116 protein-coding genes and 1 pseudogene (1 of these 117 only partly in view) are annotated in these 111216 nt (G+C 71.2%); 39 read left to right on the top strand and 78 right to left on the bottom strand.

Translation table 11 applies throughout. From position 1 onward, the window contains the following. The 3 genes from ACZ6N8_RS23745 to pdxY all read right to left on the bottom strand — a co-directional run. A partial coding sequence (locus ACZ6N8_RS23745; protein WP_466012754.1) for an endo-1,4-beta-xylanase occupies positions 1-358 on the bottom strand: 358 nt, incomplete at its 3' end. A 299-nt stretch (positions 359-657) separates the two neighbouring features. Then, complete coding sequence (locus ACZ6N8_RS23750) at positions 658-2442, bottom strand: family 43 glycosylhydrolase (RefSeq protein WP_466012893.1); 1785 nt, start codon at positions 2440-2442, stop codon at positions 658-660. 556 nt (positions 2443-2998) lie between these two features. After that, positions 2999-3850, bottom strand: a complete 852-nt coding sequence (gene pdxY / locus ACZ6N8_RS23755; RefSeq protein WP_466012755.1) for a pyridoxal kinase PdxY — start codon at positions 3848-3850, stop codon at positions 2999-3001. 305 nt (positions 3851-4155) lie between these two features. On the opposite strand from pdxY, the gene ACZ6N8_RS23760 reads away from it, so the two are divergent. Continuing rightward, on the top strand, positions 4156-5349 hold the full coding sequence (locus ACZ6N8_RS23760; protein WP_466012756.1) for an endo-1,4-beta-xylanase: 1194 nt from the start codon (positions 4156-4158) through the stop codon (positions 5347-5349). Positions 5350-5395: 46 nt separating this feature from the next. Here ACZ6N8_RS23760 and ACZ6N8_RS23765 read toward each other — a convergent pair whose 3' ends face one another. After that, positions 5396-5725 (bottom strand): NIPSNAP family protein, encoded by a 330-nt coding sequence (locus tag ACZ6N8_RS23765; protein ID WP_364365268.1) that lies wholly within the window; start codon positions 5723-5725, stop codon positions 5396-5398. A 103-nt stretch (positions 5726-5828) separates the two neighbouring features. Between ACZ6N8_RS23765 and ACZ6N8_RS23770 the strand changes: the two genes are divergently transcribed. Next, a complete protein-coding gene (locus ACZ6N8_RS23770; RefSeq protein ID WP_466012757.1) occupies positions 5829-6695 on the top strand; it encodes an endonuclease/exonuclease/phosphatase family protein in 867 nt (288 codons plus the stop codon). A gap of 23 nt (positions 6696-6718) precedes the next feature. Here ACZ6N8_RS23770 and ACZ6N8_RS23775 read toward each other — a convergent pair whose 3' ends face one another. The 7 genes from ACZ6N8_RS23775 to ACZ6N8_RS23805 form a co-directional block, all read right to left on the bottom strand. After that, positions 6719-7318, bottom strand: coding sequence for a LutC/YkgG family protein (locus ACZ6N8_RS23775; RefSeq protein ID WP_466012758.1), 600 nt, complete (start codon positions 7316-7318; stop codon positions 6719-6721). After that, the gene (locus ACZ6N8_RS23780; RefSeq protein ID WP_466012894.1) at positions 7315-8736 is read right to left on the bottom strand and encodes a LutB/LldF family L-lactate oxidation iron-sulfur protein; all 1422 of its coding nucleotides are present in this window, start codon (positions 8734-8736) and stop codon (positions 7315-7317) included. Before ACZ6N8_RS23780 ends, ACZ6N8_RS23775 begins: the two co-directional genes overlap by 4 nt. 20 nt (positions 8737-8756) lie before the next feature. Beyond that, the gene (locus ACZ6N8_RS23785) at positions 8757-9506 is read right to left on the bottom strand and encodes a (Fe-S)-binding protein (protein WP_364365277.1); all 750 of its coding nucleotides are present in this window, start codon (positions 9504-9506) and stop codon (positions 8757-8759) included. Positions 9507-9530: 24 nt separating this feature from the next. Continuing rightward, complete coding sequence (locus ACZ6N8_RS23790) at positions 9531-10280, bottom strand: SDR family NAD(P)-dependent oxidoreductase (protein WP_466012759.1); 750 nt, start codon at positions 10278-10280, stop codon at positions 9531-9533. Beyond that, on the bottom strand, positions 10277-11128 hold the full coding sequence (locus tag ACZ6N8_RS23795; protein WP_387122216.1) for a fumarylacetoacetate hydrolase family protein: 852 nt from the start codon (positions 11126-11128) through the stop codon (positions 10277-10279). The genes ACZ6N8_RS23790 and ACZ6N8_RS23795 overlap by 4 nt, the downstream gene beginning before the upstream one ends. 93 nt (positions 11129-11221) lie before the next feature. After that, positions 11222-12106 (bottom strand): MHYT domain-containing protein, encoded by an 885-nt coding sequence (locus ACZ6N8_RS23800; protein ID WP_466012760.1) that lies wholly within the window; start codon positions 12104-12106, stop codon positions 11222-11224. A gap of 165 nt (positions 12107-12271) precedes the next feature. Continuing rightward, complete coding sequence (locus tag ACZ6N8_RS23805; protein WP_466012761.1) at positions 12272-15073, bottom strand: DEAD/DEAH box helicase; 2802 nt, start codon at positions 15071-15073, stop codon at positions 12272-12274. Positions 15074-15159: 86 nt separating this feature from the next. Between ACZ6N8_RS23805 and ACZ6N8_RS23810 the strand changes: the two genes are divergently transcribed. Beyond that, positions 15160-15930: an HAD family hydrolase gene (locus ACZ6N8_RS23810; protein ID WP_466012762.1), complete on the top strand. Its 771-nt coding sequence runs from the start codon at positions 15160-15162 to the stop codon at positions 15928-15930. Between the two features lie 9 nt (positions 15931-15939). Here the strand turns inward: ACZ6N8_RS23810 and ACZ6N8_RS23815 are convergent, their stop codons facing one another. The 3 genes from ACZ6N8_RS23815 to ACZ6N8_RS23825 form a co-directional block, all read right to left on the bottom strand. Then, the gene (locus ACZ6N8_RS23815; protein ID WP_466012763.1) at positions 15940-16338 is read right to left on the bottom strand and encodes a hypothetical protein; all 399 of its coding nucleotides are present in this window, start codon (positions 16336-16338) and stop codon (positions 15940-15942) included. After that, positions 16335-16643 (bottom strand): hypothetical protein, encoded by a 309-nt coding sequence (locus tag ACZ6N8_RS23820; RefSeq protein WP_466012764.1) that lies wholly within the window; start codon positions 16641-16643, stop codon positions 16335-16337. Before ACZ6N8_RS23820 ends, ACZ6N8_RS23815 begins: the two co-directional genes overlap by 4 nt. A gap of 113 nt (positions 16644-16756) precedes the next feature. Beyond that, positions 16757-17965: an MFS transporter gene (locus ACZ6N8_RS23825; RefSeq protein WP_466012765.1), complete on the bottom strand. Its 1209-nt coding sequence runs from the start codon at positions 17963-17965 to the stop codon at positions 16757-16759. A gap of 275 nt (positions 17966-18240) precedes the next feature. On the opposite strand from ACZ6N8_RS23825, the gene ACZ6N8_RS23830 reads away from it, so the two are divergent. Next, on the top strand, positions 18241-19158 hold the full coding sequence (locus ACZ6N8_RS23830; protein ID WP_466012766.1) for an EamA family transporter: 918 nt from the start codon (positions 18241-18243) through the stop codon (positions 19156-19158). On the opposite strand, the gene ACZ6N8_RS23835 is transcribed toward ACZ6N8_RS23830, so the two are convergent. From ACZ6N8_RS23835 to ACZ6N8_RS23860, 6 genes are all read right to left on the bottom strand, one after another. Then, positions 19121-20044, bottom strand: a complete 924-nt coding sequence (locus ACZ6N8_RS23835; RefSeq protein WP_466012767.1) for a diacylglycerol kinase — start codon at positions 20042-20044, stop codon at positions 19121-19123. The genes ACZ6N8_RS23830 and ACZ6N8_RS23835 overlap by 38 nt on opposite strands. 137 nt (positions 20045-20181) lie before the next feature. Next, entirely contained in the window at positions 20182-21132 is a 951-nt protein-coding gene (tatC, locus tag ACZ6N8_RS23840; RefSeq protein ID WP_466012768.1) for a twin-arginine translocase subunit TatC, read from the bottom strand. 18 nt (positions 21133-21150) lie between these two features. After that, positions 21151-21462, bottom strand: coding sequence for a Sec-independent protein translocase subunit TatA (gene tatA, locus ACZ6N8_RS23845; RefSeq protein ID WP_139584298.1), 312 nt, complete (start codon positions 21460-21462; stop codon positions 21151-21153). Between the two features lie 157 nt (positions 21463-21619). Then, positions 21620-21865 (bottom strand): hypothetical protein, encoded by a 246-nt coding sequence (locus tag ACZ6N8_RS23850; RefSeq protein ID WP_364365310.1) that lies wholly within the window; start codon positions 21863-21865, stop codon positions 21620-21622. Between the two features lie 10 nt (positions 21866-21875). Continuing rightward, complete coding sequence (locus ACZ6N8_RS23855) at positions 21876-22931, bottom strand: helix-turn-helix transcriptional regulator (RefSeq protein ID WP_466012769.1); 1056 nt, start codon at positions 22929-22931, stop codon at positions 21876-21878. After that, positions 22928-23926, bottom strand: coding sequence for a helix-turn-helix transcriptional regulator (locus tag ACZ6N8_RS23860; RefSeq protein ID WP_466012770.1), 999 nt, complete (start codon positions 23924-23926; stop codon positions 22928-22930). The genes ACZ6N8_RS23855 and ACZ6N8_RS23860 overlap by 4 nt, the downstream gene beginning before the upstream one ends. A gap of 129 nt (positions 23927-24055) precedes the next feature. Here ACZ6N8_RS23860 and ACZ6N8_RS23865 point away from each other — a divergent pair, with 129 nt between their 5' ends. Both ACZ6N8_RS23865 and ACZ6N8_RS23870 read left to right on the top strand, forming a co-directional pair. Continuing rightward, positions 24056-25063 (top strand): cation diffusion facilitator family transporter, encoded by a 1008-nt coding sequence (locus ACZ6N8_RS23865; RefSeq protein WP_466012771.1) that lies wholly within the window; start codon positions 24056-24058, stop codon positions 25061-25063. Between the two features lie 60 nt (positions 25064-25123). Continuing rightward, on the top strand, positions 25124-26209 hold the full coding sequence (locus tag ACZ6N8_RS23870; RefSeq protein ID WP_387122244.1) for a DUF3866 family protein: 1086 nt from the start codon (positions 25124-25126) through the stop codon (positions 26207-26209). Between the two features lie 22 nt (positions 26210-26231). Here ACZ6N8_RS23870 and ACZ6N8_RS23875 read toward each other — a convergent pair whose 3' ends face one another. The 4 genes from ACZ6N8_RS23875 to rfbA all read right to left on the bottom strand — a co-directional run bounded on the left by ACZ6N8_RS23875 (position 26232) and on the right by rfbA (position 29421). Continuing rightward, positions 26232-26426: a hypothetical protein gene (locus ACZ6N8_RS23875; protein ID WP_139584292.1), complete on the bottom strand. Its 195-nt coding sequence runs from the start codon at positions 26424-26426 to the stop codon at positions 26232-26234. A 57-nt stretch (positions 26427-26483) separates the two neighbouring features. After that, entirely contained in the window at positions 26484-27842 is a 1359-nt protein-coding gene (gene pafA / locus ACZ6N8_RS23880; RefSeq protein ID WP_089021075.1) for a Pup--protein ligase, read from the bottom strand. Between the two features lie 68 nt (positions 27843-27910). Then, on the bottom strand, positions 27911-28534 hold the full coding sequence (rfbC, locus tag ACZ6N8_RS23885; protein WP_364365331.1) for a dTDP-4-dehydrorhamnose 3,5-epimerase: 624 nt from the start codon (positions 28532-28534) through the stop codon (positions 27911-27913). After that, complete coding sequence (gene rfbA / locus ACZ6N8_RS23890) at positions 28531-29421, bottom strand: glucose-1-phosphate thymidylyltransferase RfbA (RefSeq protein WP_466012772.1); 891 nt, start codon at positions 29419-29421, stop codon at positions 28531-28533. The genes rfbC and rfbA overlap by 4 nt, the downstream gene beginning before the upstream one ends. A gap of 87 nt (positions 29422-29508) precedes the next feature. Between rfbA and rfbB the strand changes: the two genes are divergently transcribed. Genes rfbB through ACZ6N8_RS23920 form a run of 6 tightly spaced genes read left to right on the top strand, consistent with a single transcriptional unit; the run spans position 29509 to position 34791 of the window. Beyond that, a complete protein-coding gene (gene rfbB / locus ACZ6N8_RS23895) occupies positions 29509-30510 on the top strand; it encodes a dTDP-glucose 4,6-dehydratase (protein WP_466012773.1) in 1002 nt (333 codons plus the stop codon). After that, complete coding sequence (gene rfbD / locus ACZ6N8_RS23900) at positions 30507-31394, top strand: dTDP-4-dehydrorhamnose reductase (RefSeq protein WP_466012774.1); 888 nt, start codon at positions 30507-30509, stop codon at positions 31392-31394. Before rfbB ends, rfbD begins: the two co-directional genes overlap by 4 nt. After that, positions 31391-31762 carry a DUF2304 domain-containing protein gene (locus ACZ6N8_RS23905; protein ID WP_139584287.1) on the top strand — a complete coding sequence of 124 codons (372 nt, stop codon included), beginning with the start codon at positions 31391-31393 and terminating at the stop codon, positions 31760-31762. Before rfbD ends, ACZ6N8_RS23905 begins: the two co-directional genes overlap by 4 nt. Beyond that, positions 31755-32456 carry a glycosyltransferase family 2 protein gene (locus tag ACZ6N8_RS23910; RefSeq protein ID WP_354828841.1) on the top strand — a complete coding sequence of 234 codons (702 nt, stop codon included), beginning with the start codon at positions 31755-31757 and terminating at the stop codon, positions 32454-32456. Before ACZ6N8_RS23905 ends, ACZ6N8_RS23910 begins: the two co-directional genes overlap by 8 nt. Further along, complete coding sequence (locus tag ACZ6N8_RS23915) at positions 32453-33766, top strand: lipopolysaccharide biosynthesis protein (RefSeq protein WP_466012775.1); 1314 nt, start codon at positions 32453-32455, stop codon at positions 33764-33766. Before ACZ6N8_RS23910 ends, ACZ6N8_RS23915 begins: the two co-directional genes overlap by 4 nt. Next, complete coding sequence (locus ACZ6N8_RS23920) at positions 33763-34791, top strand: glycosyltransferase family 2 protein (protein WP_466012776.1); 1029 nt, start codon at positions 33763-33765, stop codon at positions 34789-34791. The genes ACZ6N8_RS23915 and ACZ6N8_RS23920 overlap by 4 nt, the downstream gene beginning before the upstream one ends. A 53-nt stretch (positions 34792-34844) precedes the next feature. Here the strand turns inward: ACZ6N8_RS23920 and prcA are convergent, their stop codons facing one another. The 7 genes from prcA to ACZ6N8_RS23955 form a co-directional block, all read right to left on the bottom strand. After that, positions 34845-35681, bottom strand: coding sequence for a proteasome subunit alpha (gene prcA / locus ACZ6N8_RS23925; protein WP_364365349.1), 837 nt, complete (start codon positions 35679-35681; stop codon positions 34845-34847). A gap of 58 nt (positions 35682-35739) precedes the next feature. After that, positions 35740-36579 carry a proteasome subunit beta gene (gene prcB, locus ACZ6N8_RS23930; RefSeq protein ID WP_357991453.1) on the bottom strand — a complete coding sequence of 280 codons (840 nt, stop codon included), beginning with the start codon at positions 36577-36579 and terminating at the stop codon, positions 35740-35742. Continuing rightward, on the bottom strand, positions 36498-37103 hold the full coding sequence (locus tag ACZ6N8_RS23935) for an endonuclease VII domain-containing protein (RefSeq protein ID WP_466012777.1): 606 nt from the start codon (positions 37101-37103) through the stop codon (positions 36498-36500). The genes prcB and ACZ6N8_RS23935 overlap by 82 nt, the downstream gene beginning before the upstream one ends. Before the next feature lie 102 nt (positions 37104-37205). Beyond that, positions 37206-37421 (bottom strand): ubiquitin-like protein Pup, encoded by a 216-nt coding sequence (locus tag ACZ6N8_RS23940; protein ID WP_088948111.1) that lies wholly within the window; start codon positions 37419-37421, stop codon positions 37206-37208. Between the two features lie 90 nt (positions 37422-37511). Further along, complete coding sequence (locus ACZ6N8_RS23945; protein WP_466012778.1) at positions 37512-38774, bottom strand: acyltransferase family protein; 1263 nt, start codon at positions 38772-38774, stop codon at positions 37512-37514. Positions 38775-38851: 77 nt separating this feature from the next. After that, a complete protein-coding gene (dop, locus tag ACZ6N8_RS23950; RefSeq protein ID WP_364365359.1) occupies positions 38852-40369 on the bottom strand; it encodes a depupylase/deamidase Dop in 1518 nt (505 codons plus the stop codon). A gap of 37 nt (positions 40370-40406) precedes the next feature. Next, complete coding sequence (locus tag ACZ6N8_RS23955) at positions 40407-42032, bottom strand: DUF2142 domain-containing protein (RefSeq protein WP_466012779.1); 1626 nt, start codon at positions 42030-42032, stop codon at positions 40407-40409. A 153-nt stretch (positions 42033-42185) separates the two neighbouring features. On the opposite strand from ACZ6N8_RS23955, the gene ACZ6N8_RS23960 reads away from it, so the two are divergent. Beyond that, complete coding sequence (locus ACZ6N8_RS23960) at positions 42186-42536, top strand: GtrA family protein (protein WP_466012780.1); 351 nt, start codon at positions 42186-42188, stop codon at positions 42534-42536. 62 nt (positions 42537-42598) lie between these two features. Here the strand turns inward: ACZ6N8_RS23960 and arc are convergent, their stop codons facing one another. Continuing rightward, positions 42599-44383 carry a proteasome ATPase gene (gene arc / locus ACZ6N8_RS23965; protein ID WP_139584279.1) on the bottom strand — a complete coding sequence of 595 codons (1785 nt, stop codon included), beginning with the start codon at positions 44381-44383 and terminating at the stop codon, positions 42599-42601. 178 nt (positions 44384-44561) lie between these two features. Here arc and ACZ6N8_RS23970 point away from each other — a divergent pair, with 178 nt between their 5' ends. After that, positions 44562-44855: a ferredoxin gene (locus tag ACZ6N8_RS23970; protein ID WP_139584278.1), complete on the top strand. Its 294-nt coding sequence runs from the start codon at positions 44562-44564 to the stop codon at positions 44853-44855. A gap of 49 nt (positions 44856-44904) precedes the next feature. Here the strand turns inward: ACZ6N8_RS23970 and ACZ6N8_RS23975 are convergent, their stop codons facing one another. The 3 genes from ACZ6N8_RS23975 to ACZ6N8_RS23985 form a co-directional block, all read right to left on the bottom strand. Further along, positions 44905-45477, bottom strand: coding sequence for a hypothetical protein (locus ACZ6N8_RS23975; RefSeq protein WP_364365369.1), 573 nt, complete (start codon positions 45475-45477; stop codon positions 44905-44907). Positions 45478-45553: 76 nt separating this feature from the next. Next, entirely contained in the window at positions 45554-46555 is a 1002-nt protein-coding gene (locus ACZ6N8_RS23980) for a tRNA (adenine-N1)-methyltransferase (RefSeq protein ID WP_466012781.1), read from the bottom strand. Further along, positions 46552-47643, bottom strand: coding sequence for a site-2 protease family protein (locus ACZ6N8_RS23985; protein ID WP_466012895.1), 1092 nt, complete (start codon positions 47641-47643; stop codon positions 46552-46554). Before ACZ6N8_RS23985 ends, ACZ6N8_RS23980 begins: the two co-directional genes overlap by 4 nt. A 140-nt stretch (positions 47644-47783) precedes the next feature. Here ACZ6N8_RS23985 and ACZ6N8_RS23990 point away from each other — a divergent pair, with 140 nt between their 5' ends. The 4 genes from ACZ6N8_RS23990 (at position 47784) to ACZ6N8_RS24005 (ending at position 53224) form a co-directional block, all read left to right on the top strand. Continuing rightward, positions 47784-48698, top strand: a complete 915-nt coding sequence (locus tag ACZ6N8_RS23990; protein WP_466012782.1) for a RecB family exonuclease — start codon at positions 47784-47786, stop codon at positions 48696-48698. Positions 48699-48881: 183 nt separating this feature from the next. After that, complete coding sequence (locus tag ACZ6N8_RS23995) at positions 48882-49568, top strand: response regulator (protein WP_466012783.1); 687 nt, start codon at positions 48882-48884, stop codon at positions 49566-49568. A 333-nt stretch (positions 49569-49901) separates the two neighbouring features. Further along, complete coding sequence (locus ACZ6N8_RS24000; protein WP_466012784.1) at positions 49902-50669, top strand: ABC transporter ATP-binding protein; 768 nt, start codon at positions 49902-49904, stop codon at positions 50667-50669. Continuing rightward, positions 50669-53224, top strand: coding sequence for an ABC transporter permease (locus ACZ6N8_RS24005; RefSeq protein ID WP_466012785.1), 2556 nt, complete (start codon positions 50669-50671; stop codon positions 53222-53224). The genes ACZ6N8_RS24000 and ACZ6N8_RS24005 overlap by 1 nt, the downstream gene beginning before the upstream one ends. A 46-nt stretch (positions 53225-53270) precedes the next feature. Here ACZ6N8_RS24005 and ACZ6N8_RS24010 read toward each other — a convergent pair whose 3' ends face one another. After that, a complete protein-coding gene (locus tag ACZ6N8_RS24010; protein WP_466012896.1) occupies positions 53271-53921 on the bottom strand; it encodes an HAD family hydrolase in 651 nt (216 codons plus the stop codon). Positions 53922-54043: 122 nt separating this feature from the next. Then, entirely contained in the window at positions 54044-54781 is a 738-nt protein-coding gene (locus ACZ6N8_RS24015) for a neutral zinc metallopeptidase (protein WP_466012786.1), read from the bottom strand. A gap of 172 nt (positions 54782-54953) precedes the next feature. Here ACZ6N8_RS24015 and ACZ6N8_RS24020 point away from each other — a divergent pair, with 172 nt between their 5' ends. Further along, entirely contained in the window at positions 54954-55316 is a 363-nt protein-coding gene (locus ACZ6N8_RS24020; protein WP_466012787.1) for a hypothetical protein, read from the top strand. A gap of 7 nt (positions 55317-55323) precedes the next feature. On the opposite strand, the gene ACZ6N8_RS24025 is transcribed toward ACZ6N8_RS24020, so the two are convergent. Beyond that, positions 55324-55527, bottom strand: a complete 204-nt coding sequence (locus ACZ6N8_RS24025; RefSeq protein WP_466012788.1) for a hypothetical protein — start codon at positions 55525-55527, stop codon at positions 55324-55326. A gap of 135 nt (positions 55528-55662) precedes the next feature. Here ACZ6N8_RS24025 and ACZ6N8_RS24030 point away from each other — a divergent pair, with 135 nt between their 5' ends. Further along, positions 55663-56064 carry a YciI family protein gene (locus tag ACZ6N8_RS24030; protein ID WP_466012789.1) on the top strand — a complete coding sequence of 134 codons (402 nt, stop codon included), beginning with the start codon at positions 55663-55665 and terminating at the stop codon, positions 56062-56064. 3 nt (positions 56065-56067) lie between these two features. Next, positions 56068-57324 (top strand): RNA polymerase sigma factor, encoded by a 1257-nt coding sequence (locus tag ACZ6N8_RS24035; RefSeq protein ID WP_466012790.1) that lies wholly within the window; start codon positions 56068-56070, stop codon positions 57322-57324. A 74-nt stretch (positions 57325-57398) separates the two neighbouring features. On the opposite strand, the gene ACZ6N8_RS24040 is transcribed toward ACZ6N8_RS24035, so the two are convergent. Both ACZ6N8_RS24040 and ACZ6N8_RS24045 read right to left on the bottom strand, forming a co-directional pair. After that, positions 57399-58499 (bottom strand): calcium:cation antiporter, encoded by a 1101-nt coding sequence (locus ACZ6N8_RS24040; protein WP_466012791.1) that lies wholly within the window; start codon positions 58497-58499, stop codon positions 57399-57401. A gap of 264 nt (positions 58500-58763) precedes the next feature. Next, positions 58764-59168, bottom strand: coding sequence for a mismatch-specific DNA-glycosylase (locus tag ACZ6N8_RS24045; RefSeq protein ID WP_466012792.1), 405 nt, complete (start codon positions 59166-59168; stop codon positions 58764-58766). 87 nt (positions 59169-59255) lie between these two features. On the opposite strand from ACZ6N8_RS24045, the gene ACZ6N8_RS24050 reads away from it, so the two are divergent. Further along, entirely contained in the window at positions 59256-59999 is a 744-nt protein-coding gene (locus tag ACZ6N8_RS24050; RefSeq protein WP_466012793.1) for an SAM-dependent methyltransferase, read from the top strand. Here ACZ6N8_RS24050 and ACZ6N8_RS24055 read toward each other — a convergent pair. From ACZ6N8_RS24055 to ACZ6N8_RS24065, 3 genes are all read right to left on the bottom strand, one after another. Next, a complete protein-coding gene (locus ACZ6N8_RS24055; protein WP_466012794.1) occupies positions 59978-60895 on the bottom strand; it encodes a phosphatase PAP2 family protein in 918 nt (305 codons plus the stop codon). The genes ACZ6N8_RS24050 and ACZ6N8_RS24055 overlap by 22 nt on opposite strands. A gap of 104 nt (positions 60896-60999) precedes the next feature. Then, on the bottom strand, positions 61000-62640 hold the full coding sequence (locus ACZ6N8_RS24060; protein ID WP_466012795.1) for an MDR family MFS transporter: 1641 nt from the start codon (positions 62638-62640) through the stop codon (positions 61000-61002). Beyond that, the gene (locus ACZ6N8_RS24065; protein ID WP_466012796.1) at positions 62637-63110 is read right to left on the bottom strand and encodes a MarR family winged helix-turn-helix transcriptional regulator; all 474 of its coding nucleotides are present in this window, start codon (positions 63108-63110) and stop codon (positions 62637-62639) included. Before ACZ6N8_RS24065 ends, ACZ6N8_RS24060 begins: the two co-directional genes overlap by 4 nt. 109 nt (positions 63111-63219) lie before the next feature. Here ACZ6N8_RS24065 and ACZ6N8_RS24070 point away from each other — a divergent pair, with 109 nt between their 5' ends. The 4 genes and pseudogenes from ACZ6N8_RS24070 to ACZ6N8_RS24085 all read left to right on the top strand — a co-directional run bounded on the left by ACZ6N8_RS24070 (position 63220) and on the right by ACZ6N8_RS24085 (position 69696). Further along, positions 63220-63861, top strand: a complete 642-nt coding sequence (locus ACZ6N8_RS24070) for a TetR/AcrR family transcriptional regulator (RefSeq protein ID WP_466012797.1) — start codon at positions 63220-63222, stop codon at positions 63859-63861. A gap of 301 nt (positions 63862-64162) precedes the next feature. After that, the gene (locus ACZ6N8_RS24075) at positions 64163-65299 is read left to right on the top strand and encodes a ThuA domain-containing protein (RefSeq protein ID WP_466012897.1); all 1137 of its coding nucleotides are present in this window, start codon (positions 64163-64165) and stop codon (positions 65297-65299) included. An 87-nt stretch (positions 65300-65386) separates the two neighbouring features. After that, positions 65387-68215 carry a PQQ-dependent sugar dehydrogenase gene (locus tag ACZ6N8_RS24080; protein ID WP_466012798.1) on the top strand — a complete coding sequence of 943 codons (2829 nt, stop codon included), beginning with the start codon at positions 65387-65389 and terminating at the stop codon, positions 68213-68215. A 192-nt stretch (positions 68216-68407) separates the two neighbouring features. Continuing rightward, a pseudogene (locus ACZ6N8_RS24085) lies at positions 68408-69696 on the top strand (IS701 family transposase). Positions 69697-69707: 11 nt separating this feature from the next. Here the strand turns inward: ACZ6N8_RS24085 and ACZ6N8_RS24090 are convergent. Continuing rightward, positions 69708-70628 (bottom strand): RNA polymerase subunit sigma-70, encoded by a 921-nt coding sequence (locus ACZ6N8_RS24090; RefSeq protein WP_466012799.1) that lies wholly within the window; start codon positions 70626-70628, stop codon positions 69708-69710. A gap of 134 nt (positions 70629-70762) precedes the next feature. Between ACZ6N8_RS24090 and ACZ6N8_RS24095 the strand changes: the two genes are divergently transcribed. Together ACZ6N8_RS24095 and ACZ6N8_RS24100 are read left to right on the top strand one after the other, a co-directional pair. Next, the gene (locus ACZ6N8_RS24095; protein ID WP_203119332.1) at positions 70763-71479 is read left to right on the top strand and encodes a DUF899 family protein; all 717 of its coding nucleotides are present in this window, start codon (positions 70763-70765) and stop codon (positions 71477-71479) included. Positions 71480-71592: 113 nt separating this feature from the next. After that, positions 71593-72000 carry a hypothetical protein gene (locus ACZ6N8_RS24100; protein ID WP_466012800.1) on the top strand — a complete coding sequence of 136 codons (408 nt, stop codon included), beginning with the start codon at positions 71593-71595 and terminating at the stop codon, positions 71998-72000. Positions 72001-72039: 39 nt separating this feature from the next. Here the strand turns inward: ACZ6N8_RS24100 and ACZ6N8_RS24105 are convergent, their stop codons facing one another. The 3 genes from ACZ6N8_RS24105 to ACZ6N8_RS24115 form a co-directional block, all read right to left on the bottom strand. Continuing rightward, positions 72040-72984: an acyltransferase domain-containing protein gene (locus tag ACZ6N8_RS24105; protein ID WP_466012801.1), complete on the bottom strand. Its 945-nt coding sequence runs from the start codon at positions 72982-72984 to the stop codon at positions 72040-72042. A 47-nt stretch (positions 72985-73031) separates the two neighbouring features. After that, positions 73032-73616: a hypothetical protein gene (locus ACZ6N8_RS24110; RefSeq protein WP_466012802.1), complete on the bottom strand. Its 585-nt coding sequence runs from the start codon at positions 73614-73616 to the stop codon at positions 73032-73034. A gap of 70 nt (positions 73617-73686) precedes the next feature. Next, entirely contained in the window at positions 73687-74115 is a 429-nt protein-coding gene (locus tag ACZ6N8_RS24115; protein WP_466012803.1) for a VOC family protein, read from the bottom strand. 121 nt (positions 74116-74236) lie between these two features. On the opposite strand from ACZ6N8_RS24115, the gene ACZ6N8_RS24120 reads away from it, so the two are divergent. After that, positions 74237-75148, top strand: coding sequence for an NAD(P)H-binding protein (locus tag ACZ6N8_RS24120; protein WP_466012804.1), 912 nt, complete (start codon positions 74237-74239; stop codon positions 75146-75148). Positions 75149-75161: 13 nt separating this feature from the next. Here ACZ6N8_RS24120 and ACZ6N8_RS24125 read toward each other — a convergent pair whose 3' ends face one another. Beyond that, positions 75162-75599: a GNAT family N-acetyltransferase gene (locus ACZ6N8_RS24125; RefSeq protein WP_466012805.1), complete on the bottom strand. Its 438-nt coding sequence runs from the start codon at positions 75597-75599 to the stop codon at positions 75162-75164. A gap of 10 nt (positions 75600-75609) precedes the next feature. Beyond that, a complete protein-coding gene (locus ACZ6N8_RS24130; protein ID WP_466012806.1) occupies positions 75610-76506 on the bottom strand; it encodes a LysR family transcriptional regulator in 897 nt (298 codons plus the stop codon). 154 nt (positions 76507-76660) lie between these two features. Here ACZ6N8_RS24130 and ACZ6N8_RS24135 point away from each other — a divergent pair, with 154 nt between their 5' ends. Next, positions 76661-77380 (top strand): SDR family oxidoreductase, encoded by a 720-nt coding sequence (locus ACZ6N8_RS24135; protein WP_466012807.1) that lies wholly within the window; start codon positions 76661-76663, stop codon positions 77378-77380. Between the two features lie 14 nt (positions 77381-77394). Here the strand turns inward: ACZ6N8_RS24135 and ACZ6N8_RS24140 are convergent, their stop codons facing one another. From ACZ6N8_RS24140 to ACZ6N8_RS24150, 3 genes are all read right to left on the bottom strand, one after another. Next, positions 77395-77853 carry an SRPBCC family protein gene (locus ACZ6N8_RS24140; RefSeq protein WP_364365454.1) on the bottom strand — a complete coding sequence of 153 codons (459 nt, stop codon included), beginning with the start codon at positions 77851-77853 and terminating at the stop codon, positions 77395-77397. Between the two features lie 64 nt (positions 77854-77917). Further along, the gene (locus tag ACZ6N8_RS24145; RefSeq protein WP_466012808.1) at positions 77918-78358 is read right to left on the bottom strand and encodes a VOC family protein; all 441 of its coding nucleotides are present in this window, start codon (positions 78356-78358) and stop codon (positions 77918-77920) included. Between the two features lie 139 nt (positions 78359-78497). Continuing rightward, positions 78498-78998, bottom strand: coding sequence for a hypothetical protein (locus ACZ6N8_RS24150; RefSeq protein WP_466012809.1), 501 nt, complete (start codon positions 78996-78998; stop codon positions 78498-78500). Between the two features lie 182 nt (positions 78999-79180). Between ACZ6N8_RS24150 and ACZ6N8_RS24155 the strand changes: the two genes are divergently transcribed. Next, positions 79181-79927 carry a phosphotransferase family protein gene (locus ACZ6N8_RS24155; protein ID WP_466012810.1) on the top strand — a complete coding sequence of 249 codons (747 nt, stop codon included), beginning with the start codon at positions 79181-79183 and terminating at the stop codon, positions 79925-79927. Positions 79928-80270: 343 nt separating this feature from the next. On the opposite strand, the gene ACZ6N8_RS24160 is transcribed toward ACZ6N8_RS24155, so the two are convergent. The 4 genes from ACZ6N8_RS24160 to ACZ6N8_RS24175 all read right to left on the bottom strand — a co-directional run bounded on the left by ACZ6N8_RS24160 (position 80271) and on the right by ACZ6N8_RS24175 (position 82469). Beyond that, entirely contained in the window at positions 80271-80912 is a 642-nt protein-coding gene (locus ACZ6N8_RS24160) for a hypothetical protein (RefSeq protein ID WP_466012811.1), read from the bottom strand. A 611-nt stretch (positions 80913-81523) separates the two neighbouring features. Further along, the gene (locus tag ACZ6N8_RS24165; protein WP_466012812.1) at positions 81524-81865 is read right to left on the bottom strand and encodes a hypothetical protein; all 342 of its coding nucleotides are present in this window, start codon (positions 81863-81865) and stop codon (positions 81524-81526) included. A 22-nt stretch (positions 81866-81887) separates the two neighbouring features. Continuing rightward, positions 81888-82079, bottom strand: coding sequence for a hypothetical protein (locus ACZ6N8_RS24170; protein WP_466012813.1), 192 nt, complete (start codon positions 82077-82079; stop codon positions 81888-81890). 63 nt (positions 82080-82142) lie between these two features. Then, positions 82143-82469, bottom strand: a complete 327-nt coding sequence (locus tag ACZ6N8_RS24175; protein WP_466012898.1) for an NUDIX domain-containing protein — start codon at positions 82467-82469, stop codon at positions 82143-82145. A 200-nt stretch (positions 82470-82669) separates the two neighbouring features. Here ACZ6N8_RS24175 and ACZ6N8_RS24180 point away from each other — a divergent pair, with 200 nt between their 5' ends. After that, on the top strand, positions 82670-82900 hold the full coding sequence (locus ACZ6N8_RS24180; protein ID WP_466012814.1) for a tyrosine-type recombinase/integrase: 231 nt from the start codon (positions 82670-82672) through the stop codon (positions 82898-82900). Positions 82901-82958: 58 nt separating this feature from the next. Here ACZ6N8_RS24180 and metH read toward each other — a convergent pair whose 3' ends face one another. Next, the gene (gene metH, locus ACZ6N8_RS24185) at positions 82959-86459 is read right to left on the bottom strand and encodes a methionine synthase (protein WP_466012899.1); all 3501 of its coding nucleotides are present in this window, start codon (positions 86457-86459) and stop codon (positions 82959-82961) included. A gap of 277 nt (positions 86460-86736) precedes the next feature. Between metH and ACZ6N8_RS24190 the strand changes: the two genes are divergently transcribed. Beyond that, positions 86737-87606, top strand: coding sequence for a PAC2 family protein (locus ACZ6N8_RS24190; protein ID WP_139586737.1), 870 nt, complete (start codon positions 86737-86739; stop codon positions 87604-87606). 124 nt (positions 87607-87730) lie between these two features. Then, complete coding sequence (locus ACZ6N8_RS24195) at positions 87731-88522, top strand: GntR family transcriptional regulator (protein WP_466012815.1); 792 nt, start codon at positions 87731-87733, stop codon at positions 88520-88522. 326 nt (positions 88523-88848) lie between these two features. Here the strand turns inward: ACZ6N8_RS24195 and mshC are convergent, their stop codons facing one another. The 16 genes from mshC to ACZ6N8_RS24275 all read right to left on the bottom strand — a co-directional run bounded on the left by mshC (position 88849) and on the right by ACZ6N8_RS24275 (position 104345). Further along, the gene (gene mshC, locus ACZ6N8_RS24200; protein ID WP_466012816.1) at positions 88849-90087 is read right to left on the bottom strand and encodes a cysteine--1-D-myo-inosityl 2-amino-2-deoxy-alpha-D-glucopyranoside ligase; all 1239 of its coding nucleotides are present in this window, start codon (positions 90085-90087) and stop codon (positions 88849-88851) included. Positions 90088-90154: 67 nt separating this feature from the next. Continuing rightward, positions 90155-90973, bottom strand: a complete 819-nt coding sequence (locus tag ACZ6N8_RS24205) for an SCO1664 family protein (protein ID WP_466012817.1) — start codon at positions 90971-90973, stop codon at positions 90155-90157. Next, positions 90970-91551 (bottom strand): DUF3090 domain-containing protein, encoded by a 582-nt coding sequence (locus tag ACZ6N8_RS24210; protein ID WP_030332806.1) that lies wholly within the window; start codon positions 91549-91551, stop codon positions 90970-90972. Before ACZ6N8_RS24210 ends, ACZ6N8_RS24205 begins: the two co-directional genes overlap by 4 nt. Before the next feature lie 142 nt (positions 91552-91693). Continuing rightward, complete coding sequence (locus ACZ6N8_RS24215) at positions 91694-92398, bottom strand: MSMEG_4193 family putative phosphomutase (protein WP_466012818.1); 705 nt, start codon at positions 92396-92398, stop codon at positions 91694-91696. A gap of 66 nt (positions 92399-92464) precedes the next feature. After that, the gene (locus ACZ6N8_RS24220) at positions 92465-94144 is read right to left on the bottom strand and encodes an ammonium transporter (protein ID WP_466012819.1); all 1680 of its coding nucleotides are present in this window, start codon (positions 94142-94144) and stop codon (positions 92465-92467) included. A gap of 27 nt (positions 94145-94171) precedes the next feature. After that, the gene (gene yut, locus ACZ6N8_RS24225) at positions 94172-95197 is read right to left on the bottom strand and encodes an urea transporter (RefSeq protein ID WP_466012820.1); all 1026 of its coding nucleotides are present in this window, start codon (positions 95195-95197) and stop codon (positions 94172-94174) included. A gap of 18 nt (positions 95198-95215) precedes the next feature. After that, complete coding sequence (locus tag ACZ6N8_RS24230) at positions 95216-96133, bottom strand: urease accessory protein UreD (RefSeq protein WP_466012821.1); 918 nt, start codon at positions 96131-96133, stop codon at positions 95216-95218. Next, positions 96130-96759: an urease accessory protein UreG gene (gene ureG, locus ACZ6N8_RS24235; protein WP_238672176.1), complete on the bottom strand. Its 630-nt coding sequence runs from the start codon at positions 96757-96759 to the stop codon at positions 96130-96132. The genes ACZ6N8_RS24230 and ureG overlap by 4 nt, the downstream gene beginning before the upstream one ends. 43 nt (positions 96760-96802) lie before the next feature. Further along, a complete protein-coding gene (locus ACZ6N8_RS24240; protein ID WP_466012822.1) occupies positions 96803-97480 on the bottom strand; it encodes an urease accessory protein UreF in 678 nt (225 codons plus the stop codon). A gap of 22 nt (positions 97481-97502) precedes the next feature. Next, positions 97503-98066, bottom strand: a complete 564-nt coding sequence (locus ACZ6N8_RS24245) for an urease accessory protein UreE (RefSeq protein WP_051708532.1) — start codon at positions 98064-98066, stop codon at positions 97503-97505. A 60-nt stretch (positions 98067-98126) separates the two neighbouring features. After that, positions 98127-99845, bottom strand: coding sequence for an urease subunit alpha (locus ACZ6N8_RS24250; protein ID WP_466012823.1), 1719 nt, complete (start codon positions 99843-99845; stop codon positions 98127-98129). 46 nt (positions 99846-99891) lie between these two features. Further along, a complete protein-coding gene (locus ACZ6N8_RS24255; RefSeq protein ID WP_466012824.1) occupies positions 99892-100353 on the bottom strand; it encodes an urease subunit beta in 462 nt (153 codons plus the stop codon). Positions 100354-100363: 10 nt separating this feature from the next. Beyond that, the gene (locus ACZ6N8_RS24260) at positions 100364-100666 is read right to left on the bottom strand and encodes an urease subunit gamma (protein WP_357990089.1); all 303 of its coding nucleotides are present in this window, start codon (positions 100664-100666) and stop codon (positions 100364-100366) included. A gap of 177 nt (positions 100667-100843) precedes the next feature. Further along, positions 100844-102313 carry a sugar porter family MFS transporter gene (locus tag ACZ6N8_RS24265; RefSeq protein WP_466012825.1) on the bottom strand — a complete coding sequence of 490 codons (1470 nt, stop codon included), beginning with the start codon at positions 102311-102313 and terminating at the stop codon, positions 100844-100846. Between the two features lie 146 nt (positions 102314-102459). Beyond that, entirely contained in the window at positions 102460-103296 is an 837-nt protein-coding gene (locus ACZ6N8_RS24270; protein WP_466012826.1) for an undecaprenyl-diphosphate phosphatase, read from the bottom strand. Beyond that, positions 103293-104345, bottom strand: coding sequence for an LLM class F420-dependent oxidoreductase (locus ACZ6N8_RS24275; RefSeq protein WP_357990094.1), 1053 nt, complete (start codon positions 104343-104345; stop codon positions 103293-103295). Before ACZ6N8_RS24275 ends, ACZ6N8_RS24270 begins: the two co-directional genes overlap by 4 nt. Before the next feature lie 186 nt (positions 104346-104531). On the opposite strand from ACZ6N8_RS24275, the gene ACZ6N8_RS24280 reads away from it, so the two are divergent. Next, positions 104532-105503, top strand: coding sequence for an aldo/keto reductase (locus tag ACZ6N8_RS24280; RefSeq protein WP_357990096.1), 972 nt, complete (start codon positions 104532-104534; stop codon positions 105501-105503). A 72-nt stretch (positions 105504-105575) separates the two neighbouring features. After that, entirely contained in the window at positions 105576-105767 is a 192-nt protein-coding gene (locus ACZ6N8_RS24285) for a DUF5703 family protein (protein ID WP_053655860.1), read from the top strand. Positions 105768-105814: 47 nt separating this feature from the next. Here ACZ6N8_RS24285 and ACZ6N8_RS24290 read toward each other — a convergent pair whose 3' ends face one another. Then, positions 105815-106477, bottom strand: a complete 663-nt coding sequence (locus tag ACZ6N8_RS24290; protein WP_364365528.1) for a hypothetical protein — start codon at positions 106475-106477, stop codon at positions 105815-105817. 58 nt (positions 106478-106535) lie between these two features. Beyond that, positions 106536-107843 (bottom strand): M20/M25/M40 family metallo-hydrolase, encoded by a 1308-nt coding sequence (locus ACZ6N8_RS24295; RefSeq protein ID WP_466012827.1) that lies wholly within the window; start codon positions 107841-107843, stop codon positions 106536-106538. A gap of 161 nt (positions 107844-108004) precedes the next feature. Here ACZ6N8_RS24295 and ACZ6N8_RS24300 point away from each other — a divergent pair, with 161 nt between their 5' ends. The 3 genes from ACZ6N8_RS24300 (at position 108005) to ACZ6N8_RS24310 (ending at position 109979) form a co-directional block, all read left to right on the top strand. Beyond that, positions 108005-108607 carry a hemerythrin domain-containing protein gene (locus tag ACZ6N8_RS24300; RefSeq protein WP_466012828.1) on the top strand — a complete coding sequence of 201 codons (603 nt, stop codon included), beginning with the start codon at positions 108005-108007 and terminating at the stop codon, positions 108605-108607. Positions 108608-108693: 86 nt separating this feature from the next. Next, entirely contained in the window at positions 108694-109665 is a 972-nt protein-coding gene (locus ACZ6N8_RS24305; protein WP_364365535.1) for a LysR family transcriptional regulator, read from the top strand. A 68-nt stretch (positions 109666-109733) separates the two neighbouring features. Then, positions 109734-109979 (top strand): hypothetical protein, encoded by a 246-nt coding sequence (locus tag ACZ6N8_RS24310; RefSeq protein WP_139587700.1) that lies wholly within the window; start codon positions 109734-109736, stop codon positions 109977-109979. A 57-nt stretch (positions 109980-110036) separates the two neighbouring features. Here the strand turns inward: ACZ6N8_RS24310 and ACZ6N8_RS24315 are convergent, their stop codons facing one another. The 3 genes in view from ACZ6N8_RS24315 to ACZ6N8_RS24325 are tightly spaced (each overlapping or abutting the next) and all read right to left on the bottom strand, a layout consistent with a single transcriptional unit that may run on beyond the window. Continuing rightward, positions 110037-110387 (bottom strand): DUF3140 domain-containing protein, encoded by a 351-nt coding sequence (locus ACZ6N8_RS24315; protein WP_139587701.1) that lies wholly within the window; start codon positions 110385-110387, stop codon positions 110037-110039. Next, a complete protein-coding gene (locus ACZ6N8_RS24320) occupies positions 110387-110596 on the bottom strand; it encodes a hypothetical protein (RefSeq protein ID WP_466012829.1) in 210 nt (69 codons plus the stop codon). Before ACZ6N8_RS24320 ends, ACZ6N8_RS24315 begins: the two co-directional genes overlap by 1 nt. Then, positions 110593-111216: the 3' portion of an ATP-dependent Clp protease ATP-binding subunit gene (locus ACZ6N8_RS24325; protein WP_387122422.1), read on the bottom strand. Its footprint extends 1932 nt past the window's final position; 624 of the gene's 2556 nt are visible here — the last part of the coding sequence; the start codon falls outside the window, past its right edge; its stop codon occupies positions 110593-110595. The genes ACZ6N8_RS24320 and ACZ6N8_RS24325 overlap by 4 nt, the downstream gene beginning before the upstream one ends.

Here is a 111216-nt window from a genome sequence, read left to right on the forward strand (position 1 = left end):
GCTGATGCCACAACAGCGCATGACCCCGCACACTCATCCCGTTCGCACGAGCATGACTCACCAGACGATCACCACCGGCGTAACTGAACCGCCCCAGCTGCGGCTCGGTGGCATCCCACTTCATCTCGTTCTCGGCCACGACACTGTTGAACTCGCGGTTCAGGATCCCGACGTACGTGCCGTCGGAGAGCTTGCCCGTCGCGACCGCGGCGCCGAAATAGCGGCCCTTCTCGGCCGCCGACGCCCCGAGGGTCGTCCCGGCACTGGCGGAGGTGGACAGCGTCATCGCCATCCCGGCGGCCAGTGCGCCCGTGACGGCGACTGTCACCGCCGCTCGCAGGGCTCTTCTGTGGTTCATGCGAAGTCCTTCTCTGTGGTGGTTCCAGCGATGGAGGTGCAGCGCCGAAAGGGAGGCGGTGGCGGGGACACGGCGAGAGCCCGGTCGCCGTCGACGGCGCCACCGAAAGGAGTCCTGAAACGACGTCCGGCATGCCCTGGGCGGACGTCGTTTGTCGAGGGACGGTCGGCAGGCTCGCCCGGTGAGCTCCACGGTGCGGCCGCCCTCAACCATCGACTGTGAGCGATAACATGTCGTTCGTCAAGTCGTGGCGGTCGTCGGTGCCGGGGCGGCGTGAACGCGGCCCCGGCACCGGCGCGTCACTGGAACGAGACGTCGTCGACCAGGAGACTGTCGGTCCCCTCGGCCGTCTCGACGTAGAAGCCGGCACTGGAGAGCGTGCCGCTCCACGACACGGTCGCCGTGCCGGTCAGCTGGGTCCACCCGTTGGCGTTGACCGTCGTCGCCGGCGTCAGTTGCAGGTAGTTCGTCGTACCGTTGGCGGTCAGCGAGAGGGTCGCCTTCGCCGCCGGCGTGCCGCTCTGCGAGCGTACCCACACGCTCGTGGTGTAGGTCTTGCCGTTGGTGAGCTTCGAGGTCACGTCCTGGTTGGGGCCGTTCCACGCCGCCGTACGGCCGGTGACCGACAGGGAACCGGCGCCACCGTGCACGACAGCCGTGTTGGCCGACAGCGTCGCCGCACCGAGCGCGCCCCAACCCGTCGTGCCGTTCTCCAGGTTGCCGTTGGTGAGCAGGTTGCCGTCGACGCCACCACCGGTGCCGCTGAACTGCCACCAGTTCACGTTGAACAGGTTGCCGCTGCCGCCGGCGAAGCGCAGGAACACGTCCCGCGTACCTGTCGCCCCACTGACCGCGCAGGTGGCGTTGGTCCAGGTCTGCCAGCCCCCGGTGACCGGGACGGTGCAGGTGCCCACCAGCGGGCCGTTGCTGTTGTCGAGCCGCACCTCGATCCGCCCACCGCTGCCCGCCGAGGCGACCCGCGCGTTGAACGACGTCGCGCCCGCGCCGAACGCGACGCCCTTGACCTTGATGTAGTCGCCGTTCTCGATCCAGCCGACGTTCATGCCGCCCTCGCTGGAGGGTTCGGTCTCGATGCCGGAGCCCCAGGCGATCGTCTCGGCCTCCTGCCGGACGTACGGATTCAGCGTGCCCACCTGCGGGGCGCCCGTGCTGGTCATGGTGATCGTCGGGAAGGTGCCGTTGGAGTTGTAGCTGAACTTCTCCACCGCGACCGAGCGGGTGTAGCCGCCGCCACCCGGCAGGGCGCCGTTGTGGTAGAAGAAGTACGAGCCGCCGTTGAAGTCGACGACGCCGGCGTGGTTGGTGAAACTACCGCCCTGCCTGGGCATGATCGTGCCCCGGTAGGTCCACGGTCCGGTGGGGCCGGGGGCGGTGGAGTACGCGATGAACTCCGAGCAGCACTCCGCCGCGAACACGTTGTAGTAGGTGCCGTTGCGCTTGTAGACCCACGGACCCTCCTCGTAGAGGGTGGGCCTGCTGGCGTTGCCGTTGCGGGTGCCGAACCCGGCGGTGGTGAGCGGGATCTTCGTGGCCGAACCGGAGTAGGAGATCATGTCCGCGTTCAGCTTCACGTACCACAGGTTCGGGTTGCCCCAGTACAGGTACGCCTGGCCGTCGTCGTCGATGAAGACGGTCGGGTCGATCTCGCCGTTGCCCACCAGTGGCCGGCCGATCGCGTCGCGGAACGGGCCGGTGGGGCTGTCCCCGACCGCCACGCCGATGGCCATCGAATTGGTCGCCCGGTTGGTCACCGGCACGTACCAGTAGAACTTGCCGTTGCGGGCGATGACCTGGCCGGCCCAGGCGTTGGCGCTCGCCCAACTGAAGGTGCTGATGTTCAGCGGCGAGCCGTGGTCGGTCCAGTTGACCATGTCGGCGGACGACCAGACCCGCCACTCCTTCATTGTGAAGTACGTGGAGCCGTCCTCGTCGTGGCCTGTGTAGAGGTACACCCGGCCGTTGTGCACCAACGGGGCCGGATCGGCTGTGTAGATGTGTTGGACGATCGGGTTGTCCGCCCGGGCCGTGCCCGGGACCAGTGCGAGGACGCACACCAGACTCATCAGCCAGGCGATGCCGCGCCTGGCGCCGGACCTGCTGCGTGCTGTGCTTCGGATTGCCACCTTCACGGTTACTCCCTGAGAGGGTCGCGGCGGCCTGCCGCGCCGCCGGTTGCCGATCGACCGGATCCACAAGGGGCGGTGATCGACGTGATCAACCATGATCTGTTAGCGCTAACACGCGGCCAAGGAACCTCTTGAGCCCGCTCATCGCGTGCCTGACCTGGGTTTTCACGGGTGCATGAGGTCAACTTCGTCATCGCGTTGCCGCGTTGCCGTATCAGCGTTGACATCTAAGATTTACGATGCACCGTACTGAGCGGCGCGTCGGCCGTCAACGGAGGGCAGGTCCCCGCCGGGCTGACCCTCCGTCACGAGCCACGACACGCGATCCGGCAGATTCCAGGTCCGGCGAGGACCGCGATGCCCACCGGGTTCGACATCCGGGCGTCCGAAACGGCTGCGCCCGTCGCGAGGATTGCGAGGAGAGCTGGCACCGCGTATGTTAACGATCACATCGATATGCCTGCATTGGCGGCGCGCCTGCGGACCGGACCGGTCAGCGCAGTCGACGGGCGGCGAACCGGGTCGGCGGCGCCGCGATGGCCTCCTGGGCCGCGACGAGCTGGATCTCCCGGGTGCCCGCCGCGAGGGTGGCCTCCAGGATCGTGAAGACCGAGGCGATGGTGCGTTCCAGTGCCGTGGCGGGCGAACCGGTCGTGCACAGGTGCGCGAGGTAGAGGGCTGCGGTGACGTCGCCGCCGCCGTTCGGGTTGATCGGCAGCAGGGGCGTGGTCACCGACCAGGCGCCCTCGTCCGAGACGGCCACCACCTCCAGCGACCCCGCCGGCACGTCGGCGTGCAGCACGCTTGTCACAAGCACGTGCCGTGGCCCGGTCGCGCGGACCACGTCGACGGCGTCCAGCACCTCGGTCAGGGTGGTGGTGGACCGGCCGGCGAGGAAGTCCAGCTCGAAGTGGTTAGGGGTGATGATGTCCGCGCGCGGAACCACGACGTCGCGCATGTACTCAGGGATCCCGGGTCGCACGAACATGCCCCGGCCGACGTCGCCCAGCACCGGGTCGCAGCAGTACACGGCGTTCGGGTTGGCCGCCTTGACGGTGTCGACCGCGTCGAGGATCACCGCGCCCATCGCCGGGTCGCCCTGGTAGCCCGACAGCACCGCGTCGGCGCTGCCGAGGACGCCCCGGTCCCCGATGCCCGCGATGACCTCGGCCACCTGGGCCGGGTCCAGCAGCGGGCCGCGCCACGCGCCGTAGCCGGTGTGGTTGGAGAAGTGGACGGTCAGGACCGGCCAGACCTCGTGCCCGAGCCGTTGCAGGGGGAACGCGGCCGCCGAGTTGCCGACGTGGCCGTAGGCGACCGACGACTGGATGGACAGGATCTTCACCGGACCATCATCGCCGGTCCCGCAGCCGGCTCGCCGCACGGCCCGCCGATTCTGTCGAACGCCCCGCACCGCACACCGCGCCACCGGAAGTTTCGGTATCGCCGAACCGGCGGTACCCCAGGTCACCTGACGAATTTCCGAAAGTTTTCACTGTTGACGGCGGACATCGATCGGCTTAACGTTTCGGGCACGTTTCCGGTCCCCTTTCGGCACCACCGGCACCCGGTCTCACTCCCCCGCACACCCGCACCGGACCGCACTCTCGCGCTCATGATCGACACTTGTCGATCAATGAAGGGAAGGCAATGAAGCCAAGACAGCTGATCACTGTCGGGGTGGTCGCCGTCGCGACCGTCGCGGCACTGAACACGGTGCCGGCCACCGCGAGCCGGCCGTACGACCCGACGGCACAGAGCCTGGGCACCCTCGGCCTGCGCCACGGCCTGCACATCGGCACCGCCGTGAACCCGACGGGCCTCAACGACACGAGCGACCCGGAGTACCGCCGGCTGGCTTCCACCGAGTTCACCTCGGTCACCGCGGAGAACGCGATGAAGTGGGAGAGCCTGGAGCCCACCCGCGGCACCTACGACTGGACCGCCGCCGACCAGCTCGTCGAGTTCGCCAAGCGCAACAGGCAGAGCGTCCGCGGCCACGTGCTGGTCTGGCACAACCAGCTGCCCGCCTGGCTGACCAGTGGCGTCGCCGACGGCTCCATCAGCAAGCAGGAGCTGCGCGAGCTGCTGCGCAAGCACATCACCACAGTCGTGAACCGCTACAAGGGCAAGATCTGGCAGTGGGACGTGGTGAACGAGGCGGTGAGCGACCCCTGGGACACCCCGAACACCCTGCACTACAAGGGCTTCTGGGCGCAGAACCTCGGCCCGGGCTACATCGCCGACGCGTTCCGCTGGGCGCGTGCCGCCGACCCGAAGGCGCTGCTGTTCTACAACGACTACAACATCGAGGCGTTCGGCTCCGGCAACCCCGCCGACGACAAGACGCAGTTCGTGTACGACATGGCCAAGGGTCTGCTCAGGCAGGGCGTCCCGATCGACGGCATCGGCTCACAGGGCCACCTCGGCACCCAGTACGGCAACTTCGACACCCTCCAGGTGACCGCCGCGCTGAAGAGGTTCGCCGGGCTGGGTCTCGCCACCGCGTTCACCGAGGTCGACGTGCGCAGTCAGATGACCGCAGGCGTCCAGGCCGGCGACTCGGCCGAGATCAACCCCCGGTTGCAGGCGTCGGCCGCCAACTTCAGCGTGCTGATGAAGGCGTGCCTGGCCGTGCGCAGCTGCCTGTCGTACACCGTCTGGGGTTTCACCGACAAGTACTCGTGGGTGCCGGACTGGTTCAACGACCCGCCCGAGGGTCTGGCCACCATCTACGACGAGAACTACCAGCCCAAGCGGGCGTACCAGGAGCTGAAGTCCGACCTGATCTTCGCCGGGCCGCCGTACGTCCTGCCGCGCAGCACGCCCCGGCCGCGCCGCTGAGCTGACACGGGCCGTGCGGGGTCCACCCTTCCCCGCACGGCCCGCCTCAGCTCGCCGTGGCCGTGCCGTCGGTAGGCAGAAGTGGACGCATGAAGGTTCTCTCGTAGCGCAGCACACAGCCCGACTCGTCGCGGATCCGGTCCGCCGCCACGAAGTCAGGGTCGCTGCCGAAGCGTGCCCGGTACCGCTCGTAGGCCGCGAGGCTCTCGAAGCTGAACAGCGCCTCGGCCCGGTCGCTGGCACCCTCGGCGGGCAGGAAGTAACCGTGGTGCACGCCGCCGTGCCGGGCCACGAGCCCCATCCACGCGCGGGCGAAGCGCTCGAACTCCCCGATCTGTGCCGGGTCGATTGTGTAGTGCACGACGCACGTGATCATTGCTCCACGATAGGTCCCTCGCCGGGCTCCTGCCGACGACGAACCGGCAGTACGATCACTGGCACCTCGGCGAAGACTGTCGCCCCCGGCACCCGGAGCCCGCATGTCCGCGCAGGCGCCCGCCGGCATCACCCGCGCTCCCGGCAGGCTCCGCCGCGCCCTCACCATCGGCTGCCTGGTCGCCGCCGCCGGGATGCCGTCCGGATCGTCGGCGGCCGACTCCCCCGCACCCACGACCCTGCGGCTGCTGCAGATGAACCTGTGCAACAGCGGCCGGGCCAACTGCTACACCGGCCGGTCGGTGACCAGGGCCGCCGAGGTGATCAGCGCCGAGCGGCCCGACCTGGTCACGCTCAACGAGATCTGCCAGGACGACGTGACAGCACTGGAGCGCACGTTCGCGGCCGTGCACAGAGGCGCGGGTGTCGTGTCCGCCTTCCAGGCCGCCGGCGACCGCCCCAGCGGCGCCGACACCCGGTGCCGCAACGGCCGGTCGTACGGCATCGGGGTCCTCGCCCGCCTGACCGCGCCGGGCGCCCGCCACACGGTGCACAGCGGGATCCACCCGACCCAGGACCTCACCGACCCCGAGGAACGCAGCTGGCTCTGCGTCCACGTCGACGGCGCGCTCTCGGTGTGCACCACCCACCTGGCGGCCACCAGTGCCACTGTCGCGCTCGCCCAGTGCGAGCACCTGCTCGACGAGATCCTGCCTGTCGTCCGCGGGAGCACCGCGTACGCGCCCACAGTGCTCAGCGGCGATCTCAACCTGCGGCGCGGCGGCGATACCGACGTACGGTCGTGCGGACCGTCGGGCGATCTCCGCATCGACGACGGCGCGGTGCAGCACGTCCTGGCCAGCAGCGGCGTCGCGCTCTGCTGCACCAGGTCGGTGGGCATGGGCGGCGCGACGGACCACCCCGGCCTGCTGGCCACCCTCACGATCGACGGCAGGCGTGCCTCCCGCTGACCGCCGAGCCGGGCGGCGGGCGGTCAGGGCAGCAGGATGACGTGCAGCTGGCGCGGGCCGTGCACACCCTCCACCCGGATGAGTTCGATGTCGCTGGTCGCCGACGGCCCGCTGATCCAGGTAAGCGGGCGCTGCGGCGTCAGCCGGGCGAGGGCCTCCGGCACCGTCGCCACCACCTGGTCGGCCCGCAGCACGCACACGTGCCGGTCCGGCAGCAGGCTGAGCACCCGGCGCCCCTGGTCGGGTGAGCCGTCGAGCACGACGGTGCCGGTCTCGGCGACCGCGACGGCGGCACCGGTGACGACGGCGTCGGCCGCGCCGATCCGCGCGTTGTCGAGGCCGTCGTCGCGCAGCGCGGTCACCGTCGGCGGCAGCCAGGTGGGCGGCAGACCCGGGGGTACGACGACGGTGCCACCGGCCGGCAGGATGTCGGCGATCGTGTCGGCCACGGCCTCCTCGGCGACCCGGTGCACGTGCGCCAGGTAGTCGGTCAGCCGTTCCACCAGCTGGTCGAGGTCGAGCGTGCCGGTGTGGCGGTAGTCGCGCGGCACCTCCACCGGAGCGAGGGCGCCGGCGGCAAGTGCGGCCCGTAGCCGGCCGAGGACGAGATCCCTGGCGCTCACCGCTCGGCCCACCATTCGCGGAACGTCCTAGCCGGCGGCTCCGGGAGATCACGGCTGCCGGTCCAGCCGTTCAACGGCGGCGGCAGGCCCCGGCCCCGCCGGCCGGCGAACCGGCTCAGTCGGGAGGCGCGCTGCGCGGCCTCGTACAGCCGCGGATGATCCATCGTGTACGCGGCGGCGGCCATCGCGATCGACTCGGCGGTGGGCAGGCGTCGCGCGTCGACGGCCTCGGCGCGCAGGTGCACCAGCACCTCCGGGATGTTGATCTGCACCGGACAGGCGTCGTAGCACGCGCCGCACAGCGTCGACGCGTACGGCAGGGAGGCGTTGTCGTCGATGCCGGTGAGCTGGGGCGACAGCACGGCGCCGATCGGCCCCGGATACACCGAGCCGTAGGCGTGCCCGCCGGCCCGTTCGTACACCGGGCACACGTTGAGGCAGGCCGAGCAGCGGATGCACCGCAACGCATGCCGACCGACCTCGTCGGCGAGGACCGCGCTGCGGCCGTTGTCCAGCAGGACCAGGTGGAACGCCTGCGGTCCGTCGCCCGGAGTCACACCCGTCCACATCGACGTGTACGGGTTCATCCGCTCCCCGGTCGACGCCCTGGGCAGCAGTTGGAGGAACACCTCCAGGTCCCGCCAGGTCGGTACGACCTTCTCCACGCCCATCAGGGTGATCAGCGTGCGCGGCAGGGTCAGACACATCCGGCCGTTGCCCTCGGACTCGACCACGGCCAGGGTGCCGGTCTCGGCGACGGCGAAGTTCGCGCCGGACACCGCCACCGGCGTCCTCAGGAACGTCTCCCGCAGGTATCGGCGCGCGGCGGCCGCGAGGGCCGCCGGGTCGGCGGTGAGCGCCGGGTCGACGCCGGGCATCTCGCGCAGGAAGATCTCCCGGATCTCCGCCCGGTTGCGGTGGATCGCGGGGACCAGGATGTGGCTGGGCCGGTCGTCGCCGAGCTGCACGATGAGTTCCGCGAGGTCCGTCTCGACGGCGGTGACGCCGGCGGCGTGCAGTGCCTCGTTGAGGCCGATCTCCTGGGTGGCCATCGACTTGACCTTGATGACCCGGTCCGCGCCGGTCGCCCGGACGAGGTCGGTGACGATCAGGTTGGCCTCGACCGCGTCCGCCGCCCAGTGCACCACGCCGCCGGCCTCGGTGACCTTCGCTTCGAGCTGTTCCAGCAGCTCCGGCAGCCGGTTGAGGGTGTCGGCCTTGATCGCCGCGCCGGCCGCGCGCAACTGCTCCCAGTCCGGCGACTCGGCGATGACTCCGGCGGACTTGGCCCGGATCGTTGTCGTCGCGTGCCGCAGGTTGCGCCGCAGCTGCGGGTCGGCGAGGCTCCGCCGGGCGGCCGCCGGGAACGACTCCTCGCCGCGCAGGTGACCCACACCGGGCGGCGCGGTCGCCGGCATGCCGAGGAACGTCGGGCGGGTCACCCTCGCACCGCCGGTTCGTGCTCGGTCGACGCCAGGATCTCGGCGAGGTGCACGGTGCGGACGCCGGTGCGCAGCCGCGACAGCCCGCCACCGATGTGCAGCAGGCAGGAGGCGTCGCTGGCGGTGCACACGTCGGCGCCGGTGGCGAGCACGTGGCGCATCTTGTCGGCGAGCATCGCCGTGGAGGTCTCCGCGTTCTTCACGGCGAAGGTGCCGCCGAACCCGCAGCACTGCTCCTGCGCGGGCAACTCGACCAGGTCGAGGCCGCGCACCGCGCGCAGGAGCGTCCGCGGCCGGTCGCCCACCCGCAGCATCCGCAGCGAGTGGCAGGTCGGATGGTAGGTGACCCGGTGCGGGAAGTACGCGCCCACGTCCGTCACCCCGAGCACGTCGACGAGCAGCTCGGACAGCTCGTACGTGCGCGCCGCCACCGACTCCGCGCGGCTCGTCAACGACGCGTCGCCGGCCCGTCGGGCCACCATCGCGTGCTGGTGCCGTACCGCCCCCACGCAGGAGCCCGACGGCGCGACGATCACGTCGTACCTGTCGAAGACCCGCACGTGCCGGCGCACCAGCGGGACCGCGTCGGACGGGTAGCCGGTGTTGATGTGCATCTGCCCGCAACAGGTCTGGTCCGGCGGGAAGACCACCTCGTGGCCCAGCCGCTCCAGCAGTCGCACCGTCGCCGTCGCGGCCTGCGGGAACATGGTGTCGGCCAGGCAGGTCACGAACAGCGCGATTCGCATCTCACACCCCCGCCGGTCCGCTCGTCACGGCCGGACCCGCAGGTGGGTGACTCCGCCGTCGACGTCCAGCACCGTACCCGTGGTGGAGCCCGCCCGGGGCGACGCGAGGTAGACGATCGCGTTCGCCACCTCCTGCGGTGTCACCAGGCGCCCGATGGGCTGGCGGGCCCACAGGGCGGCCCGCTCGCCGTCCGGGTCGTCGGCCTGTGCCAGCAGACGCCCGACCCACGGGGTGTCCGCCGTGCCGGGGCACACGCAGTTGACCCGGACCCCCTCGCGCACGTGGTCGGTGGCCATGGCGAGGGTCAGCGACAGCACGGCGCCCTTGCTCGCCGAGTAGAGCGCGCGACCCGGCAGTCCGTTGAGCGCGGCGATGGACGAGACGTTGACGACCGACGCGTGCTCCGAGCGGCGCAGCCACGGCAGGGCCTCGCCCACCACTCTCGCCATGCCGACCACGTTGACGTCGAGCACGCGATGCCACTCGTCGTCGGTGTTGTCGGCGACGGTTCCGGTCGCCCCGATCCCGGCGTTGTTGACCACCACGTCGATGCCGCCGAGCGTGTCGGCGACCGCGACTACCGCCGACGCCACCGACGCGCGGTCCGACACGTCGGCGGCGAAGCCGGAGATGTCCTCGGGAAGCCCGCTCGGGTCGAGGTCGAGCACGGCCACCCGGGCGCCCCGGGCCCGCAGCTCCTCGGCGGTGGCGCGACCGATGCCCGACGAGCCGCCCGTGACGACAGCGGTCAGTCCGGCGAACTCCCCGCTCACGCCGCCACCAGTGCCTGACGCGCCCGCCCCAGACCGCTGATCTCCAGCTCCACCACGTCGCCGGCGCGCAGGTAGGGATGGTCCGGCAGCCCGAGCGCCACCCCGGCCGGCGTCCCCGTGTTGATCACGTCACCGGGGTACAGGACCATGAACTGGCTGAGGTACCAGACGACGTGCGCGACCGGAAAGATCATGTCCTTGGTCGTGCCGTCCTGGCGGAGAACCCCGTTGACCCACAACCGCAGCGACAGCGCCTGCGGATCGCCTACCTCGTCCGCCGGCACGAGCCACGGCCCCAGCGGGTTGAACGTCTCGCAGCTCTTGCCCTTGTCCCACTGGCCTCCGCGTTCGAGTTGGAAACCGCGCTCGGACACGTCGTGCGACACCGCGTACCCGGCGATGTGCCGCATGGCCTGCTCCGGGGAGTCGGCGTAGCGGATGGTCGTACCGACGACGACCGCCAGCTCGACCTCCCAGTCGGTCTGGGTGGACCCGCGCGGGATGTGGACGTCGTCGAACGGCCCGACAAGCGTCATCGGGTCCTTCATGAAGACCACCGGCTCGGCGGGGAGCGGGGCGCCCGTCTCCGCCGCGTGGTCGCGGTAGTTGAGGCCGATGCAGACGATCTTGTTGGGCCGCGCGACGGGCGCGCCCACCCGCAGGGCTCCCGCGTCTGGCAGCTCGGCCAGTTCCCCGCGCTCGAGAGCGGCGCGGGTACGCGCGATCCCGTCCGCCGACCAGAACGCCCCGTCCAGGTCGGCGGTGAGGCTCCGCAGGTCGAAGCTCGTACCGTCGTGCTGGACGATGGGGATCTCCCGACCGGCCGGGCCGAGACGCAGGAAGTTCAACTCTGTCTCCTCTGTGGTCGCCGGTGCCGAGCCGCTGTCGAACGGCTCTCACATTCAACACCGACACCACCCACCGGCGGCAGAGCAGATCGTCTATCGGGGCGGGTTGTCCCGCCGGGACGGGAACGGCGTGCCCGGCTGGCCGAGCGTGGAGCGGGCCCGCAGCCCGACCGGGTCCGGGGCGACGGTGGGCGTCGCCGGGGTCGGCTCCGGCGACCGCCGGGCGTCGAGGTACGCGGCGGCGGCCCGGTCGTCGTCGGTGGGCGCGGCGAGCAGCGCGTAGAGCAGACCGACCACCCCGAAGATCACCGCGAGGACGATAGGTACCAGCAACGCGCCCACGCTGGCGCCGGTCACCGCGCCACGGGCCTCGTGCTGGTGCACCGAGAGCGCGCTCATGCCGGTGAAGTGCATGCCGTTCACCGCGACGCCCATGACCAGCGCGGAGGCGAAGATCGCCAGGCCTCGGCGGACGGTCATCGCGAGCCACAGCGCCACTGTGGACGCCACGACCGCGATGACCACCGACAGGGCGACGCGGGTCGTGTCGTACCCGAGGTCGCCGTTGAGGCGCATCGCGGCCATGCCTGTGTAGTGCATGGCGGCGACCCCGGCGCCGGTGAAGACGCCGCCGGCGACCAGCCGCGCCGGGTTCAGCCGGCCGGTGCCGACGATGGCCAGGCCGATCCCGACCGCCACCACGGCGATGGCGGTGCTGGCGGCGGTCAGTGGCACGTCGTACCGGATGCGGGTGCCGTCGACGGCGAAGCCCAGCATGGCCATGAAGTGCATGGCCCAGATGGCGGTGCCACCGAGCGCCCAGGCGGCGAGCAGACCCCACCAGGCGCGCTGCCCGGCGGTACGGGCGGTACGGATCCGACCGGCGCAGACCAGCCCGAGGACCGAGCCGAGCACGGACAACGCGTAGCTCAGCGCGGGTGTGATCCAGCCGTACTCAAAGTGATTGATCTGCGCCACGGCGGCCTTCTCCCCTTCGTCACCGGCGCGTCGACACGGCGCCCGGGCAATGATCAGGGGTGCTCCGACCAGGCGCAACAGCGCCTCCGGGGCGATCCGGGGCGTGCCGTCACGGTGACCGTCCGATGCGTCGATTCCGCCTGCGACCTTGACCGAAAGTGATTATCAGGCGGAGGTGTGGTACGCCAGTACGCCCCGGTTGATGGCCGCTATTGCCTGCCGGGCCGTGGAACGCAGCTCCGGCGACGCACCGCCCGAGTCGGCAAGTTGACCGAGCAGGTCGACCACCTGGCGTGCCCACCTCACGAAGTCACCGGCCGGCATCTCGCCGTCGATCTCGTGCCCGCTGCCGAGCACCTTGGCCAGCGCATCGCCCCGCGCCCACCGGAAGACCGGCCAGGCGAAGCCGAGATCCGGCTCGCGGGTGGCGCTCAGGCCACGCGCCGCCTCGTCGGCCTCGATCTCGCTCCACAGCTTCAGCGTCTCGTCCACCGCGTCGGCCACCGGCCCCCGCGGCAGCGACGCCCGCTCGTCGACGTCGCGGCGCGCCTCGAAGACCACCACGGACACGGCGGCGGCCAGTTCCGCCGGGGACAGTCCGTCCCACACGCCCCGGCGAAGGCACTCGGCGACCAGCAGGTCCGCCTCGGTCCAGATCCGGCCGAGCATCCGGCCGGCGTCGGTCACCGCGCCGTCGCGGGCGAGGTAGCCACGGTCGGTCAGCAACGCGACGATCCGGTCGAACGTACGGGCGAGGGACCCGGTGCGCCCGGAGACCCGCTCGCGCAGCTCCTCGGTGTCGCGCTCCAGGCGCCGACGCCGCTCCGCCCAGCGGGCGTGCTCCTCCCGTTCGGGGCAGGCGTGACAGGGGTGGTTACGCAGTTCGGTGCGCAGCTGGGCGAGCCGGTGGTCGTCGCCGGCCGCCTGCCGGGACCGGCCACCGCGACGGCCGCCGTGCCGGTCCAGTCCGGTGCCGCTGACCTCGGCGGCAAGATCCCGTCGAGCGCCCGGCGACCGGTGGTTGAAGTGCTTGGGCACCCGGATGCGGGCCAGCACCTCGGCCGGTGTGGTGAAGTCGCCGGGGCTCACCCGCCCGGCCCAGCGGTCCTGGGTGAGCACCAGCGGTCGGGGTTCGCCGAACCCGCCGGTCGCCGGGTCCAGGACGACGGCCAGCCCGGCGCGGCGACCCGAGGGCACCCGGATCACGTCACCGACCCGCAGCCGCTCCAGCGACGCCACCGCGGCGGCCTTGCGCTGGGTCTGCCCCTGCCGGGCGATGGCCTTCTCCCGGTCGGCGATGGCCACCCGCAGCGCGAAGTACTCGTCGAAGTCGCCGTGGTGGCAGGCGGCCTCCGCGCCGTACGCCTCGATGGTCTCGGTGTTGCGCTGCACCTGCCGGGCCAGGCCGACCACCGACCGGTCCGCCTGGAACTGCGCGAACGAGGACTCCAGCAGCGCCCGGGCGGGCTCCGCGCCGACCGTGCCGACGAGGTTCACCGCCATGTTGTACGAGGGCCGGAAGCTGGAGCGCAGCGGGTAGGTGCGGGTGGAGGCGAGCCCCGCCACGTGCCGGGGGTCCGTCTCCGGGGACCACACCACCACGGCGTGCCCCTCCACGTCGATGCCCCGCCGGCCGGCACGCCCGGTGAGCTGCGTGTACTCCCCCGGCGTCAGGTCGACGTGCGCCTCGCCGTTGTACTTGACGAGGCGTTCCAGGACCACGCAGCGGGCCGGCATGTTGATGCCCAGGGCGAGGGTCTCGGTGGCGAAGACCGCCTTGACCAGACCGCGGACGAACAGCTCCTCGACGATCTCCTTGAACACCGGCAGCATGCCGGCGTGGTGGGCGGCCAGGCCGCGTTCCAGGCCGTCGAGCCACTCCCAGTAGCCCAGCACCGACAGGTCCTCGCCGGGGATGGCGGTGACCCGGGACTCGACGACCCGGCGGATCTCGGCCCGCTCGTCGGGCGAGGTGAGCCGCAGCCCGGCGGCGAGGCACTGCTGCACCGCGGCGGCGCAGCCGGCCCGGCTGAAGATGAACAGGATCGCCGGCAGCAGACCCTCGCGGTCCAGCCGGTCGACGATGTCCGGGCGCATCGGGCCACGCCAGCGGGGGCCACGCCGACCGGAGCCCGGCCCCGCGCTGCGCCCCTCCCCCAGCTCCAGACGTCGCATCTGGTCGCGGGTGTAGCGCAGCAGCTCCGGGTGCACGTCGTGCTTGCGGGCCGCGTCGGCGTCGTGGAACAGGTCGAACATCCGCTTGCCGACGAGCATGTGCTGCCACAGCGGCACCGGCCGGTGCTCGCTGACCACCACCGCCGTCTCGCCGCGCACCGTGACCAGCCAGTCGGCGAACTCCTCGGCGTTGGAGACGGTCGCCGACAGCGAGACCAGGGTCACCGAGGCGGGCAGGTGGATGATCACCTCTTCCCACACCCCGCCACGGAACCGGTCGGCGAGGTAGTGCACCTCGTCCATCACCACGTAGGCGAGACCCTGCAGGGTGCTGGACCCCGCGTAGAGCATGTTGCGCAGCACCTCGGTGGTCATCACCACCACCGGCGCGTCGCCGTTGATGGCGTTGTCGCCGGTGAGCAGGCCGACCTGCTCGGCGCCGTACCGGGCGACCAGGTCGTGGTACTTCTGGTTGGACAGCGCCTTGATCGGCGTGGTGTAGAAGCACTTGCGCCGGGTCGGGGGTGTCGCCGCCGCGTCGGCCGCCGCCGGGTCGTCGGGCCGCCCGCGCAGGGCCAGGTGTACGGCGAACTCGCCCACCACCGTCTTGCCGGCCCCGGTCGGGGCGCACACCAGCACGCCGCTGCCCCGCTCCAGGGACTGACACGCCTCGCGCTGGAAATCGTCGAGATCGAACCCCAGGTCGAGGGCGAACTCTTCCAGAGCGGGGAACTGTGCGGACTGCGCGGCCCGGCGGCGCGCCGCTGCGTACCGCTCGGCGGGGCTCGACATGCCACCAAGATTAGTGCGTGCCCGGACACCACACCCCACAAGGCCGTGCGGCGGGGTCGTCGGCGGGGGTCGGTAGGGTGCACGGCGTGCCGGACCATGCCGAACCGCCCCAGACCCGTCCGCCGGGCAGCGCCGAGGCCGCCGCCGCCCAGCGAGCGTCCCGACGGCCCGTCAAGGCGGTGCTCTTCGACTTCCACGGCACCCTCGCCCAGGTCGAGGAGCCGCGGCGGTGGGTGCTGGAGGCCGCCGCCGCGTGCGGGGTCACCCTGGACCGCGTCCGCGCCACCTCGCTTGCCGACCGGCTGCTGACCGCCGGGCGCGCCGGCGGCCCCCTGCCGGCGCGGGTGCCGCCCCGGCTCGCCGAGTTGTGGGCCGACCGGGACCTCTACCAGCACGCCCACCGGGGCGCGTACACAGGGCTCGCCGAGACGGTCGACGCAGGCATCGAGGGCTTCGCCGACGCGCTCTACGAGCGGCTGCTGACCGCCGACGGCTGGCTGCCGTACCCGGACACCGCCCCCACGCTGAACGCGCTGCGCGACGCCGGGGTGCGGGTGGGCGTGGTCAGCAACATCGGCTTCGACCTGCGGCCCCACTTCGACACCTGGGGGCTGACCGATCTCGTCGACGCGTTCGTCCTGTCGTACGAGGTCGGGCGCTGCAAACCTGACCCGGCGATCTTCTGGCGGGCCTGCGGGATGCTCGGCGTCGAGCCCGAGCAGACCCTGATGGTGGGCGACACCCCTGCAGACGCGGGCGCGGTGGCCGCCGGCTGCGCGGTGCTGGTCCTGCCGGCCGCCGAGCCGGGCCGGGAGAACGGGCTGGGCGCCGTCCTGGACCTGGCCCTGCCCGCCTGACCCGCGCGGTCAGTTCGGAATGTGGATCACCGGTAGCTCGCCGTCGCCGTACCGGTCCTCGCCGGTCAGGATCGAGGCATCGCGGTCGAGCACGGCCAGCACTGTGCTCGCCAGGTCGACCCGGCCGGTCACCGTGCGCCAGTAGCTGAGTTCGTGCCAGGAGTGCCCGCCGGTGCCGAGCACCTCGCAGGCGTCCAAGGTCAGCAGCCGGTGCAGGGTCGCCCGGTCCTTCGGGTCGCTGACGAGCGCCAGGGCCTCCGCGGCGGTCACGGCGGTGACGCCGAACCTGTTGCGGTCCTGGATGACCTCGTGCAGCGGCTCACCGACATGCACCGACCCCGCCAGGTAGGCCAGCAGCGCCGACCGGTCCAGCACGAGCCGGACCGGCCGGTCGTCGTCGTTGGTCACGCGGCCGGCTGGTCGAGGGTGCCGGCGGCGGCGTCCAGCGCGTGCTGCCGTGCCCGGTCGCGAAGCGCGCTGCGGCGCTCCGGCGACCAGTCGGCCTCGACGGCGGCCCGACGGGCTCGGGCCTCGGCCACACCCTGCTCGGTGATCGGGATGCCCTGGTGGGCCAGCTCCGCGTCCAGGGCGTCCAGGCGCATCCGGTCACGGACGGCCTGGGTGATGTAGGCGCTCGCGTTGGACTCGCGCTCCAGGCGCTCCGCCACGTCGGGTGGCACCGAGATCGACAGTTTCCGCATCGCGCTGGTCATACCACGGACCGTACGCCGGTAGCACCGCGTTGGCCACCACATCGGCTGGTCGGCCCGCGCGGCCCCGACCCCGAACGGCCTGGACAGCACCGATCGGAACCGGGGCCACGCGCTCAGACGGCTCCTGCTTCGCGCAGGGGACGCCAGGCGAGCACGGTGATCACCACCATCACGACGGCGGCGATCCAGAACGGTGTGGTGATCTCCCAGGCGCTGGCGAACAGGCCGCCGAGGAGCGAACCCAGCGCGGCGCCGCCGAGATCCAGCAGCGCGTACACACTGCCGACGCGGCCGCGCAGGTGCGCCGGCACGACCCGCTGCCGGGTCGAGGTGACAGTGACGCCCCACACCATGGTGTGGATGCTGAACACGACCAGGACGACAGCGGCGATACAGGGGGTCGTCGTGATCGCAAGGGACACGTGCGTGACGATCTCGACGACCAGGCCGGCACGCAGTACGGCGACGCTGCCGAACGCCCGCGTGAGTTTCGCCGCGACCACGGTGCCGACCAGGCCGCCGACCGCGAACGCGGTCAGCAGCAGGCCGTAGCCGACGCCTGAGACACCCAGACGGTCCCGGCAGTACAGAACGAACACGGCGAACGCCGCCCCGAACGCGATGTTGCTCAGGCCCATGCTCACGGCGAGGACCCGCAGCAGCCGGTGCCTCGACAACCACCGCACACCAGCGGCGACCTCGGCAGGCAGCGAGGTACGCCGACGGGGTTCCTCGGAGCCCGGAACGCGTCCGATGCCCGCGACCAGCGCCGCGGAGATCGCGAACGTGAGCGCGTCGACCCCGAACGGCGCCGCGGCGGAGATGACGAACAACCACGCGCCGAGCGGCTTGGCGACGAACTGGTTGCCGACTGTGAAACTCGCGTAGAGCCGGGCGTTGGCGCTCGCCAACCTGTCGGGAGCGACCACCGCCGGGACCAGGGCGCCCATGGCGGTGTCCGCGAGGGTTTCTCCGGCACCCAGGAGGAAGAGCACCGCGTAGATGATGACCACTGTGACGGTGTCGGTCGCGACGGTGGCCGCCAACCCCGCCAGCGCGGCGGCGCGCACGACATTGACCACCACGACCACGCGGCGCCTGTCCAGGCGGTCGACGTAGGCGCCGCTGATCAGGGCGAACAGCAGCCAGGGCAGTTGCTGCGCGAAGACGGCTCCGGCGACGAAGGCCGGGTTGTCGGTGACGGAGGCGACAAGCAGCGGGCCGGCGGCCATCGTGACGCCGTCGCCGACGTTCGACACCGCCGCCGCGGTCCACAGTCTGGTGAAGTCCGCGCCCAGACGCGCGGATGAGGGGGCACGCAAAATAGCTCCTCGAGCCAGAGAAGGAAACGGTCGTCGTGGGACCGCTCCGCGGCGAGGAGCACCGGACCACCGGCGGAAATCCCCGGTGGCGCCCGATCAGTACCGGGCGGGCCCTCGCGGCGTAGCGGAGACCGTGACCAGGTCGAGGCGCATTCCAGCTCCCAACTGTGAATCAATACCGTTCCGGGCAGGGTACCGACCCATCGAGACCTCCGTATCCCCGAAGCGGGCCGGAGACACCGCCGCACGAGGGCCGGACCCGACCGCCTAGCGTCATGGCCGTGACCGACACCCTGCTGCCCGCGCCGAAGCCGGCCGCCACGCCACCGGAGCGCCGTGGTGGCGTCGCCGCCGTGGGGCTGGTGCTCGGCGGGGCGCTGTCGGTGCAGTTCGGCTCCGCGGTGGCCGCGTTGATCTTCCCGCGTACCGGGGTGGCCGGGGCGGTGACCCTGCGACTGACGATCTCGGCGGTGCTGCTGCTCGTCGTGTGCCGGCCCCGCCTGCGCGGGTACGACAGGTCGGCCTGGGTCGCGGCAGGGGCGTTCGGGCTGGCTCTGGCCGGCATGAACTCGCTGTTCTACCAGGCCATCGAGCGGATCCCGCTGGGTCCGGCGGTGACCCTGGAGGTGCTCGGCCCGCTGGCGCTGTCGGTGTTCACCGCCCGCCGGCTGGCCAGCTGGTGCTGGGCGGGGCTGGCGCTGGCCGGGGTGGCGCTGCTCGGGCAGGGCGGCTTCGACCGGCTCAACCCGGCCGGGGTGGCGTTCGCGTTCGGTGCGGGCGCGATGTGGGCCGCGTACATCGTGCTCAGCGCCCGGGTCGGCGGCCGGTTCCCCGGCGCGGACGGGCTGGCCCTGGCACTGAGCGTCGCCGCGCTTGTCACCCTGCCCCTGGGCATCGCCGACGGCGGCGCGGTGCTGTTCGACCCGACTGTCCTGGCGCTCGGCACGGCCCTCGCGGTGCTCGCCTCGGGCCTGCCGTACACGCTGGAGCTGCTGGCGCTGCGGCGGATGCCGACTGCCACCTTCGCGGTGTTGATGAGCCTCGGCCCGGCCATCGCCACCCTCGCCGGATGGCTGGTCCTGCGCCAGGCGTTGACAGTGCTGGAGTGCGCCGCCGTCGCGCTGGTCATCGCGGCCAGCATCGGGGCGGTACGGGTCAGCGCAGCAGCCGCAGGGCGCCCGGAACGGCGCTGATCGTCACCGGCAGGGCCAGGGAACGCTCCCCGTCGGCGTACGAGGTGATGCCGTCTGCGGTCAACTCCACTGTCCGGGCCCGGTAGCTGGTCACCAGCGGATGGCTGACGTGGGTGCCCTGGTAGATGCGCGGCTTCACCCGGATCAGGGTGCGCCGGTTGACCTGCCCGGCCACCACCACGTCGAGCAGCCCGTCGGTCGGGTCGGCGTCGGGACAGATCCGCATCCCACCGCCGTACGTGGGGCAGTTGCCCACCGCCACCAGCACCGCGTCCACCTCGTGCGGCACCCCGTCGAGGCGCAGCGTGTACCGGCGGGGCCGCAGCCGGGCCAGCTCGACCACGATCGCCAGGTCGTACCGGCGGGGGCCGCGCGGCCAGCGCATCCGGTTCGCCCGCTCGTTGACTATCGCGTCGAACCCGGCCGCCAGGACGGCCCCGTACCAGCGTTCGACGCCGTCGGTGTCGGTCATCCGGGCCAGGTCGACAGCGCGACTGCGGCCGGAACGCAGCGCCTCGGCGATCACCGCGACCGCCGCGAGCGGATCCGCCGGAAAGCCGGTGTCCAGGGCGAAGTCGTTGCCGGTGCCCGCCGGCACCGGACCGAACGGCACGTCGGTGCCGGCGACGGCCTGCACCGCCCGGTGCACCGTGCCGTCTCCGCCGACCGCCACCAGCGCACCGGCTCCCTCGGCGACCGCGGCACGGCACGCCGCCTCCGCCTCGACGGGGCTGGACGCGGACAGCAGCCGGACCGGCCGTCCAGCGGCGGCCAACCCGTCCAGCAACCGGGGCAGCAGGGCGCGGTGCCGACCCCGCCCCGCGGACGGATTGGCGAGCACGGCGACCGGGCCGGGCAGGTGATCGTCTGCGGTCACGGGCAGCACCGTACCGCTCGGACACCAGCAGTTCACCGGGGGCGGGCGCCGTCACGACCAGTCCTGTCGTCGGCGCTCGGCGTGACGCGACGACGCCGCCCCCGGCAGGCGGGGACGGCGTCGGTGAACCTGGCGGCGCGGGACCGTCAGGTCATGTCGTCGTACCGACGCTCGATCGGTGCGGGAGGGGCGATCGGCTCGGGAACACCGATCGGCGCGGTCGCGTCGACCCGCTGCCCGGCCACCACCGGATCCGCGTCGTACTCCAGCGGCGAAACCTCGTCGTCGTCGATGCCGGCGTAGATCTCCTTGCCGCGCCCCCGCCGCCGGTCGTTGAGGAACGCGATGCCCACCGCGCCGAAGTAGAGCGCCGACAGGCAGATCGCCAGTGCGGTCATCCCGAACGGGTCCGGGGTGGGAGTGACCACGGCGGAGAACGCGAAGAACACGAAGATCGCCACGCGCCACCAGCTGAGCAACCGCTTCGCGCTGGCGATGCCCACGAAGTTGAGCATCAACACGATCAACGGGAACTCGAACGCCACACCGAACAGCAGGATCAGGTTGGTGACGAAGGAGATGTACTTGGTGATCTCCAGTGTCGTGCTGATCTCGCTGTCCGAGATGCTGAGCAGGAACTCCAGGCCCTTGGCCGTCACGAAGTACGCCAGCACCGCGCCGGCCGCGAACAGCGGCGCGGCCAGGGCGGTGAAGAAGTACGCGTACCGCCGCTCGTGCCGGTGCAGGCCCGGCGCGATGAACGCCCACAGCTGGTAGAGCCAGACCGGCGCGGCCACGATCAACCCGACCCAGAGCGCGACCTTCAGATTGAGCAGGAACAGGTCGGCCGGGCCGAGCTGCACGAACTCGCACTTGCCGTTGACGATCCTGGCCTGCGGCAGGTCACAGTAGGGCTGCTGGAGCAGGTGCAGCACCGGCTTGGCCAGCCAGATGCCGAGGCCGAAGCCGATCAGGATCGCCACGGACGCGCGGAAGAGACGGTTGCGCAGCTCGCGGACATGCTCGATGAGCGTCATCGAACCGTCGGCGGCCCGCTCGAAACTGCTCGGGCCGCGTTTACGCAGGGCGAAGGCCACGGGACTCGGGCCCTTCGGTCAGTTGTCGCGGACGCGGTGCACCGGGTCGACGACCGGCTGCTGCGGCGGGGCCTGGTACGGCGCCTGCTGCGGCTGCCCGGCGTACGGCGCCTGCTGCCCGGCATGCGGCGGCAGCGGCTGGTAGCCGGCCTGCGCGTCGGCCTTCTCGGCGAGGTCGCGGTCGTCGTCCTGCAGGCTCTTGGTCTCGGCCTTGATGATCCGCAGCGAACGGCCGAGCGAGCGGGCCGCGTCGGGAAGCCGCTTCGCACCGAAGAGCAGGATCAGCACAACCACGAGAACTGCGATGTGCCACGGCTTGAGGGCACCCATGAGAAGCTCCAGTCGCTCTGTGTCCGGGGGTGGTACGCAGCCCATCGTACGTGCGGATCGGTCGGATGCCACCCGCCGGGCGGTGGTGGTCCGGCCCGGCCGGTGAAGTCTTGACCAACGTCCGATGATCCGTCAACCGCGCTGGCCGCCCGCGTCGTCAGCCGCGCTTGGCCTTGATCACCGCGAGTCGTTGCTGCGCGGTGTCGAGCTGCCGCTGGACCCCCTCGGCGCGCGCCTGCAACGCCTCGGCGGAATCCCGCAACGTCTCGGCCTCGGCGGCCCGCCGCTGCAACGCCACCGCGGCGCGACGCAGCCGGGGCAGTCGGGCCAGCACCGGGCGCACGGCAAGCGCCAACACCACGAGCGGGAGCAGCACCACCGCGAGCACGATCCAGATCAGCACGGCGGTCAGCCTACTGGGTGCGGCCGGCCACCGCCCGGTCACCCGACGGCGCGCTGTCCGCGTCGGCCTCGGGCGGCCGGGGCACGGCCGGGGGCACCGGCACGGCGTACGCGTCGAGCGCGGCGGCCGCCGTGGCCCGGACCTGCTCGGCCAGCTCGGGCGGGGAGACCACTGTGACCTCCGGGCCGAGGCCGAGCACGAACCGACGCGCCCACCCCAGGTCGGTCACCCGCAGCGAGACGAGCCACTGGTCGCCGTCGCCGGCCTCCACCCGCTCGCACGGGTAGTACTCGGTGATCCACCGCTCGCCCCGGCCGATCCGCAGGGTGATCAGCGGCAGATCCGGAGAGGGACGGAAGACGCCCTCGGTGAGGTCGTGCGGCACGGCCTGCGGGGGAACGGTGGCCGGCTCGTCCAGTTCGGTGATGGCGTCGATGCGGTCGGCCCGGAACAGCCGGACCGCCTCCGCGCGCCGGCACCACGCCTCGACGTACGCCCGACCGCCGACCATCAGCACCCGCAGCGGGTCGATCACGCGCTCGGTGGTCTCGTCCCGGGCCGCCGTGTAGTAGGTGATCCGCAGGGCCCTGCCGCCCTCGACAGCGGCGCGCAGCGCCTCCACCCGCCGGGTGTCCCCCGGCAGCCGTACCGCCACCGGTGCGCCCACCAGGTCGCCCGCGTCCTCGATCTTCGCCAGGGCGCGTTCGACGGCGTCCCGGTTGGCCGCCCCGGGTGTCTCGGCGAGCATCCGCAGCGCCACCACGAGCGCGAGGGCCTCGTCGGGGGTGAGCCGCAGCGGCCGGTCGATGCCGGCGTCGTAGGTGATCGTCACCCGGTCACCGTCGAACGCCATGTCGATGAGGTCACCGGGGCCGTACCCGGGCAGACCGCAGACCCAGAGCAGCTCCAGATCCTCCCGGAGCTGCCGTTCGGTGACACCCAGGTCACCTGCCGCCTCGGCGATCTCGATGCCCGGGCGGGCCAGCAGGTAGGGCACCAGGTTGAGCAGTCGGGCCAGCCGGTCGGCGGACGCGCGGGAGCCGCCCCGGGCGGCGGGGCGGGTCACCGGGCACCTCCGGCGCCGGCCAGCTCGTCGTGGCGCACGGCGATCTCCTTGAGTCGCTGGATGACCGCCTCGCGGACCTCCGGCGGGTCGAGCACCCGCACGTCCGGGCCGTACCCGACCAGGTGGCCGGCCAGCGAGTCCGGGTCGGCGTACGGAAGGACCAGCCGGTCGCCGTCCGACCCGGCGGTCACCTCGACCGCCCAGCGGCGCAGCCCGGCGGCCCGGCCCGACGCGGCCAGCACGGTGGCCCGACCGGTGCGCTCCACCGGCCCCGACCAGCGGGCCACGTGGCTGATCAGGTCTTCGTTGGCCGGCGGCTGGTAGGCGCCTGGCGCACCGGTCACCCGCACCGCGCCGACCACCCGGGACAGCCGGAAGCAACGGGTCGCCGCCCGGTCCAGGTCGTGACCCACCACGTACCACCTGCCACGCCAGCAGACCACGCCCCACGGCTGGAGCCGGCGACGGCTTGGCGCGTCGCGGTCCGGCACCCGGTAGTCGAAACCCACCTCCCGGCGGTCCCGGGCGGCGGCGGTCAGCGGCGCGAACGCCGGGTCGACGGTGACCATCGGCTCCAGGCCGAGAGTGGCCTGCGGGTCGACGTCCACCCCGGCGGCGCGCAGCTTGGCCAGCCCGGACGACGCGGCGGCGGCCAGCCCGGCGTGCTGCCACAGCCGGGCGGCGATGCCCACGGCTGCGGCCTCGTCCGGTTCCAGGGGGATGTCGGGCAGCGCGTACTCCCGGTGGGCGATCCGGTAGCCGGGCTCGGCGTCGAAGACGCTTGCCGTCCCCGTCTCCAACGGCACGCCCAGCTCACGCAGCTCGGCCTTGTCCCGTTCGAACTTGCGCTGGAACGCCTCGTGGTCACGAGCGTCGTCCGGATCGTGCTCGTAACCGGGCACGGTCGCGGCGATCTGCGCGGCGGTCAGGAACCGTCGCGTGGACAGCAGGCAGATCACCAGGTTGACCAGGCGTTCGGTGCGGGTCCGCGACACGGGTAGACGCTAGCAGCCGACGCGCCCGTGACGTGCACCCACGCGGGCGTGCCGCACACTTGTTCGGATCGGTGGTGTCCCGGACCACTAGCCGAGCGCCCCGTCGCCACCGGTCATAGGGTGATCCTCATGTCGCAGGCGGGGGCCAGACCGGAGAGCGAGAGCGTCGGCACCGTCGTCGTCGCGGGCGCCGCCAACCTCGCCATCGCGGTGGCCAAGCTGATCGCCGGGCTGATCTCCGGGTCGGCCGCGATGCTCTCCGAGGCCGCACACTCGGTCGCCGACACCACCACCGAGGTGCTGCTGTTCCAGGCGCTGCGCCGCGGCGCCCGACCGGCCGACCAGCGGCACCCCTTCGGGTACGGCAAGGAGAGCTACGTCTGGGCGTTCTTCGCCGCCATGTTCACGTTCGTCGCCGGCGCCGGTTTCGCCGTCACCCACGGCGTCACGACGATCCTGGTGCACGAGCACAGCGGCGACTTCCTCATCTCGTACGTCGTGCTGGCGGCGTCGTTCGTCATCGAGTCGATCTCGCTGGCCCGCGCCGTACGCCAGGTCCGCCGCGAGTCCCGGCGCTGGGAGACGACCCCGCGGCGGTTCCTGCGGCTGACCGCCGACACCACTGTCAAGGCGGTCTTCCTGGAGGACAGCGCGGCCCTGATCGGCCTGCTGCTGGCCGGCCTCGGAGTCGGCCTGTCGCACGCCACAGGCGACGAGCTGTGGGACGGCGTCGCGTCGATCCTCATCGGTCTGCTGCTGCTGACCGTGGCCGGCATCCTCGCCAGCAACAACCTGTCGCTGCTTGTCGGCCGGGCGGTGCCGGACCGGCTGCGCCGGGCGATCGAGCGGGAGCTGGCCGGGCTGCCCGAGGTGGAGCGCATCGACACGCTGCTGACCATGCAGCTCGGCCCGGACGACATCCTGGTCGCCGCCAAGGTCGACTTCCGGGACGAGGCCACCGGCGCGCAGATCGAGGCCGCCGCCGACGAGGCCGAACGGCGGCTCACCGACCGGTACCCGGAGATCCGCTTCGTCTTTCTCGATCCGACCCGTTCGCTGCCCGGCGCGACCGGGGGCGCCCGGGACACCCAGGCCCGGCCGAGCCCGGACGCCGGCGGAGATCCCGCGCCGAGCTGAACCGGCCGAGCGCCGCACCCGGGCGCGGCCCGCCCGGCACGCGCGGCTAGCGTGCCCGTCATGGTGCGATGGCGTACGGGGACTGTGGCGACGCTGCGACGGCAGTGGACCGGGGCGGTGGAGCTGGACGTCGACCTGCCCGACGGCACGCGGATGCGGGCGCTTGCGTACCCGGAACTGGTAGGCACCCCCGAGCCCGGCGACCGGGTGCTGCTCAACGCCGGCGCGCTGCTGATGGGGCTCGGCACCGGCGGGTACGCCCTGGTCGTGGCCCTGCCGGACCGGTTGCCGCCGGACCCGCCGGACGCCGGGGACACCCGCGACGCCGGGCACCTCGTCAAGGCCCGCTACACGCCGCTGCAACCGATCCTGCTCGGCGTCGACGAGGAGGCCTCCCCGCACCGCGCCGTCCTCGCCGACGCCGACGACCTGCACGGCATGCCTGTGGTGACCGCCGACCTGCACTCGGCACTGCCCGCGATCCTGGCCGGCATCCGCGCCGACGCCCCGCACGCCCGGGTGGCGTACCTGCTCACCGACGGTGGGGCGCTGCCGGCCTGGTTCTCCCGCACCCTCGCCGGGCTGCGCGCCGACCTGGCCGGCACGATCACCGTGGGGCAGGCGTTCGGCGGCGACCTGGAGGCCACCACACTGCACGGCGGCCTGCTCGCCGCCCGGCACGTGCTCGACGCCGACCTGGCAGTGGTCGCGCAGGGGCCCGGAAACCTGGGCACGGGCACCCGGTGGGGCTTCTCCGGGGTGGCCGTCGGCGAGGCGGTCAACGCGGTCGCCACGCTGGGCGGCCGACCGGTCGGCTCGCTGCGGATCTCCGCCGCCGACCCCCGCCCCCGGCACCGGGGCGTGTCACACCACAGCCTCACCGCGTACGGCCGGGTCGCGCTCGCCCCGGCGGAGCTGGTGGTCCCCGACGACCTGGAGCCGGCTCTCGCCGCCGAGGTGGACGCCGCGCTGGCGCCGCTGGCTGATCGGCACCGGATCGTCCGGGTGCCCACGGCGGGTCTCGACGCGGCGCTGCGGGCAAGCGTCGTGCCGCTGTCCACGATGGGCCGTGGCCTCGACGCCGACCACTCCTACTTCGTGGCCGCCGCCGCGGCCGGCCGGCACGCCGTCACCCGGCTCCCCTGACCGGCCCGCCGGCCACCAGTGCTCAGGCCAGGAAGATCAGGGCCAGCCAGCCGCCGACGATGAGGACCAGCGCGAGGGCCAGCACCCAGGTCGGCACTGTGTACTCGCCGCGGCGGTTCCGTTCGATCTCGGCGCGGATCTTCTCCCGCCGACGTTCGACCCAGTTCTGCCGCTCGGTGCCGCCCCCGGGGCGGTCGGAAGGTCCAGAAGTCGTCATGGCGCGCCCAGACTACCGGGCCGGCCCCGACACCACCGCCAGGGCCGGCCCGACCCGTCACATGCTGGCGATCAGCCGCTCCACGCGCTCGTCGTACGCCCGGAACGGGTCCTTGCAGAGCACGGTGCGCTGCGCCTGGTCGTTGAGCTTCAGGTGCACCCAGTCGACTGTGAAGTCGCGCCGCTTCTCCTGCGCGTGCCTGATGAACTCGCCCCGCAGCCGCGCCCGCGTGGTCTGCGGCGGGGTCTCCTTGGCCTCGAAGATCTCCGGGTCGGTGGCCACCCGGTCCACCTCGCCGCGGCGCTCCAGCAGCCCGTAGAGGCCACGGCCGCGCCGCACGTCGTGGTACGCCAGGTCCATCTGCGCGACCCGGGGGTGCGACAGCGGCAGGTCGTGCTTGCGCTGATACCGCTCGATCAGCCGCAGCTTGCTGACCCAGTCGATCTCCCGCGAGACGGGCTCCAGGTCACCGGTCTCCACCGCGTGCAGCACCCGGCCCCACAGCTCGACGACCCGCTTGGCGGCCTGGTCGCCGCCGCGGCGCTCGACGAACTCGGTGGCCTTGGCCAGGTACTCCTGCTGGATGTCCAGCGCGCTGACCTCCTTGCCGGAGGCCAACCGCACCTTGCGTCGGCCGGTGATGTCGTGCGACACCTCCCGGATGGCCCGGATCGGGTTCTCCAGCGACAGGTCGCGCATGACGACCCCGGCCTCGATCATCCGCAGCACGATGTCGGCGGTGCCGACCTTGAGCAGCGTGGTGACCTCGTTCATGTTGGAGTCGCCGACGATCACGTGCAGGCGCCGGTAGCGCTCGGCGTCGGCGTGCGGCTCGTCGCGGGTGTTGATGATCGGGCGGCTGCGGGTGGTCGCCGAGGAGACGCCCTCCCAGATGTGCTCGGCCCGCTGCGACAGGCAGTAGACCGCGCCGCGCGGGGTCTGCAGGACCTTGCCGGCTCCACAGATCAGCTGTCGGGTGACCAGGAACGGGATGAGCACGTCGGCGAGCCTGCCGAACTCGCCGTGCCGGGAGACCAGATAGTTTTCGTGGCAGCCGTACGAGTTGCCGGCCGAGTCGGTGTTGTTCTTGAACAGGTAGATCTCACCCGCGATGCCCTCGTCGTGCAGCCGCTTCTCGGCGTCGACGAGCAGACCCTCCAGGATCCGTTCGCCGGCCCGGTCGTGGGCGACCAGGTCGGTCACCGAGTCGCACTCCGGTGTGGCGTACTCCGGATGCGACCCGACGTCCAGGTAGAGCCGGGCCCCATTGCGCAGGAAGACGTTGCTCGACCGACCCCAGGAGACCACGCGACGGAACAGATACCGCGCGACCTCGTCCGGGGACAGCCGCCGCTGCCCGCGATAGGTGCAGGTGACGCCGTACTCGGTCTCGAGGCCGAAGATTCGCCGCTCCATGGTGTGACATTAGCCGCCCGGAGGCCCGGTTCGTCACTGTCAGACCACAGGTCGTGCCGCGGGGGCGGTCACATACCGGCTGAGTGCGACATTCCGTCCGGGCCGATGCTCGCCACGAACCGCCGGCAGTTGTCGTACTCGGGCAGCAGCCCCCGCTCGCGGGCCTGTGCGAGGGTCGGTGCCGCCTCGTCGCGCGCGGACAGCAGCGGAACCTCGGCGGGCCACTCGATGCCCAGCTCCTCGTCCAGCGGGTGCACGGCGTGCTCACCTGTCGGGTTGTACGTGGCCGAGCAGAGGTAGCTCAGCGTCGCGTCGTCGGTCAGGGCGCAGAAGCCGTGCCCCAGACCCTCGCTGAGGTAGACCGCCCGGCGGTCGGTGTCGTCGAGCCGGACGCCCTCCCAGCGGCCGAACGTCGGCGAGCCCACCCGCAGGTCAACGATCACGTCGAGCACGGCACCACGCACGCAGGTGACGTACTTCGCCTGCCCGGGAGGGACGTCGGCGAAGTGGACGCCCCGCACCACGCCGCGCGCGGAGACCGACATGTTGGCCTGGGCGAGGCGCAGCGGATGCCCCACCGCCTCGGCGAGCTTGTCGAAGCGGTACCACTCCATGAACATGCCGCGCGGGTCGCCGTGCTGCTGGGGGCTGATCTCCCAGGCGCCCTCGATGCTCAACTGCCGGATCTTCACCAGGAGGCCCCGGGGTTGCCGTCGCGCCCGGCCAGCAGACCGAGCAGGTAGTCGCCGTAGCCGCTCTTGGTCAGCGGGGCGGCCAGCGCGCGCAGCTGATCGTCGTCGATCAGGCCGGCCCGCCAGGCCACCTCCTCGACACAGCCGATCTTGAGACCCTGCCGCTCCTCGACCACCCGGACGAACTCGGCGGCCTGCATCATCGAGGTGAACGTGCCGGTGTCCAGCCAGGCGGTGCCCCGGTCCAGCACGGTCACCGACAGCTCCCCGGTCTCCCGGTACGCCTCGTTGACCGCCGTGATCTCCAGCTCGCCACGCGCGCTCGGGGTGAGCTTGCCGGCGATGTCGACCACCCGGTTGTCGTAGAAGTACAGCCCCGGCACCGCGTAACGGGACTTCGGCCGGGCCGGCTTCTCCTCGATCGAGAGCACCCGACCGTCGGCGTCGAAGTCGACCACGCCGTACTCCTGCGGGTTGGCGACCTGGTAGGCGAAGACCCGACCGCCGACGGGGTCACCGTGGTCGGCGAGCTGCCGACCCAGACCCACGCCGTGGAAGATGTTGTCGCCGAGGATCAGCGCCACCGCCTCGTCGCCGATGAAGTCCGCGCCGAGGATGAACGCCTGCGCGATGCCCTCCGGGCGCTCCTGGCTGACGTACTCCAGCCGCAGCCCGAACTGACTGCCGTCGCCGAGCAGCCGCCGGAACTGGTCCTGGTCCTCCGGGGTCGTGATCACCAGGATCTCCGAAACCCCGGACATCACCAGGGTGGAGAGCGGGTAGTAGACCATCGGCTTGTCGAAGACCGGCATCAGCTGCTTCGACACCGCCCGGGTGATCGGCCACAGCCGCGATCCGGTGCCGCCGGCAAGTAGGATTCCACGCACCGGCGAAGCCTACCGGCATGTATACGGAACGTGCGCGGGGGTCGCGTCCCACGGCCCGCGCCGAACGTCGCGTACACTTTCGGACCCGTGAGGATCCTCGTCACCGGCGGAGCCGGATTCATCGGGTCGGAGTACGTTCGACTGCTGCTGGGCAAGCCCCTGGGCAGCGCTGACGGCGTGCCACCGCTCGAACCGGCGGTCGTGACCGTGCTCGACAAGTTGACCTACTCGGGCAACCGGGCCAACCTCGACCCCGTCCGCGACGATCCCCGTCTGCGGTTCGTGCAGGGTGACATCTGCGACCCGGTCGTGGTCGACGAGGTCGTCGCCGACCACGACGTGATCGTGCACTTCGCCGCCGAGTCCCACGTCGACCGCTCGATCGCCGGCGCCGCGCCGTTCGTCACCACAAACGTGCTGGGCACCCAGACCCTGCTCGACGCCGCGCTGCGGCACGGCACCGGCCGGTTCGTGCACGTGTCCACCGACGAGGTCTACGGCTCCATCGACGAGGGCTCCTGGACCGAGACCTGGCCGCTGGCCCCGAACTCGCCGTACTCGGCGTCCAAGGCCGGCTCCGACCTGCTGGCCCTGGCCTACCACCGCACCCACGGCATGGACGTGGTCGTCACCCGCTGCTCCAACAACTACGGTCCGTACCAGTTCCCGGAGAAGGTCATTCCGCTGTTCGTGACCAACCTGCTCGACGGCGGGACGGTTCCGCTCTACGGCGACGGCGGCAACATCCGCGACTGGCTGCACGTGCACGACCACTGCCGGGGCATCGCCCTGGTCCAGCAGAAGGGCCGCGCCGGCGAGGTCTACAACATCGGCGGCGGCACCGAGCTGACGAACAAGGAGCTCACCGGCCGTCTGCTGGAGGCCTGCGGCGCCGACTGGGACCGCGTCGTGCCCGTCGCCGACCGCAAGGGCCACGACCGCAGGTACTCTCTCGACATCACCAAGATCAGCGAGGAGCTGGGCTACCGGCCCAGCATCACCCTCGAGGACGGCCTCGCCGACACCGTGCGCTGGTACCAGGAGAACCGTGCCTGGTGGGAGCCGCTGAAGTCGGCGCCCACCGCATGACCCGTCTCCTCGTCACCGGCGCCGGCGGGATGCTCGGCCGGGACCTGGTCACCGTCCTGGAGACCCGGCCCGACCTGAAGGTCACCGCCGCCGCCCGTGCCGACCTGGACGTCACCGACCCCGCCGCGGTCCGCGCCGCGGTCGCCGGGCACGACGTGGTGATCAACGCCGCCGCGTGGACCAACGTCGACGGCGCCGAAGCCGACGAGGCGGCGGCCACCGCCGTCAACGGCCATGGCGTGGCGAACCTCGCGGCGGCGTGCGCCACCGGCGGCACCAGGCTGATCCAGGTCTCCACCGACTACGTCCTCGCCGGCGACGCGGACTCCCCCTACCCGGAGGACGCGCCCACCGCGCCGGTCAACGCGTACGGGCGCGGCAAGCTGGTCGGCGAGCAGGCAATCGCCCGCCTGCTGCCGGACGCCGGGTACGTGGTCCGCACCGCCTGGCTGTACGGCGCGCACGGGCCGAACTTCGTGGCCACCATGCTGCGGCTCGCCGACCAGCGCGAGCACCTCGAGGTGGTCGACGACCAGCACGGGCAGCCCACCTGGTCGTACCGCCTGGCCGAGCGGCTGGTCGCGCTCGCCGACGCCGCCCTGGACGGTCGGGCGGCGCCCGGCGTCTACCACGGCACCTGTGCCGGCCAGACCACGTGGTACGGGCTCGCCCGCGCCGCGTTCACGCTGGCCGGTCTCGACCCGGACCGGATCCGACCCACCACCAGCGACCGGTATCCTCGTCCCGCCCCCCGTCCGGCGTACAGTGTGCTAGGGCACAGCCGTTGGGCGGTCGCGGGTCTGCCGCCTCTTCCGGATTGGCACTCCACCCTGGTTGACGCGTTCCACTCCCCCGCTCCACCCGCCCCGTGGAAGGTCGCATGAAGCTCACCCTCGTCACCGGCCTGACCGGCCTGCTACTGCTCGGCACCATCGTCGAGCTGCTGCGCCGCCGTCAGCTGCGGGAGAAGTACGGCATGCTCTGGCTCGCCGTGCTGATCATCGTGATTCCGCTGTCCCTGTTCCCCCGGCTGCTCGACAACGTCGCCGAACTCCTCGGCGTCGCGTCCGGTGTCAGCCTGGTGCTCTTCCTCGGCATCGTCTTCCTGCTGCTGGTGTGCGTACACCTCAGCTGGGAGGTAAGCGCCCTGGAAGAAGAGACCCGCACCCTGGCCGAAGACTTCGCCCTGCTCCGCGCGCAGATCGACGCGGACCGGGCGGCCCGAGACGAACTGGTGTCCACCGATGGTTAACGGCAAGCGCACCTTGATCATCATTCCGGCCCTCAACGAGTCGGGCTCGATCGCCGACGTCGTCGGCGAGGTCCGCGGCGAGCTGCCCGGAGTCGACGTGCTCGTCGTCGACGACGGCTCCACCGACCGCACCGCCGCGGTCGCCGCCGCCGCAGGTGCCCGGGTCGCGAAACTGCCGTACAACCTCGGTGTCGGCGGGGCCATGCGCCTCGGCTACCGGTACGCCCGGGACAACGACTACGACGTCGCCATCCAGATCGACGCCGACGGCCAGCACGACCCCCGGTACGTGCCGAAGCTCGTCGACCTGCTGGACGACAACGACCTGGTCATCGGCGCGCGCTTCGCCGGCGAGGGTGACTACAACGTCCGCGGCCCCCGCCGCTGGGCCATGGTCATGCTCTCCGGCGTGCTGTCCCGGGTGGCCCGCACGAAGCTCACCGACACCACGTCCGGCTTCCGGGCCGCCAACCGGCGGGTCATCGAGATGTTCGCCGGGTGGTACCCGGCCGAGTACCTCGGCGACACCGTGGAGACCCTCGTGCACACCGCCCGGCGTGGCTACCGCATCCGGCAGGTGCCGGTGGCCATGCGCAAGCGGATGGCCGGCACGCCCAGCCACTCCCCCGCCAAGGCGATGATCTACCTCGGTCGCGCGTTCGCGGTGCTCACGCTGGCGCTCATCCGCCGGTGATTCGACGGCTACTGAGCCTGGTCCCGCCCGGCACCGTCGCTGTCGGTGCCGGGCTGGCCCTTCTCGGGCTCGCCTCCTACGTGCATCTGGCAGTGGCCGGGCACAGCCTCACCGAGGCGGACTACAACTCGCTCTCGGTGCTCTGGACGATCGTGTTCACCCTGGGCATCGGCATGTTCATGCCCGTCGAGCAGGAGGTCGCCCGGATCATCGCCGCCCGTCGCAGCCAGGGGCTGCCGGCCGGTCCGGTCCTGGCGCGGGGTGGTCTGCTCGCGGCAGCCATCCTGCTCGGGCTGGTCACGCTGATCCTCGTCGCCCGCCAGCCGATCGCCGATCGGCTGTTCGGCGGCGACGGCACGATGGTCACCGTGCTCATCGGAGCGCTGGCCGCGCTGGCGGTCGCGCACACCACACGTGGCGTGCTCGCCGGGCTTCAGCTCTTCCCCTGGTACGGCACGCAACTCGCCCTCGACGGCGGGCTGCGCATCGCCCTGGTCGTCCTGCTCGGCCTCGCCGGCGTCACCTCGCCCGTGTGGTTCGGCGCCGTCCTGGTCATCGCGCCCCTGCTCGGCGTGGCGCTGACCACCCCGCCGGTCCTGCGGGCGGCCGGCGGCGGCACCGCCGTGGCCTGGACGACACTGGTACGTGGTCTGGGTCTGCTCGTGGTCTCCAGTCTCCTCGCGCAGGTCGTGGTCAACATCGGCGTGATCAACGTGAAGTTGCTCGACCCGAGCGACACCGCCACCGCCGGGGCCCTGCTGTCCGCGCTCGTCCTGGTCCGGATCCCGCTGTTCGTCTTCGCCTCGCTCCAGGCGTCGCTGCTGCCCGGCCTGGCCACCGCAGTCACCACAGGTGACCACGCCGCCTTCCGGAGTCTGCTCCGGCGGGCCCTGGGCGTCGTCACCGCGCTCGGCGTCGCCGGGGCGGTCCTCGCCGTCCTGCTCGGTCCCTGGCTGGTCCGCACCCTGTTCGACGCCCCGGACGTCCTCGGCCACGGCGACTTCGCCTGGCTCGCCGTCGCGACGCTCGCCTACCTGTGGGCGATGGTGTTCGGCCAGGTGCTGCTGGCGCTCAACAGGCACCGGGCGCAGGCCGTCGCCTGGTGCGTCGGCGTCGCGGTCCTCGTCGCCGTCACTCTCATCCCGCTCCCGGTCGCCCTGCGCGTCGAGATCGGGTACGCCAGTGGCTCGGTGATGGTGGCGGCCGTGATGGCCTTCCTGCTGCGCAACGCCGTCCGTCCCGGCCCCACCACCCCCCTCGCCCCCTCGCGCGACACCGTCGCTGTCGGCCCCACCGGAGGCACCCGATGATCCGACCACGGGTGAGCGCGGTCATGCTCGCCTACGGCCCGGAGCCGTACCTCGTCGACGCTGCTCGGGCGGTGCTGGCCAGTACCGACGTCGAGGTCGACCTCATCGTTGTCGACAACGGCTGCACGGGGGACGGCATCGACATCGTCAAGGGCCTGCCCGGGGTACGGGTGGTGCGGCCGGAGGAGAACACCGGCTACTCCGGCGGCTGCCGGGTGGGCGCGGCCGAGGCGACCGGGGACTGGCTCGTGTTCGTCAACTCCGACGCCGTGGTGGCACCCGACGCCGTGGCGAAGACGACGGCCGTGGCCGCCGAGCCGGGCGTCGGCGCGGCGATGGCGTCGATCCGGCTGGCCGACCAGCCCGAGTTGATCAACACCAGTGGCAACCCGCTGCACTTCACCGGCCTCTCCTGGGCCGGCGGAAACGGCGAGCCGGCGAGCGCCCACGCCCAGCGCAAGGTCGTTCCCTCGCTCAGCGGGTGCTGCTTCGTGATCAGCCGTCAGCTCTGGCGGGACCTCGACGGCTTCGCCGCCGAGTACTTCGCGTACCACGAGGACACCGAACTCAGCCTGCGGCTCTGGCAGCGGGGCCTGCGCCTCGAGTACGTGCCGGACGCCGTCGTGCTGCACCACTACGAGTTCTCGCGAAACGCCCTGAAGCTGTACCTCGTCGAGCGGAACCGGCTCGTCACCCTGCTCACCGCGTACGAGGCACGGACCCTCGTCGTGCTGTCACCCGCGCTGCTGCTCACCGAGGTCGCCATGCTCACCGCCGCGATCGTCGGCGGATGGTCCCGGCAGAAGGCGCGGGGTTGGGGCTGGCTGTGGCGCAACCGCGGCTGGGTACGCGCCCGCCGGCGGCAGCTGCAGACCGAACGTCGGGTGCCGGACGGGGTCATCGCGGAGCTGATGACCGGCCGTGTCACGCCCTCAGGTGTGCCCACCACGGCCGGGCTGGGCGTCTTCAACGCGGTCGCCGGCGGCTACTGGGCGCTGAGCAGGCCGCTGCTGCGCCGCCGGTGAAGCACGCGGTGCCGGGCTCGACGACGAGCCCGGCACCGCGTGATAGCCGATTCCTAGCGTTCGCCGCCCTCGGCCGGCCGGTCCTCGAGGTCCGCCGAACCCGCCGACGTGGTCGGCTTGTGCGCCTCAGTGGTCGGCACGGTGGGCTCCGCGCCGCCGCCCGCCCCGGCGGCCTGCCCGCCGGCCTCGACCTCGCCGTCCAGCAGCGCCGTCAGCGCGGCGCCGGTGATACGACGGAACGTACGCCCCACCCGCTGGCGGTCCAGGACGGCCACCTCGAGCTGGTTGGCGGCGATCGTCCGGGCGGCGCCACCCTCCCCACCGACGCTGCTCAGGGCCTGCACCGCTACCTTGGCCGCCTCGGCCAGGGACATGTCCGCGCGGTGCTGTGACTTCAGCACACCGGTGATCGCCTCGGCCTGGCCACCCATCGCCATGCGGCCCGGCTCGTCGTTGACCGAGCCGTCGTAGGTCAGCCGGTACAGCTCGTCGGCGTCCGCGGTCGGGCCGACCTCCGCCACGCAGATCTCCACCTCGAAGGGCTTCGACTGCTCGGTGAAGATCGCGCCGAGCGTCTGCGCGAACGCGTTGGCCAGGGCGCGGCCGGTGACGTCACGCCTGTCGTAACTGAGGCCGTTCAGGTCGGCCATCCGTACGCCGGCGCGGCGCAGGTTCTCGAACTCGTTGTACCTGCCGACCGCGGCGAACCCGATCCGGTCGTAGATCTCGCTGACCTTGTGCAGGGCGCTGGAGAGGTTCTCCGCGACGAAGAGGACCCCGCCGGCGTAGCTGAGGACCACCGCGCTGCGACCCCGGGCGATGCCCTTGCGGGCCAACTCGGAACGGTCCCGCATGATCTGTTCGGGAGAGGCGTAGAACTGCATTGCCACGGCGGCGATTCTCCTTACGGCGCTGTGCTGACGACTGCTGACTGGTGGGGCGCGGGTCTCAACCGCCCGGATTCTCCATCCGGCCGGCGACCACACCCTCGGCGATCGCGGCCGTCTCGGTGTCGGTCAGCCGGCGGGTGCCCTCGGCGGTCGCGGTCATCACCACCGGATAGATCCGGCGGGTCAGATCCGGTCCGCCGGTAGCGGTGTCGTCGTCGGCGGCGTCGTAGAGCGCCTCGACCGCGAGCCGGGTCGCGTCCTCGACGGACAGACCAGCCCGGAAACGCTTCTTCAGCGCCGACTTGGCGAAGAGCGAGCCGGAGCCGATGGCGTCGTACCCGGTCTCCTCGTAGGGGCCGCCCGTCACGTCGAAGCTGAAGATCCGGCCCGCCGTCGCCGCGTCACCCGCGGCCAGGTCGAAGCCGGCGAACAGCGGCACCACGGCCAGCCCCTGCATGGCGGCGCCCAGATTGCCGCGGATCATCGAGGCCAACCGGTTGGCCTTGCCGTCGAGCGAGAGCATCGCGCCCTCGATCTTCTCGTAGTGCTCCAACTCCACCTGGAACAGTCGCATCAACTCGATGCCGATGCCCGCCGTGCCCGCGATGCCGACAAGCGAGTACGCGTCGGCCGGGTGCACCTTCTCGATGTCCCGCTGGGCGATCAGGTTGCCCATGGTGGCCCGTCGGTCGCCGGCCATCACCACGCCGCCGGCGGCCGAGATGGCCACGATGGTGGTCGCGTGCGGCGCCAGGTCGGCGGCCATGCCCGGGGGCAGGGGTCGCCGGCCGGGCAGCATCTCGGGGGCCACCCGGCTCAGAAACGTGGTGAAGGACGACGTCCCCGCGTTGGTGAACACATCTGGTAGACGCCCGGATGGATCAAAGCCCGCTGCCACGTGGTTCCTCTCAGGTACGTGATCGCCCTGGCCAGCCTCATGGGACTGTCACGGAACTGGCCAAGACCACCGTTGCAGTTGAAGCAGAGTATCCCGCGCACCCATCCGGTGCGATGATCGTGGTCCAGATGTTGCGGGTCGGCCTCGCCACAGATGGCGCAGAGCCCGCCCTGTTCGGCCAGGAGCTCCTGGAACTCCTTCTCCCCGACGCCATAACGCCGCCGCAGGTGGTACTCGCGATCGCCGCCGTAGAGCCGCTCTTTGGCTTCCCTGGTCTTGGTGTTGTGGCAGGGCTTGCAGTAGGTGGCATAACCGGAGGCGTCCGCCCGGTTGTGCGGGAAGAAATCGAATGGCTTGACCGCGTTGCAGGACGGACAGAACTTGTGCCCCTCCGGCACGACACGACCTTCGCGCACTTCACGGTCGAACTTCGCCCTTACCCGACCCGCGTAGCTTGCCTTGGACCGCTCGTTGAAGCAGGGCTTGCAGTAACTACCTCGCCCACCCGGCCTCTTGGTGCTCACACAGAACTCATCGAGCGCCTTTCACTCGCTGCAATCTCGGCAGCGACGAAACCCGTCCCGATCATCGCCCACTTGTTCCATGTCCGAATTGACCCTATATGCTCACTCACCCCCCTTTTGCACGTAACCCCTCACGAACTCTTCCGCGTTCTCTTCGAGGACGGAGTCGATCTCATCAAGCAGGTCGTCGACGTCCTCGGTGATCTCGGCGTGCCGCTCGGCCACCTCGGGGTTGGCCTCGGTGGTGACGTCCTCGATCTCCTCGCCCTGACGGGACTTGCCGGACTGCGACTGGCCGCCGCTGTCATGAGTGGCCATGGCTGTCTCCTCCACGATCGTCTGGCATGAAATCTACCCCGCTCGGGCGACAGAAAGCCCTCACGTCAGGAGTGTTCGCGTCTGTTGCGTTCAGCCCCGGGGAGCCGACGCGTCCGCCGTGACCGGCACCGGGCCGGACTCCGGCGTGCGCTCCGGCTCGCGCGACGGCCGCACCGACGCGTCCTCGGGCGGCGCCTGACGACGGATGCGCGGAGTCCAGTCCTTGAACCGCAGGGCCTGCTTCTCCACCAGATGCCAGGACAGGAAGGCCAGGGCCACGGTGCAGATCATGACCACCGCGAAGTACCCGACGAAGCCCCAGGCCGCCGCACCCAGCCAGGCCAGCATCTGTTGCACGACGAAGGAGTAGATGTAGATGCCGTACGAGTAGTCGTTCTTCTGGCCCACCACATGCAGCAGACGAGGCAGCCGGACGGCGAGGTAGAGGATCGCGTACTCGTAGGCGAGCAGGGCCGGGCCGAACAGGTGACCCTCGAGCGTCTGCCAGCCGGTCACCACGATGGCGAGCACGCCGAGGACGTCGCTGATGGGCAGCTTGTCGCTGTACAGGTCCGCCACGGCGCCCACGAGGAACATGAAGCCGAAACGCAGGAACCAGATCTTGCTGAGCGCGCCGAGCAGCGGCAGCGGGCCGAGCGAGCCGCTGGTGAAGTACGTCGACCCGCCGAAGCGCAGAGCCTCGTACTGGTTCCACAGCAGCAGACCGAAGACGAGGACGGCGGCGGCGAGCACCAGCCACCGGGCGCGACGCAGCACCGCCACCACGGCCAGCGACGCCACGATCAGATAGCAGAAGATCTCGTAGCTGAGCGTCCAGAGTGAGCCGTCCAGAACGCTCCGACGCACCAGCTCGCCGTACGGCGTGTCCCGGAAGACGTCCATGATCCCCTGCTGGCGGTAGCCACCCCACCAGTTGGCCTGGAGGAAGTTGACCACACCGGCCGGGTGCCGCCACAGGCCGTCCACGTTGCCCCGCTCGGCGTACCAGACGATCGGGGCCACCACGAAGCCGATGAACAGCAGACACACCCACAGACCCGGCCAGATCCGCAGGGCGCGGTGCCACAGGTAGCGGGGCAGGCTGGCACGCCTGGCGCTGCGGGTGATGAGGAACCCGGAGATGCCGAAGAAACCGGCGACCCCCAGACCCGCCACGTCGACCACCTCGGTCAGCGGTCGGGCGTACCCGATCACCGCGGTGTGCGCGAGGACGACCGCTACGGCAAAGCAGAGCCGCAGGAAGCCGAAACTGTTGGCGCGCCCGGCATACGCGTTCGACAGCGGAACAGCCGTCAGCGCACGCCGGCCAACCTGCCGGGCAGAGGGGAGCATCGCATCACCGTGTGGGTCGAAGATTCGGGGGACGGCCTAGCATGCCACAGCGTGATCCCCTGCGGAGGTACCGGTTCTCAGCCGCCGGTAAGCGTTTCCAGAAGGTCCTTCGCGCTGGCGCAGCGGTCGAACAGAGCACCCACGTGCGCGCGGGTGCCCCGCTCCGGTTCCATCATCGGCACCCGTACCAACGACTCCCGGCCCACGTCGAAGATCACCGAATCCCAGCTCGCGGCGACCACCTCGGAGGCGTACTGGGCCAGGCAGCGGCCCCGGAAATAGGCCCTGGTGTCCTCCGGCGGCTCGGTCATGGCGCGGCGCGTCTCGTCGTCGGTGAGCAGCGTCTTCATCGCGCCCCGGGTGACCAGCCGGTGGTAGAGGCCCTTCTCCGGGCGGACGTCGGAGTACTGCAGGTCGACCAGTTGGAGCTTGTGCGAGCCCCAGCCGAGCTTCTCCCGCTCCCGGTAGCCCTCCAGCAGCCGCAGCTTGGCCACCCAGTCCAGCTCGTCGGCGCAGAGCATCGGGTCGCGCCCGAGCCGGTCGAGCACGCTCTCCCAGCGGTCGAGCACGTCGACAGTCTGCTCGTCGGCGTCGGTGCCGTACCTGTCGTCGACAAAGGACCGGACCCGCTCCAGGTACGCCCACTGCAGGTCGAGGGCGGTGAGGCGGCGACCGTCACGCATGCGCATCAGATGCGACAGGCTGGGGTCGTGGCTGACCGCCCGCAGCTCGCTGACCGGGTCGGCGATGCCGAGGTCGGCGCCGAGCGCCTTCTCCTCGATCATGGTGAGGATCAGCGCGGTGGTGCCCACCTTGAGGTAGGTGGAGATCTCGGAGAGGTTGGCGTCGCCGATGATGACGTGCAGCCGGCGGTACTTGTCGGCGTCGGCGTGCGGCTCGTCGCGGGTGTTGATGATCGGCCGCTTCAGGGTGGTCTCCAGGCCCACCTCGACCTCGAAGAAGTCGGCGCGCTGGGAGATCTGGAAGCCGCTCTGCCCGCCGTCCTGCCCGATGCCGACCCGGCCGGCGCCGCAGACGATCTGCCGGGTCACGAAGAACGGCGTCAGGTACGCCACGATGTCGGCGAACGGGGTCTGCCGGCGCATCAGGTAGTTCTCGTGGGCGCCGTAGCTGGCGCCCTTGTTGTCGGTGTTGTTCTTGTACAGATGGATCGGCTGGGTGCCCGGGATGGTGGCGGCCCGGCGGGACGCCTCGGCCATCACCCGCTCGCCGGCCTTGTCCCAGCGCACCACGTCGAGCGGGGTGGTGACCTCGGGGGTGGAGTATTCGGGGTGGGCGTGGTCCACGTAGAGGCGTGCGCCGTTGGTGAGTATCACGTTGGCCAGACCGAGGTCCTCGTCGGCGAGCGCCTCCGCCGGGTCGTAGGCCGCCCCGGAGTAGGTGAAGCCACGGGCGTCGCGCAGCGGCGACTCCTCCTCGTAGTCCCAGCGTGCCCGCCCGCCCCTGTTGAGTTCGGGGCGCGCCCCGTAGGCGTTGACCACCTGCGACGAGGTGACCATCGGGTTGGCTCCGGCCTGACCGGGCACCGAGATGCCGTACTCGACCTCGGTGCCCATGATCCGTCTTACGCTCATCGACCTACCCGCTTCGCTCGCCCGACCCGGTCCCCCGTCAGGTCGAGCGTAGTCCGCCCTGGGCGCCTGCACTCTGCAGGTGAGAGCCGGCGGGCCGGAACAGTTCGATGGATTCGGTGGCGGGACGCCCGTCGGGCGAGGTCGGTTCGTCGGTGTCGGAGGTGCGGGTGCTCCAGACGAGCCATCCGAACAGCACCAGACCGACAGTGGCGCTCAGCAGCGGAAGCACCGAGCCGACCACCGGGTGCCAGTCGCCGGCGAGCGGGTTGAGGCTGCTCAAGCCGACGTTGGCGGGTAGGCCGTTCTGCCAGCGGACCATCGTGTAGGCCAGGCAGAACAGGTGGATCGGCAGCAGGACCAGCACGGCGAGGCGGGTGAACGAGCGGGCCCGGGCCACCTCGAAGCCGCGCCGCTCGGCGGCCCACGCGGCGTAGAGCAGGACGCCTACCAGCATGGGCAGCATGTAGCGGCCCTGCGTGACGAAGCCGCTCTCGTTGACCAGGGCGATCTGCATGAGGGAGGGAACGGCCACGCCACCGCCGAGCAGCACGAGCAGGCGCCACCGGTCGAGGGTGCTGCCCCAGACGACGCCGATCAGCAGCAGCGCCCCCGCGACGAGCTGCCAGATGACGTACGGCGGCGCCGGCATGCGGGTGTCCAGCCAGGAGGTGACCCCGACGATCTGGTCGAGGTACCCCCGCCACCGGTCGGCCTCGATCAGCGCCGCCTGCCCGTAGGTGAGCGACTTGGCGGAATAGTTGCCCAGGTCCGAGGTCTGCTGGCGGACCGTCCAGGCGAGCACCGCCAGGGTGGACACGACGATGCCGCCCGCCCAGAGCTGTGCGGCCCGGTCACGCAGCAGGCCCACGAGGTTGCTGCGGCGCAGCGGGAAGGCGAGCGCCACGAAGGCGGTCGCGAGCCACAGCGGGCCGGTCTGGCGCAGTACCGCCAGCAGCAACCCGCTGATCCCGACCAGCAGGATCAGGTGCCGCCGGGGGCCGGGTGGGCCGATCATCAGGGGGATCACCGCGCTGAAGAAGGCGATGCCGGCCGCGATCTCCAGACCGTTGGGGTTGACCGCGCTGGCCATGTGCACGGCCATCGGGGTGGTGACCACGACCAGGGCGCCCATCATCAGGCCCCGCCGGGAGCGGTTGCGGATCACCACGAACGCGCTGGCGAGCAGCGCGGCGCAGCACAGCGCGCTGATCATGCGGGCGAGCAGGACGCCGGACCAGCCCGGCCACAGCACCGTCGGCGCGCCGACCAGGGCGTAGTAGGCGGGGAAGTAGCGGCCCGCGCCGGTGCCGGCCCGGGTCGGTGTCCGGTCACTGCCCGGCGGCTGGGCGCACGCGGCCGACACATCCTTCTTGAACTGCCAGCACTGTTCCCGGACGAGACCACCGGGAACGGTCTGGAAGGCGCCGGTGCCCTTCTTCGCGGCGGCCGGCGGGGGTGCGATCTGTCCCGCGGCGACGCCTGCCGCCCGGACGATGTGTTCGCGCTCGTCCGGTGTGCCGTCGTACGGGGCGGCCATCGACCAGGCGAAGATGAGCAGGAAGAAGGCGACAAAGGCCAGGGCCCAGTGTCGTCGGGCGCCGCTCGTGGTCGCTGCCGGGCTCTCGCCGGTGGCCGTTGGCGTCACTCTTCCGGGATCAGGCACGTCAACCTCGCGGCTCGCGCGGGCAGGCCCCGCTGGGTGGATGGACAGACGATAGACTCCCTCGTCGTCCTCACCGCTCCGGGTCCCCCCTTGGAGAACTCTTTGCTGTCACCTGTTGCCGATTCCGTCCGCCACCTGTCCCGACACAGTGCCGTGCGGTTCCTGGTCGTCGGGGGTCTGAGCGTCGCCGTGGACACCGGCTCACTGTTCATCTACCACGGAGTCATGCGGATCGTCCTGCCAGTCGCGGCCGGCCTGTCGTTCCTGACCTCGTTCTGGGTCAACTTCGGGCTGAACCGGGCGTGGTCGTTCGGCTCGTCCGCCCAGATGGTGCCTCAGGTCGGGCGCTACTTCGCCCTGGTCCTGGCGAACCTGACCGCCAACGTCGTGCTGGTCTCCGGGCTGACCTGGGCGGGCACCCCGTACCTGCTGGCCAAACTTCTCGTGACGGCGTCGTTGTCGGCGGTGAACTACGTGGTGTCCAAGCGCTGGATCTTCGCCTGACGACCACCTCAGAACCGGCTGCGGGGGTGTCCACCTGATGGTGGACACCCCCGCAGCTGGTGTCAGAGGTACTGGCCGGTGTTGCTGGCGGTCTCGATGGACCGGCCGGCCTCGGTGCCCTTGCCGCCGGAGACGAGCGTACGGATGTAGACGATCCGTTCGCCCTTCTTGCCGGAGATCCGGGCCCAGTCGTCGGGGTTCGTGGTGTTGGGCAGATCCTCGTTCTCGCGGAACTCGTCGACGCAGGCGTCGAGCAGGTGCTGCAGGCGCAGTCCCTTGCGGCCGGAGGTGAGGAACTCCTTGATGGCCATCTTCTTGCTCCGGTCGACGATGTTCTGGATCATCGCGCCGGAGTTGAAGTCCTTGAAGTAGAGGACTTCCTTGTCCCCGTTGGCGTAGGTGACCTCGAGGAACCGGTTCTCCTCGGTCTCCGAGTACATCCGCAGCACCACGGCGTCGATCATGGCGGCGACGGTGGCCTGGGGGTCGGCTCCGTGTTCGGCCAGGTCGTCCGGGTGCAGCGGCAGCCCGGAGAGGATGTACTTGGAGAAGATGTCCTTGGCCGCCTCGGCGTCCGGTCGCTCGATCTTGATCTTCACATCGAGTCGGCCGGGTCGCAGGATCGCCGGGTCGATCATGTCTTCCCGGTTGGAGGCGCCGATGACGATGACGTTCTCCAGCCCCTCCACGCCGTCGATCTCACTGAGCAGCTGCGGGACGATCGTGTTCTCCACGTCGGAGGAGACACCGGAGCCACGGGTCCGGAAGATCGAGTCCATCTCGTCGAAGAACACGATCACCGGGGTGCCCTCGCCGGCCTTCTCCCGAGCCCGCTGGAAGATCAACCGGATGTGCCGCTCGGTCTCACCGACGTACTTGTTGAGCAGCTCGGGGCCCTTGATGTTGAGGAAGAAGCTGGTGTGCTTCTCCTTGCCCTGTCGCTCGGCGATCTTCTTGGCCAGCGAGTTGGCCACCGCCTTGGCGATCAGCGTCTTACCGCAGCCGGGCGGGCCGTAGAGCAGAATGCCCTTGGGCGGACGGAGCTGGTGCTCACGGAACAGGTCCGCGTGCAGGAACGGTAGCTCCACCGCGTCGCGGATCTGCTCGATCTGCGACTGGAGGCCACCGATGTCGCCGTAGTCGACGTCGGGCACCTCCTCCAGGACCAGCTCCTCGACCTCGCTCTTCGGGATCCGCTCGTACGCGTACGCCGAACGGGGCTCGATCATGAGCGAGTCGCCGGCGCGGATCGTCGAGCCGATGAGCGTCTCGGCGAGGTGCACGATGCGCTCCTCGTCCGAGTGGGAGACCACGAGCGCCCGGTCACCCGGACCGCCACCCGGCCCCTCCAGGATCTCCTTGAGCATCACCACCTCGCCGACCCGCTCGTAACCGAACGCGTCGACGATGTTGAGCGCGTCGTTGAGCAGGACCTCCTGGCCGCGGCGCAGTTCGGCCACGTCCAGCGAGGGCGAGACGGCGACCCGCAGCTTGCGGCCGCCGGTGAAGACGTCCACGCTGCCGTCGTCGTGCTTTGCCAGGAAGACGCCGTAGCCACTCGGCGGTTGCGCGAGGCGGTCGATCTCCTCCTTGAGCGTCACGATCTGCGTGCGAGCCTCCTTGAGGGTGCTCACCAGCCGGTCGTTGTTTTCGGTCAGCCGCGCCAACTGTGCCTGGGTGGCCGCCAGCCGCTCTTCGAGCTGCCGGACGTGTCGGGGGCTTTCGGTCAACTTACGCCGCACCAGGGCGAGTTCCTCTTGAAGAAACGCGACCTGCGTGGAGAGATCGTGGGCTTCCTTCTCCCACCGTGCGGCGCGCGAGTCCGCGTCGTCGCTGCGTGCTGCCACGTCCCACCTCCCCGGGGGGCTTGAACGTTCTGCCCTAACACTAGCCGCTATGAGGCCGATTCGGTCCCACGCAACACCCTCGTCACCGAACCTTGATCGCCAAGGGTGGCCCGACGGGCGGGTACTGGCGTTCGGGTACCGTCGGAGGCTGGTACGGGAGAACATGGGGGGTGCACCGGTGGCCGAGGTCGCGACCGACCAGTTGCAGGTCTGGGTGGACCAGGATCTCTGCACGGGAGATGGGCTCTGTGTGCAGTACGCGCCGGAGGTGTTCGAGTTCGACATCGACGGTCTGGCGTACGTCAAGGGTGTCGACGGTGAGCTGCGGATGGCGCCGGGCAGCCGCGTCGACGTGCCCGAGCACCTGCGACTCGAAGTGATCGACTCCGCGAAGGAGTGCCCGGGCGACTGCATCCACGTGGTGCGCGGCGACGGCGTCGAGGTCGCCGGCCCGGACGCCGAGGAGGACTGAGCCCCACCGGCCGGGCCGCACGGCCCGGCCGGGTTCCAGGGGGTACGCCTCAGAGCATCGGGCGGCCGACCACCGAGGCGACAAGCCTGGCGAACTCCTCCAGCCGGGCGATCTGCCCGGCGCCACCGTCGTCGAGGGTCTTGCCGAAACGCAGCGCGTCGTGCCGCGGCGTGCCTGCCATCTCCTCACTCGGGGGCGCCTCGTCGAGCGAGGTGAGCAGCAGGTACACGTCGATGCTGTCGACCCGGATCTCGCCGCTGTCGGAGCGGTTGAGCCGACGCCGGCAGCCGACCTCGGTGACTGTGGAGACCGGCACCACCCGCAGCGACGAGGTCATCGACCCCGGCGGCCCCTCCCCCGGCGGCACGTCCTCGCCGTGCCAGAGGATCAGCCGGCTGCCGTCGCAGACCACGACCTCCTGCCACACGCCGTTGACCTCGTTGACGAAGCGCTCCAGGGTGAAGCCCAGCACGGACGCGCCCCGCAGCACCCCACCGAGCGCCTCCAGGGCGACGTCCGGGTCGCGCAGGTAGGCCCGCGCCGCCGACTCCAGGTCCTGGTAGGGCGACCAGTCGGGAAAGACCGCCGGCAGCTCACCGCCGCCGTAGCCCGGTCGGCTCATGCCGCCGCCTCCCCCCGCCCGGCGAGGCCGGCGCCCAGCTCGATCCGCCCGGCGACGCCGGCGCCCAGCTCGATGGTCACGGCCTGTCCATCTCCCCCGTCGCGTCGGGCTGCGCGCCTGCGGCCTGCGCGGCCGCCGCCTGCCGGGCCGCCTCCGCCTCGCGCAGGTCCTGCCGGCGCTGCGCGTACGCCTCGGTGCCCTTGCTGGGCTTGCGCCGCCGGGGCGGCGCGGTGACGCCGGGGGCGAGCTTGCGGGCGGAGACCAGGAACGCGGTGTGCGCGATCATCCGGTGGTCCGGGCGGACGGCGAGGCCCTCGGCGTGCCAGTCGCGCACCAGCGACTCCCACGCGCGCGGCTCGGTCCAGCCGCCGCGCTCCCGCAGCGCCTCGACCAGTTCGGAGAGCTGCGGCGTGGTGGCCACGTAGCCGATGAACACCCCGCCGGGCACCAGCGCCCGCTCGACCATGTCGAGGGTCTCCCAGGGGGTCAGCATGTCCAGGATGATCCGGTCGAAGCCGGTCTCCTGGCACTGCGCGACGTCACCGACGTGCAGGTGCCAGGACGGGTGCGGCCCGTTGAAGAACGCCTCCACGTTGCGCTTGGCGATCTGCGCGAAGTCGTCGCGCAGCTCGAACGAGTGCAGCTCCCCCTCGGTGCCGACGGCCCGCAGCAGCGAGCAGCTGAGCGCGCCGGAGCCGGCGCCGGCCTCGAGGACCTTCGCGCCGGGGAAGATGTCGCCCATCGCGACGATCTGCGCCGAGTCCTTCGGGTAGATCACCTGCGCGCCGCGCGGCATGGAGAGCACGTAGTCCGACAGCAGCGGCCGCAACGCCAGGAACGCCGTGCCGCCGCCGGAGGTGGTCACCACGCTGCCGTCGGGCAGCCCGATCAGGGCGTCGTGCGCCAGGATGCCCCGGTGGGTGTGGAACTCCTTGCCGGGCTCCAGCGTCACCGTGTGCATCCGCCCCTTCGGGTCGGTCAGCTGCACCCGGTCGCCGGGCCGGAAGGGCCCACGGTGCACAGGTGTCAGCGCCGGGCTGGCGGCGTCGGCCGGGACGGTGGGGGACGTTGCGGTCACGATGTCATCTTCCGGTTGGGTTCGAGGAGCTGTGCCAGGTCCCCGATGTGCAGAATGCCGACGACATCTTCGCCTGACGTCACCACGTACTGCGCGCCCGGGTGGGTCTGTACGGCGTCCATCACGCGCTCCCCGTCGAGCCCGGCCGGCAACGTGGGCAGGACGCCAAGCGAGCGGGCCACGGCGTCGACCGCCAGCCAGGGGCGACGCTCGACGGGCACCGCCTCGGCCGCGGCCGGGTCGACGAGCGCCACCGGCCGGCCGGTGGAGTCGGTGACCAGCAGCGCGGCAGCGGGCTGCCCGGCCTCGGCGCGGCGCCGTTGCGCCTCGGCCAGCGGGGTGCCGGTGGGCACCGGCCAGACCGGTCGGGCCAGCCGGGACAGGTCGATCAGCGGGAATCGGCGGCTGACCCGGGCGGCGCGGATGGCCTGCCCGGCGCCCCGCCACAGGGTGAGGGCGACAAGCAGCATCAGCGGCAGCGCGAGCGGGGCGAGGTAGTCGGCGAGGGTGAGCAGCAGGACCAGGGCGGCGGTGCCGACGGCGACCGCCCGGCCCGCCCAGCCCGCCACCTCGGTGCCCCGGTGCCGGTCGCGGGTCAGCCCCCAGACCAGGGCGCGCAGTGCCCGGCCGCCGTCCAGTGGCAGCCCGGGCAGGATGTTGAACACCGCCACGATGACGTTGCTCACGGCGAGCTGGAGGGCGAGCTGATGGGCCACGGTCCGCTCGGGCAGCGCGATGGTGGCGGCGACCGCGATGACGCCGAGCACCGCGGAGACCGCCGGCCCGGCCAACGAGACCAGCAGGTCGACCCGGGGAGACGGGGCGTCGCGGTCCATCTCGGTGTAGCCGCCGAGCAGTTCCAGCGTGATACCGCGCACACCGATGCCGTAGCGCCGGGCGGTGAGCGCGTGACCCAGCTCGTGCAGCAGCACCGAGCCGAGCAGCGACACCACGAAACCGAAGCCGATCAGATAGCCGGCGAGCTGGGACAGGTCGAGCTGGCGGCGGGCGAACTCGGCGTACAGCACGGCGATCAGCGCCGCGAGCAGGACCATCGAGCCGTTGAGGTGCAGTGGCACTCCGAACACCCGGCCCACGTTCAGGCCGGGGCGCCGGTCGGGTCGGCGCGGCGGCCGGGATGTCTGCTCCATCGCCACGATGCTACGGACCGGCCGCGCCAGGGGCGGGCGGCGGTGGGTGTCACACCGGTGCCCTAACCTTTGCCCACATGACGGCGGAACCGGTCACCACCACCCAGTCCCCCCTGCCGGCGCAGACGCCGCCGACGGTGCGGGCGTCGCTGTCCCCGTCGCGGGCGGCGGATTTCAAGACCTGTCCCCTGCTCTACCGGTTCCGCAGCATCGACCGGCTGCCCGAGCGCACCACCATGGAGCAGGCCCGGGGCACGCTTGTGCACGCCGTCCTGGAGCGCCTGTTCGACCTGCCGGCCGCCGGTCGTACGCCGGCGGCGGCCGGTGATCTGGTGGCTCCCCAGTGGGACCGGCTGGTCACCGAGCAGCCGGAGCTGGCGGCGATCTTCGACGGCGCGGAGCCGGCCGGCCCGGTGGAGTTCCTACGCTCGGCGGCCGGGCTGCTGGAGGGTTACTTCGCGGTGGAGGACCCGACCCGTCTGGAGCCGGCCGAACGGGAGAGCCTGATCTCGGCGGTGGTCGACGAGGAGTTGCTGATCCGGGGTTACCTCGACCGGCTCGACGTGGCGCCGGACGGCGCGCTGCGGGTTGTCGACTACAAGACCGGTGGCGCACCGCGGGAGGCGTTCGAGGCGCGGGCACTGTTCCAGTTGAAGTTCTACGCGCTGGTGCTGTGGCGCACCCGGGGCGTGGTGCCCCGGGTCCTGCGGCTGCTCTACCTGCGCGACGCCGAGGTGCTTGACTACACGCCGGACGCCGACGAGCTGGTCCGCTTCGAGCGCACCGTCGTGGCCCTGTGGCGGGCGATCGAGCAGGCCACCGTTCGTCAGGATTTCCGGCCCCGGCCGAGTCGGCTCTGTGACTGGTGCAGCCACCAGGCGCTGTGTCCGAGCTTCGGTGGCACCCCGCCGCCGTTCCCGGTCGCGGTGGCGGGCGCCGATCCGCTGCGCGACTCCCGGTCCGCCCCGGTGACGCCCGGCGCCGACGAGTGAGCCGCCCGCCGTCGGACGCCCGCTGAACCGTCCCGGTCGCCCCGCCGGCACACCCGACCGAATCGGCGCCGCGCCGATCGGGACACGGCTCGCTCCGCGTCTCTACGGTGGTCCACGACGCACCGGCAGATGTACGCGAAGATGACCGGTGCGGCGGGGACGTCGGCGGGGACGGGAGACGAGATGACCGAACGGGCGGCCTCGGCGCGGCCGGTGCGGATCCTGCTCGCCGACGACCAACCCCTGCTGCGTACCGGCTTTCGGATGGTGCTCGGCACCGCTGGTGACCTGGACGTGGTGGCGGAGGCAGGCGACGGCGTGGAGGCGGTGGAGCTGTCCCGCCGGCTGCTGCCCGACGTCGTGCTGATGGACATCCGAATGCCCCGGATGGACGGGGTGGCCGCGACCAGGGCGATCGTCGACGCCCGGCTGCCGGTGCGGGTGCTGGTGCTGACCACGTTCGACCTGGACGAGTACGTGGTGGGCGCGTTGCGGGCCGGGGCCAGCGGGTTCCTGGCCAAGGACGTGCCGGCCGAGGAGCTGATCGCGGCGATCCGCACGGTCGCGGGCGGGGACGCGGTGGTGACGCCGCGGATCCTGCGGCGTCTGCTGGACCGCTTCGCCGAGCTGCTGCCCGATCCGGCGCGGACGCCGTCGGCGGCGCTCGACGCGCTCACCGACCGGGAACGCGAGGTGCTGGTGCAGGTGGCGCGGGGGCTGTCCAACGCCGAGATCGCCGGGGTGTTGTCGGTGAGTGAGACCACCATCAAGACCCACGTGGGGCATCTGTTGACCAAGCTGCGGCTGCGCGACCGGGTGCAGGCCGTGGTGCTGGCGTACGAGTCGGGGCTGGTCCGCCCTCGGACGTAGCCGTGACGGGACGGAATACCCCACCCGGCGTACCCGAAGATCCCTCCCTGGGGTGACGGCCACCGTTGCCGCCGTCACCTACCGTGACCGGAGACGGTCCGGCGCGGTTGACCCTCCTGTGACGTGAGGCGGAAGGGTCGGCGGCGAGCCCGTTCGGCAGTCGGGTCAGGGGCAACCCTGATCCGGCATGGGGGTGCACCCGCAGCGGGAAATCCGCGCCGCGTCCCCCCAGGGACGGACGGGACGGGCGTGGGAGGCACCGATGATTGAACAGTCACGCCGGACCATCGGGGGGCGGCGTGCATTTTCGGACAGACGGAAGAGGTAGATGACGTGACCGCGACGGTAGGCCAGCAGGCGCAGGCCGCGGCCCGGGCGAACGACGTGTGGAAGGTGTACGGCAGCGGCGAGGCTCAGGTCGTCGCGCTGCGGGGGGTCAGCGCCGAGTTCGAACGTGGCCGTTTCACCGCGATCATGGGCCCGTCGGGTTCCGGCAAGTCGACGCTGATGCACTGCCTGGCCGGCCTGGATTCGGTCACCAGGGGCACTGTGCAGATCGGCGAGACGACTGTCACCGGGCTTGGCGACTCCGGGTTGACCAAGCTGCGCCGCGACAAGGTCGGGTTCATCTTCCAGCAGTTCAACCTGCTGCCGACGCTCACCGCCAAGGAGAACATCCTCCTGCCGCTGTCGATCGCCGGGCGTAAGCCGGATCCGGCCTGGTACGACACGGTGATCACCACGGTGGGTCTGCGGGACCGGCTTGGCCACCGGCCGGCCCAGCTCTCGGGTGGGCAGCAGCAGCGGGTGGCGTGTGCGCGGGCGCTGGTCTCCCGCCCCGAAGTGATCTTCGCGGACGAGCCGACCGGCAACCTGGACTCGCGCTCGGGCGCCGAGGTGCTCAACTTCCTGCGCGACTCGGTCCGCGAGCACGGCCAGACCATCGTCATGGTCACCCACGACCCGACCGCCGCCGCGTACGCCGACCGGGTGGTCTTCCTCGCCGACGGGGAGATCGTCTCGGAGCTGATCGAGCCGACCGCCGAGACGGTGCTGGACACCATGAAGAAGCTGGACGCTCCCGCCGAGGTGGGCAACTGATGTTCCGCGCGACACTGAAGAGTCTGCTGGCGCGCAAGGTCCGGCTGATCCTGTCCGGGCTGGCGGTGGTGCTCGGGGTCATGTTCGTCTCCGGCGCGTTCGTGCTCACCGACACGCTTGGCCGTTCCTTCGACTCGGTCTTCGCCGACGGGTTCTCCGAGATCGACGTGAACGTCGCGGCGAAGCCGAAGGTCCAGGTCAACGAGATGGAGGGCGAGCAGACCGCCGCCCCGTTGCCGGCCGCCGTGGTGGACCGGGTCAAGCAGGTTCCGGGCGTGGCGTCGGCGACGGGCGTCGTGAACGCGGACGGCGCGCGGGTCATCGGCAGCAACGGCAAGGTCGTCACGTCGTTCGGCCCGCCGCAGTTGGGCGAGAACTGGACAGGCGAGAGTGACCTGCTGCAACTGCGCGAGGGGCGCGCGCCGCAGGCCGAGGACGAGATCGTCATCAACAAGGCGTTGGCCACCACGGCGAAGGTGCAGGTGGGCCAGAAGGTCGGCGTGCTCACCGCGTTCGAGTCGAAGAAGCGGGACTTCACACTTGTCGGCATCGCCGGCTACAGCGGTGACCGGGACTCGATCGGGGGCGTCAACGAGGTCTTCTTCACCACGCCCGTGGCGCAGCGGCTGATGCTTGGCGAGCCGGACACGTTCAGCAGCATCACGGTGCGCGCGGCCGGCGGTGTCTCCGACGAGGCGTTGCGCGACGACGTGGCCCGCACCCTGGGCGCGGACTTCGAGGTGAAGACGGGCGAGCAGGTGGCCGCGGACGCCGCGGCCAGCCTGAAGGAGGGCCTGTCCTTCTTCAACAAGATCCTGCTCGGCTTCGCCGCGGTGGCGCTGCTGGTGGGCACGTTCCTGATCCTCAACACCTTCTCGATCATCGTGGCGCAGCGCACCCGGGAGCTGGCGCTGATGCGCGCCATCGGGGCCAGCGGCCGGCAGATCATCGGGTCGGTGGTGCTGGAGGCCATCGCGGTCGGCCTGATCGCGTCGGTGCTCGGCCTGGCCGCCGGCATCGGGGTGGGCGCGCTGCTGGCGTTCCTGTTCGGCAAGCTGGCCGGTGGGCTCACCCTCGCCGGGATCGGGGTGCCGGCGGCGGCCGTCATCGGCTCGTTCGCCGTCGGTCTGGTGATCACGGTGGTGGCGGCGCTGCTGCCGGCGCTGCGCGCGTCCCGGATCCCGCCGATCGCGGCGATGCAGGACGTGGCCACCCCGGACCGCCCGTTGACGAAGGTCACGGTCGCCGGTTCGCTTGTCACAGGCGTCGGCGCGGTGCTGCTGTTCCTCGGGCTCAGCGGCAACGCGGGCGGTCAGACGCTGTCCACCATCCTGGGCGGGGTGCTGTTCGCCTTCATCGGGGTGGCGCTGCTGACCCCGCTGATCAGCCGGCCCGTGGTGAGCCTGCTCGGCGCGATCTTCTCCTGGTCGGTGCCGGGCAAGCTGGGCCGGCTCAACTCCGGACGCAACCCGCGCCGTACGGCGATCACCGCCGCCGCGCTGATGGTCGGCATCGCGCTGGTCACCGGCGTCACGGTGATCCTGGACTCCGCCAAGGGCAGCATCAGCGCGCTCGCCCAGGACACCATCAAGGCCGAACTGGTGATCGCCGGGCAGCAGGGCGGGCCGCGTCCGCCGAGCTTCGACCCCGGTGTGCTGGACCGGGCCAAGGCACTGCCCGGCGTGCGGATGGTCGACGGCGAGTACGGCGACATGGCGAGGATCGACGGCGAGAGCACCTGGGTGGCGGCGAGCAGCGACGTGGCGTCGTTGCGGCAGATCTTCGGCGCGAAGGCCACCGCCGGTGACATCGACCGGCTCTCCCCGACGCAGATGCTGGCCAGTTCGGACACCGCCGAGTCCCGTGGCTGGTCGGTGGGCTCGACGGTGAAGGTGCAGCTGACCCGGGGCGAGGAGCGCACGTACACGATCAGCGGGATCTACGAGTCGTCGCAGCTGACCAACCCGGTCACGTTGCCGGTGACGGCGGCTAAGGACTTCGCCATCCCGCAGCCCATCCAGGGCTTCATCCAGCTGGCCCCCGGAGCCCGGGTGGCGGACGTGCAGCCGCAGGTGGAGACGCTGCTCGCGGACAGCCCCGAGGTGTCGGTGGCCGACCGGGACGCGTTCATCAAGCAGCAGACGAGCGCCCTCGACGGGTTGCTCACGATGATCCAGATCCTGCTCGCGCTTGCCATCGTGATCGCCGTGCTCGGCATCATCAACACCCTGGCGCTGTCGGTGCTGGAACGGACCCGCGAGCTGGGTCTGCTGCGGGCGATCGGCCTGCGCCGTGGCCAGACCATGGGCATGATCACCGTGGAGGCGGTGGTGATCTCGGTGTTCGGTGCGCTGCTCGGCGTGGCGGTCGGCACCGGCCTCGGTGCCGCAGTGGTCGAGGCGCTCAAGGACGAGGGCATCACCGACCTGGTCCTGCCCTGGGGGCAGATGGGTGTCTTCCTCGGCCTCGCCGCGATCATCGGCGTGGTGGCCGCGGTGCTCCCCGCCGTGCGGGCGGCCCGGATCAACGTCCTGGGCGCCATCGCCCACGACTGACGCCGCAGTCGACAGGGGCCCCCGCGTCGCGGGGGCCCCTGTCGCGTCAGGCCACGGCCCGGTCGGTCAGCAGAGCCGCGAGAAACGCCACGTCCACGCCGGTCAGGCCCTCCACCTGGGGTACGTCGACAGTGCTCGCGAGTGCCACCTCCGCCGGTACGGCCAGCACCGCCGCGCCGGAGGCGAGCGCGCTGGCCACGCCTGTCGCCGAGTCCTCGATCGCCACGCACCGCCCGATCGGCACACCCAGCAGGCGGGCGGCGGTCAGGTACGGCTCCGGGTGCGGTTTGGCCGCGACCACCTCGTCGCCGGCGACCACCGCGTCGAAGTTGCCCCGGCCGAGGGTGTCCAGGGCGATCTCGACAAGCGCCCGGGGGCTGGAGGTCACCAGCGCGGTGGGGATCCCCGCCGCGCGGACCGCCTCCAGCAGCGCGAGCGCGCCGGGACGCCAGGGCAGCCCGGTGCGGAACAGCTCCAGGATCCGCTTGTTGATCCACGCGGCGCTGGTCTCCGGGTCCCGTTCGGGCTGCCCCAGGTCGTCGTGCAGGATGCGCATCGACTCGGCCATGGCGGTGCCGACGATCGACCGGCGGGCGTCCTCGGAGAGCTCGCCGCCGTACTCCTCGGCGAGTTCCTGCAACGCGACGTCCCACAGCTTCTCGCTGTCGACGAGCGTGCCGTCCATGTCGAAGAGCACGGCGGCGGGGTGATGGCTGCTCAGCGGATCCTCCAGGGTCGTGGCCGACACCGGCGATCCTTCCAGCAGCACCGGCGGTAGGCATCGGCAACGGCGGCCGGGGTGATCCGGGCAACGCCCGCTCAGCCCAGGTCGCACTCCGTGAGCGAGCGCTCGTAGCCGCGGAAGAACATGTCGGTGCGCTGCTCGGCGGTGCCGTGCGCGCCTTCGGCGAACCACGGCTGGTCCGGGTCGTCGCCGACGGCCGCCAACCCCTCCCGGAACTCGTCCAGGTCGCCCTCGGCGAGGGTCAGGGCGCCGGAGCGTACCGAGTCGCCAAGGTACGCGCCGGCCATGCAGTCGGCCTGCAACTCCTGCTGGATGGTGAAGCTGTAGTTGATGCCGAGGCGCACCTGGATGCCGTGGGCGTACTCGTGCCCGAGCAGGTAGAACACGAAGGCGTCACCCACCTGCCGGAACGCCGCCACCGACCAGGCCACGTCGTACGCGATGAAGTCGCCCCGCGAGCAGTAGACGGCGTTGTTGCGCGGCAGCGCCTGCCCGCCGCAGGACACCTCGCCGGAGCGCTGGTACGGGATGATCCGGCGGATGGGTTCGAAGCGCTGCCCGGACTGCTTGAACTGGGCCGCCCAGTACCGCTCGGCGATGGCCTGCGCGTCGGCGACGTCCTGCTTGAACTCGGCGACGCTCGTGGTGCTGTCGGCCCGTGTGGCGCCGGGTGAGGCGGCAGGCGGGTTCGCCCCCGGGCGTTCAGCCTCCGGCTCGGCCAGCCCTCCGCCCGCGCAGGCGAGCGAGACCAGCGCGGCGATCAGCAGGCCCGCCAGCGGACCCCGGGCGTCGCGTCCTGACCGTGCGGTCACTGTGCCTCCCCAGACATCTGTCCTCGTGCTGCGCAGTACCCCGACGGTACGACCGTCACGCCCGTCACCGGAGTTACGTACGGCGCTGCCGCCCGGTTCACCAGCGGCAGGCTGACTGGCGCCGGGGCGGCACAATGGCCGGGTCGGGTGGGGCGTGCGCCGGGGAGGTTCGATGCACGAGTTGGGCAGCCGGCTGCGACGTCAGCCAGCGCCGGCGCACGTCGTGTGGCGGTCGCTGCGCGACCCGTACGAGGCAGGCAGCCGGCCCTGGCTGGAGTTGCGCGACGACGAGGTGCCGCCGCGCGTGGTGGCGGGCTACGCGCCCGTGCTGCTGGTGTGGTCGTCGCTGTGGCCGCACCGACCGCTGGACCGGGTCCGCTTCGATCTGACCGCCGGACCACCCGGGCAGGACTGCGCCCTGCGCTGGACGCTCACCACCGACGGCGACGTACCGATCGAGAGCACGCTCGGCTACCTACGCCACCGCCTCAACTACCTGATCAACCACCGTCTGCGCCGCTCCTACGGCCAGTGACATCGGTTCAGCCGCTGGACTCCCGGCCGCGCTGCCACGTGTTCCCCTGGTCTCCGTGTCGCTCCGCCTCGTACCGCTGCTGCCGCGCGCGGGCGTCCCGCCCCGCCGCGCGGTCGTCGCCGAGGTGTGGGCGTCCGCGCCGCAGGACGATGCCGAGCGCCAGAACGGCCACCGCGACGAAGACCCCGAGCACCACCCAGACGGTCACCATGCCGGCAACCTACTCCCCGCCCGCCACCCCGACCCCTGACGATCAGGTGGGCGAGGTGTGTCCGGGGCGGGGGTGCGGCTTCGACGTCTCAGGTGGCGGGCGCGGACGGCGCCTCGCGGACAGGAGGATGGCCGGATGAAGTACATGATTCTGCTTTACGGATCGCAGCGGGACTACGACGTGCTCTCGGGCCGGGCGACCGACCGGCCGGCGATGTCGGCCGAGCAGATCGCTGCCATGCACCAGCACATGGAGACGTTCCACCAGGCCCTCGCCGAGTCAGGAGAGCTTGTCGACGCCCAGGGGCTCAGCGAGCCGGTGCACGCCCGTCGGGTACGGGTGCGCGAGGGCGCGCCGGTGGTCACCGACGGCCCGTACCCGGAGACGCAGGAGGTCCTCGCCGGCTACACGATCGTGGAGTGCGCCAGCTTCGACCGGGCCACCGAGATCGCCGCCGGACTGGTCGACCCGGACTCCCCCGGCGCGTACGTGGACGTGCGGCCGGTGCTGGACAGCATCGAGGACCTGGGCGGCTGACGGGTGCCGCCGACGCCCGTCGAGGACCTGCTGCGCACGCTGGCGCCGCAGGTCCTCGGCGCTCTGGTCCGTCGTTACGGGCACTTCGACACCGCCGAGGACGCGGTGCAGGAGGCGCTGATCGCCGCCGCCGACGGCTGGCCGCGCGACGGCGTACCGGACAGTCCCCGCGGCTGGCTGATCACCGTGGCGTCCCGCCGGTTGACCGACCTGCTGCGACGTGAGCAGGCCCGCCGGCGTCGGGAGGACGCCGTGGCGCGGTGGGTGCTGCCCGAGCAGTGGCGCGCTCCGGCCGCCGACGGGCCACCTCCGGACGCCGACGACACGCTCATCCTGCTGTTCCTGTGCTGCCATCCGGCGCTGTCGCCGGCCTCGCAGATCGCGCTCACCCTGCGCGCGGTGGGCGGGCTGAGCACCGCCGAGGTGGCGCGGGCGTTCCTGGTGCCGGAGGCGACGATGACCCGGCGGATCAGTCGGGGCAAGCAGCGGATCCGCGACACCGGGCTACGGTTCGCGCCGCCCACCGACGCGGAGCGCGCCGACCGGCTGGCCGCCGTGCTGCACGTGTTGTACCTGGTCTTCACCGAGGGGTACGCGCGCACGGCCGGTCCCGGCCTGCTGCGTGCCGACCTGACCGCGGAGGCGATCCGGTTGACCCGCCTGGTGCACCGGCTGCTGCCCGACGATCCGGAGGTCACCGGGCTGCTCGCGTTGATGCTGCTCACCGACGCCCGCGCGCCGGCCCGGATCGGGCCCAACGGCGAGTTGGTGCCGATGGCCGAGCAGGACCGTGGCCGGTGGCGGGCCGACCAGATCGCCGAGGGGGTCGAGCTGATCAGCGGCGCGCTGCCGCGTGGGGTCGTCGGACCGTACCAGCTCCAGGCGGCCATCGCGGCCGTGCACGACGAGGCGCCGAGCGCGGCGGCAACCGACTGGCCGCAGATCACCGCCCTGTACGAGGTGCTGTTGGGCATGTCCGACAACCCGGTGGTGGCGCTGAACCACGCGGTGGCGGTGGCGATGAGCCGGGGCGCGGCCGCCGGGTTGGCGTTGCTGGCCGACCTGGCCGACGATCCCCGACTCGCCGAGGACCCGCGACTGCCGGCCGCCCGCGCCCACCTGTGGGAGCTGGTGGGTGAGCGGGTCGCGGCGCGCGAGGCGTACCGGATGGCGGCGTCGCGGTCGACGAACCTGGCGCAGCAGCGCTACCTGAACGCCCGCGCGGACCGGCTGGCCGACGGCCCGCCGGCCGCCCGCTGAGCCGGCGGTCAGCGGGCTGGCGGTCGTCGGCTGAGCCGGCGGTCAGGGGGCTGGGCGCCGTCGGCAGCCGGCGGTCAGGGGCTGGCGGCCAGGAAGACGAACGCGGCCAGCAGCACCAGGTGCACGCCGCCCTGCAACACGTTGGCCCGGCCGGGCACGACGGTCAGCACGGCCGTCACCGCGGTGAGTGCGAGCAGCGCGAGCTGGGTGCCGCCGAGGCCGAGCAGGAGCGGGCCGTCCAGCCAGATCGAGGCGATCGCTATCACCGGGATGGTCAGGCCGATGCTTGCCATCGCGGAGCCGAGCGCGAGGTTCAGGCTTATCTGCACCCGGTCGCGGCGGGCGGCGCGCGCGGCGGCGAGGGTCTCGGGCAGCAGCACGAGCAGGGCGATGATCACACCGACGAACGCATGCGGCAGGTTCGCCGCCGCCACGCCGGCCTCGATGGTCGGCGAGATGGTCTTGGCGTCGCCCACCACCGCGACCAGCGCCACCAGCAGCAGGCCCAGGCTGGCCAGCGCGGCGCGGGTGGTGGGCGGCTTGGCGTGCTCCTCGGTCTCGATGACCTCGCCCCGACTGTCGACAGGCAGGAAGTAGTCACGGTGCCGCCCGGTCTGCACGAGCACGAACAGTCCGTACAGGGCCAGCGAGGCGACGGCGGCGAAGGTGAGCTGGGCCGGGCTGAACTCCGGGCCGGGCCGGGCGGTGGTGAAGGTCGGGATGACCAGACTCAGCGTGGCCAGGGTGATCACTGTCGCGAGGGCGCCGCCGGTGCCCTCGGGGTTGAACACCGCGACCCGCCGGCGCAACGCCCCGAGCAGCAGGGACAGACCGAGTATCCCGTTACAGGTGATCATGACGGCGGCGAAGACGGTGTCCCGGGCGAGTGACTGGGTCTTCTCCGGTCCGCTGATCATCAGCGTGACGATGAGGGCGACCTCGATCACGGTGACCGCGACGGCGAGCACCAGGGAGCCGTAGGGCTCCCCCACCCGGTGGGCGACGACCTCGGCGTGGTGCACGGCGGCGAGCACCGCCCCACCCAGCAGTGCGGCGACCACCACGACGACAGGACCGGGAAGTTCTCGTCCCCAGGTGACGAGCAGCATCAGTACCGCGAGCACGGGTACGGCGACGGTCCAGTCGGTCAGGCGGGATCGAAGCAGGGCTGGCATGCCGTCAAGAGTGCCAGGTCTCGTGATCATGTGCCCACAACGACGCAGCACGAAGAGCGACGACAGACCAACCCGTAACCTGCAGCGGGCACCTGCGGGTGCTGCGCGAGAGCGGCCTGGTGCGCGACGAGCTGGTCGGTAGGCAGTCCTGACCCGTACGTTCCGCGCGCCGGCCGCCGACGTGTGGGCCAGCCTCACCGAGTTCGACGACTACCACCCCGCGATGGGGCCCTACTACCGGGCGCTCGCCGCCGAGCCGGCCAGCTAGGGGCCGGTCGCCCGCCGCAGCTTCGCGAACTCGGCGGTCAGCGCCGGCAGCGGGAAGTGCGCGTTCAGCCCACTGGGGTTGGGCAGCACCCACACCCGGGCCGGGCCCAGCCGGTCCGGCTGCGGACCCAGACCGGCCTTCGGCCGGACGAAGGCGATCCGGTACGCGGTCACCCCGAGGATCGCCACCCAGCCCGGCCGGTACCGCCGCGCCTTCACCGCCAACCCGGTGACCCCCGCCACCAGCTCCGCCGAGGTCAGCTCGGCGGCCCGGGCGGTGGCCCGGTTGACGAGGCTGGTGACGCCCAGGCCCTGCCGCAGCAACTCGTCGCCCTCCCACGAGCGCAGCTCACGGTCGGTGAAGCCGCCTCCGTGCAGCGCCGGCCAGAACCGGCCCCGCACGCTCCGCGTCCACCCGACCGATCCTGCCGTACGGCGGGACGCCGGACCCGACGTGCGCCGCGGATCATGACTTGACACCCTCAACGGATGCAGGAAACCGACCACCTCGCCGCCAGCCGCTACGCGCGGATGCGCTGGAACACACCCCTGTCCGAAGAGCACGCCGCGCTCCTGCTGCGCCGACTCGACGTACGACCCGGCGCGCGGGTGCTCGATCTGGGCTGCGGCTGGGGTGAGCTGCTGCTGCGGGCGGTCGCCGCCGGTGGCGTGTCGGGTCCGCTCGCCACCCGGGGCGTCGGTGTCGACACCGACGACGCCGCGCTCGCCAGGGGACGGCGGCTGGCCACCGGCCGGTCCCTGAACCGGCACGTCGCCTTCGTGATGGGTGAGGCGGCGGCCTGGCAGGAGCCCGCCGACCGGGTCCTGTGCGTCGGGTCGGCGCACGCCTTCGGTGGCACCGGCGCCGCACTGGACGCGCTCGCCACGGTGGTCCGACCGGGAGGCCGGCTGCTGTTCGGCGACGCCTACTGGGAACACCCGCCGACCCCGCAGGTCGAGCAGATCTTCGGAACCGGGATCACGGAGCTGCCCGGCCTCGTCGAGGCCGCCCGGGAACGCGGCTGGCGGGTGCTGCACCTGAGCACCGCCGACCAGCGCGAGTGGGACGACTTCGAGTCCACCTGGCTCGCGGGACGGCAGGAGTGGCTGCTGACGTACCCGGAGGATCCCCGGGCGGCGCAGGTCCGCGCGGAACTCGACGACCGGCTGCGCCAGTACGTCGGCGGATACCGCGGGGTCGTCGGTCTCGCCTATCTCGTCCTCGGTCGCTGACGGCCCCTGACACGTCGGGACCGAACGGCAGGTGACGGCGTTCTCACGAGGTCACAGGCGTCGGCTCGCCCGGGTGGGTGGCCGGACGGCGCCTGCGGAGCCCGTACGCGCTGGCGGGGCCATCCGGCCGGGCGCCGGGTCGGCGGGTGCGGTGGGCCGCTCGGCGGTGCGGGCCTGGGCAGGACGAGGCAGACGATGGCGAGCAACACGGCCGCGACGATGCCGTCGAGCCAGTAGTGGTTGCCAGTGGTCACGACGACAAGCAGCGTGACGAGCGGGTGCGCCAGCCACAGCCACCGCAGACGCCCGCCGGTCACCGCGATGAGCGCGACGGCTACGGCGAGAGCCCAGCCGACGTGCAGGGAGGGCATGGCGGCGTACTGGTTGCTCAACGCGTCCGTGTCGGGCGGGCCGTAGACGGCGGGCCCGTAACGGCTGCCGGTGTCCACCATGCCGGTCAGGGCGGTCAGTCGCGGCGGTGCCAGCGGGACCAGGAAGTGCAGCGCCAGTGCGGCAGCGGTAAGCCCGGCGAGCATGCGGCGCGTCCAGAGATAACGCACGGGGTGTCGGACGTACAGCCAGATCAGACAGATGGCCGTGGCGGGGAAGTGCACGTACGCGTAGTAGCCGTTGGCCAGGTGCACCAGCAGCTCGTGGGAGAGCAGGGGACGCTGGAAGGCAGCCTCGTCGGGCAGGTGGAACAGGCGCTCGGTCCGCCAGGTCCACTCCCCGTTTCCCACAGCGGTCGGCCCTCGGTCGGCACCCGCCACCCGCGCCGCCTTGTAGATGAGGAACAGTGCGGCGACGAGCCCCAGCTCACGCATGGCCCGGTGCAGTGCGGCGGCTCGCCGGGCCGGTGCCGCCGGACGCGCCGCTGGCAGCTCCGCGGTATCCACAGACCCCTCGATTCGGTGACGTTCGCTCGTGTCGGCGCTGGCTGGACAGACCGGGGCCGCCACCGTCCTCGGACGGCGGCGGCCCCGGGTCGGACGGCCCGACGTCAGCGTCGGGGGGTCCCGTCAGGCGTGCTGTCGGCGCGCACCTGGTCGAAGGCGGGGGCGCCGTCGATCGCGTCGGCGCCGACTGCCGCCGACGTGGCGGCGTCCGGCAGGTCGAGGCTGGTCCGCAGGGTGATCGGCCTGAGCAGGAGCGCGGCGATGACGCCGACGACCCCGATCGCGGCGGAGATGAGGAAGATGTGCCCGGTGGCGTCGCCGTACGCGGCCCGGACGATCTCCTGGATCGGACCGGGCAGCGCGGTGATGTTGAGGTTGCTGCTGCCCTGCGAGCTGCCGGAGATGGGGATCCCGGCGGCGGCGAGGTCGTGGGTGATCTGGTCGCTGACCCGGCGGGCGAGGACGGCGCCCAGCACCGAGACGCCGATGGTGCCCCCGAGCGACCGGAAGAACGCCACGCTGGAACTGGCCGCGCCGATGTCCTTGAGCGAGACCGTGTTCTGCACGGCGAGGACGAGGTTCTGCATGGTCATGCCGACGCCGACGCCGACTGTGAACATGGCGGCGCCGACCAGGACGAGCGACGTCTGGTGGTCGATGGTGCCGAGCAGTGCGAACCCGGCGACCAGCAGGATCGAGCCGACCACGATGTACGGCTTGATCTTGCCGCTCTTGGTGATCAGCCGGCCGGCGACGATCGAGGAGCCGAGGACACCCGCCATCATCGGGATGGTGAGCAGGCCTGCCTCCGTCGGGCTGTAACCGCGGCCGATCTGGAAGTACTGGCCGAGGAAGACGGCGCCGCCGAACATGGCCATGCCGACCGCGAGGCTGCCGAGGATGGCAAGCGCGGTGGTGTGCTGGCGCACGATGCCGAGCGGGACGACCGGCTCGGCGGCGCGCGACTCGACCCAGACCGCCAGCGCGAGCAGGACGAGCGTGCCGCCCACCATCGCCGCGGTCTGCCAGGAGACCCAGGCGAAGGAGCTGTCGACGAACGAGATCCAGATCAGCAGCAGGCTGACACCGGCGGCGATCAGGCCGGCGCCCAGGTAGTCGATCTTGACGTTCTCGCGGCGTACGGTCGGCAGGTGCAGGGTGGCCTGGAGCAGGAGCAGGGCGACGGCGGCCACCGGCACGCCGACGAAGAAGCACCAGCGCCAACCGAGCCAGGACGTGTCGACGATGAGGCCGCCGAGCAGCGGGCCGCCGACCGTCGCGACCGCCATGACGCCGCCGAGGTAGCCGTTGTAGCGGCCCCGCTCGCGCGGCGGGATCATGGCCGCGATCGCCACCTGGACGAGCGCCTGCAGGCCACCGACCCCGATGCCCTGGAACGCGCGGGCGGCGATGAGCTGGCCCGCGCTCTGCGAGAAGCCGGCGACGACCGAGCCCAGCAGGAAGACCACGATGGCGATCTGGATGAGGGCCTTCTTGTTGAACAGGTCGGCCAGCTTGCCCCAGATCGGGGTGGTCGCCGTCGCGGTGAGCAGGGTCGCGGTGACCACCCAGGTGTACTGGGTCTGCGAGCCGTTCAGCGAACCGATGATCTTCGGCAGCGCGGTGGAGACGACAGTGCTGCTCAGCATCGCGACGAACAGCACCAGCAGCAGGCCACTGAGCGCTTCCAGTGTCCGCCGATGGGTCATCGGCTCAGCGCCGGCCGTGATGGTGGGTGCGCTCATCGCGCGGCCTCCAGGTTGTCGTTGTCGTTGTTTCCGAGGGCGACCTCGATGTCGCCGGTGAACCGGCCGAGTGCGGCGCTCAGCGCCGCCACCTCGCCGGGAGTCCAGTCGGCGAGCGCGCGTTCGAGCACGTCGCCGTACCAGCGGTGGCTGTCGGCCAGGGCTGCACGGCCGGCCGGGGTGACCGCCAGGAAGGTCGCCCGCTTGTCGGTCGGGTCCGGCCGCCGCTCCACCAGGCCGTGCGCGACGAGCGCCGCGACCGAGCGGCTGACTGTCGACGCGTCCAGCCTGGTCCGCTCGGCGAGGTCGCGGGCGTGGCAGTCGCTGGAGAGCTGGTCGATCTGCACGAGCATGCCGAGCATGCCCGCAGGGATGACCGGGCGTTCGTCAGCCCGGCGTTGCTTCAGCAGTCGAACGCTTCTGACCAGGTCGTACAGGCGAAGGCCGAGTTCACGAGCGCCGCTTTCCACGTCTGCTCCCACGCGAGAGTTGGTTGCCTCAAGCAAGCATTCACCGATCTTGCCCACTAGGCAAGTTTGCTCATTGAGAAGTCGCTCACCCGCACGTACCCTCGGTGCGATGGACGAGACGACCGGCCTGCGGGAGCGCAAGAAGGCGGCCACCCGTCTCGCCCTGCACGAGGCGGCCCTGCGCCTCGCCGCCGACGAGGGCATCGACGCGGTGACGGTCGAGGCGATCGCCGACGCCGCGAACGTCTCCCGGCGGACCTTCTCCAACTACTTCTCGAACAAGGAGCAGGCCCTCTTCCACGGCGACACCATGCGCCTGCACCGGCTGTTGCAGCTGATCCGCGAACAGCCCGTCGACGAGGAGCCGTGGACCGTCCTGAGCCGGGCGGCCGAGCGCCTCACCGAGGAGGTTTTCGGCGGTTCTGAGCTTTCCTGGCTGACCCAACGCCGCAAGCTGCGCGGGCACCCCGGCCTGGCCCCACACCAGGTGGCGGCGTACGCCGCGATCGAGCGCGAGCTGGCCGCGGAACTCGCCCACCGGCTCACCGGCGACGACGTGGCACTGCGCTCCCGGGTCCTGGCCGCGACCTTCCTGGCCATCCTGCGGGTCGCCCTGCAGTACTGGATCGATCACCCGGGTGACCCGATGGCGGAGACGGTCCGGACCGCACTCCTCGCGGCCGTACCCGCGGCGACCGCCGAGGGCCACCGGACAGGCAGCGGCACCCGGCGCGCCGGCCTCCCAGGCTGAGGAGTCGCGGGACGCCGTCCAGTGGGTGGTAAGCCAACGGGCGCGGTCTTGACGCACCGCAGACATCGGAGGTTTACTGCGTCAGCGATACAAGTCGATGCGTCAGGTCCGTCCACACTGGCGGGTCGGGCTCGTCGCCTTCCCGCAGCACCTCAGCCGAGCATCGGCGGCCCGGCTCCCGCACCACCGCCACCGTGACCTCCGGCGTGCCCGTCGCACCGCCGGGGTCGACGCTCAGCTAAGGAGCACCCCCATGCGTTCCCGTCCCCGACTGCTGGCACTCGTCACCTGCCTCGCCGTGATGCTGGCCAGCCTGGTAGCCCTCCCCGCGCCGGCCTCGGCCGCGCCGCTGACCAAGGTTCTGGTCTTCAGCAAGACCGCCGGTTTCCGGCACTCGTCCATCCCCAACGGCATCGCCGCGATCCAGCAACTCGGCTCGGCCAACGGCTTCACCGTCACCGCCACCGAGGACGCCGCCCAGTTCACCACCTCCAACCTGGCCCAGTACCAGGCGGTGGTCTTCCTGTCGACGACTGGCGACGTGCTCAACGCCAGCCAGCAGACGGCCTTCGAGTCGTACATCGCCGCAGGTGGCGGGTACGTGGGCGTGCACGCCGCCGCCGACACCGAGTACAGCTGGCCGTGGTACGGCTCGCTTGTCGGCGCCTGGTTCGACTCGCACCCGGCGATCCAGACCGCGACTGTGAAGATCGAGGACACGACCAACCCGTCTACCGCGCACCTCGGCACCACCTGGGTCCGCTCCGACGAGTGGTACAACTACCGCACCAACCCCCGCTCCAGCGCGCGGGTCCTGGCCAGCCTCGACGAGTCGTCGTACAGCGGCGGCACCATGAACGGCGACCACCCCATCACCTGGTGCAAGGCGTACGGCGGCGGGCGGGCGTGGTACACGGGCCTCGGGCACACCGAGGCGTCGTACACCGATCCGAAGTTCACCCAGATGCTGCTCGGCGGCCTGCGCGTCGCGGCGGGCGCCGTGACTGCCGACTGCTCGCCCCGCACCACCACCCCGCCGCCCACCACCAGTGGCTCCACCCTGCGAGCCCGGGCCAACAACCAGTTCGTCAGCGCGCCCAACTCCACCACCCCGCTGATCGCCAACCGGGCCACCGCCGGCACCACCGAGCGGTTCGACCTGGTCGACCTCGGCAACGGCAACGTGGCGCTGCGCGCCAAGGGCAACGGCCAGTACGTCGCCGCCGAGAACGCCGGTGCCGCCGCGCTGATCGCCAACCGGGCCACCGCCGGCGCGTGGGAGACCTTCCAGCTGGTCCGTAACTCCGACGGCACGGTCAGCCTGCGGGCCACCGTGAACAGCCGCTACGTGGCAGCCGAGAACGCGGGCGCGTCCGCGCTGATCGCCAACCGGACCTCCATCGGGCAGTGGGAGAAGTTCGACCTCGTCACCAACTGACCGGGCACCGCTCCACCGCACGCCACCCCTTCGCGGCCGTGGTGCGTGCCCGCACGCCCGGCCCCCGATCGTCGAGGAAGGACGATCATGCTCTCGTGCCCTCGGCGCTGGTCCCGGGCCCTCGTCGCGGCGCTCACCGCCGCCGCGAGCGTGACCCTGGCCGTTGCCGCACCGTCCCCCGCCCAGGCGGTGGTCATTCCCGCCTCCGACTACCAGCAGGTCAAGCTCGCCACCGGCTCGGCGGAGCTGGGCGAGGCCATGTCCCTGGCCGTCCTGCCCAACCGCTCGGTACTGCACACCGCCCGCAACGGTGTCCTGCGGGTCACCGACGTGGCCGGCAACACCAGGGTCTCCGGCACCCTGTCCGTCTACACCCACGACGAGGAGGGGTTGCAGGGCGTCGCCGTCGACCCCAACTTCGCCACCAACAGGTGGATCTACCTGTACTACTCCCCCACGTTGAGCACCCCGTCCGGGGACGCCCCGACCACCGGCTCGCAGTCCGACTGGGACCGGTGGAAGGGGCACCTGCGGCTGTCCCGGTTCACCCTGAACAGCGACGACACGCTCAACCTCGGCAGCGAGAAGATCGTGCTCCAGGTCGCCAACGACCGGGGGCAGTGCTGCCACGTGGGAGGTGACCTGGACTTCGACGCCGCCGGCAACCTGTACCTGACCACCGGCGACGACACCAACCCGTTCGAGTCCTCCGGGTACGCGCCGCTGGACGAGCGGACCAACCGCAACCCGCAGTTCGACGCCCAGCGCTCGGCGGGCAACACCAACGACCTGCGCGGCAAGGTGCTGCGGATCAAGCCGCAGGCGGACGGCACGTACACGATCCCGTCGGGCAACCTGTTCGCGCCCGGCACCGCCAACACCCGCCCGGAGATCTACGCGATGGGTATGCGCAACCCGTTCCGGATGAGCGTGGACAAGGCGACAGGCGTCGTCTACGTCGGCGACTACGGCCCGGACGCGGGGAGCACCAACTCCAGCCGGGGTCCGTCGGGTCAGGTGGAGTTCAACCGCATCACGGCACCCGGCAACTTCGGCTGGCCGTACTGCACAGGCAGCAACACGAGCACGGAAACATACAATGAATACACGTTCCCGTCCGGGCCGTCGCAGTCGAAGTACAACTGCACGGGCGGGCCGACGAACAACTCGTTCCGCAACACCGGGCTCACCACACTGCCCGCCGCGAAGCCGGCCTGGATCAAGTACGCCGGCGACTCCGGGTCCCCACCGGAGTTCGGCAGCGGCTCGGAGTCGCCGATGGGTGGTCCGGTCTACCGGTACGACGCGTCGTTCAACTCCAGCATCAAATTCCCGGCGTCGCTGAACGGCCAGTTCTTCGCCGGCGAGTACGGCCGCCGCTGGATCAAGGCCATCGCTGTCAACGCCGACGGTTCACGCGGGGAGATCTCCAGCTTTCCGTGGAGCGGCACCCAGGTCATGGACATGGCCTTCGGCCCGGACGGCGCCCTGTACGTGCTTGACTACGGCACCGGCTCGAACAACCAGGCGCTGTTCCGGATCGAGTACATCGGCGGCGGCAACCGCAGCCCGATCGCTGTCGCCTCGGCGAACCCCACTTCGGGGGCCAACCCGTTGACTGTCACCTTCTCGTCGGCCGGCAGCTCCGACCCCGAGGGCGGGGCGCTGAGCTACCTGTGGACGTTCGGCGACGGCACCACGTCGACGGCGGCGAACCCCACCAAGACGTACACCACGAACGGCACGTACTCCCCCACGTTGAAGGTCACCGACCCGACCGGCCTGTCCGGCACGGCGAGCCTGGTCATCACCGTGGGCAACACGGCCCCGACGGTGACGCTCACCGCGCCCGCCGACGGGCAGCTGTTCAGCTTCGGTGACACGGTGCCGTACCAGATCAGCGTCAGCGACCCGCAGGACGGCACGATCGACTGTTCCAAGGTCAGCCTGACGTACGCGCTGGGCCACGACAGCCACGCCCACCAGATCACCTCGAAGAACGGGTGCAGCGGCTCGATCACCGTGCCGACCGACGGGGAACACGACTCGGCTGCCAACATCTACGGGGTCTTCGACGCCGCGTACACCGACAACGGCGGGCTCACCACGCACAGCATCAGGACGCTGCAACCGAAGCACCGCCAGGGTGAGCACTTCGGCGCCCAGTCGGGTGTCCAGGCCACGGACCACACGAGCGCCGAGGGCGGTCGCACCGCCGGGTTCATCGAGAACAACGACTGGATCTCGTACCAGCCGTACCACCTTGCCAACGTGAACCGCTTCACCGTCCGGGCGTCGTCGGCCGGCGCCGGCGGCACCATCGAGGTACGGGCCGGATCGGCGACCGGCACCCTGCTGGGCACCGTCACGGTGCCGGTGACCGGAAACTGGGAGACCTTCACCGAGGTGTCCGGCGCCATCACCAACCCGCCCGCGTCGCCGACCACCCTGTACCTGGTGTTCAAGGGCGGGTCCGGCTACCTGTTCGACGTGGACGCGTTCACCTTCACCACCGGCACCGGCGGCGGCACCGGGGCGATCAGCCTGCGGGCGCAGGTGAACAGCCAGTACGTGTCGGCCGTCGGCACGAGCCCGCTGATCGCCAACAAGGCCACCGTCACCTCGACCGAGCAGTTCGACCGGGTGGACGCCGGCAACGGCGCCATCGCCCTGCGGTCGCGCGCCAACGGCATGTACGTCTGCGCCGAGAACGCCGGCGCAGAGCCGCTCGTCGCGAACCGCACGACCATCGGCGCGTGGGAGACCTTCCAGCTCATCACCAACTCCGACGGGACGGTCAGCCTGCGCGCCACTGTCAACAACCAGATCGTGGCCGCCGAGAACGCCGGCGCGGGGTCTCTGATCGCCAACCGCACCACTGTCGGAGCCTGGGAGAGGTTCGCGCTCACCGGTTGACGCCTGTGGTGGGTCCGGCCCGCCCTGGTCGGCGGCCGGGCCGGACCCACCGAACCGTCGGCTGCCGGTGTGGCGGGCGGCTAGTACTCCAACGTCATTCGGCTTCGGCGTTGGGCGTGGCGCGGGCATGAGGACGGCCACCGCGTTGATCATCGATGGTTTGTGAGGACAACCGAAGATCGTGCGGTGGCCGTGTGCCACAGCGTAGACCCGACCGGGTGGCGGGTCATCCTGGACGAGGCGGTGACACGTGTCGCGGACCGGTTCGTGCGGGCGGAGCCCCGTCGGACCGCCGGGCAGTTCGTGGAAGGGCTGCTGTCGGGCGTGGAACGTAAGGCCTGCTGGTCGTTGGCCGAACGGGCGGGTCACGACGATCCGCAGGCGATGCAACGGCTGCTGCGTACGGCGGTGTGGGACGCCGACGCCGTCCGCGATGACGTGCGTGATTGGCTGATCGAGCAGCTCGGCCACCCCGACGCGGTGCTTGTCGTCGACGAGACCGGCTTCCTGAAGAAGGGCGTGTGCTCGGTCGGGGTGCAGCGGCAGTACACGGGCACCGCCGGGCGTGTCGAGAACAGCCAGGTCGGGGTGTTCCTGGCCTACGTGTCACCGGCGGGGCGGGCGATCGGCTCTACCTACCCGAGACATCCTGGTGCGATCGCCCCGACCGTCTCACCGCCGCCGGCGTCCCGGACGACGTCGGGTTCGCTACGAAGCCTGCCCTGGCACGGCAGATGATCGCCGCTGCGCTGGACGCCGGTGTCCCGGTCGGGTGGGTGACTGGCGACAAGGTTTACGGCGCCGACCCCGGCCTGCGCGCTGACCTGGAACGCCGCCGGATCGGCTACGTCCTGGCCGTCGGCTGCGACCGACGCGTGCACGTCAACGACGGCCGCACTTTGATCCGCGTCGACGACCTCGCCGACCGGATACCCACCGCCGAGTGGCAGCAGCACAGCTGCCGACCGGGAGCGAAAGGTCCCCGCGACTATCTGTGGGCCTGGGTCACCACCGCCACCTGCGCCGGTGAGCACCGGTGGCTGCTCATCCGCCGCAACCGAACCACCGGCGAGCTGGCCTTCTACCTGTGCTGGTCACCTCGCCTGGTGCCGCTGCACACCCTCGTGACCGTCGCCGGATCCCGCTGGAGCATCGAGGAGTTGTTCCAAACCGGCAAAGGCCAGGTCGGCCTTGACCACTACCAGGTCCGCGGCTGGACCGGCTGGCACCGGTTCATCACCCTGGCCATGCTCGCCCTGGCCGTCCTGACCATCCTCGCCGCCACCACCGCGCAGCAGCCCGACCCCGACCCGGAGATCATCGCGTTGACCGTCGCCGAGATCCGCCGACTCCTCAACGCCTTCGTCCTCGCCCTGCCACTACCCCCAGCGCACACCCTGCACTGGTCCACCTGGCGACGAACATCCCAAGCCCGAGCCCGGCGATCCCACTACCAGCGCAGGCTCGGCCACTTAGCTTGAGACTTACTCGTCTAGGGCTCGAGCGTGGCGGGCATGCTGAAGGCGGCGACGTGACGGGCACCGATGAAGGCGTTGCTCTCTACGATCTTCCCGTTCTCGATCCGGAGTACGTCGACGACCAGCGCCTCGTAGTGCGGGCTGCCGGGCCGGCGGAGATAGTTGATCAGTGCCGGGCGCCCGTTGGCCGAGGTGGGGAAGGTACGCCAGTCGAGCGGTCGGCCGAGGAACTCCGCGGCCGCGTCGATCCCGACGACCGGCGGCTCGGGCGGCATCGTGATCCGTACGTCCTCGGCGAGCAGTGCCCGGACCGTCGCCGGGTCCTTCGCGTTGGCGTAGCGGCGCAGGATCTCTTCGTCCTCGCTGGTGAGCTGCGGGCGGCGCCAGTCCTGTGGGTCCGACGGAGCGCGCCGCCGGAGGGTGTGGCGGGCCCGCTGGAGGAGGCTGTTGACGGCCGCTACGGCGGTGTCGAGCGCGCCGGCGATCTCCTGCGGCGTCCAGCCGTAGACGTCGCGCAGCACGAAGGCCGCCCGCTGCCGCGGCGGCAGGTACATGAGCGCTGCGATCAGGGCCAGCTCGACGGTCTCCCGGGCGGCGAGACCGGTCTGCGGATCGTCGGCCAACAGGGCGTCTGGATAGGGACCGAGCTCGGTGGACCACTCCAGCGGGTCACCATACTGAACCGTCCGGTGACCGGCCGCCTTGCGGCTGTCGAGGAAGACGTTCGTGGCGATCCGGTAGAACCAGGTGCGCGCCGACGCCCGACCCTCGAAGCGGTCGCGAGCCCGCCAGGCACGCAGGAAGGTCTCCTGCACCAGGTCGTCCGCGTCGGTGACGTTCCCTGCGAGGCGGTAGCAGTGCACGTGTAGCTCGCGCCGGTGCTCGTCGAAGGCGCGCTGCAGCCAGACCGCCTGCTTGTCAGGCGAGTCGGACATGTGATCTCCCCGGGGCTGAGTGGTCCTCACAACCGTACTGACGACCGCGGACCCCATCCGTCATCGGTCACCGATGACGATCGCCGACTCGGTCGTCTGTACCTGTGACCAATCCCCACACGAAGGAGACAGCCATGACGGCAACCCCCGCGTCCAGCGCAGCCACGCCCCCGGTCGTCGACCGGGAGACCTGGCTGCGCGAGCGCAACGAACTGCTGGTCCGGGAGAAGGCCCATACCCGCGAAGGAGACGCGATCGCAGCCGCTCGTCGTCAGCTGCCGATGACCTTGATGCCGACGGTGACGGTCCAGGGCCCCGGCGGGGACACCCCGCTGGTGGAGGTTTTCGAGGGCCGCCGGATGCTCATCGCCTACTTCCACATGTGGCACGACGGCAAACCGTACGGGGATCAGTGTGAGGGGTGCACCTTCTCGACCTGTCACATGCAGATGCTGGACTACCTGCATGCCCGGGACGTCACCTACGCCGTGTTCTGCCAGGGCCCCTACGACGAAAGTGCCCCGTTCGCGGAGTTCATGGGCTACCCGTTCCCCTGGTATTCGGCGAAAGACTCCGACCCGGCTCTAGCCGACGGTCGCGAATTCGGGTTCATCGCCTGCTACCTGCGCGACGGCGACCAGGTCTACGAAACCTACTGGACCACCGGGCGGGGCGTGGAGGCGTTGACGACCAGCTACCACGCCTTGGACCTCACCGTGTACGGCCGGCAAGAGAACTGGGAAAACTCACCCCAAGGTTGGCCGCGGGTCAGTGGTCACCCGTGGCGGCTCAACGGCCGCCCCACCGCCCAATGGTCACGCCCCGGCGTTACGCCGGCGGTGACGTCCTGACGCTCGAGATGATCATGCTCGGGTCGGCCGCGGTGTCGGCCTGCTGCTGCGTCGTACCGCGGGTGGGCGCGTCCCGCAGGGCCCGAATGCTCGCGGGTGCGATGGTGGCTGTCATGGTCGCGGTGGCCCTCGACGCCGCACCGGTTGTGCAGTACGCGGGCGCGCTGCTGCTCCTCGCCTTCGCGGTGGCACTAGTCACCAGCGGTCCGACCGAGCGCGGCCCGGAGGTGGAGTGGCACCGTACGGCCGGGGCCGTGCTCATGGCGTTCGCCGTGCTGATGCATCAACACGGCGGGTCGATGGCTACCCACCACATGGCCGCCGGGCCCCGGATGGACCACGGCATCGTCACCGGCCATGACGCGGCGCTCGTGTTGCTACGCACCGCCACGGCGGCTTACCTCTGCTGGATGGCGGCCGCACTCGTCCGGCTGCGCAATCGACCGATCACGGACCTGCTCCGTTGGGAGCACCTGGCCATGGGGGCAAGCCTCGCGGCCATGATCTTCTTCATGAGCTAGCCGAGTAAGCCAGCCGGCAGATCAAGTGACGTTGGAGTACTAGATCGGGAAGCGGCCGTGCCGCCACTGCCAGTGGCGGCCGGCCTTGAGGTGGTCGACGACCGCGCGTTCCAGCACGGTACGGCGGGGCAGCTCGTCGAGCGGCGTGCTCAGGGTACGGAACACGAAACGCAGCACCTCGACGTCGGCGTCCGGCCCCTCCTTCTCGTCGTAGGGCGTCAGCTCGAACCGCCGCTGGAACCGGGCGATGTTGGAGTCCGCCGGGAGATATTCGAGCAACTGCGGATCGAGCAGCCACGAGCCGCAGGAGAACTCCTCGTAGCGCTCGTCGGGAAAGTGGCGGGGGAAGAACGCGCGGGCCTCGTCGAGCGACGCGTCGATCGCGTCGGGGGTCAACGGCCCCGCATCAGGGATGTGCAGGGAGAGGGTGGCGCCGCCACGGTGGTGCTGCAACCGGCCCAGCTCGTAGACGCTGCCGCGGACGTGCAGCGTCAGCCAGCTCTGCATGACCGGCCAGCCCTCGCCGCGCATCCGCCTGTCGATGGCGAGGTTGCGGCCCAGGTCCGCGAGGCTGCGCCACGACACCGCGTCGGGGACGTCGTGGTCGCGGTGGTACGCCCGGGCGACGTCGACAAGGGCCAGGTACGCGTACACGTAGAGGTGCCGCCAGGCGGGGCCGCGATCACGGGGCAGCTCCGGACCGGGCGGCAGCCAGTCCGCACCCCCGAGATCGGCGCGGACCAGGGCGATCGAGCGGTCGAGAAGCCAGCGCAGCTCGGGCGTCCACAGCGGAGAGTCGGCGTCGGGCCAGCCCGCCATGATCTCGGCGGCGTCCTCAGGTGGCACGGCGAGCCGGTCGAGAATCGCGGGCGCGTCGGCGCGGGCGGGAAGCGGAGCCGACGGCCGGTCGCCGGCGAGCTGGTGCACCCGCTCGACGTCCTCGACGGGTACGCCGAGTCGGGCGGCGGTGTCATGCAGATCCACGTCGCCGACCCTACCGGCGCGGGCATGGCCGGTGGGTGCCCGGAATTTCAGGAGTCGGCCGGCACCCCGGCGTCGAGCTGGCCGATCATCGGCGCGAGAAGGTCGTTGAGTTCCCGGGCCAGCACCACTACCGCCCGTCGTGCCGCGGAGGTGACGTCGTCGTGCGGACCGGCGGGCGCCGGCGGCAGGTCGTCGAGCGGGACCGGCGCCTCCACCTGGAGCAGGGCGCGCAGATGGGGGCGGCGCGTGTGGTCCTGCTCGGTGGGTGTGGTGAACTGCCCGAACAGCTGGGGCCAGTCGTGCCAGCCCCGGTCGCGCTGCCACTGCCTGGTCCAGGTCAACTCGGCCGGCCAGCGGGACGCCACGGTCACCGCGCAGACCATGCTGCCGTCCCACGGGCTGCGCGCGCAGGACGCCGAGATGATCCGCCGGTGCCAGCGGACGAACCCGGGCGACAGCTCGCTGGCCACCCGCCAGGCCGTCGCCGCGAACGCGACGGGCGCGATGTCGTCCCACGTGTCGGCGAACTCGTCGATCCGCCGAAGCACCTCGGCCTCGTACCTGCCCCGCCCGCCGTCGCCGTGCTCGCGGTCGAACTGCTCGTCCAGCCAGAAGGCGCGCGGCTCAGGCATCCTCGACCCCGTTTCACGGCGATGGTGTGCACCACAGTCGAACCTATGCCATCTGCGGGGGCGCGGACGACTACCCCACGAAAATGCAGAACGGGTGACCGGCCGGGTCGGCGTACACGCGCAGCGGCTCGTCGGGGTCCTCGATGCGGTCGTACCGCAGCCGGCCGCCGAGGCGTAGCACGCGCTCGTGCTGGACCAGCAGCTCCTCGACGGATTCGACTGTCATGTCCAGGTGCAGCTGCTGTGGCACGTCGTTCTTCGGCCACGTCGCCTCCGGCAGGTGGTCGACCTGCTGGAACGCCATCTGCGGGCCGCCGCCGGGAGACCTCAGCACCAGCCAGTCCCGACCGCGCTCGTCGGGTTGCCCGTCCGCCGGCGGCTCGTCGCCGGGCCGGTAGACGAAGCCCATCAGCTGTCGGTAGAACTCGGCCAGCTCCCTCGCGTCGGTGCAGTCGAGCGCCACCGAACAGAGCTTGGGCACGCTCTCCTGGTCGACCATCCTCGATCACCTCCGGACGCCATTCTGGCCGCGTCGGGCCGCCGTCGCATCCGCAGCGGCTCCCTGCGGCGGCGACGATCGTGACTTGACAAGCAACCGGCTCCGCAGTGGACGATTCAGCGTGCGAATTCTCGTGGTGGGCGGCAGCGGTCTGATCGGCGCGCACGTCGTGGACGTGCTGCGCGAACGCGGCCACGCGGCGACCACAGTGGCGCGCACCGCCCGGCCGGGTGTCGATCACCTGATAGATGTCGACTCCGCGTCGGTCGAGGACCTGCGACCGTTGCTCGCCGGCCACGACGGCGTCGTGTACGCCACCCGCACCGACGAGCAGCGCCCGCTGCCCAAGCCGATCTATCCGCGGTTCCGCCGCGACAACGTCGACCCGGTGGTGCGCCTGTTCGCCGCCGCCCGCGAGGAGGGTCTCACCCGTGGCGTGCTGATGGGCTCGTACTACACCTACTTCGACAGGCTGCGTCCGCAGTGGCGGCTCACCGAACGCCACACGTACATCCGGTGCCGGGTCGAGCAGGCACGCGAGGGACGGGCGGCGGCCGGCGACGACCTGCCTGTCGCCGTACTCGAACTGCCCTTCGTCTTCGGTCGGGCCGGCGACCGACTCCCGAACTGGGCGGGCCCGTTGGACCGGTGGGCGCGCTCGCGTACCCCCTTGGTCGCCCCCACCGGCGGGACCGCCGTCATCTCGGCGCGCAGCGTGGCCGAGATCGCGGTGGACGCCCTGGAACAGGGCCGTGGTGACGACATTCCGGTAGCCGACGAGAACCTCATTTGGGACGACATGATCGGTCGCATCGCCGAGGCGGTCGGTCGACGCCGCCGGGTGTCCCGCCTGCCGCCCAGCGCGGCGAAGGCCGCCCTGCGGCTCGGCGGCGCGCTCCAGAGCCTCGGGCGCAAGGAGTCCGGCGTCAACCCCAGCCACCTCGCCGACCTCCTGCTGGCCGACCTGTTCGTCGAGCCGACGACCGGCCGGCCCCTGGACGCGGCGCTGCGCGAGACCTTCCCCGCCGCCTAGCCGCGCGGCGACGTCACGACGGACGCGCCAGGTACGCGGTCTTCGCGTCAGGCGAGAAACCGCAGGCCCGGTAGAAGGCGTGCGTCGACGGCGTCCGCGAGCCGGTCATCAGCATCGCCTTGTAGCAGCCGGCATCCCACGCGGCCTGGAGCGTGCCGGCCATGATCTGCCTGCCCAGGCCGGTGCCGCGCCGCGACTCCTCGACGACGACGTTCTCGATGACCGCGTACGGCGACGCCGACCGGGTGAGGTTCGGGATCACGTTGAGGTACGTCGTGGCGACCACGTCCCCGTCCAGTTCGAGGACGAAGAGACGCAGCGCCGGTGAGGCGAGGATCTGCTGGAAAGCCGCCGCGTCGGATCCGTCGTCCAGCTCGGGATCGTCCGGGTTGAGTTGGCGGTAGAGGCGGATGATCTGCTCGAAGTCGTCCGGCCCGGCCTCGCGGAACATGCCCCGGAGCCTAACTCGCGGACTCGCCCGGCGAGAGCCCCGCCGCCCGGGCCTGCCGGACGGCGATGTCCACGAACTCGTCCACCAGGGGCGACCGGTTGCTCTCCGCCCAGGCCAGGCAGACCTGGTTGTGCCCGAGGTCGGCGACGGGCACGTGCACGACGTCGGGCCTGGTGTAGAACGCCGCCGTCGACAGCGGCAGGATCGCCATCCCGGCGTACGCGGCGACATGCTCCAACTTCTCCTCGACGGAGTTCAGCTCCGGCCGGGGGCGGGGCTCCGGGTCCGTCCGGCGGTCCGGCAGGTCCCGCCATTCCGGCACGGCGTCCGGGTCCTGGAGGAGCCGTTCCTCGGCCAGGTCGGCGAGGTCGATCGACTCCTTGCCGGCCAGTCGGTGATCTCTGGGCAGGACCACGACGCGGGGTTCGGTGAACAGGGGGCGTAGTCGGAGGCCGCGGTGGTCGACCGGGAGCCGTACGTAGCTGACGTCGGCCCGCCCTTCGTGGACCACCTCGACCTGGTCGTTCCAGGACGTACGGAGGACAGCGACGGACAGGTCGGGGTGCAGCTGAGCGATGGCACGGGCCTCGGCGGTGACGATGATGCCGGGCATGAACGCGATGGTGAACGTGGGCCGGCCGTGCGCGGCCCGGTGCACCCGCCGACGCAGCGCCTCGGCCGAGGCGAGCAACGGACGGGCGTCGATGAGCAGTTGGCGGCCCGCCTCGGTGAGCACGGTGGAGCGGCGGTCCCGCAGGAACAGTTCGGCGCGCAGCTCGTGCTCCAGGGCCCGGATCTGGCGCGACAGGACCGGCTGGGCGATGTGCAGCCGCGCGGCTGCCCGCCCGAAATGCAACTCCTCGGCCACCGCCACGAAGTAGCGGAGCTTACGCAGATCCACGTCCATCCGGCCCCCGTCCGGTCAGTCCCACGATACCCGCGGGGAAGGGCCTCGGTGATGCTCATCGGGCATCACAGGAGGTGAAAGAGGTCTTGGACGCGGGGGTTGCGGACGGAGCACGGTGGTAACCGTCTCCACCACACCCCGGAAGGACACGATCATGACCCTCACCGACCAGCGCGTCGTCATCCTCGGCGGAACCTCGGGAATCGGACTCGCCACCGCCTCGCTGGCGGCCCGCGAGGGCGCCCAGGTCGTCGTCGCCTCCCGCCACCAGCGCAGCGTCGACCGCGCCCTGTCGACCCTGCCGACCGGCACCCAGGGGTACGTCGCCGACCTCACCGACCCGACCGACGTGGCCCGGCTGTTCGAGGGCCTCGGCCCGTTCGACCACCTCGTCTACACCGCTGGCGAACCTCTCGCCCTGATGTCCGTCGACGCCCTCGACCTCGCCGCGGCCCGCACCGCGTTCGAACTGCGCTACTTCGGCTCCCTGGCGGCGGTCAACGCGGCGGTCCCGTACCTGCGGCCCGGCGGGTCGATCACCCTGACCACAGGCACCGCCAACCACCGGCCGAGCGCCGGCTGGTCGGTGGCGGCCAGCATCACCGGGGCGATCGACGCGCTGGTCCGTGCCCTCGCCGTCGAACTCGCCCCGATCCGCGTCAACGCCGTCTCCGCCGGCGTGATCCGCTCACCGCTGTGGGACTCGCTGCCGCAGGAGACCCGGGAGCAGATGTACGCCCAGCTCAGCGAGTCGCTTCCGCTCGGTCGGGTGGGCGAGCCCGACGAAGTCGCCGAGGCGTTCGGCTACCTGCTGCGGGCGACCTACGCCACAGGCACTGTGGTGACCGTCGACGGCGGCACACTGATCTCCTGACTCCGCGACGGCGCCTACAACCGCATCCTCTGCCAGTTCCGGAACACGAATCGGTGCACCGATTTCAGCCCGACCCACAGGGCCGGATAGAGAGCCGCCCGGCCGAACCCGCTGACCGTCACCGTCGTGGTCCGGGTGACCTGTGTGCCGCTCCCCGCCGGGACCAGCTCGAACAGATCCCCGAGCCGGTCCACGAAGCGGTGGAAGCCAAGGTCCGTCGACTCCATGCGGAACGCCAACCGGGTAGGGGGCTCCCACGTCGTGATCCGCTGCCGCACCACGCCCTGTTCCGAGACGCACTGCCGGGCGGCCCCCACCTCGCCGGGGCCGTCCGGCAGGCGGCACGTCGTCGGCCGAGGGGTGCCCAGGTAGAACACCGGACACCGGGGTTGAAGTTCGAGGCGCGAGTCGCACAACGCCGGCCACAGCACCTCGGGCGGGTGGGGCATCGTCCAGCGCGTCCGCACCATCATGCCCGTCACGGTAGTCCGGGTGCCGACTGTGCACCGCCCCGTGAACGGTCGGCGGGGGCGGCCCTCAGCGAAGCTGTTCGGCCAGTCCGACGATGATGCCCTCGGGGCCACGCACGTAGCAGAGCCGGAAGATGTCCTCGTACCGCTCCAGGTCGCCGACGAGTTCGGCGCCGTGCGCCCGCAGCCGCGCGATGACGTCCTCGATGTCGTCGACGGCGAACATGACGCGGCGGATGCCCAGCGTGTTCGCCGGTGCGTCTCTCGGCTCGGGGCTGATCGCCGTCGGCGTGTGGAACATGGCCAGCTCGACCTTGCCGTGGCCGTCCGGGGTCCGCAGCATCGCGACCTCCTGGCGGACGTCGTCGATCCCGATGACCCGCTCCACCCACCGCCCCTCGACCGGACCCCGGCTCTCCACCTCCATGCCGAGTTCGACGAAGAACGCAATGACGGCGTCGAGGTCCTCGACGACGATGAGGACGTTGTCCATCCGCTGGATCGCCATGCTGGATCTCCTTGTCCGGTACGACCACCGTGGCCGAATCCACCCCTGGGACGGAGCCCGCACCCCGTTCTCGACATCCCCTCATCGACAACGCGGCCCGGCCACATGGTAGGTGGCCGGGCTGTGTCGTCTCGGGAGATCACGCCGCTCGCCACCGCTTTCTGGAGTCCGTAGCGGTGGTCGTGCACACCATCGGCTTACCGGTCTTCGTCACGCCACGCGCGCCCTGCCTGGAGCAGAACGCCCCGGGACGCACTGTCGGAACAGAAGGCGGTTTCGGTTTCGCGGTGGTCGGCTTCGGCTTCGGTCTGCTGATCGTCGGCTTGGCGGCCGGCCGGGACGGCGGCTTGCTGCTGGTGCGCTGCGGAGCAGGTGTGGGGCTCAGCACGGGCGCGGGAGTTGGGGACGTCAGCGCACTCGGCGTGGGGCTGACGCCGGCGGTGGCGGTCGCGCTCTCGACGAGACGATCGCCGGCAACCGAGGCGGTCGCTGTGGCCGCCGCGACAGGCTTCTTGTCGCCGTTGTCATCGGTGAGCGCCCCAATGGTGCCGACACCGCAGCAGAGTAAGACGCAGATAGCCGCGGCGATACCGATGGCACCGGCATTCCCGATCTTCTTCTTACCGGAATAGGTGGTCACCCACCGGAGTCTGCGTGACAACGATTGCGCGGAGACACCACTGATCGGGGGCAGTTGGACCCCGACGAAACAGGGATGGGCCACCGCGGGGATCCGCGTCGACGCCCGATTGTCGACGGTCACCGGCTGGCCGTCCGCAAACTCCGGCGACATCGACTGCCATCCCCGCCACGATGGTCAGCATGGACGAGGTGGAAGTCGTCGTCGCCCACAGCCAGCGCGTGACGCTGCGCGTCGGCGACGTGTTCCTGAAGGTCGACGGCGACCCGGCGCACGCCGACGTCGAGGCGCGGGCGATGGCCATGGCGCCGGTCCCGACCCCGGTGGTCCTGTGGCGCGAGCCGCCCGTGCTCGCGATCGCCGCCGTACCTGGCAGGGCACTCGGCGTCCTCGGCGAGCCGTCGGCCGCGTCACCGGCGGCGTGGGCCGCGGCGGGTGCCGCCGTACGGAGATTGCACGATGCGCCGTTGCCGCCATGGCCGGGGCGCCGTCTCGACGACGTGGCGACGGAGCTCGACGGCGAGTGCGCGTGGCTGCTCGCCAACGCCGTTCTGCCCGCCGAGGTGATCCGGCGCAACCGGGATATCGCCGAGGCCGCGCTCCGGCCGTGGAGACCGGTGTTCATCCACGGCGACCTGCAGATCACCCACGTGTTCATCGACGGCGACGAGATCACCGGCGTCATCGACTGGTCCGAGGCCGCCCCCGGCGACGCCATGTTCGACCTCGCCACCCTGACGCTCGGGCACGAGGAACGCCTGGACGACCTGCTCGCCGGCTACGGCGCCGGCGCGGACCGGGACGTGATCCGCGCCTGGTGGTCCCTGCGCAGCCTGGTGGCGTCGCGGTGGCTGATCGAGCACGGCTTCGACCCGGACGCGCCGGGATGCGAATTCGATGTGCTCAGATCCCGGATGCGGGAACCCTGAGGGACGTCCCCGCCACCGACAGCATCCTGTCGCGCTGCCGTGATCACCCACACCCCCGATCATGCTGATCGGTCCTCACCAGACACTCGTACGGGCTACGACGCGTCCCTTAGCCTCGGCCTGGTGAATGACGACCTTCTCCGCCGGCTCCGGACCGAACAGGGCCGGGCGCTGCTCGACGACGCCGACCCGCACCACGCGGTGATGCTGGCCTGCGACCTGCTGGTGGCCGGCGTCGACAGCGAAGCGGTGATGGCGCTCGCCGCCGAGTCAGCTCGGACCCTGCCGGCGCATCGCGCGAATCGGCGCCTGGCGGCGGTCATCGCCGAACTCGGGCTCGTTACTAACGGATCAGATCGTGGGCCCGCGCGAGGTCGTCACCCCAGGGCACGGTGTGGTCACGCTCGAACGCCCGATACAGCCGGTCGCGGACCGTCTCTCGGCGCAGCCAGGCGGCCAGCGTGGTCACTCCCCGATCCGCGAAGTTGAGTGCGTTCACCGCGTCGGCCAGGTGGCGATCCGCCGCCGAGTTGAGCGTGAGGTCCCAGATGTCGAGGAATCGCGTGACGCTCTCGCCGCCCGTGCCGACCGCGTCGAGGAAGGTGGCCGGGTCGAGGAACGACCCGACCTGTGACGGGTACGTCCCGAGCAAGGAGCGCCACACCGCATCGAGGTAGCCGTCAATGGCCTCCTGCTCGGCTTCGGGCCAGGTGCGCCACTCTTCGCGAGGCAGCTTGCCCAGGACGACCGCCGGTTCGAGTTCCGTTGAGGTGACCATGCGCTCCAGCAGCAGGGGCAACAGACTCTTCAGATCGTCCCGGTTGCCGACCGTGTTGCCGAGGCTGATGGTCAAAGAGAACAGGTTGTGGTCGGCGACCCGCACCTGCCCCCGGCAGTGCGGGCAGCCATCGAGCACCGCCCTCCCCGGGTACCGGACGAACGCCTCCCGGAGTCGCGCCACCGCCGACATCACTTCGCTGTCCACCGGGCGATCCTCGCATCCCGCACCGGCACGGATCTGCTACCTCCTCTTTGCCCTCAAGGAACGACCACCGGTCTACGAGCTGCGCTGGCTGCCAGGGTGAGCTGGTCCGAGCGGTCAGACACCGTCCGTACTGATGGAGATCTGCTTGAATCCTCCTCATGAGTTGGCGGCTTCTGGCGTGGCGCGCGTTCGTCGTGGCCGCCTGGAGCAGTTGGCTCGTCTGGGGTGTCGCCATCTGGCAGGACTGGGACAACCACCTTCTCTTCGGGACCATCGCCTCAGGCGCGCTCGCCCTGATGAGCACTCTTGCTCTTCGCCGTGCGAAGAGACGTTCCTGCCAGAACGCTGGCGAAACGATCCCGCAGAGCGCACAAGGGCAACGCCCTAGCGGGCCTCCCCCAGGCAACCATCACGGTGTCTCCACCCGAAGCGCGTCCGGCGGCACGTCACCACCGTGCCGGCAGGGCAACACTTGATCAGTGCGGCCGTCAACCTGTCCGTGGGCAAATCACGCGGCGGGGACGCCCCTTTTCCGTCACCCCGCCGGGTCGGCGGACCCGGCGGCGGTGGCATCACTCAATCAACGACCGACCATGTGACGCGACGACACGTCACGAGAAACGAGGAAGCCGAACCGCCTTGTCCACCGTCCGGCAGAGGCCACGGTAGAACTCGACCATCTCCTCGCCTGTCGGCTCCTGCTCCTGCGTCTCCTCCAGGGCCCTGCGGGCGCCCACGGACAGCGCACATACGAGCCGCTTGGCAGCCTCCGGATCTTCGATCTTCCGGATGTCCAGATATCCCATTGCCCGGCCGGGGCTGAGCCACTCGTCGAACTCGTCGACTGCGGCCACGTCGGCGGGGACCAGCCTCATGACGTGCGACAGCACCCTGCCCTGGATCCACCACTCCAGGTCGTCGTCGAACAGCACCGCCAACACCAGGACCCCCATGCCGAGCAACAGAACTGGAACATCAGAAGCCGATGCGGATGACGTCCTTCCGCCCCGAGGCGTCGGCTCTCTTCGCCATCACGATCCGCCACTCCATCGGATAGCCCGTCATGTCGACGACCGTGAAGTTGTTTCCCTTGGTGAGGTGGTGGTCGAATGACGCGAGCCACCACGCCACAGCTGGCAGCGCACCAAGCACGACGATGGCGATCACCCATGAAGCATGATCGGTTGATCGCATAACCGGAAGCACCACGGCTCACCTTGCGTGAAATCTTCACACGTCGGCTCCAAGCTGCCACTCCTCGGTACCCCTACAGACTTGCCACCGCAGCTCGCCATCCCGCATGCCGCCGACCCGCCCTCCTGGGGAGCGGGCCGCCGCCCGGTCCGGCACGTCAACCGGACCTTGACGGCTCGTACGGGCGCTGGTGGTCTGGCGGTGGTGCCCGGGTCGGTGGCAGGCGGGATGGCTCCTTCCGCAACCACTCACGGACCGCGACCGGAGGCCCAGTTCCTCGTAGACCTCTCTCGCACAGGCCTGTAGCGGGCTCTCGCCCTGCTCGACGTACCCGCCTGGGACATCCTGCGAGTCGTCCGTCAGGTCAAGCTCGTGCGCGGCGCGCTCATCTTCGCCCCGCCCAAAGGCGGCAAGACCCGTGAGGTTCCCCTCCCCGCCTCAGTAGCTCGCCGCCCGGGCGACCACGCCAAGCAGTACGCGCCCGTAGAGGTCACCCTGCCCTGGGGAACGCTGACCGGCGAACCCACGACCGTCACGCTCTACCTGACCACCGCCGCAACGGCATGCACGTCCTGCGGCGCACCTATGCCTCGGTCCTCCTGGACGCCGGGGAGAGCATCAAGGCCCCGGCGACCTACATCGGCCACGCCGACCCCGGGTTCACCCTGCGGACCTACACGCATCTCCTACCGACCAGCGAGGACCGAACGCGCCGAGCCATCGACACCGCGTTCGGCGAGGACCAGGCCGCCAAGGACGGCCCGGAAGCCGTTGACGGCCTGGAGACGGCATGATCATGGTTCAACGGCTTTCCGGACGGCCTCAGGCGCAGGTCAGGGCACCTGCGCCGGTTTACTTGGCGTTGAAGTAGCTGGCCTCCGGGTGGTGAACGACTATCGCGTCGGTGGCCTGCTCCGGCATGAGCTGGAACTCCTCGGACAGCTCGACCCCGATCCGCTCCGAGCCGAGCAGGTCCACGATCTTCGCCCGGTCCTCCAGGTCGGGGCAGGCCGGGTAGCCGAACGCGTACCGGCAGCCCCGGTAGTCGTTGCGCAGCAGGCCGGCCAGGTCCGTCGGGTCGTCGTGGCCCAGCGGACGACCGTCGGGCAGGGTCAGCTCGGCGCGGATGCGCCGGTGCCAGTACTCGGCCAGCGCCTCGGTGAGCTGCACGGACAGGCCGTGCACCTCCAGGTAGTCGCGGTACTCGTTGCGGGCGAACAGCTTCGCCGCGTACTCGCTGACCGGCTGGCCGACGGTGACCAGTTGCAACGCGACCACGTCGAGCTGGTCGCCCTTGGGCTTGAAGAAGTCCGCGAGGCAGAGCCGCCGCTCCTGGCGCTGGCGGGGGAACGAGAACCGGGCGCGCTCCGCGTGCCCGTTCTCGTCGAGCACCACCAGGTCGTTGCCTTCGGAGTACGCGGGGAAGTAGCCGTACACCACTGCCGCCTCCAGGACCTGGTCGGCGATCAGCCGGTCCAGCCAGTACCGCAGGCGCGGGCGGCCCTCGGTCTCCACCAGTTCGTCGTACGACGGGCCGTTGCCGCCCCGCACGCCGTTGAGCCCCCACTGGCCGCGGAAGGTGGCCCGCTCGTCGAGCAGCGCCGCGTAGTCGGCCATCGGCACGCCCTTGACCACGCGGGTGCCGAAGAACGGCGGGGTGGGCACCGCCACGTCCACCGCCACGTCGGAGCGCACCGACGAGTCGTGCAGCTCCGGCAGCGACTCGGTGACCATGGACCGCTGCCGCTCCCGGCGGGCCCGCCGGGCCGCGAGGGCCGCCTCGCGCTCCGAGTCGATCACCGGCGCGCCGCCACGCTTGGCGGTCATCACCTTGTCCATCAGGGACAGCCCTTCGAACGCGTCCCGCGCGTAGTGCACCTGCCCCGGGAACATCGACCGCAGGTCGTCCTCGACGTACGCGCGGGTCAGCGCCGCCCCACCCAGCAGGACGGGCCACCGCTCGGCGACGCCGCGCGTGGCCATCTCGGCCAGGTTCTCCTTCATGATGACTGTGCTCTTGACCAGCAGCCCGGACATGCCGATCGCGTCGGCGCGGTGCTGCTCGGCGGCGTCGAGGATGGCGCCGATCGGCTGCTTGATGCCGATGTTCACGACCTCGTAGCCGTTGTTGGACAGGATGATGTCGACCAGGTTCTTGCCGATGTCGTGCACGTCGCCGCGCACGGTGGCCAGCACGATACGGCCCTTGCCGCCGTCCTCGCTGGTCTCCATGTGCGGCTCCAGGTACGCCACAGCGGTCTTCATCACCTCGGCGGACTGGAGCACGAACGGCAGCTGCATCTGGCCGGAGCCGAACAGCTCCCCGACGACCTTCATGCCGTCCAGCAGGATGTCATTGATGATCGACAGCGGGGTCCGGCCGCCGGCCATCGCCTCGTCCAGGTCGGCCTCCAGGCCGTTACGCTCACCGTCGATGATCCGCCGCTTGAGCCGCTCGTCCAGCGGCAGCGCCGCCAACTCCTGGGCCCGGCTGGCCCGGGCACTTGTCACGTCGACGCCCTCGAACAGCTCCAGGAACCGCTGCACCGGGTCGTACCCCTCGCGGCGCCTGTCGTAGACCAGGTCGAGGGCGACCTCGCGCTGCTCGTCGGGAATCTTCGACATCGGCAGGATCTTGCTGGCGTGCACGATCGCGGAGGTCAGACCGGCCTGCACGCACTCGTGCAGGAACACCGAGTTGAGCACCTGCCGGGCCGCCGGGTTGAGGCCGAACGAGATGTTCGAGATGCCGAGCGTGAAGTTGACCCCCGGGTAGCGGCTGGCGATCTCCCGGATCGCCTCGATGGTCTCCAGGCCGTCGCGGCGGGTCTCCTCCTGTCCGGTGGCGATCGGGAACGTCAACGCGTCGATGAGGATTTCCGCGCGGTCCATCCCCCACCGGCCGGTCAGGTCGTCGATCAGGCGGGCCGCGACCCGGACCTTCCACTCCCGGGTACGCGCCTGCCCCTCCTCGTCGATGAGCAGCGCCACCACCGCCGCGCCGTGCTCCCGGACGACAGGCATCACCCGGGCGTAGCGGGAGTCGGGGCCGTCGCCGTCCTCGAAGTTCACCGAGTTGACCACGCACCGGCCGCCGAGCATCTCCAGGCCGGCCTCGACGACCGCCGGCTCGGTGGAGTCCAACATGATCGGCAACGTCGACGCGGTGGCGAACCGGCCGGCCAGCTCCCGCATGTCCTGCGTGCCGTCGCGGCCCACGTAGTCCACGCACAGGTCCAGCAGGTGCGAACCGTCGCGGGCCTGACTGCGGGCGATCTCCACGCAGGCCCGCCAGTCGGCGGCGAGCATCGCCTCGCGGAACGCCTTGGAACCGTTGGCGTTGGTGCGCTCACCCACCATCAGCACCGACGCGTCCTGCGCGAACGGCACCGGGTGGTACACCGACGAGACACCCGCCTCGTGCCGGGGCTCGCGCGCCGGGGCGACGGCGCCGTGCAGCCGCTCGGCCAGCACCCTGATGTGCTCCGGGGTGGTGCCGCAGCAGCCGCCGACCAGCCCCACCCCGTACTCGGTGACGAAGCGCTCCAGGGCCTCGGCCAGCTCCACGGGAGTCAGCGGGAAGTACGCCCCGTCGGCCGTCAGCACCGGCAGGCCGGCGTTCGGCATCACCGACAACGGGACGCGGGAGTGCTGCGACAGGTAGCGCAGGTGCTCGCTCATCTCCGCCGGGCCGGTGGAGCAGTTGAGCCCGATGAGGTCCACGCCGAGCGGCTCGATGGCCGCGAGGGCCGCGCCGATCTCGCTTCCCACCAGCATGGTGCCTGTGGTCTCCATCGCCACATGGCAGATGATCGGCACCTGCTGGCCCAGCTCGGTCATCGCCCGCTTCGACCCGACCACGGCCGCCTTGACCTGGAGCAGATCCTGGGAGGTCTCGATGATCAGGGCGTCCGCGCCGCCGACGATCAGACCGGCGGCGTTCTCCTGGTACGCGTCGCGCAGGGTCGCGTAGTCGGCATGCCCGAGGGTGGGCAGCTTCGTGCCCGGCCCGATCGAGCCCAGCACGAACCGGGGCCGCTGCGCGGTGCTCGCCGCGTCGGCGGCCTCCCGGGCGATGCGGGCGCCCGCCTCGGACAACTCACGGATGCGGTGCGGGATGTCGTACTCGCCGAGATTGGCCAGGTTGGCGCCGAAGGTGTTGGTCTCCACGCAGTCCGCGCCCGCGGCCAGGTAGGCGTCGTGCACCCCGCGCACCACGTCCGGACGGGTGACGTTGAGGACCTCGACGCAGCCCTCGAGGCCGTCGAAGTCGTCGAGGGTGAGGTCCGCAGCGTGCAACATCGTGCCCATCGCCCCGTCGGCGATGAGGATCCGGTCGGCCAGCGCATCCATCAACGAGTTCCGCACCCGTTCAGGTTAGTGCGGCACCCGTCGGGCCCAGCGACCCTCGGCACCCGATCCCATATTGTGTCAGCGGGATCACGCTGTCCGGTTCGTCGGTGTATGACCGGTTGCCGGCGGTCCCGACCGGCGCGGCCGACGGGCCGGGCACCCGCTCGGCACGTAGGCTGGCGGACGTGAAGGACAACAGGGACGCCGCTGTGCACCACGGCCCGACGACCGGGCGTGGTCCCGGGGACGGCCGCGACGAGCAGGGTGAGGTGACGGCGTGACCGAGTTCGACGGACTGCCGGTGCTGCGGTCCCCGGTGGCCATCGCCGCGTTCGAGGGGTGGAACGACGCCGCCGACGCGTCCACGGCGGCCGTCGAGCACCTGGAGCAGGTGTGGCAGGCCCGGCAGATCACCGAACTGGATCCGGAGGAGTTCTACGACTTCCAGGTCAGCCGACCCACCATCACCATGGCCGACGGGGAGACCCGCCGGGTGGAGTGGCCGACGACCCGGTTCATGGTGGCCAGCCCGGAGGGCACCGAACGGGACGTGGTGCTGATCCGGGGCATCGAGCCGAGCATGCGCTGGCGCACATTCTGCGAGCAGGTACTGGAGATCTGCCACAGCCTCGAGGTCGAACGGGTGGTGCTGCTCGGCGCGTTGCTGGCCGACGTGCCGTACACCCGGCCGTTGCCGATCAGCGGCAGCGCGTCCGACGCGCAGGCCGCCGAGCGCTACCAGCTCACCCCCACCCGCTACGACGGGCCGACAGGCATCGTCGGGGTGCTGCACGACGCGTGCACCCGCGCCGAGGTGGACGCCGTCTCGTTCTGGGTGCACGTGCCGCACTACGCCAACAACCCGCCCTGCCCGAAGGCCACCCTCGCCCTGCTGCACCGCGTCGAGGAGGTCGTCGACCTGCCGGTGCCGATGGCCGACCTGGCCGAGGAGTCCGCCGAGTGGGAGCAGCGCGTGCGCAGCGCCGCCGAGCAGGACGCCGAGCTGGGCGAGTACGTGCGCGAGCTGGAGGAACGGGTCGGCGACGAGGGCATCACCCCGTTGACAGGTGACGAGATCGCCCAGGAGTTCGAGAAGTACCTGCGCCGCCGGGGCGGTTCGGCGGGCCCCACCGCCGGCTCCTGGTAGCACTGATTCGCCTGCGGGCCCCTGGACCTTTCTGGTTCGGGGGCCCCGTTTTTCGCGTGTCGCGGTGGCGCCGTCACACCCTCTACGGCATCCTAGGAACCTAGATGTGATCAAGGAGGCGGGTGTGCAGATCAACCCCGGCGCTGCCGAGTTCCCCCACCGGCAGATCGCCGCGCAGCTCAAGGCCCAGGTCCGCCGCGGTGACTGGGGACCCGGCGAACGGCTCCCCTCCATCCCGGCCATCGCCGAGATGTTCGGCGTCGCCAAGCAGACCGTGCAACGCGCCGTCGACCAACTGCGGGTCGAGGGCATCCTGATCACCAAACCCGGCTCCGGTACGTACGTCCGGGGCACCCGGCGCCGACTCAACCGCCTCTCCCGGGGCCGGTACGGCGGCTTCCGCGGCTACCACACCGACCTGGCCGCCCGGTACCGCCAACAGCTCGTCTCGGTCGGCCGCTCCCCCGCACCCGCCGAGGTCGCCGACGCGTTCGGGGTGCCCGACGGCACCGACCTGCTCTGCCGCCGGCACCTCGTGCGCACCGACGACTCCCCCGTCGAGGTGGGCGCGTCCTGGTTCCTGCCCCGCGCCACCGCCGGCACCTCGCTGGAGCGCGCCGAGGCGTTCGGCCGGCCCCTCTACCAGGAGGCCGAGGAGGCCACCGGCCGGCGGTACGTCTCGGCCACCGACACGATCAGCGCCCGACAGCCCAGCCGGGAGGAGGCCGAAACCCTCCAGATCCGGCCCGACACCCCGGTGCTGCACCTGCTGCACGTCGCGTACGACGAGCACCGCAAGCCGATCGAGGTCGCCCAGGCCACCTGGCCCGGCCCCATGACCACCCTCACCGAGGAGTACAAGATCCCCGGACCGACCCCCGACCCGGAACCCGACCCCGGCCTGGTCCTGGGCTGACCCGTCCCTCGGTCAACGGGCTGCGCAGCAGACCGGCAGCGAGGAGCGGGTTGGTGGCTGCGCCCTGTCGAGCTGCCCCACGTTCGGGGCAGGGCTGCCCGGACGATCGGGTCCGCGGCCACCCGAAGATGATCCGGGACGGCTCGACCGCAGACCGCATCAGCACCTGGGCCCGCCCCCACCGCCCCACATCCGGGGCAGCTCGACAGGGCACAGTACAGCCACGCCGACCCGGTCGGGGAAGTTCCCCGCGCCACGCGCCGCAGAATTGCGGCCACGGGCCGGGCCGGCGGGCCGCGAGCACCGCCGAGGCCGGGGCGCGGGGGTCAGAGGCGGATGCCCAGGAGGGCGTCGACCGTGTTCGCGAAGAGGGCGGGGGCTTCGGGGTCGTCGGTGGCGCCGGCCAGGGTGGCGTCGGCCCAGCGGTCGGCCGCCGCCAGGGCGCCCGGGGTGTCCAGGTCGTCGGCCAGTCGTTCGCGTACCCCGGCAAGTAGCGCTGCCCCGGACGGCCCGGCGGGCGCGGCGGCGGCCCGCCGCCAGCGGTCCAGCCGCTCCCGCGCGGCGGTGAGCAGCTCGTCGGTCCACGTGCGGTCGCTGCGGTAGTGCCCCGACATCAGCGCCAGGCGGATCGCCATCGGGTCGACCCGGTCCGCGCGCAGCCGGGAGACGAAGACCAGGTTGCCGCGGGACTTGGACATCTTCTCGCCGTCCAGGCCGATCATCCCGGCGTGCACGTAGTGCTCGGCGAACGGCGCCTGACCGGTCAACCGCTCGGCGTGCGCCGCGGACGCCTCGTGGTGCGGGAACAGCAGGTCGTTGCCGCCGCCCTGCACGTCGATCCGGTCGCCGAGCAGGTTCAGGGCGATCACCGCGCACTCGATGTGCCAGCCGGGGCGGCCCTCACCCAGCTCCCCGCCCGGCCAGGACGGCTCGCCCTCGCGGGCGCCACGCCACAGCAGCGGGTCCAGCGGGTCACGCTTGCCGGCCCGGTCCGGGTCGCCACCGCGCTCCGGGAAGATCTCCAGCATCTGCTCGCGGGTCAGGTTGGACTCGTAGCCGTACCTGCCGGTGGCGGAGATGTCGAAGTAGACGTCGCCGGTGCCGTCGTCGAGGCGGTACGCGGCGCCATCCTTGAGCAGCATCTCGACCTTGTCGACGATGTCCGGGATCGACTCCACCGCGCCCACGTAATGCTCCGGCGGGATGATCCGCAGCGCCTCCATGTCCTCCCGGAACAGCGCCGTCTCCCGCATCGCCAGGACCACCCAGTCCTCGCCGTCGCGGGCGGCGCGCTCCAGCAGCGGGTCGTCGATGTCGGTGACGTTCTGCACGTAGCGCACCGGACGGCCGGCGTCGCGCCACATCCGCTGCACCAGATCGAACGTGATCATGGTGGCGGCGTGGCCGAGGTGGGTGGCGTCGTACGGGGTGATGCCGCAGACGTACATGCTGCCCGCGTCGGCCGGCACACTCGGCTCGACCGTCTGCCGCGCCGAGTCGTACAACGCCAACGGCTCGCCCCTGCCCGGCAGCCGTGGCACCTCATGTCCCGCCCAAGACTCCATGGCCTCAGCCTAGCCAGCCCCACGACGACCCCGGGTCGCCGCACGGGTGATCAAGATGACAGCGGTGTCACATCGGGGGCCAGGGGATCGCCGGCCAGTCCTCCGGCGGCTGCGGGAAGCGACAGGTGTCGCGCAGGTTGTCCACGCGGGCGGCCAGCTCGGCGACCTCGCTGATCGTCAGGTGATCGGCCAGCTCCGCGCCGAGCGCCCCGGACAACTGCCCGGCGAGCCCGTCGAGCATCTCCACGGCGTCCGGCGGCAACTGCCTGCCGGCCCAGCCCCAGAGCACCGTGCGCAGCTTGTCCTCCACGTGGAAGCACACCCCGTGGTCCACGCCGTAGATCCGGTCGTCGTTGCCGACGAGCACGTGGCCGCCCTTGCGGTCCGCGTTGTTGATCACCGCGTCGAGGACGGCGAGGCGGGCCAGCCGTGGGTCGTCGGCGTGGGCGAGGGCGTACTCGGCGCCGTCGTCGTCCCGTGCCGCGGCGATCGGGAACCAGCGCGGCGGCAGCTCGCCGGCGGGCAGGAAACCGACGAGCGGCTCCGCGTCCTGCGGCTCGTCGATCCACAGCTGGCAGGAGCCGGGGCCGAACGGGCCGTCGCGCAGCACGGTCGGCGGCACTAGATCCCAGCCGGTGGCCCGGGAGACCAGGTACGCCGACACCTCCCGACCGGCGAGGGTGCCGTCGGGAAAGTCCCACAGCGGGCGCTCCCCGCGCACCGGCTTGTAGACGCAGCGGGCCGTGGCGCCGTCGAGCGTCAGGATGCCGCGCAACGTCGTGTTCGACGCGTCGACCAGCCGACCCTCCAGGTCGAGCACGCCGTCCCGCAGCAGCCGCAGCGCGGCGTCGCCGTCCTGGCGAGGCTGGAGGCCGGACGAGGTCACCGGTGGTAACCGTTGTGCCGCGGGCAGAGGTGCCCGGCGGGATCCAACGGCTGGCCGCACAGCGGGCACGGCGGCCGGCCCGCATTCACCACGCGTCGCGCCCGCTCGATGAACTGGCGGGTCGCCTGCGGGGTGAGTCGGACCCGGAGCCGGTCAAGGTCCTCGTCCGGCTCGTCGTCGTCCTCGTCGTCCTCGTCGTCGTCCTCGTCGCCCAGCTCGACCTCGGGCTCGACCTCGCCCGCCGCGATCGCCTCGATCACCACTGTCGCGGTGTCGACGTCGAAGGCCAGCCCGAGCGTCCCGACCCGGAACTCCTCGTCGACCGGAGTGTCCAGCGGCTCGTTGTCGCCGATCACCGGCGCCAGCTCGGGCAGGTCCACCCCGAAGCGACGCTGCGCCTCGGTGAGCAGCTCCTCCAGCTTCTCGGCGAGCAGGGAAACCTGGACCTTCTCCAGCGCGACGCTGACCAGCCTGCCGCCGCCGCGGGCCTGGAGGAAGAACGTGCGCTCCCCCGGCGGCCCGACGGTCCCGGCGACGAACCGCTCCGGCGGTTCGAAGGCGTGCACCTGGTGGGTCATACCCACGACCCTATCCGGCCCGCCAGGGCGCCGCGCACCCCACCGACCCGAATCGCCGCGGGGGCGGCGCGCCCGGCGTACCAGGGGTCGCGGCCGGGCGTGGCGGCGACCGGGGAGCTGCGGCGAGGCGTCGTGACGCGGCTCACCGGGACGCACCTGCCCCGCCGCCGACGGAGGCGTCCGAGTCGGCGCCGCGGGCCGCCCGCCGGCGCCGCTTGCGCGGCGGCGGCACCAGAGCGGCCAGGTCGCCGCCCGTGTCGTTGAGCCGGACCAGGAACGGCCGCAGCGGCGTGAACCGGATCGCGGTCACCGACGCCGGGTCGGCCACGATCCGCTGGAAAAGATCCAGGTGTACGCCGAGCGCGTCCGCCACGATCGCCTTGATCACGTCGCCGTGGCTGCACGCCAGCCAGACCGCCTCGGGCCCGTGCTCGGCGCTGACCCGGGCGTCCCACGAGCGCACCGCGGCCACGGCACGTGCCGCCATCGCCGCCATCGCCTCGCCGTCGGGGAACACCGCCGCGCTCGGGTGCTGCTGGACCACCGGCCAGAGCGGCTCCTTGGCCAGCTTCTTGAGCGGCTGCCCCTCCCAGGTGCCGTAGCCGCACTCGATCAGCCCCTCCTCCACCACCGGGGTGGCCTGCGGGAGGGCCAGCTCCAGCGTCTGCCGGCAGCGGATCAGCGGGCTGGTCACCACCGCCGCGAGCGGCACCGCCCGCAGGCGCTCGCCCACGGCGGTCGCCTGGGCGCGGCCCGTGTCGTCCAGCTCGACGGGCTGACGGCCGGCCAGCCCACCGTCGGCGTTCGCGGTGGTCCGGCCGTGTCGCAGAAGCAGAAGGGTCGCCACGGGATCACCCTATGACCTGCCCCCGACCACGGGTCCCGCCGGCAGGCGCGAACCTCGCGCGGCAGGTCACCTGACGTCCGTGGCGGGCTGAACGTCCTGCACGAAGCTGTCCGAGCGGTCGGCGCCGTACCCGTCCAGCACGTCGAGCACCGCGGGCACCGCCCCCTGGCGTACGACCACCTCGATCCGGGCGCGGTCCAGCAGGTCCTGGTCCTGCCAGTAGCCCCGGGGCAGCGCCCGGGCCGCCGGCTCGGCGGTGGAGACGGTGGCGTCGAAGACGACGATGGAGGTGGCGCCCGCGCCGAGCAGGGCCTCGCGCAGCTCCCGGGTGGTCGGCAGCCGCGCCGGGTCCACCGTGGCGGTGACCAGCCGGGCCGGCGGAGCCGGCTGGCCGGGAGGGTTGGTCCCGGCGGGTCGGGGGGCGGGGCGGTCGCCGCCGGTCCGGCGGCGGCGTTCGGGCGCGCCGGTGCCGTTGAGGGCCGCGACGCCGCCCAGGTGGTACGCGTCGGCGCCCTGCTGGGCGTGGTCGAGGTCGTCCTGCGTGTCGGCGGAGGCGCGGAGCCCGAGGACCGCCTGCACGGCGACGGCGATCAGCCAGCTGAGCACGAACGAGAAGGCCACCACGACCACCACGCCGACGATCTGGTGCCACAGCAGCGATCCGCCGCCGCCGAAGAAGAGCCCGTCCTTGCCGAGCGGATTGGTGCCGCTGTTGCCGAAGAACCCGACCAGCAGCGAGCCGAGCATGCCGCCGACGAAGTGCACGGCGAGGACGTCGAGCGCGTCGTCGAGGCGCAGCAGGTACTTCAGGCGCAGGGCGGTGTGGCAGACGATGCCGGCGATCGCGCCGATGGCGATGGCGGAGAGCGTGTTGACGTACCCGGCGGCCGGGGTGACCGTCGCGAGGCCGGCGACGGCGCCGGAGACGCCGCCCACGACGGTGCTGTGGCCGTCCTTCGCCCGCTCGGCGACGAGCCAGACGAGCATGCCGGCGGCCGCCGCGAGGTGTGTGTTGATCACCGCCTGGGCGGCGATGCCGTTGGCCTGGAGCCCGTCGCCGCCGTTGAAGCCGAACCACCCGAACCAGAGGATGCCCGCCCCGAGGATGGTCAGCGGGATGGAGTTGGGCGGAGCGGCGGTGTGCGGCCAGCCCCGGCGACGGCCGACGACGAGCAGGACGGCGAGGACGGCGGCGCCCGCCGAGGCGTGCACCACCATGCCGCCGGCCCAGTCCTGGGTGCCGAAGCGGGCCAGCCAGCCGTCCGGGTGCCAGAGCCAGTGGGCGATCGGCGCGTAGACCACGATTGACCACACGGCCAGGAACACCACCCAGCCGAGGAACTTCAGCCGGCCGGCCGTGGCGCCGGTGACAAGCGCGGGCGTGATCACCGCGAACATCATCTGGTACGCCACGAACGCCAGGGTGGGAACTGTCACCTGGCCGGCGACGACGTGCAGGTGCGGCGCGGGCGGCACCCCGAGGTTGGTGAGCCCGAAGAGTTCGAAGTTGCCGAGCAGGCCGCTGCCGGCGTCGTCGCCGAAGGCGATGGTGTAGCCCACCAGCACCCAGGTCAGGCTCACGACGCCCAACGCGATCATGTTCTGCTGGAGCATGGCGAGCACGTTGCGGGTCCGGACCATCCCGCCGTAGAAGGCGGCCAGGCCCGGGGTCATGAACAGCACCAGGCCGGTGCAGACGAGCACCCAGGCGGTGTCGCCGGAGTTGACCGCTTGCTGAGCGAGCATGGGGACTCACCTCTTTCGTCGGTACGGTCAGACGGAGTGCTTCACCGTCGAGACGACGGTCTCCCTGGCGCGTTCGTGGTTGGGTATCGGCGCGAAGTGCCGTTTGGGCAGCAGCAGCAGCCAGGTGGCGAGGTTGAACGGTCCGGTCAGGACGGGGATGGCCAGCGGGGTGAGCACGGTGGCCAGGGCCATCTGCACGAACAGCGTCAGGGCGATGCCGAAGAGGGTGTAGAGGGTCACCAGCGCGCCGGGGCGGTGCAGCACCGCGCCCACCGCGATCGCCGTCAACACCGCGTTGAAGCCGAACAGGCCCTTGTCCAGCGAGGCCGCGTCGGCGCCGAACCAGAGCGCCAGCAGGGTCGCCACGACGCTGCCGAGCACCGCGAAGAGCGCCGACCAGCGGGAGTTGACAAGCAGCGCGACCAGGAGGATCAACCCGGTGACCCAGCTGTCGATGAGGTAGACCTGGGACACCCCGCGCAGGAAGGTGGGGATGAGGTCCCAGTCGAAGCGGCCACCGGTCAGCTGCCCCTCGCCGGGAAACATCGGCTTGAGGTTGGTCAGTACCGTGAAGCGGTCGAACTGGTACGCGGCCAGCAGCAGCACCCAGGTGGTCAGCACGAACGGCATGGTGAACGCGGTCAGCCCCCAGGTCTTGAAGATCGCGTTCAGGGCCAGGGTGACGATTGTCGTGCCGATCGCGCCGAGCACCAGGTAGAGCCACATCAGCGGCCGGTCGTCGAGGAACGTCGGCACGGCGAGGCCGGTCAGGAACGGGCTGAAGCCGAACAGCCCCTTGCGCAGGGAGCCCTCGTCCACCCGCAGGGCGAGCGCCGTGGCGGTGCCGACGACGAGGCCGACGACCCCTCCCCCGACGATCCGTGGCTGCCCGTTCTCGAACGCCCCCCAGGCGACCGCGACGAGAACCAGCAGGCCGGTGAGCGGGTTGTTCTGCAGCAGAACCTGCGCCGGCCCGCGCAGGCAGGCGTCGACGAACCCGACCAACGGGTTGCCGTCAGCGAGCCGGTCCCACCTGTGCGCCACTGCGGTCACGGACTTCTCCTCGCCACGTCAACGCCAGCTGAACGCCGGCGGGAAGGTCCGGCCGGTCACCTCTTCCCGGGCGGCCACGCAGAAGGCGCGTACCGCGGCGCGGACCGGCTCGGTCTCCTGACCCAGGACCTTGAAGATGAGCCCGGCGTCGTTCGGCAGTCGGCTGACGGCGCTGGCCAGGGGGGTCTGCTCGTCCCAGACCGGCGTCGAGGTCCGGTCGAAGACCCGTGCCGCCCGTTCGGGGCTGGTGAGCAGCACGACGTTTCCGAAGATGTGGAAGCGGTCCATGACCCCGACCCTCGCCACGCCGAACCGTCCGGGGGTCACCACGAACTTCTCCACGAACAACGCCCGGCCGTCCGGGCGTTCGGCCCGCAGGGAGCAGGAGAAGAGGTCGTACGCGAAGAGTTCGCCGTCGCGGTAGTACTTGCGGCCGGGTTGCAGCACCTCGCCGTAGAGCATGGTGGCGCTCTCCGGCAGGCGTACCCGGCTGTCGGTGACGAACCGGCTGGCCCGGTAGGGGATCATCGGCTCCGGGAGGAACTCGAGGTAGGCGTCCTCGCCCAGGGTGAACTGCTGGACCTGTGTCCCGTAGTTCGCGTCCATCTCCTGGATCTTGGTCGCGGCCTGGGTGGTCAGGTGCGCCTGACTGCCGGCCGCCAGGGTGACGTCCATCAGCAGGCGGTCCCCCTGCAGGACGCCCCCGGAGGTGGTGAGGATCATGACGCAGGGCAGCTGCGGCATCTCCTCGTCCCAGTAGAGCGCGCGCTGCACCAGCAGCGGCGACTGCCGGTAGAGGTCGTGCAGGATCGTGCGGTCCCCGCGCCGCTCGAACCCGAGGCGCAGGATGCCGACCTTGCCGTTGGAGGCGGCGGGTAGCTGCGCCGGTTGGTCCTGGTACGGCGCCAGCTCCCGGGCACTGTCCAGTGAGATCATGCGACCACTTCGGCGTCGAAGAGCGCGTTGCGGCGGACCAGCGAGACCAGCTCGTCGATGCCCTCACCCGTCTTGCAGTTCGTGAACACGACAGGCTTGCCGTTGCGCATCAGCTCCGCGTCGCGGGCCATGACGTCGAGGTCGGCGTCCACGTAGGGCGCCAGGTCGGTCTTGTTGATCACGAGGATGTCGGACTTGGAGATCCCCGGCCCGTTCTTACGCGGGATCTTGTCGCCGGCGGCGACGTCGATGACGTAGATGAAGAAGTCCACCAGGGCGGGGCTGAAGGTCAGGGTGAGGTTGTCGCCGCCGCTCTCGATCAGCACCACGTCGCTGTCCGGGAACTTGGACTCCATGTCCTCCACGGCGGCGAGGTTCATGCTCGGGTCCTCCCGCACGGCCGTGTGCGGGCAGGCCCCGGTCTCCACCCCGATGATCCGCTCCTCGACCAGGACCCCGGTCAGCGCCCGCCGGACGTGCTTGGCGTCCTCAGTGGTCACCACGTCGTTCGTGATCACCAGTATGCGCAGTCCGTTCTCCACGAGCCGTGGCACGACAGCCTCGATGATCGCGGTCTTGCCGCTGCCCACCGGGCCGCCCACTCCGATACGACTTGCCGACTTCATGCGGTGCCTGTCCTTCCTGGGTACGTTTATGCGGGATGCGGATTCAGCTCATGAACATCCGCACGTGCACGTGCTGGTGCGCGGCGGCGAGCACATCGGCGTGCGGTCCGAAGGTCTGCATGTCGTCGAGGCTCGCGGTGCGCACCTCGCGGTAGTCGTCGGCGACCCGCTCGTTGACCGCGAAGAGGATCGACTGCGCGTCGAGGTGGTCCACGGGCATCAGCCGGATCGCCGCGCTGAGCACCGTCGACGCCGCGCCGTACTGGTGGGCCGCGAACGCGTCCTGCTCGTCGACACCGAGGTCGGCGAAGACCACGCCGAGCGCGACCGGGTAGGTGACAGGCACGCCGCTGGCCGACTCGTCGATCCGCTTGCGGAGCAGCGTCTCCCCGACGATCCGGGTCGCCGCCTCGGCCAGCTTGCGTCCCATCCGGACCGACATGGTGCGCATCTCTTCGTTGATCTTGCGCAGGTGCACTGCCTCGTCGGCCTGCCGGATGCGGTCGAGGTCGCCGGTGCGGGCAGCCCGGTGACCGGCGAGCACTGCCACCCCGTCCCCCGTGGCGGCGAGCCGGGTGACCGTCCGCACGAAGTCCTGCAGGGTGGTCCGGTCGTGCACGACGCCATGCTGGACGGCCATCTCCAGCCCGTTGGAGAACGAGAAGGCACCGACCGGGAAGACCGAGTCCCCGAACTGCAGGAGCTTCAGGGTCTCCGCCATCGTGCGCACCGTCCCGGCCCTCTCAGTTGAGGTCGGCGGGGAGGTGGGAGTGCGGCGTCGAGTCGGCGCCACCGAACAGCCGCCGCGACTCGTGCGGAGCGAGGTACGCGATGATCTCGGTACCGGGGACGAACTCGTGGGTGATCCCGCTGAACGCGTGGGTCCGCATCACCGAGTCCATGACCTTGCGGTCCACGGTCAGCGGGACGTACATCCGGGTGCCCTTGACCACCGCCGGCCAGTGCTGGTTGCCGATCGCGTGACCGAGTTCGACGGCCGAGCGGATCAGCAGCTCGGCCGACTCGCCGCGCAACTGGTCGAGGTGGACCACCATCACCTCGCCCAGCTGGACGCGGGCCACCACGGCGGTGGCGGTCAGGTCGTCCCAGGCCAGGATGTCGCCGTCGCGCAGCCGGACGCCCCGGGCCAGCGCCACGGACAGCTCCGCCCCGGAGCTGGTCATCTTGCGGATCCGGCTCTTCTGGGCGTCCCACTGGTCCAGGACCAGGTCGTCGATGCGCGCTTCCTTCAGCCGGAGCGTCCAGTCCGGCTCGTTCATGTTGCCCAGCACCGATTCGACGAGCACGGGCGTCTCCTTTCCGTGGGTGCGCCGGAGCCGCGCACGGCGGCGCGGGCGTCCGGGGGGTCAGCTGAAGAAGTAGAGCTGGCTCAGGGGCAGGTTCCGGGCCGGCGGTACTGTCGCGTGCACGCCGTCCATCTTCACGGCGAAGGTCTCCGGATCGACTTCGAGCTTGGGAAGCCGGCCGTTGCGGACCATGTCCCGCTTGGTGAGCCCCCGGGTCCGGTACACAGGCATGACCTGCCGTTGCAGGCCGAGTTCCTCGGCGATGCCTGCTTCGTGCGCGGCCCGGGACACGAAGGTCACGCAGGTCTTGCCGAGCTGGCTGCCGTACGCGGCGAACGACGGCCGGTAGTAGACGGGCTGCGGCGTCGGCAGTGAGGCGTTCGGGTCGCCCATGATCGACCAGGCGATCATGCCACCCTTGAGGACCAGCTTCGGCTTCGTGCCGAAGAACGCCGGCTCCCAGAGCACGAGGTCGGCCATCTTGCCGGGTGTGACGGAGCCCAGCACGTGCGAGATCCCCTGGGTGATCGCCGGGTTGATGGTCATCTTGGCCACGTACCGCAGCACCCGGAAGTTGTCGTTGGCGCTGGAGTCCTCGGCGAGCTTGCCGCGGGCGGTCTTCATCTGCCCGGCAAGCTGGATGGTCCGCAACCAGGTCTCACCCACGCGGCCCATGGCCTGCGAGTCGCTCTGCATCATCGAGATGACGCCCTCGTCGAGCAGGACGTCCTCGGCCGCGATTGTCTCGGTCCGGATCCGGCTCTCCACGAAGGCCACGTCCGACGGGACCTGCGGGTTGAAGTTGTGGCAGACCATGATCATGTCGTACAGCTCGGACTGGCTGTTGATGCCGTACGGCACCGTCGGTGTGGTCGAGCTCGGCAACACGTTCATCTGACCGGCGACCTTGATGACGTCCGGCGCGTGCCCACCACCGGCGCCCTCGGTGTGGAAGGTGTGAATCGTCCGGCCCTCGAACGCGGCGATGCTGTCCTCCAGGTAGCCGCTCTCGTTGAGGGTGTCGGTGTGGATGCTGACCTGCACGTCGAATTCGTCGGCGACGTCCAGGCAGGCGCGGATCACCGCCGGCGGCGCACCCCAGTCCTCATGGATCTTGAAGCTCGGCGCGCCGGCCATGATCTGTTCCACCAGGGGCGCGCGGCCGGTGCTGTTGCCCTTCGCCATCAGACCGATGTTGATCGGGATGGTCTCGAAGGCCCGCATCATCGCGTGGATGTTCCACGGACCGGGGGTGATGGTGACGCCGTTGGTGCTGTCGGTCGGGCCGGTGCCCCCGCCCCACAGGGTGGTCACCCCGTTGCTCAGGGCGGCGTACGCCTGAAGCGGCGTCACCAGGTGCACATGCGTGTCGATGCCGCCGGCGGTCAGGATGAGGTGCTCGCCGGAGATCGCCTCGGTGCCCGGACCGGTGATCAGCTCGGGGGTGACCCCGTCCATGACGTTCGGGTTGCCCGCCTTGCCGATACCGGCGATCTTGCCGTCCTTGACGCCGACGTCGGCCTTCACCACGCCGAGGGTCGCGTCCAGGATCGTCACGTTGGTGATGACCAGGTCCAGGCCGCCCTGGGCGTTCGTGTACTGGTTGTTGACCCCCATGCCGTCGCGCAGCGTCTTGCCCCCGCCGTACATCACCTCGTCGCCGAGGACCCGGAGATCCTTCTCGATCTCGATGTACAGGTCGGTGTCGCCGAGCCTGATCTGGTCGCCCGTCGTCGGGCCGTACATCCCGGAATACTCTTGCCGCGAAATCTGGCTCATCGAATCATCTCCTGCCCGAGGCTGGCCGCCCTGCGGGATAGTGGATCTACTTCTTCTTGCCCTTGGGGTCGTCCTGCTGGTCCGGGCCGAACTTGAAGCCCCGGGTCCTGGCGTTGTGGATCGCCTCGGTGCGGTCCGGTCGGTAGCTGGGGGTCGACTCGCTGCCGCTCCACCCCTGCACCAGGCCGTTGAACCCGTACACGCGCTGCTGCCCCCCGAAGGGGATGAGCTCCACCGTCTTCTTGTCGCCCGGCTCGAAGCGCATGGACGTGGTCGCCGGGATGTTCAGCCGCCGCCCGAACGCGGCCTCACGGTCGAAGGCGAGCATCCGGTTGGCCTCGAAGAAGTGGAAGTGCGAGCCGATCTGGATCGGTCGGTCACCTGTGTTGTGGACGACGACCTCGGTGACCGGCCGGCCCGCGTTCAGCTCCAGCGGCTGGTCGCTCAGCACGTAGCCGCCGATGGGTCGCACGTGCTTGGAGTTGGGGCCGGGATGTTGGTTGGCCATGTCCTGCTCCCTATCGGATCGGTGAGTGCACGGTGACCAGTCGCGAGCCGTCGGTGAAGACCGCCTCGACCTGGATCATGGGCAGCATGTCCGGCACGCCCGGCATGACGTCGTCGGCGCTGAGGGTGCTGCGGGCGTCGTTCATGACCTCTTCGACGGTCTTGCCCTCGCGGGCGCCCTCCAGGGCGGCGGCGCAGATGACCGCGACTGCCTCGGGGTGATTGAGCTTGATCCCCCTGGCCTTGCGGGCGTTGGCGACCATCGCCATCGAGAGGATCGTCAACTTGTCGAATTCCCGTGGTGTCAGATGCACTGTCCTGGTCCTTCTGCGACGGTCGGTCGGGGGCCGCCATCCCGCCGAGCGGTTTCGCCACACCGGGTGAGCGCTGACACCCAGCCGGGATGAGCTGTTTGTCCAACAGGTCCGTTTTGGGCGGCTTCGGGTCGACCGTACGCCCTGTCCCCTGCGCCACGGGTCAGAAGCCGAGAATCAGCGGGACCCGTCGCCCGCACGGTGCGGACGCCGAGCACCCGCGTCGGTCTGCCACATCCGCTGGATCTCCTCAAGGGTCCTGCCCCTCGTCTCCGGCAGGTACCGCCAGATGAACAGAAGGCCGAGCACACAGGTGCCGGCGAAGAGCGCGAACACGCCCGACCGCCCCACGGCGCTGAGCATGCTCAGGAAGAACTGGGTGATCAGGTACTCCGAACCCCAGTGCGTGGCGGACGCGACCGCCACGCAGCGGCCCCGGATGCGGCCCGGGAAGATCTCGTTGATGACCGTCCAGGCGGTCGGCCCGATGGACATCGCGTAGAACGCCACGAACATGACCACGCCGACCAGCAGGAAGATCCCCGCGTCGGTGGGGTGGTGTCCGGTGGCTCCGGCCGCCTGCACGCCCGGGTCCATCTTCGCGAAGCTGACGCTTACCACCGCGAGCGAGACCGCCATGCCCAGCAACCCGACCAGCAGCAGCGGACGTCGGCCCAGCCGGTCCAGGAAGGCGACCGCGACAAGCGTGAAGAGCGAGTCGACAGCGCCGATCGCCCAGGTGGTCGCGGCCAGCTGGGCCTGCGGGGTGTGGAATCCGGCGGCCGAGAAGATCTCGTCGGCGTAGTAGATGATCCCGTTGATCCCTGTCAGCTGCTGGAACAGGGCCAGCCCCACACCCAGCGCCAACGGACGCCGCCACTCGTGCGAGAGCACCTCGCGCCACCCCGCCTTGCCGGCCGCGAGACTCTCCTGCACGGCGTGCAGCCGCTGGGACACCTTCTGCCGGGGCACGGTCGCCGCGAGCGACGCCTCCGCCCGGCGTCTGTCCCCCCGCTGCACGTACCAGACCGCCGAGTCGGGGATCACGGTGGTGACCAGGGCGAGGGTCACCCCCAGCAGCACCGCCGCCGCGAGCAGGTAACGCCAGGAGTCGCCCGCCTCGAACAGTTCGTCGGCGAGGTAGCCGATGAAGATCGCGAAGGTGGTGGAGAACTGGTAGAGCGCCAGGAGGCTGCCCCTGATGCGCTCCGGCGCGGCCTCCGCCGCGTACATCGGGCCGGCCACCGAGGCCACACCGATGCCCAGGCCCAGGACCAACCGGGCGCCGAACATGACCCCGATCACCGGAGCGGACGCCTGGACGATGGTGCCCACCGCGAACGCCACGGCGGCGACCCACAGCGCTCCCCGGCGGCCGATCCGGTCCGCGAGGTGACCACCGAGCAGCGCGCCCACCAGCGCACCGGGGGTCACCCAACTCGCCGCCACCTCGACGGCGAAGGTGTTCGCGTCGAAGGTCTGCCTGATGTCGCTCAGCGCCCCGCTGATGACGCCCTGGTCGTAGCCGAAGAACGCGCCGGAGAACGCGACGATCGCGAGGACGGCGACGAGGTTGCGCCGCGGCGGCCTGTCCCGCCCGCGCTTCGCGCCGCTGGCGGTCACTGTCGCCCCTTCCCCACGCGTCATGTGCGGGACGTCAACCCCGACAGGGAAAGACTAGGTGCGCTCTGAGGGGGTTTCGACCAGAATGAGACGACGTGGAGGGGACGCCGCAACCACACCGGCCCCCGACCCCCGGGCGGGGATCGGAGGCCGGCGGACGCGCGGGCGGATCAGGTGGCGCTGATCGTGCCCGTCAGCAGCAGGGCGAGGACCAGCGTGCCCAGCGCGACCCGGTACAGCACGAAGACGTACAGGGTGTGGTGGGCGACGTAGCGCAGCAGCCACGCGATGGCCGCGTACCCGATGCCGAAGGCGATCGCCGTCGCCACGATCATCTGCGCCACCGACGGCGCCGACGTGCCCGGGGCGGACGGCTCGAAGACGTCCCCGAGGCTGAACACGCCGGACATCACCACCGCCGGGATGGCCAGCAGGAACGAGTACCGTGCCGCCGCCTCCCGGGTCAGGTTGAGCAGCAGGCCGGCGGTGAGCGTCCCGCCGGAGCGGGACACCCCCGGGATCAGCGCCATGGCCTGGGCGAAACCCATCACCACGCCGTCCTTCATCCGGAAGTTCTCCAACGTACGGGTCTGCCGCCCCCAGTACTCGGCGAACGCCAGCACGAACGCGAACACGATGAGAGTGGTCGCCACCACCCACAGGTTGCGCCCGGCCGTCTTGATCTGGTCCTTGAACACGAAACCGAACAGCCCGATCGGGATCGAGCCGACGATCACGTACCAGCCCATCCGGTAGTCGAGGCTGGAACGGACCGACGCGTCCCGGATGCCGACCAGCCAGGTCCGGGTGATCCGCCAGATGTCCTTGGCGAAGTAGATCAGCACGGCGGCCTCGGTGCCGAGCTGGGTGACCGCGGTGAACGACGCCCCGGCGTCCCGGTCGAAGAAGATCGCCGAGGTGATCCGCAGATGCCCCGACGAGCTGACCGGAAGGAACTCGGTAAGTCCCTGGACGATGCCCAGGACGATGGCCTCGACCCAGGTCACTCGCCGACTCCCGAGAGGTCGAGAGCCTCGGCCACGGTCCGCAGGGTCTGCACACCGCTGTCCCGGTCGGCCACGAACAGGGACACCGACAGCGTGGTGACGCCGGCCGCGGCGTACTCGCGCATCCGCTCGGCGACGCGCTCCTTCGGGCCGAGCAGCGAGGTGCGGTCGATGAACTCCATGGGTACGGCCGCCGCGGCGTCGCGCTGCCGCTTGGCCAGGTACAGGTCCTGCACCTCGCGGGCGGCGTCGCCGTAGCCCATCCGGGTGGCGAGCTGGTTGTAGAAGTTCTGCTGCCGGCTGCCCATCCCACCGACGTAGAGGGCGGCGTACCAGCGGACCAGCTCCGCGCAGGACGCCACGTCGTCGCCGATCACCACGGGCACCGACGGCACCACGTCGAAACCGGCAAGCTCCTTGCCGACCTTCGCGCGCCCGGCGGCGACCGAGGCGAGCTGCTCGTCGGCGAACTCCGGGGCGTAGAACACGGCGAGCCAGCCGTCGGCGATCTCCCCTGCCAGCTCCAGGTTCTTCGGGCCCACCGCGGCCAGGTAGATCGGGATGTGCTCGCGGGGCGGGTGGAAGCCCAGCCGCAGCGCCTTGCCGGGGCCGTCCGGCAGCGGCAACGTGTAGTGCTCGCCGTCGTACGCCACCTCCTTGCGGGCGATGGCGAGCTTGACGATGTCCACGAACTCGCGGGTGCGCCCCAACGGCTTGGCGAAACGCACCCCGTGCCAGCCCTCGGAGACCTGCGGGCCGGACACCCCCAGGCCGAGCCGGAACCGTCCGCCGGAGAGCGCGTCGATGGTGGCCGCTGTCATCGCCGTGGCCGCCGGCGTACGGGCGGGGATCTGCATCACCGCAGCGCCGACGTCGATCCGTTCGGTCTGGCCGGCCATCCAGGCGAGCATGCTCGGCGAGTCGGAGCCGTAGGCCTCCGCCGCCCACACCACCGAATAGCCGAGCCGGTCCGCCTCCTGGGCCAGCGCCAGGTGGTCGGCCGGCGTGCTCCACGCCGTCTGGTATCCGAGGCTGAGCCCTAGTCGCACTGGTCCTCCCCCATCCGTGGCACAGGTCGCACCAGGTTACGCAATGCCGGTAACGGACCCGATCACCGGCTCGACACCTTTGGTCCCCCCTCCATCAGGGCAGCCCAGGACGGCGGAACCGGCAGAACCGGCAGAGATACGGGAGCGAGGATATCGGTGGCGGCAGGTTCGAAATAAGGTTCACCCATGCAACAGCGACCGCTCGGCCGAAGCGGGCTGGCGGTTTCCCGGCTCGCGCTCGGCACCATGACCTGGGGTCGGGACACCGACGCCGACGACGCGGCCGCCCAGCTGAAGAGTTACCTGGACGCGGGCGGCAACCTGATCGACACCGCCGACGTGTACGGCGACGGTGACGCCGAGTCGGTGATCGGCTCCCTGCTGGGCTCCCTCGTGCCCCGCGACGAGCTGTTGATCGCCACCAAGGCCGGGTTGCGCCCGGGCAGCGGCCGGCGCCGGGACGGCTCCCGCGGGCACCTGCTGCGGACCCTGGACGCGTCGCTGCGCCGGCTCGGCACCGACCACGTCGACCTGTTCCAGGTGCACGGGTACGACCCGGACACCCCCCTGGAGGAGACCCTGGCCGCACTGGACCACGCGGTGGCCAGCGGCAAGGTCCGCTACGTCGGGGTGTCGAACTTCTCCGGCTGGCAGACCGCCCGGGCCGCCGCCTGGCAGACCGCCTGGCCCGGCCGGGCGCCAGTGGTGGCCGCCCAGGTGGAGTACTCGCTGCTGGAGCGGGGCGTCGAGCGGGAGGTGCTGCCCGCGTGCGACGCGCTCGGCCTCGGCGTGCTGCCCTGGTCGCCCCTGGGCCGGGGAGTGCTCACCGGCAAGTACCGGCACGGCCGGCCCGCGGACTCGCGGGCCGCCTCGCCGCACTTCGAGCGGTTCGTGGCGACGTACCTGGAGCCGCGCTGCTCCAGCATCGTCGAGGCGGTGGCGACAGCGGCCGGCGGGCTCGGCGTGTCGCCGCTGGAGGTGGCGCTGGCGTGGATCCGGGACCGGCCCGGCGTGACCGCGCCGATCCTCGGCGCCCGGACGGTGGGGCAGCTGCTCGGCGCGCTCCAGGTCGAACGGATCACCCTGCCCGAGGAGATCATCACCGCGTTGGACGACGTCTCCGCCGTCCCGGTGGGCTACCCGGAGCGCGACAGCTGACCCGCCGGTAGCGGCGTCGGTCACCCCGCATAGGGGTGGCGAACGGCCGCTGGGCTGGGCAGCATGGGTGGCATGGACTACGAGTATGCGCCGCTGCGGCTGCCGCCGAACGTCGACCGGTTGACCGCCGCGGCGCAGTTGGCGATCCAGGCGGAGTTCTCCGGATGGGAGTTGGCCCGGGTACGGCTGTTCCGTGACGGCACGCGCCAGGTGGTGCTGCGCCGTCGACGGGTCAACCAGCCGCAGCCGGGCCTGTCGTACTGAGGGGGCCGGCCGCCCGGGGCTCGCGTGAGCCCCGGGCGACGCACGGCCTAGTGCTGGTGCCCGGCGTGGTCGTGGTCGTCGTCGAGCTCCAGGAACGGGTGCTCGTCGAGCCGCCCGACCAGCCGGTCGTCGGCCGCGGGCTGGAACGGGCCGACCGCGTCGTCGTCGTCGAACGACTCCAGGTCGACGGGGGTGCCCACCTCGCTGACCATGACCACCCCGTCGAGGGGCTCCAACTCGGGGACGTCAAGCGCGCCGAGTGAGCCGTCGCCGCTCTGCAGCAACTCCAGCACCGCCTCGCCGACACCCTCCACCGGCGCCGGCTCGTCGTCCTCCGGGGTGCCCTCACGGCGGGCCGCCTCGGCCACCCGCAGCAGCGCCGAGACGCTCGGCACCCGGTAGTCGCGGCGCTGGCGTACCGAGATGACACGCGGGTGCGGGTCGCTGGCCTCGGACCCCTCGGGGCCGCCGAAACGCTCGTCGGCCTCGTCCGGGTCGATCGAGTCGACGTCCCACGGCGTCACCTCGCCGAACGCGTCGAGCAGACGCTCGTCGTACGCGAAGGAGGCGTTGTTCAACGCCACGTACGCCTGCCAGACGTCGTCGTCGTCGACGCGGCCCTGCGCGGCACGTACGGCGGCCAGGTGGTGACGGGCCGCTTCGATCACCCGCTCGAGAGCGGCGTCCAGCTCACCGTGCTGGTCGGTCATGTGGGGCAGTCCCTTCACGATGGGGAGGTAACGCGCCGGGTGCAGCTACCGGACACGGCTAGCAGGTGCGGAGGAACCGGTCGAGAACCCGCACGCCGAACTGTAGTCCGTCGACCGGAACGCGCTCGTCGATGCCATGGAACAACGCGGAGAAGTTCAGATCGGCGGGCAGCCGCAGCGGGGCGAAACCGAAGCAGCGGATGCCGAGCTGCGAGAACGCCTTGGCGTCGGTGCCGCCGGAGAGCATGTACGGAACCGGACGTGCGCCCGGGTCCTCGGCGCGCAGCGCCGCCGACATGGCCTCGACGAGGTCGCCGTCGAAGGTGGTCTCCAGGGCCGGCTGCCGCTGGACGTACTCGATGGCGATGTCCGGGCCGACCAGCTCGCGCAGCTGCCGTTCCAACAGCTCGGACTGGCCGGGCAGGCTGCGGCAGTCGATGGTGGCGGTGGCCCGGCCGGGGATGACGTTGTCCTTGTAGCCGGCGCTGAGCCGGGTCGGGTTGGCCGTGTTGCGGATGGTCGCGCCGATGATGTTGGCGATCGGGCCGAGCTTGGCGATCGCCGTCTCCGGGTCGTTCGGGTCCAGCTCGATGCCGAGCAGGTCGGACACCTCCTCCAGGAACGCCCGCACGGTGTCGGTGACCACGACCGGGAAGCGGTGCCCGCCGATCCGGGCGACCGCCTCGGCCAGGGCGGTCACGGCGTTGTCGTCGTGCACCATCGAGCCGTGCCCGGGGCGGCCCCTGGCGTGCAGCCGCAGCCAGTCGATGCCCTTCTCGGCGGTCTCGATGAGGTAGAGCCGCTGGCTGTCGTTGACCGAGTAGGAGAAGCCGCCGACCTCCCCGATCGCCTCGGTGCAGCCGTCGAAGAGGTCACGGTGGTTCTCCACCAGGAACCGCGCCCCGTAGTCGCTGCCCGCCTCCTCGTCGGCGGTGTACGCGAGCACGATGTCGCGCGGGGGCCGCACGCCGGTGCGCTGCCAGTGCCGCACCACGGCGAGCACCATGGCGTCGAAGTCCTTCATGTCGATGGCGCCCCGACCCCACAGGTAGCCGTCGCGCACCTCGCCGGAGAAGGGGTGCACGGACCACTCGTCGGCGTCGGCAGGCACCACGTCCAGGTGGCCGTGCACCAGCAGCGCGCCCCGGCTCGGGTCGGCGCCGGGGATGCGGGCCACGACGTTCGCCCGGCCTGGGGCGGACTCGTGCAGGACGGATTCGACTCCCACCTCGGCGAGCTTCTCCGCCACGTACTCGGCGGCGCGGCGCTCGCCGACGCTGGTGTCGTTGTCCCCCGTGTTGGTGGTGTCGATACGCAGCAGGTCGCGGCAGAGGTCCACGACCTCCGCTGTGGGTTCGCTCGTCATCGCCTCTTCATACCAGCCCGAGCCGCCCGACGGGCCGGCGCACCGGCGGCGCGGGTGGACGCATCGACGGGTCCGGTTTCGCCGCGAGCGTGTCCGGGTATCGCCGCGGTCGACCGTACGTCCCCTGCCGGAGCTTCCGCCCGCCAGTCGAGGAGGGCACCATGTCCGCCGTTCCCCTGCCGCCGCTGCCGCCCGCGCCCGACGAGGGCTACCGTCCCGGTGGCCGCAGCATCGCCGACATCGTGGACCGGGAGCACCAGCAGCTGCTGGCGCTGCTGGACCAGCTGACCGGCCCGGACAGCACGCCGCAGGAGGGCCTGGCCGTGCTCACCGCCGCGCTGTCGCGGCACCTGTCGGCGGAGGAGCAGTACCTGCTGCCGGCGGCGCGGGCCGCGCTGCCGAACGCGGACGAGCGGGTGGACGCCGAGATCAACGCCGACGCAGCGCTGCTGGGCGTCCTCAAGGAGCTGTCGGACGAGACGGTGACCGAGGTCGCCGTGCGGGTGCGCCGGCACGTCCAGGGGGTGGGCGCGCTGGTCGCCGAGCTGCGCGAGGTGGCCACCGCCGAGGAGCTGATCAGGCTGGGCAACCGGCTGGAGATCGCCGAGGAGGCGGCGCCGACGCGGCCGCACCCGGGCACCCCGGCGACCCCGCCGTGGAACCGGATCGTCGAGCCGGCGGTGGGTGTGGTGGACAAGGTGCGCGACGCGGTGACCCGGCGGCCGACGTACCTGGCGGACCTGCCGGAGCCGCCGCGCGGGTGAGCGGCGGCGACATCCGCCTGTGCATTCAATCTCACCGATACCTTCGGGCTCTTCCGCCGGCTGCGGCGTAGTCCTACCGTCACGGTATGAACCTGGAGTTGCGTCACCTGCGGGTGGTCTGCGCGATCGCGGAGACGGGGAGCGTGACCAAGGCGGCGTCGGCGCTCGGCCTGGCTCAGCCGGCGCTCACCGCCCAGCTTCAGCGGATCGAACGGACACTCGGTGGTCCGCTGTTCGACAGGGACCGGCGCGGCGCGCGTCCCACCGCGCTCGGTGAGCTGGTGCTGGCCCGCGCCCGGGTGCTGCTGCCGGCCATGAAGGGGTTGCAGGACGAGGCGGCCCGCCTGGCCGGCTCCGGTGACGCGCCGCCGTGCTACCGGTTCGGCGGGGTGAACAGCCCGATCCTGGGCCGGCTGGTGCACCGGCTGGCCGCCGAGCATCCACCCGCCCAGATCACCACGTACGCCTCGTGGTCGGTGGACGAGTTGGCGCAGCTGGTGGCGGGCGGTCGGCTGGACTTCGCGCTGGCGGGGGTGTGCGGCGACGCCAGCCCGTCGGCCGGGTTCGGGTTGAGCTGGCGGGAGGTGTCCGTCGACCCGGTGCTGGTGCTGCTGCCCGAGACCCACCCCCTGGCGGGCCACGACGAGGTGAGCCTGGGCGACCTGCGTCATGAGCAGTGGGTGGCGGCGCCCGGTGACGGCTGTTTCAGCGACTGCTTCGCCGCCGCCTGCGCCCGCGCCGGCTTCACCCCCCGCAAGGTGTACGAGACCGACATCCGCGGCTGCGTCGACCTGGTGGAGGCGGGCGTGGCGGTGGCGTTGTGCCAGGCCACGTTCCGGCCGGTGGCGGGGCTGGTCACCCGCCGGCTGGCCGGGGTCCCGCTGCGGTGGCGGCTGCTGCTGGGCTGGCACCCGGACTCCCCCGCCGCCCGCAGCGCCCCGCTCGTGTTGCAGATGGCCAAGGCGGCGTACACCGACTCGCTGGCGCCGCATCCGACCTACCTGGACTGGCTGCTGCGCAATCCGGGGTTCGGTGTGCGCCAGCCCAGCGGGGTGTGAGTCCACCCGGGCGGGTGATGATCCGCCGCCGGCGGTGCGAACGGCCGTTGCCGGGGTAACCGGCGGGCATGACCGACCTCTACCCGCCCGCCGACGACCGGGAACTGCTGCGCCAGGCGGCCGCCGCGCACACCGCCGCCACCCGCGAGGTGGAGGCGTTCCTGCGCCGTCTGCCGGAGGTGCCCGACCCGGCCGACGTCACCGAGTACGCCAATCTGCTCAGCCGCGAGGACCAGACCCGCGGGGACCGGGACGCCGCGGCCGACGCGGCGGGGCTGACCATCGGCAGCCTGGAGCCCAACCAGGGCCAGTAACACGACGCCGGCGGTGCCGTCCCGAACCGGGACGGCACCGCCGGCGTGTGGCACCGTTCAGCGTTCGACGAGCGGGTCGTGACCCAGGTCGAGCAGGGAGTGCCGCCACGTGTCGTCGGCGTTGCCGCGCGGCGGCTTGGCGTCCATCAGCTCCCGGATCCGCTCGACCGCCTCCCGCATCACCTCGATGTCCTCCGGGGTGAGGTCGACCTTGCGCTTGTTGAGCACCTTGAGGATCTCCCGGCCCGGCTGGGGCAGGTCGAGGGTCGGGTTGGACCCGAACGACTCCTCACCGGACCCGCGGGTCAGCAGCCACGTGCGCAACTGCTCCGACGGAACGTTGACCTCGGCGTGGAAGTCCTCCCAGAGCACTTCCACCTCGGGGTCGAGCCGAGCTTCGCGTACCATCAGGTCTCCTCTCGCGGGCGGCGGTCGGACGTCTCCGGGTCGTCCTGGTCGGTCTTCGGGTGCAGGCCCTCCGGTGGCACCCGCGTGCGGCGGGGGTTCGCGGTGGGCGGGGCCAGGATCGGGTCGGGATGGTCGTCCTCGTCCCGGGCCTGCTCGGAGTCCGCGTCCTCGTGCGGCTCCCCGGGCTCGCCTCGTCGCTCCCCGCTCATCGCGGATGCGTCGTCGTGGCGGCGGTGTACCCCCGCTCGCCAGCGGCGACGTCGAAGGCGAGCGACCCGTCGCGGGCGTCCACTGTGACCTTCTGTCCGGGCGAGATCGCCGACTCCAGCAGCATCCGGGACAGGTGGTTGTCCACCTCCCGCTGGATCACCCGGCGCAGCGGGCGGGCCCCGAACTCCGGCTGGTAGCCGTGCTCGGCGAGCCAGTCGATGCCGGCGGTGGTGAACTCGACCTGGATGTCCTGGGCGTGCAGCCGGCGTCGGGTCTCCTCCAGCAGCAGAGCGGTGATGTCGCGCAGCTGCTCGGCCTCCAGCCGACGGAAGATGATCACCTCGTCGATGCGGTTGAGGAACTCCGGCCGGAAGTTCTCCTGGAGGCGGCGCATGAGCCGTTCGCGCAGCTCGTCGTTCTCCTGCTCGCTGCCCGGCGCGCCGGTGCCGAACCCGACGGCCCGCTGGGTGCCGGTGATCAGCTCCGAGCCGAGGTTGCTCGTCATGATCAGTACGGTGTTCTTGAAGTTCACCGTACGGCCCTGGCTGTCGGTCAACCGCCCGTCGTCGAGCACTTGGAGCAGGATGTTGAACACGTCCGGGTGGGCCTTCTCGATCTC

It is taken from the genome of Micromonospora sp. NPDC047521 (assembly GCF_055587305.1).

Excerpts from the sequence above, each read along its gene's own strand:
- ACZ6N8_RS23750 (WP_466012893.1), bottom strand. The coding sequence starts at position 2,442 with ATGAGTCTGGTGTGCGTCCTCGCACTGGTCCCGGGCACGGCCCGGGCG.
- ACZ6N8_RS23760 (WP_466012756.1), top strand. The coding sequence starts at position 4,156 with ATGAAGCCAAGACAGCTGATCACTGTCGGGGTGGTCGCCGTCGCGACC.
- ACZ6N8_RS23765 (WP_364365268.1), bottom strand. The coding sequence starts at position 5,725 with ATGATCACGTGCGTCGTGCACTACACAATCGACCCGGCACAGATCGGG.
- ACZ6N8_RS23770 (WP_466012757.1), top strand. The coding sequence starts at position 5,829 with ATGTCCGCGCAGGCGCCCGCCGGCATCACCCGCGCTCCCGGCAGGCTC.
- ACZ6N8_RS23780 (WP_466012894.1), bottom strand. The coding sequence starts at position 8,736 with ATGCCGGCGACCGCGCCGCCCGGTGTGGGTCACCTGCGCGGCGAGGAG.
- ACZ6N8_RS23785 (WP_364365277.1), bottom strand. The coding sequence starts at position 9,506 with ATGCGAATCGCGCTGTTCGTGACCTGCCTGGCCGACACCATGTTCCCG.
- ACZ6N8_RS23805 (WP_466012761.1), bottom strand. The coding sequence starts at position 15,073 with ATGTCGAGCCCCGCCGAGCGGTACGCAGCGGCGCGCCGCCGGGCCGCG.
- ACZ6N8_RS23820 (WP_466012764.1), bottom strand. The coding sequence starts at position 16,643 with ATGACCAGCGCGATGCGGAAACTGTCGATCTCGGTGCCACCCGACGTG.
- ACZ6N8_RS23830 (WP_466012766.1), top strand. The coding sequence starts at position 18,241 with ATGGCCGTGACCGACACCCTGCTGCCCGCGCCGAAGCCGGCCGCCACG.
- tatA (WP_139584298.1), bottom strand. The coding sequence starts at position 21,462 with ATGGGTGCCCTCAAGCCGTGGCACATCGCAGTTCTCGTGGTTGTGCTG.
- ACZ6N8_RS23865 (WP_466012771.1), top strand. The coding sequence starts at position 24,056 with ATGTCGCAGGCGGGGGCCAGACCGGAGAGCGAGAGCGTCGGCACCGTC.
- ACZ6N8_RS23870 (WP_387122244.1), top strand. The coding sequence starts at position 25,124 with ATGGTGCGATGGCGTACGGGGACTGTGGCGACGCTGCGACGGCAGTGG.
- ACZ6N8_RS23875 (WP_139584292.1), bottom strand. The coding sequence starts at position 26,426 with ATGACGACTTCTGGACCTTCCGACCGCCCCGGGGGCGGCACCGAGCGG.
- pafA (WP_089021075.1), bottom strand. The coding sequence starts at position 27,842 with ATGGAGCGGCGAATCTTCGGCCTCGAGACCGAGTACGGCGTCACCTGC.
- rfbD (WP_466012774.1), top strand. The coding sequence starts at position 30,507 with ATGACCCGTCTCCTCGTCACCGGCGCCGGCGGGATGCTCGGCCGGGAC.
- ACZ6N8_RS23905 (WP_139584287.1), top strand. The coding sequence starts at position 31,391 with ATGAAGCTCACCCTCGTCACCGGCCTGACCGGCCTGCTACTGCTCGGC.
- ACZ6N8_RS23910 (WP_354828841.1), top strand. The coding sequence starts at position 31,755 with ATGGTTAACGGCAAGCGCACCTTGATCATCATTCCGGCCCTCAACGAG.
- ACZ6N8_RS23920 (WP_466012776.1), top strand. The coding sequence starts at position 33,763 with ATGATCCGACCACGGGTGAGCGCGGTCATGCTCGCCTACGGCCCGGAG.
- ACZ6N8_RS23940 (WP_088948111.1), bottom strand. The coding sequence starts at position 37,421 with ATGGCCACTCATGACAGCGGCGGCCAGTCGCAGTCCGGCAAGTCCCGT.
- ACZ6N8_RS23945 (WP_466012778.1), bottom strand. The coding sequence starts at position 38,774 with ATGCTCCCCTCTGCCCGGCAGGTTGGCCGGCGTGCGCTGACGGCTGTT.
- dop (WP_364365359.1), bottom strand. The coding sequence starts at position 40,369 with ATGAGCGTAAGACGGATCATGGGCACCGAGGTCGAGTACGGCATCTCG.
- ACZ6N8_RS23975 (WP_364365369.1), bottom strand. The coding sequence starts at position 45,477 with ATGAGCCGACCGGGCTACGGCGGCGGTGAGCTGCCGGCGGTCTTTCCC.
- ACZ6N8_RS23990 (WP_466012782.1), top strand. The coding sequence starts at position 47,784 with ATGACGGCGGAACCGGTCACCACCACCCAGTCCCCCCTGCCGGCGCAG.
- ACZ6N8_RS23995 (WP_466012783.1), top strand. The coding sequence starts at position 48,882 with ATGACCGAACGGGCGGCCTCGGCGCGGCCGGTGCGGATCCTGCTCGCC.
- ACZ6N8_RS24005 (WP_466012785.1), top strand. The coding sequence starts at position 50,669 with ATGTTCCGCGCGACACTGAAGAGTCTGCTGGCGCGCAAGGTCCGGCTG.
- ACZ6N8_RS24020 (WP_466012787.1), top strand. The coding sequence starts at position 54,954 with ATGCACGAGTTGGGCAGCCGGCTGCGACGTCAGCCAGCGCCGGCGCAC.
- ACZ6N8_RS24025 (WP_466012788.1), bottom strand. The coding sequence starts at position 55,527 with ATGGTGACCGTCTGGGTGGTGCTCGGGGTCTTCGTCGCGGTGGCCGTT.
- ACZ6N8_RS24030 (WP_466012789.1), top strand. The coding sequence starts at position 55,663 with ATGAAGTACATGATTCTGCTTTACGGATCGCAGCGGGACTACGACGTG.
- ACZ6N8_RS24040 (WP_466012791.1), bottom strand. The coding sequence starts at position 58,499 with ATGCCAGCCCTGCTTCGATCCCGCCTGACCGACTGGACCGTCGCCGTA.
- ACZ6N8_RS24050 (WP_466012793.1), top strand. The coding sequence starts at position 59,256 with ATGCAGGAAACCGACCACCTCGCCGCCAGCCGCTACGCGCGGATGCGC.
- ACZ6N8_RS24060 (WP_466012795.1), bottom strand. The coding sequence starts at position 62,640 with ATGAGCGCACCCACCATCACGGCCGGCGCTGAGCCGATGACCCATCGG.
- ACZ6N8_RS24070 (WP_466012797.1), top strand. The coding sequence starts at position 63,220 with ATGGACGAGACGACCGGCCTGCGGGAGCGCAAGAAGGCGGCCACCCGT.
- ACZ6N8_RS24075 (WP_466012897.1), top strand. The coding sequence starts at position 64,163 with ATGCTGGCCAGCCTGGTAGCCCTCCCCGCGCCGGCCTCGGCCGCGCCG.
- ACZ6N8_RS24080 (WP_466012798.1), top strand. The coding sequence starts at position 65,387 with ATGCTCTCGTGCCCTCGGCGCTGGTCCCGGGCCCTCGTCGCGGCGCTC.
- ACZ6N8_RS24090 (WP_466012799.1), bottom strand. The coding sequence starts at position 70,628 with ATGTCCGACTCGCCTGACAAGCAGGCGGTCTGGCTGCAGCGCGCCTTC.
- ACZ6N8_RS24095 (WP_203119332.1), top strand. The coding sequence starts at position 70,763 with ATGACGGCAACCCCCGCGTCCAGCGCAGCCACGCCCCCGGTCGTCGAC.
- ACZ6N8_RS24100 (WP_466012800.1), top strand. The coding sequence starts at position 71,593 with ATGGTCGCGGTGGCCCTCGACGCCGCACCGGTTGTGCAGTACGCGGGC.
- ACZ6N8_RS24110 (WP_466012802.1), bottom strand. The coding sequence starts at position 73,616 with ATGCCTGAGCCGCGCGCCTTCTGGCTGGACGAGCAGTTCGACCGCGAG.
- ACZ6N8_RS24115 (WP_466012803.1), bottom strand. The coding sequence starts at position 74,115 with ATGGTCGACCAGGAGAGCGTGCCCAAGCTCTGTTCGGTGGCGCTCGAC.
- ACZ6N8_RS24125 (WP_466012805.1), bottom strand. The coding sequence starts at position 75,599 with ATGTTCCGCGAGGCCGGGCCGGACGACTTCGAGCAGATCATCCGCCTC.
- ACZ6N8_RS24130 (WP_466012806.1), bottom strand. The coding sequence starts at position 76,506 with ATGGACGTGGATCTGCGTAAGCTCCGCTACTTCGTGGCGGTGGCCGAG.
- ACZ6N8_RS24135 (WP_466012807.1), top strand. The coding sequence starts at position 76,661 with ATGACCCTCACCGACCAGCGCGTCGTCATCCTCGGCGGAACCTCGGGA.
- ACZ6N8_RS24140 (WP_364365454.1), bottom strand. The coding sequence starts at position 77,853 with ATGATGGTGCGGACGCGCTGGACGATGCCCCACCCGCCCGAGGTGCTG.
- ACZ6N8_RS24145 (WP_466012808.1), bottom strand. The coding sequence starts at position 78,358 with ATGGCGATCCAGCGGATGGACAACGTCCTCATCGTCGTCGAGGACCTC.
- ACZ6N8_RS24155 (WP_466012810.1), top strand. The coding sequence starts at position 79,181 with ATGGACGAGGTGGAAGTCGTCGTCGCCCACAGCCAGCGCGTGACGCTG.
- ACZ6N8_RS24165 (WP_466012812.1), bottom strand. The coding sequence starts at position 81,865 with ATGGGGGTCCTGGTGTTGGCGGTGCTGTTCGACGACGACCTGGAGTGG.
- ACZ6N8_RS24180 (WP_466012814.1), top strand. The coding sequence starts at position 82,670 with ATGCACGTCCTGCGGCGCACCTATGCCTCGGTCCTCCTGGACGCCGGG.
- metH (WP_466012899.1), bottom strand. The coding sequence starts at position 86,459 with ATGGATGCGCTGGCCGACCGGATCCTCATCGCCGACGGGGCGATGGGC.
- mshC (WP_466012816.1), bottom strand. The coding sequence starts at position 90,087 with ATGGAGTCTTGGGCGGGACATGAGGTGCCACGGCTGCCGGGCAGGGGC.
- ACZ6N8_RS24210 (WP_030332806.1), bottom strand. The coding sequence starts at position 91,551 with ATGACCCACCAGGTGCACGCCTTCGAACCGCCGGAGCGGTTCGTCGCC.
- ACZ6N8_RS24220 (WP_466012819.1), bottom strand. The coding sequence starts at position 94,144 with ATGCTCGCTCAGCAAGCGGTCAACTCCGGCGACACCGCCTGGGTGCTC.
- ACZ6N8_RS24230 (WP_466012821.1), bottom strand. The coding sequence starts at position 96,133 with ATGATCTCACTGGACAGTGCCCGGGAGCTGGCGCCGTACCAGGACCAA.
- ureG (WP_238672176.1), bottom strand. The coding sequence starts at position 96,759 with ATGAAGTCGGCAAGTCGTATCGGAGTGGGCGGCCCGGTGGGCAGCGGC.
- ACZ6N8_RS24240 (WP_466012822.1), bottom strand. The coding sequence starts at position 97,480 with ATGGCGGAGACCCTGAAGCTCCTGCAGTTCGGGGACTCGGTCTTCCCG.
- ACZ6N8_RS24250 (WP_466012823.1), bottom strand. The coding sequence starts at position 99,845 with ATGAGCCAGATTTCGCGGCAAGAGTATTCCGGGATGTACGGCCCGACG.
- ACZ6N8_RS24255 (WP_466012824.1), bottom strand. The coding sequence starts at position 100,353 with ATGGCCAACCAACATCCCGGCCCCAACTCCAAGCACGTGCGACCCATC.
- ACZ6N8_RS24265 (WP_466012825.1), bottom strand. The coding sequence starts at position 102,313 with ATGACGCGTGGGGAAGGGGCGACAGTGACCGCCAGCGGCGCGAAGCGC.
- ACZ6N8_RS24280 (WP_357990096.1), top strand. The coding sequence starts at position 104,532 with ATGCAACAGCGACCGCTCGGCCGAAGCGGGCTGGCGGTTTCCCGGCTC.
- ACZ6N8_RS24285 (WP_053655860.1), top strand. The coding sequence starts at position 105,576 with ATGGACTACGAGTATGCGCCGCTGCGGCTGCCGCCGAACGTCGACCGG.
- ACZ6N8_RS24290 (WP_364365528.1), bottom strand. The coding sequence starts at position 106,477 with ATGACCGACCAGCACGGTGAGCTGGACGCCGCTCTCGAGCGGGTGATC.
- ACZ6N8_RS24295 (WP_466012827.1), bottom strand. The coding sequence starts at position 107,843 with ATGACGAGCGAACCCACAGCGGAGGTCGTGGACCTCTGCCGCGACCTG.
- ACZ6N8_RS24300 (WP_466012828.1), top strand. The coding sequence starts at position 108,005 with ATGTCCGCCGTTCCCCTGCCGCCGCTGCCGCCCGCGCCCGACGAGGGC.
- ACZ6N8_RS24305 (WP_364365535.1), top strand. The coding sequence starts at position 108,694 with ATGAACCTGGAGTTGCGTCACCTGCGGGTGGTCTGCGCGATCGCGGAG.
- ACZ6N8_RS24310 (WP_139587700.1), top strand. The coding sequence starts at position 109,734 with ATGACCGACCTCTACCCGCCCGCCGACGACCGGGAACTGCTGCGCCAG.
- ACZ6N8_RS24315 (WP_139587701.1), bottom strand. The coding sequence starts at position 110,387 with ATGGTACGCGAAGCTCGGCTCGACCCCGAGGTGGAAGTGCTCTGGGAG.
- ACZ6N8_RS24320 (WP_466012829.1), bottom strand. The coding sequence starts at position 110,596 with ATGAGCGGGGAGCGACGAGGCGAGCCCGGGGAGCCGCACGAGGACGCG.